The sequence below is a fragment of the Pseudomonas sp. 58 R 3 genome, assembly GCF_900006605.1.
Classification (GTDB): domain Bacteria; phylum Pseudomonadota; class Gammaproteobacteria; order Pseudomonadales; family Pseudomonadaceae; genus Aquipseudomonas; species Aquipseudomonas salomonii.
Genome location: NZ_CVTT01000087.1, coordinates 1 through 115343, shown reverse-complemented (window position 1 = coordinate 115343; position 115343 = coordinate 1). Strand labels below are relative to the sequence as shown.

96 protein-coding genes (1 of these 96 running past the window's edge) are annotated in these 115343 nt (G+C 61.8%); 55 read left to right on the top strand and 41 right to left on the bottom strand.

The window, feature by feature from the left end; translation table 11 throughout:
- Together BFP92_RS29300 and BFP92_RS29295 are read left to right on the top strand one after the other, a co-directional pair.
- A protein-coding gene (locus tag BFP92_RS29300; RefSeq protein WP_065932163.1) for a pectate lyase family protein crosses the window boundary here: on the top strand, positions 1–280 show its final stretch. Its footprint begins 659 nt before the window's first position; only the last 280 of its 939 coding nucleotides appear in the window; the start codon falls outside the window, past its left edge; its stop codon occupies positions 278–280.
- Between the two features lie 251 nt (positions 281–531).
- On the top strand, positions 532–1779 hold the full coding sequence (locus BFP92_RS29295; RefSeq protein ID WP_065932162.1) for a glycoside hydrolase family 68 protein: 1248 nt from the start codon (positions 532–534) through the stop codon (positions 1777–1779).
- A gap of 53 nt (positions 1780–1832) precedes the next feature.
- Here the strand turns inward: BFP92_RS29295 and BFP92_RS29290 are convergent, their stop codons facing one another.
- From BFP92_RS29290 to xylA, 4 genes are all read right to left on the bottom strand, one after another.
- A complete protein-coding gene (locus tag BFP92_RS29290; RefSeq protein WP_065932161.1) occupies positions 1833–2969 on the bottom strand; it encodes a sugar ABC transporter permease in 1137 nt (378 codons plus the stop codon).
- Complete coding sequence (xylG, locus tag BFP92_RS29285) at positions 2970–4514, bottom strand: D-xylose ABC transporter ATP-binding protein (protein ID WP_065932199.1); 1545 nt, start codon at positions 4512–4514, stop codon at positions 2970–2972.
- A 5-nt stretch (positions 4515–4519) separates the two neighbouring features.
- Positions 4520–5521 (bottom strand): D-xylose ABC transporter substrate-binding protein, encoded by a 1002-nt coding sequence (gene xylF / locus BFP92_RS29280; RefSeq protein ID WP_065932160.1) that lies wholly within the window; start codon positions 5519–5521, stop codon positions 4520–4522.
- Positions 5522–5622: 101 nt separating this feature from the next.
- Entirely contained in the window at positions 5623–6939 is a 1317-nt protein-coding gene (gene xylA / locus BFP92_RS29275) for a xylose isomerase (protein WP_065932159.1), read from the bottom strand.
- Between the two features lie 139 nt (positions 6940–7078).
- On the opposite strand from xylA, the gene BFP92_RS29270 reads away from it, so the two are divergent.
- Complete coding sequence (locus BFP92_RS29270; RefSeq protein WP_065932158.1) at positions 7079–8260, top strand: XylR family transcriptional regulator; 1182 nt, start codon at positions 7079–7081, stop codon at positions 8258–8260.
- Positions 8261–8413: 153 nt separating this feature from the next.
- On the opposite strand, the gene BFP92_RS29265 is transcribed toward BFP92_RS29270, so the two are convergent.
- From BFP92_RS29265 to BFP92_RS29250, 4 genes are all read right to left on the bottom strand, one after another.
- Positions 8414–9679 carry a carbohydrate porin gene (locus BFP92_RS29265; protein WP_065932157.1) on the bottom strand — a complete coding sequence of 422 codons (1266 nt, stop codon included), beginning with the start codon at positions 9677–9679 and terminating at the stop codon, positions 8414–8416.
- 69 nt (positions 9680–9748) lie between these two features.
- Entirely contained in the window at positions 9749–12157 is a 2409-nt protein-coding gene (locus BFP92_RS29260; protein WP_065932156.1) for a glucose/quinate/shikimate family membrane-bound PQQ-dependent dehydrogenase, read from the bottom strand.
- Positions 12158–12442: 285 nt separating this feature from the next.
- Positions 12443–13342 carry a proline iminopeptidase-family hydrolase gene (locus BFP92_RS29255; protein WP_065932155.1) on the bottom strand — a complete coding sequence of 300 codons (900 nt, stop codon included), beginning with the start codon at positions 13340–13342 and terminating at the stop codon, positions 12443–12445.
- A gap of 101 nt (positions 13343–13443) precedes the next feature.
- Entirely contained in the window at positions 13444–14319 is an 876-nt protein-coding gene (locus tag BFP92_RS29250; protein WP_017136525.1) for a bestrophin family protein, read from the bottom strand.
- Between the two features lie 323 nt (positions 14320–14642).
- On the opposite strand from BFP92_RS29250, the gene BFP92_RS29245 reads away from it, so the two are divergent.
- Together BFP92_RS29245 and BFP92_RS29240 are read left to right on the top strand one after the other, a co-directional pair.
- Positions 14643–15533: a hypothetical protein gene (locus BFP92_RS29245; RefSeq protein ID WP_065932154.1), complete on the top strand. Its 891-nt coding sequence runs from the start codon at positions 14643–14645 to the stop codon at positions 15531–15533.
- A complete protein-coding gene (locus BFP92_RS29240) occupies positions 15523–16563 on the top strand; it encodes a GGDEF domain-containing protein (protein WP_065932153.1) in 1041 nt (346 codons plus the stop codon). Before BFP92_RS29245 ends, BFP92_RS29240 begins: the two co-directional genes overlap by 11 nt.
- A gap of 53 nt (positions 16564–16616) precedes the next feature.
- On the opposite strand, the gene BFP92_RS29235 is transcribed toward BFP92_RS29240, so the two are convergent.
- On the bottom strand, positions 16617–17339 hold the full coding sequence (locus tag BFP92_RS29235; RefSeq protein ID WP_065932152.1) for a FadR/GntR family transcriptional regulator: 723 nt from the start codon (positions 17337–17339) through the stop codon (positions 16617–16619).
- Positions 17340–17387: 48 nt separating this feature from the next.
- Entirely contained in the window at positions 17388–19124 is a 1737-nt protein-coding gene (locus BFP92_RS29230; protein WP_065932151.1) for an IlvD/Edd family dehydratase, read from the bottom strand.
- 192 nt (positions 19125–19316) lie between these two features.
- Between BFP92_RS29230 and BFP92_RS29225 the strand changes: the two genes are divergently transcribed.
- From BFP92_RS29225 to BFP92_RS29205, 5 genes are read left to right on the top strand one after another with little or no spacing between them, the layout of a single operon-like run.
- Positions 19317–20639 carry an MFS transporter gene (locus BFP92_RS29225; protein ID WP_065932150.1) on the top strand — a complete coding sequence of 441 codons (1323 nt, stop codon included), beginning with the start codon at positions 19317–19319 and terminating at the stop codon, positions 20637–20639.
- 15 nt (positions 20640–20654) lie between these two features.
- Positions 20655–21644: an AraD1 family protein gene (gene araD1, locus BFP92_RS29220; protein WP_065932149.1), complete on the top strand. Its 990-nt coding sequence runs from the start codon at positions 20655–20657 to the stop codon at positions 21642–21644.
- A gap of 10 nt (positions 21645–21654) precedes the next feature.
- Positions 21655–23235, top strand: a complete 1581-nt coding sequence (locus BFP92_RS29215; RefSeq protein ID WP_065932148.1) for an aldehyde dehydrogenase (NADP(+)) — start codon at positions 21655–21657, stop codon at positions 23233–23235.
- Positions 23236–23249: 14 nt separating this feature from the next.
- The gene (locus tag BFP92_RS29210; protein WP_065932147.1) at positions 23250–24113 is read left to right on the top strand and encodes an SMP-30/gluconolactonase/LRE family protein; all 864 of its coding nucleotides are present in this window, start codon (positions 23250–23252) and stop codon (positions 24111–24113) included.
- 37 nt (positions 24114–24150) lie between these two features.
- Positions 24151–25155: a substrate-binding domain-containing protein gene (locus BFP92_RS29205; RefSeq protein WP_017136516.1), complete on the top strand. Its 1005-nt coding sequence runs from the start codon at positions 24151–24153 to the stop codon at positions 25153–25155.
- Between the two features lie 873 nt (positions 25156–26028).
- On the opposite strand, the gene BFP92_RS29200 is transcribed toward BFP92_RS29205, so the two are convergent.
- On the bottom strand, positions 26029–27177 hold the full coding sequence (locus BFP92_RS29200; protein WP_065932146.1) for an aldose epimerase family protein: 1149 nt from the start codon (positions 27175–27177) through the stop codon (positions 26029–26031).
- A gap of 138 nt (positions 27178–27315) precedes the next feature.
- On the opposite strand from BFP92_RS29200, the gene BFP92_RS29195 reads away from it, so the two are divergent.
- Complete coding sequence (locus BFP92_RS29195) at positions 27316–28083, top strand: SDR family NAD(P)-dependent oxidoreductase (protein ID WP_065932145.1); 768 nt, start codon at positions 27316–27318, stop codon at positions 28081–28083.
- Positions 28084–28088: 5 nt separating this feature from the next.
- Here BFP92_RS29195 and BFP92_RS29190 read toward each other — a convergent pair whose 3' ends face one another.
- The 3 genes from BFP92_RS29190 to BFP92_RS29180 all read right to left on the bottom strand — a co-directional run bounded on the left by BFP92_RS29190 (position 28089) and on the right by BFP92_RS29180 (position 29822).
- Positions 28089–28691: a glutathione S-transferase family protein gene (locus BFP92_RS29190; RefSeq protein WP_065932144.1), complete on the bottom strand. Its 603-nt coding sequence runs from the start codon at positions 28689–28691 to the stop codon at positions 28089–28091.
- 43 nt (positions 28692–28734) lie between these two features.
- Complete coding sequence (gene mug, locus BFP92_RS29185; protein ID WP_065932143.1) at positions 28735–29268, bottom strand: G/U mismatch-specific DNA glycosylase; 534 nt, start codon at positions 29266–29268, stop codon at positions 28735–28737.
- An 83-nt stretch (positions 29269–29351) separates the two neighbouring features.
- Entirely contained in the window at positions 29352–29822 is a 471-nt protein-coding gene (locus BFP92_RS29180) for a MarR family winged helix-turn-helix transcriptional regulator (RefSeq protein WP_239694334.1), read from the bottom strand.
- Positions 29823–30097: 275 nt separating this feature from the next.
- Between BFP92_RS29180 and BFP92_RS29175 the strand changes: the two genes are divergently transcribed.
- From BFP92_RS29175 to yghU, 4 genes are read left to right on the top strand one after another with little or no spacing between them, the layout of a single operon-like run.
- Positions 30098–33277: an efflux RND transporter permease subunit gene (locus BFP92_RS29175; RefSeq protein WP_065932142.1), complete on the top strand. Its 3180-nt coding sequence runs from the start codon at positions 30098–30100 to the stop codon at positions 33275–33277.
- 1 nt (position 33278) lies between these two features.
- A complete protein-coding gene (locus BFP92_RS29170) occupies positions 33279–34448 on the top strand; it encodes an efflux RND transporter periplasmic adaptor subunit (protein WP_065932141.1) in 1170 nt (389 codons plus the stop codon).
- On the top strand, positions 34441–35886 hold the full coding sequence (locus BFP92_RS29165; protein WP_065932140.1) for an efflux transporter outer membrane subunit: 1446 nt from the start codon (positions 34441–34443) through the stop codon (positions 35884–35886). Before BFP92_RS29170 ends, BFP92_RS29165 begins: the two co-directional genes overlap by 8 nt.
- Positions 35887–35888: 2 nt before the next feature.
- Positions 35889–36725, top strand: coding sequence for a glutathione-dependent disulfide-bond oxidoreductase (yghU, locus tag BFP92_RS29160; RefSeq protein ID WP_065932139.1), 837 nt, complete (start codon positions 35889–35891; stop codon positions 36723–36725).
- Between the two features lie 31 nt (positions 36726–36756).
- Here yghU and BFP92_RS29155 read toward each other — a convergent pair whose 3' ends face one another.
- A complete protein-coding gene (locus BFP92_RS29155) occupies positions 36757–37806 on the bottom strand; it encodes a LacI family DNA-binding transcriptional regulator (protein ID WP_065932138.1) in 1050 nt (349 codons plus the stop codon).
- A gap of 161 nt (positions 37807–37967) precedes the next feature.
- Here BFP92_RS29155 and BFP92_RS29150 point away from each other — a divergent pair, with 161 nt between their 5' ends.
- From BFP92_RS29150 to BFP92_RS29130, 5 genes are read left to right on the top strand one after another with little or no spacing between them, the layout of a single operon-like run.
- The gene (locus BFP92_RS29150; RefSeq protein ID WP_065932137.1) at positions 37968–39062 is read left to right on the top strand and encodes a fatty acid desaturase family protein; all 1095 of its coding nucleotides are present in this window, start codon (positions 37968–37970) and stop codon (positions 39060–39062) included.
- Between the two features lie 30 nt (positions 39063–39092).
- Entirely contained in the window at positions 39093–39413 is a 321-nt protein-coding gene (locus tag BFP92_RS29145) for a MocE family 2Fe-2S type ferredoxin (protein WP_017134582.1), read from the top strand.
- Between the two features lie 2 nt (positions 39414–39415).
- Positions 39416–40615, top strand: a complete 1200-nt coding sequence (locus BFP92_RS29140) for an NAD(P)/FAD-dependent oxidoreductase (protein ID WP_065932136.1) — start codon at positions 39416–39418, stop codon at positions 40613–40615.
- 1 nt (position 40616) lies between these two features.
- Entirely contained in the window at positions 40617–41432 is an 816-nt protein-coding gene (locus tag BFP92_RS29135) for a sugar phosphate isomerase/epimerase family protein (protein ID WP_065932135.1), read from the top strand.
- A 53-nt stretch (positions 41433–41485) separates the two neighbouring features.
- Positions 41486–42448, top strand: a complete 963-nt coding sequence (locus tag BFP92_RS29130) for a Dyp-type peroxidase (protein ID WP_065932134.1) — start codon at positions 41486–41488, stop codon at positions 42446–42448.
- On the opposite strand, the gene BFP92_RS29125 is transcribed toward BFP92_RS29130, so the two are convergent.
- Positions 42445–43317, bottom strand: a complete 873-nt coding sequence (locus BFP92_RS29125) for an undecaprenyl-diphosphate phosphatase (RefSeq protein WP_065932133.1) — start codon at positions 43315–43317, stop codon at positions 42445–42447. The two genes, BFP92_RS29130 and BFP92_RS29125, sit on opposite strands and share 4 nt — an antisense overlap.
- A 179-nt stretch (positions 43318–43496) precedes the next feature.
- Here BFP92_RS29125 and BFP92_RS29120 point away from each other — a divergent pair, with 179 nt between their 5' ends.
- Positions 43497–44003, top strand: coding sequence for a GNAT family N-acetyltransferase (locus BFP92_RS29120; protein ID WP_065932197.1), 507 nt, complete (start codon positions 43497–43499; stop codon positions 44001–44003).
- Here the strand turns inward: BFP92_RS29120 and BFP92_RS29115 are convergent.
- On the bottom strand, positions 43981–44925 hold the full coding sequence (locus BFP92_RS29115; RefSeq protein WP_065932132.1) for a GlxA family transcriptional regulator: 945 nt from the start codon (positions 44923–44925) through the stop codon (positions 43981–43983). The genes BFP92_RS29120 and BFP92_RS29115 overlap by 23 nt on opposite strands.
- A gap of 187 nt (positions 44926–45112) precedes the next feature.
- Here BFP92_RS29115 and BFP92_RS29110 point away from each other — a divergent pair, with 187 nt between their 5' ends.
- The 3 genes from BFP92_RS29110 to BFP92_RS29100 all read left to right on the top strand — a co-directional run bounded on the left by BFP92_RS29110 (position 45113) and on the right by BFP92_RS29100 (position 47599).
- A complete protein-coding gene (locus BFP92_RS29110) occupies positions 45113–45721 on the top strand; it encodes a TetR/AcrR family transcriptional regulator (RefSeq protein ID WP_065932131.1) in 609 nt (202 codons plus the stop codon).
- Positions 45718–46395 carry a type 1 glutamine amidotransferase domain-containing protein gene (locus BFP92_RS29105; protein ID WP_065932130.1) on the top strand — a complete coding sequence of 226 codons (678 nt, stop codon included), beginning with the start codon at positions 45718–45720 and terminating at the stop codon, positions 46393–46395. The genes BFP92_RS29110 and BFP92_RS29105 overlap by 4 nt, the downstream gene beginning before the upstream one ends.
- Positions 46396–46474: 79 nt before the next feature.
- The gene (locus BFP92_RS29100; protein WP_065932129.1) at positions 46475–47599 is read left to right on the top strand and encodes an alkene reductase; all 1125 of its coding nucleotides are present in this window, start codon (positions 46475–46477) and stop codon (positions 47597–47599) included.
- Here the strand turns inward: BFP92_RS29100 and BFP92_RS29095 are convergent, their stop codons facing one another.
- On the bottom strand, positions 47600–48598 hold the full coding sequence (locus BFP92_RS29095) for an NAD(P)H-quinone oxidoreductase (protein ID WP_065932128.1): 999 nt from the start codon (positions 48596–48598) through the stop codon (positions 47600–47602).
- Positions 48599–48784: 186 nt separating this feature from the next.
- Between BFP92_RS29095 and BFP92_RS29090 the strand changes: the two genes are divergently transcribed.
- Positions 48785–49165 carry a DoxX family protein gene (locus BFP92_RS29090; RefSeq protein WP_065932127.1) on the top strand — a complete coding sequence of 127 codons (381 nt, stop codon included), beginning with the start codon at positions 48785–48787 and terminating at the stop codon, positions 49163–49165.
- Between the two features lie 61 nt (positions 49166–49226).
- Here BFP92_RS29090 and BFP92_RS29085 read toward each other — a convergent pair whose 3' ends face one another.
- From BFP92_RS29085 to BFP92_RS29070, 4 genes are all read right to left on the bottom strand, one after another.
- Positions 49227–50045, bottom strand: coding sequence for an alpha/beta fold hydrolase (locus tag BFP92_RS29085; RefSeq protein WP_017134594.1), 819 nt, complete (start codon positions 50043–50045; stop codon positions 49227–49229).
- A gap of 87 nt (positions 50046–50132) precedes the next feature.
- Complete coding sequence (locus BFP92_RS29080; protein ID WP_065932126.1) at positions 50133–51524, bottom strand: alginate export family protein; 1392 nt, start codon at positions 51522–51524, stop codon at positions 50133–50135.
- Complete coding sequence (locus BFP92_RS29075; protein WP_065932125.1) at positions 51521–52414, bottom strand: VOC family protein; 894 nt, start codon at positions 52412–52414, stop codon at positions 51521–51523. The genes BFP92_RS29080 and BFP92_RS29075 overlap by 4 nt, the downstream gene beginning before the upstream one ends.
- A 146-nt stretch (positions 52415–52560) precedes the next feature.
- On the bottom strand, positions 52561–53133 hold the full coding sequence (locus BFP92_RS29070; RefSeq protein WP_056859407.1) for a LuxR C-terminal-related transcriptional regulator: 573 nt from the start codon (positions 53131–53133) through the stop codon (positions 52561–52563).
- A gap of 130 nt (positions 53134–53263) precedes the next feature.
- Between BFP92_RS29070 and BFP92_RS29065 the strand changes: the two genes are divergently transcribed.
- The 6 genes from BFP92_RS29065 to BFP92_RS29040 all read left to right on the top strand — a co-directional run bounded on the left by BFP92_RS29065 (position 53264) and on the right by BFP92_RS29040 (position 59540).
- Positions 53264–54442 carry an acetyl-CoA acetyltransferase gene (locus tag BFP92_RS29065; RefSeq protein WP_065932124.1) on the top strand — a complete coding sequence of 393 codons (1179 nt, stop codon included), beginning with the start codon at positions 53264–53266 and terminating at the stop codon, positions 54440–54442.
- 3 nt (positions 54443–54445) lie between these two features.
- Positions 54446–55981, top strand: coding sequence for a class I adenylate-forming enzyme family protein (locus tag BFP92_RS29060; RefSeq protein ID WP_065932123.1), 1536 nt, complete (start codon positions 54446–54448; stop codon positions 55979–55981).
- Between the two features lie 38 nt (positions 55982–56019).
- A complete protein-coding gene (locus tag BFP92_RS29055) occupies positions 56020–57342 on the top strand; it encodes an MFS transporter (protein ID WP_065932122.1) in 1323 nt (440 codons plus the stop codon).
- 111 nt (positions 57343–57453) lie between these two features.
- Entirely contained in the window at positions 57454–58041 is a 588-nt protein-coding gene (locus tag BFP92_RS29050) for a histidine phosphatase family protein (protein WP_065932121.1), read from the top strand.
- Positions 58042–58053: 12 nt separating this feature from the next.
- Positions 58054–58809 carry a precorrin-6A synthase (deacetylating) gene (cobF, locus tag BFP92_RS29045; RefSeq protein ID WP_065932120.1) on the top strand — a complete coding sequence of 252 codons (756 nt, stop codon included), beginning with the start codon at positions 58054–58056 and terminating at the stop codon, positions 58807–58809.
- Positions 58810–58820: 11 nt separating this feature from the next.
- Complete coding sequence (locus BFP92_RS29040; RefSeq protein WP_065932119.1) at positions 58821–59540, top strand: alpha/beta hydrolase; 720 nt, start codon at positions 58821–58823, stop codon at positions 59538–59540.
- 169 nt (positions 59541–59709) lie between these two features.
- Here BFP92_RS29040 and BFP92_RS29035 read toward each other — a convergent pair whose 3' ends face one another.
- The gene (locus BFP92_RS29035; protein WP_056859400.1) at positions 59710–60267 is read right to left on the bottom strand and encodes a DcrB/PsbP domain-containing protein; all 558 of its coding nucleotides are present in this window, start codon (positions 60265–60267) and stop codon (positions 59710–59712) included.
- Positions 60268–60339: 72 nt separating this feature from the next.
- The gene (locus BFP92_RS29030) at positions 60340–62148 is read right to left on the bottom strand and encodes a monovalent cation:proton antiporter-2 (CPA2) family protein (RefSeq protein WP_065932118.1); all 1809 of its coding nucleotides are present in this window, start codon (positions 62146–62148) and stop codon (positions 60340–60342) included.
- 386 nt (positions 62149–62534) lie between these two features.
- On the opposite strand from BFP92_RS29030, the gene BFP92_RS29025 reads away from it, so the two are divergent.
- From BFP92_RS29025 to BFP92_RS29010, 4 genes are all read left to right on the top strand, one after another.
- Positions 62535–72287, top strand: coding sequence for an autotransporter-associated beta strand repeat-containing protein (locus BFP92_RS29025; protein ID WP_083221818.1), 9753 nt, complete (start codon positions 62535–62537; stop codon positions 72285–72287).
- A gap of 219 nt (positions 72288–72506) precedes the next feature.
- Complete coding sequence (locus BFP92_RS30890) at positions 72507–72872, top strand: type II toxin-antitoxin system RelE/ParE family toxin (protein WP_083221817.1); 366 nt, start codon at positions 72507–72509, stop codon at positions 72870–72872.
- Positions 72865–73170, top strand: a complete 306-nt coding sequence (locus BFP92_RS29015) for an XRE family transcriptional regulator (protein ID WP_065932116.1) — start codon at positions 72865–72867, stop codon at positions 73168–73170. Before BFP92_RS30890 ends, BFP92_RS29015 begins: the two co-directional genes overlap by 8 nt.
- Positions 73171–73189: 19 nt before the next feature.
- The gene (locus tag BFP92_RS29010; RefSeq protein ID WP_065932115.1) at positions 73190–74086 is read left to right on the top strand and encodes a LysR family transcriptional regulator; all 897 of its coding nucleotides are present in this window, start codon (positions 73190–73192) and stop codon (positions 74084–74086) included.
- On the opposite strand, the gene BFP92_RS29005 is transcribed toward BFP92_RS29010, so the two are convergent.
- Positions 74076–74477, bottom strand: a complete 402-nt coding sequence (locus tag BFP92_RS29005) for a RidA family protein (protein ID WP_065932114.1) — start codon at positions 74475–74477, stop codon at positions 74076–74078. The two genes, BFP92_RS29010 and BFP92_RS29005, sit on opposite strands and share 11 nt — an antisense overlap.
- 81 nt (positions 74478–74558) lie before the next feature.
- On the bottom strand, positions 74559–75431 hold the full coding sequence (locus tag BFP92_RS29000) for an EamA family transporter (RefSeq protein WP_065932113.1): 873 nt from the start codon (positions 75429–75431) through the stop codon (positions 74559–74561).
- Between the two features lie 99 nt (positions 75432–75530).
- On the opposite strand from BFP92_RS29000, the gene BFP92_RS28995 reads away from it, so the two are divergent.
- The 3 genes from BFP92_RS28995 (at position 75531) to BFP92_RS28985 (ending at position 79315) form a co-directional block, all read left to right on the top strand.
- Positions 75531–76313 carry an AraC family transcriptional regulator gene (locus BFP92_RS28995; protein ID WP_065932112.1) on the top strand — a complete coding sequence of 261 codons (783 nt, stop codon included), beginning with the start codon at positions 75531–75533 and terminating at the stop codon, positions 76311–76313.
- An 87-nt stretch (positions 76314–76400) separates the two neighbouring features.
- A complete protein-coding gene (locus BFP92_RS28990) occupies positions 76401–77954 on the top strand; it encodes a DUF726 domain-containing protein (RefSeq protein ID WP_065932111.1) in 1554 nt (517 codons plus the stop codon).
- 41 nt (positions 77955–77995) lie between these two features.
- A complete protein-coding gene (locus BFP92_RS28985) occupies positions 77996–79315 on the top strand; it encodes an Nramp family divalent metal transporter (protein WP_017139624.1) in 1320 nt (439 codons plus the stop codon).
- Positions 79316–79323: 8 nt separating this feature from the next.
- Here BFP92_RS28985 and BFP92_RS28980 read toward each other — a convergent pair whose 3' ends face one another.
- Both BFP92_RS28980 and BFP92_RS28975 read right to left on the bottom strand, forming a co-directional pair.
- Positions 79324–79581 carry a hypothetical protein gene (locus BFP92_RS28980; protein WP_065932110.1) on the bottom strand — a complete coding sequence of 86 codons (258 nt, stop codon included), beginning with the start codon at positions 79579–79581 and terminating at the stop codon, positions 79324–79326.
- 142 nt (positions 79582–79723) lie between these two features.
- A complete protein-coding gene (locus BFP92_RS28975) occupies positions 79724–80656 on the bottom strand; it encodes a LysR family transcriptional regulator (RefSeq protein ID WP_056859392.1) in 933 nt (310 codons plus the stop codon).
- 117 nt (positions 80657–80773) lie between these two features.
- Here BFP92_RS28975 and BFP92_RS28970 point away from each other — a divergent pair, with 117 nt between their 5' ends.
- The 8 genes from BFP92_RS28970 to BFP92_RS28940 all read left to right on the top strand — a co-directional run bounded on the left by BFP92_RS28970 (position 80774) and on the right by BFP92_RS28940 (position 85823).
- Positions 80774–81262: a DMT family transporter gene (locus tag BFP92_RS28970; protein ID WP_065932109.1), complete on the top strand. Its 489-nt coding sequence runs from the start codon at positions 80774–80776 to the stop codon at positions 81260–81262.
- A 4-nt stretch (positions 81263–81266) separates the two neighbouring features.
- A complete protein-coding gene (locus BFP92_RS28965) occupies positions 81267–81722 on the top strand; it encodes a DMT family transporter (RefSeq protein WP_065932108.1) in 456 nt (151 codons plus the stop codon).
- Between the two features lie 89 nt (positions 81723–81811).
- A complete protein-coding gene (locus BFP92_RS28960) occupies positions 81812–81982 on the top strand; it encodes a metallothionein (protein ID WP_065932107.1) in 171 nt (56 codons plus the stop codon).
- A gap of 67 nt (positions 81983–82049) precedes the next feature.
- Positions 82050–82814: an AraC family transcriptional regulator gene (locus tag BFP92_RS28955; protein WP_065932106.1), complete on the top strand. Its 765-nt coding sequence runs from the start codon at positions 82050–82052 to the stop codon at positions 82812–82814.
- 89 nt (positions 82815–82903) lie between these two features.
- Positions 82904–83077, top strand: a complete 174-nt coding sequence (locus tag BFP92_RS30885) for a DUF1427 family protein (RefSeq protein WP_074854484.1) — start codon at positions 82904–82906, stop codon at positions 83075–83077.
- 29 nt (positions 83078–83106) lie between these two features.
- Positions 83107–84066: a quinone oxidoreductase family protein gene (locus BFP92_RS28950; RefSeq protein WP_065932105.1), complete on the top strand. Its 960-nt coding sequence runs from the start codon at positions 83107–83109 to the stop codon at positions 84064–84066.
- Positions 84067–84496: 430 nt separating this feature from the next.
- On the top strand, positions 84497–84832 hold the full coding sequence (locus BFP92_RS28945; protein ID WP_065932104.1) for a DUF6124 family protein: 336 nt from the start codon (positions 84497–84499) through the stop codon (positions 84830–84832).
- A gap of 655 nt (positions 84833–85487) precedes the next feature.
- The gene (locus BFP92_RS28940) at positions 85488–85823 is read left to right on the top strand and encodes a DUF6124 family protein (protein WP_065932104.1); all 336 of its coding nucleotides are present in this window, start codon (positions 85488–85490) and stop codon (positions 85821–85823) included.
- Between the two features lie 140 nt (positions 85824–85963).
- Here the strand turns inward: BFP92_RS28940 and BFP92_RS28935 are convergent, their stop codons facing one another.
- The 3 genes from BFP92_RS28935 to BFP92_RS28925 form a co-directional block, all read right to left on the bottom strand.
- Entirely contained in the window at positions 85964–86992 is a 1029-nt protein-coding gene (locus BFP92_RS28935) for a purine-nucleoside phosphorylase (protein WP_056859386.1), read from the bottom strand.
- A gap of 14 nt (positions 86993–87006) precedes the next feature.
- Positions 87007–87969, bottom strand: a complete 963-nt coding sequence (locus BFP92_RS28930; RefSeq protein ID WP_056859385.1) for a nucleoside-specific channel-forming protein Tsx — start codon at positions 87967–87969, stop codon at positions 87007–87009.
- Positions 87970–88124: 155 nt separating this feature from the next.
- A complete protein-coding gene (locus tag BFP92_RS28925) occupies positions 88125–89063 on the bottom strand; it encodes an AraC family transcriptional regulator (protein WP_065932103.1) in 939 nt (312 codons plus the stop codon).
- Between the two features lie 208 nt (positions 89064–89271).
- Here BFP92_RS28925 and BFP92_RS28920 point away from each other — a divergent pair, with 208 nt between their 5' ends.
- From BFP92_RS28920 to BFP92_RS28905, 4 genes are all read left to right on the top strand, one after another.
- A complete protein-coding gene (locus BFP92_RS28920; RefSeq protein ID WP_065932102.1) occupies positions 89272–90582 on the top strand; it encodes an ABC transporter substrate-binding protein in 1311 nt (436 codons plus the stop codon).
- Positions 90583–90595: 13 nt separating this feature from the next.
- The gene (locus tag BFP92_RS28915; RefSeq protein ID WP_065932101.1) at positions 90596–91369 is read left to right on the top strand and encodes an L-iditol 2-dehydrogenase; all 774 of its coding nucleotides are present in this window, start codon (positions 90596–90598) and stop codon (positions 91367–91369) included.
- A gap of 235 nt (positions 91370–91604) precedes the next feature.
- Positions 91605–92252 (top strand): nicotinamidase, encoded by a 648-nt coding sequence (locus BFP92_RS28910; RefSeq protein ID WP_065932100.1) that lies wholly within the window; start codon positions 91605–91607, stop codon positions 92250–92252.
- 227 nt (positions 92253–92479) lie between these two features.
- A complete protein-coding gene (locus BFP92_RS28905; protein ID WP_065932099.1) occupies positions 92480–92836 on the top strand; it encodes a hypothetical protein in 357 nt (118 codons plus the stop codon).
- Positions 92837–92875: 39 nt separating this feature from the next.
- Here the strand turns inward: BFP92_RS28905 and BFP92_RS28900 are convergent, their stop codons facing one another.
- Genes BFP92_RS28900 through BFP92_RS28870 form a run of 7 tightly spaced genes read right to left on the bottom strand, consistent with a single transcriptional unit; the run spans position 92876 to position 99313 of the window.
- A complete protein-coding gene (locus BFP92_RS28900) occupies positions 92876–93907 on the bottom strand; it encodes an ABC transporter substrate-binding protein (RefSeq protein ID WP_058420064.1) in 1032 nt (343 codons plus the stop codon).
- Between the two features lie 12 nt (positions 93908–93919).
- Positions 93920–95017, bottom strand: a complete 1098-nt coding sequence (locus BFP92_RS28895) for an NAD(P)/FAD-dependent oxidoreductase (protein ID WP_065932098.1) — start codon at positions 95015–95017, stop codon at positions 93920–93922.
- The gene (locus BFP92_RS28890) at positions 95014–96357 is read right to left on the bottom strand and encodes an FAD/NAD(P)-dependent oxidoreductase (RefSeq protein ID WP_065932097.1); all 1344 of its coding nucleotides are present in this window, start codon (positions 96355–96357) and stop codon (positions 95014–95016) included. Before BFP92_RS28890 ends, BFP92_RS28895 begins: the two co-directional genes overlap by 4 nt.
- The gene (locus BFP92_RS28885; protein WP_065932096.1) at positions 96354–96644 is read right to left on the bottom strand and encodes a (2Fe-2S)-binding protein; all 291 of its coding nucleotides are present in this window, start codon (positions 96642–96644) and stop codon (positions 96354–96356) included. Before BFP92_RS28885 ends, BFP92_RS28890 begins: the two co-directional genes overlap by 4 nt.
- Entirely contained in the window at positions 96644–97438 is a 795-nt protein-coding gene (locus tag BFP92_RS28880; protein ID WP_065932095.1) for an ABC transporter permease, read from the bottom strand. Before BFP92_RS28880 ends, BFP92_RS28885 begins: the two co-directional genes overlap by 1 nt.
- A gap of 4 nt (positions 97439–97442) precedes the next feature.
- Entirely contained in the window at positions 97443–98288 is an 846-nt protein-coding gene (locus BFP92_RS28875; protein ID WP_065932094.1) for an ABC transporter permease, read from the bottom strand.
- Positions 98285–99313, bottom strand: coding sequence for an ABC transporter ATP-binding protein (locus tag BFP92_RS28870; protein WP_065932093.1), 1029 nt, complete (start codon positions 99311–99313; stop codon positions 98285–98287). The genes BFP92_RS28875 and BFP92_RS28870 overlap by 4 nt, the downstream gene beginning before the upstream one ends.
- 242 nt (positions 99314–99555) lie before the next feature.
- Here BFP92_RS28870 and BFP92_RS28865 point away from each other — a divergent pair, with 242 nt between their 5' ends.
- From BFP92_RS28865 to BFP92_RS28855, 3 genes are all read left to right on the top strand, one after another.
- Positions 99556–100386, top strand: a complete 831-nt coding sequence (locus tag BFP92_RS28865; protein ID WP_065932092.1) for an IclR family transcriptional regulator — start codon at positions 99556–99558, stop codon at positions 100384–100386.
- Between the two features lie 160 nt (positions 100387–100546).
- Complete coding sequence (locus BFP92_RS28860; protein WP_065932091.1) at positions 100547–101119, top strand: DUF2239 family protein; 573 nt, start codon at positions 100547–100549, stop codon at positions 101117–101119.
- Positions 101120–101144: 25 nt separating this feature from the next.
- On the top strand, positions 101145–102500 hold the full coding sequence (locus tag BFP92_RS28855) for an MATE family efflux transporter (protein ID WP_017139597.1): 1356 nt from the start codon (positions 101145–101147) through the stop codon (positions 102498–102500).
- Here the strand turns inward: BFP92_RS28855 and BFP92_RS28850 are convergent.
- Positions 102484–103077 (bottom strand): TetR/AcrR family transcriptional regulator, encoded by a 594-nt coding sequence (locus tag BFP92_RS28850; protein ID WP_065932090.1) that lies wholly within the window; start codon positions 103075–103077, stop codon positions 102484–102486. The genes BFP92_RS28855 and BFP92_RS28850 overlap by 17 nt on opposite strands.
- A 141-nt stretch (positions 103078–103218) precedes the next feature.
- On the opposite strand from BFP92_RS28850, the gene BFP92_RS28845 reads away from it, so the two are divergent.
- Positions 103219–104424 (top strand): MFS transporter, encoded by a 1206-nt coding sequence (locus BFP92_RS28845; protein WP_065932089.1) that lies wholly within the window; start codon positions 103219–103221, stop codon positions 104422–104424.
- Here the strand turns inward: BFP92_RS28845 and BFP92_RS28840 are convergent.
- The gene (locus tag BFP92_RS28840; protein WP_056859316.1) at positions 104391–104756 is read right to left on the bottom strand and encodes a type II toxin-antitoxin system HicB family antitoxin; all 366 of its coding nucleotides are present in this window, start codon (positions 104754–104756) and stop codon (positions 104391–104393) included. The genes BFP92_RS28845 and BFP92_RS28840 overlap by 34 nt on opposite strands.
- Positions 104741–105004 carry a type II toxin-antitoxin system HicA family toxin gene (locus BFP92_RS28835; RefSeq protein WP_065932088.1) on the bottom strand — a complete coding sequence of 88 codons (264 nt, stop codon included), beginning with the start codon at positions 105002–105004 and terminating at the stop codon, positions 104741–104743. Before BFP92_RS28835 ends, BFP92_RS28840 begins: the two co-directional genes overlap by 16 nt.
- 209 nt (positions 105005–105213) lie before the next feature.
- Here BFP92_RS28835 and BFP92_RS28830 point away from each other — a divergent pair.
- Positions 105214–115343, top strand: a 10130-nt coding sequence (locus BFP92_RS28830; protein WP_083221816.1) for a non-ribosomal peptide synthetase, incomplete at its 3' end; no start/stop codon positions are given.

The following is a 115343-nucleotide window of genomic DNA, read 5'->3' as shown; positions in this document are numbered from 1 at the left end:
CTTCCATCTGGGTTTTACCCTGGCACAGAACGCCAATATCCTTTCTGAAAGCAATTACTTCGGCGAGGGCAGCCAGAATAACGGCATGTTGGACGATAAAGGCACTGGCACGTTCACCGACACCAACAGTGTGCCCGCCATCACCCGCCAGAAGTCGCCCAATGCCAAGTGGACAGCGCGTTCCAACTATAACTACACATTGAAAACTGCCGCTCAGGCCAGGGAATTCACGCAAAAGAACGCGGGTGCTCAGGCAGTGGCGCTGGTGTTCGGTAGTTGAGTAGCTAGCTTTCTATTGATCAGGTTATTCATGCGCAGTGCCACTGTTTTTATATCAAGGATATCAATACAGTGATGGCACTTGTGGCTTAAATAATTCTTCATGTTGTGATCGATAGGTTGCATGTTAAACCTTGTTTCGCACTTATAGGGCTAATAATGGCTCGCTCTTTTCAGTCGGCATCAAGTTGCTGGCTGTGAGTGTTATTTAATCTTCGCTTGTCACTAAAGCGTCAGTAAAAGGACATCATCATGAAACATGCGAATCACACACCCACTCGTTGGACTCGGGCCGATGCGCTTAAAGTTAATGAAAATGACCCGACGACCACACAGCCGTTAGTGAGTCCTGACTTTCCTGTCATGAGTGACACCGTGTTTATTTGGGACACCATGCCATTGCGTGAACTGGATGGCACGGTGGTATCGGTCGATGGTTGGTCGGTTATCTTCACCTTGACTGCAGACCGTCGCCCGCATGATCCGCAATTTATCAACGCCGATGGCCGTTACGACATCAAGCGTGATTGGGAAGACCGCCACGGCCATGCGCGTATTTGCTACTGGTACTCACGCACCGGCAAGGACTGGGTCTTCGGCGGCCGCGTGATGGCCGAAGGGGTTTCGCCGACCACTCGTGAATGGGCAGGCACGCCGATCCTGATCAACAACCACGGCGATATCGACCTGTATTACACCTGCGTAACCCCGGGGGCCACCATTGCCAAGGTCAGGGGCCGGGTGGTCACCTCCGACAGCGGCGTTACCCTTGAGGGCTTTACTGAAGTCAAACCGCTGTTCGATGCCGACGGCACGTATTACCAGACCGAAGCGCAGAACGCGACGTGGAACTTTCGCGACCCCAGCCCGTTTATCGACCCCAACGACGGCAAGTTGTACATGGTGTTTGAAGGCAATGTCGCGGGTGAACGCGGCACTCACGCGGTGGGCCCGGATGAACTCGGTCTGGTGCCGCCAGGGCATGAAGATGTCGGCGGTGCGCGGTATCAGGTCGGTTGCATTGGCATCGCCGTGGCCAAGGACCTCAGCGGTGAAGAATGGGAAATCCTGCCGCCACTGGTGACGGCGGTTGGCGTGAACGATCAAACCGAACGCCCGCATTACGTGTTCCAGGACAACCAGTACTACCTGTTTACCATCAGTCACAAGTTCACCTACGCGGACGGCGTGACGGGGCCGGATGGTGTCTACGGTTTTGTGAGCGAGCAGCTGTTTGGCCCCTATACGCCGATGAATGGCTCGGGGTTGGTACTTGGCAACCCACCGTCGCAGCCGTTCCAGACGTATTCCCATTGCGTGATGCCCAATGGCCTGGTGACGTCGTTTATCGACAGCGTGCCCACCACCGGCGACGACTATCGCATCGGCGGCACCGAGGCGCCCACGGTGAGGATTGTATTGAAGGGTGACCGCTCGTTTGTGCAGGAGGCCTACGACTACGGTTACATCCCGCCAATGCGTGATGTTGTGCTGAGTTAATCGACCTACCAATAAGAAGCCACTCATTCGAGTGGCTTTTTTATGGCTGTGAGTCAGCGCCGCCCGGCCCGGGTACTCACATCCACCCACACCGCCAACACCAGAATGCTGCCCTTCACAATCATCTGCCAGTAACTGTCCACGTCCAGCATCGACATGCCGTTATCCAGGCTGGTAATCACCAGCGCCCCGAGTAATGCGCCATACACCGTGCCTGAGCCGCCGCGCATGGAGGTGCCGCCGATAAAACACGCGGCAATCGCATCCAGTTCGCCCATATTGCCCGCCGACGGTGAGCCGGCAGCCAGGCGTGCGGTGTTGACCAGGCCGGCGAGGGCGCACATCACGCCCATGATGCCGAAGATCCACAGTTTTACCGCCTGCACGTTAATGCCCGACAGGCGTGTGGCTTCCATATTGCTGCCCACCGCGTACACGCGACGGCCGAACACGGTCTGGCTGGTGACGTAGCTGAACACGCCGAGCAGCACCAGCAACAGCAGCACCGGCACGGGGATGCCGTCGTAGCTGTTGAGAGTGGTGACGAACCCGGCCAGCACTGCGCCGATCACAGCCACGCGCAACAGGTCACGCACCAACGAATGCGCCGCCAGGCCATGCAGGGCGCGGTTGCGCCGTTGCTTCCAGGTCAGGAACAGGGTCAAGGCAAACAGCAACACGCCCAGCCCTACGCCGACGGCATGCGGCAAATACCCCTGGCCCACATACACCAGCGACGGCGACACCGGCGCAATGGTGGTGCCGCCGGTAATCCCCAGCAGAATCCCGCGAAACGCCAACATGCCGCCCAGGCCGACAATGAACGAGGGGATGCGCAGGTAGGCGGTCATGTAGCCGTTGGCCAGGCCGATCATCAAGCCGCACAGCGCCACCAGGCTCAGGTTGGCGAGCAGCGGAATGTGGTAGACCACGTCCAGAATCGCCGCCAGCCCGCCCAATAACCCCAGCAGTGAACCCACCGACAAATCGATCTCGCCGCTGATGATCACCAGCACCATGCCGCACGCCAGGATCCCGGTGATCGACATCTGCCGCAGCAGGTTGGACAGGTTGCGCGGCGTGAGAAAGCCGCCCTCGGTCTGCCAGCTGAAAAACACCCAGATGATCCCCACCGCAATCACCAGGGCGAGCATTTTGTAGCGGGTAAAAAGCAGTTTGACCTGATTCATCTACGCGGTTTTCCGGTGGTTATTGTTATGGCTGAGCGCGGCGGCGAGCACCTGTTCCTGGGTGAGCCCTTCATTGATGAAATCGCCGCGCAACTGGCCGTCGCCAATCACCAGCACGCGGTTGGAAACCCCCAGCACTTCGGCCAGTTCCGAAGAGACCATGATGATCGACACGCCTTCGGCGGCCAGCGCGCCCATCAGTTTGTAGATCTCGTACTTGGCGCCCACATCCACGCCGCGCGTGGGCTCGTCGAGGATCAGCACGCGGGGCTTGGCCATGAGCATTTTCGCCAGCACGGCCTTTTGCTGGTTGCCGCCGGACAGGCTGGTGATCGGCAAAAACGGGCTGGCGGTTTTGAGGTGCAGGCGCGCGATTTGCTGGTCGATGCTGCCCAGTTCGGCTTCGGCGTCGATGCGGGTCATATGGGCGTAGCGGTCGAGCACCGCCAGGGTGATGTTCTGGCCCACGCCGAAGTCGGGGATGATGCCCTGGCGCTTGCGGTCTTCGGGCACCATGCACAACCCGGCGCGGATCGATTTGAGCGGCGTGCGCGTGTCGATCAGTTGCCCGTCCAGCCACACCTCGGCGCTGTAGCGGCCGGGGTAGGCGCCGAACAACGCCGACACCAGTTCCGTGCGCCCGGCACCCACCAGCCCGGCAATGCCGAGGATTTCCCCGCGCTTGAGCACGAAAGAAACATCGTCCACGCGTTTGCGTTTGGGGTTGTCGACGTCATAGCAGGTGACGTTGCGTGCCTCGAAAATCACCTCGCCGACGGCATGGGGCTCGGTGGGGTAAAGGTTGCTCATCTCGCGGCCGACCATCTGCGTGATGATCTGCGCGATATCCATGTCGGCCATGGCCGTGGTCGCGATGTGCTTGCCATCGCGAATCACTGCGATGGTGTCGCACACGGCCGCCACCTCATCGAGCTTGTGGGAGATGTACACGCAGGCCACGCCCTTGGCCTTGAGGCCTCGGATAATGTCGAGCAGCACTTCGATTTCCGAACGGGTCAGGGCCGAGGAGGGCTCGTCGAGGATCAACAGGCGCGCCTGTTTGTTCAGCGCCTTGGCGATTTCCACCAGTTGCTGGTAACCGCCGCCGTATTGCGACACCGGCAGCGCCACATTCATGTCCGGCACCTTGAGTTCGCGCATCAGCGCTTCGGCGCGCTGCAGCATGGCCGGGTAGTTCATGCGCCCGCCGGGCAAGGTCAGTTCGTGGCCCATGAAGATGTTTTCGGCCACCGACAAGTCCGGCACCAGGGTCAGCTCCTGGTGAATAATGACGATGCCGGCGGCCTCGGTTTCGCTGATGGAATGGGCTTTAAGCGGCTGCCCGTCCCAGAGGATTTCGCCCTCCCAGGTGCCATACGGGTAGACCGCCGACAGCACCTTCATCAAGGTGGATTTACCGGCACCGTTTTCACCGCACAGGCCGACACATTCCCCCGGCCGTACCTTGATATCGATGCCGTTCAGGGCGTTGACACCGCCAAACGTTTTGACGATGCCGTTCATTTGCAGCAAGTAGTCGGCCATGGCGTTCACTGCCCGGCAATCTGCTCTTTGGTATAGAAACCGTCCTTCTCCAACAGGTCGATATTGGCCTTGGTCAGTGGGGTCGGCGTGAGCAGGATGGTGTCGACTTTTTTGCTGCCATTGTCGTATTGCGAGCTGTAGGTGGGTTTTTCATTCCGCGCCAGCTGCACCGAGAGTTTCGCGGCTTCGGTGGCGATCAGCTTGAGCGGCTTGTACACGGTCATGGTCTGGGTGCCGTCGATCACGCGCTTGACGGCGGCGAGGTCGGCGTCCTGGCCGGAGATTGGCACCTTGCCCGCGAGCTTCTGCGCGGCCAGGGCCTGGATCGCGCCGCCGGCGGTGGCGTCGTTGGAGGCCACAATGGCGTCAATCTTGTTGTCGTTTCGGGTCAGGGCGTTTTCAACGATGCTCAGGGCCTCGGTGGGGTTCCATTCCTTGACCCACTGTTGGCCGACAATCTTGATATCGCCCTTGTCGATGGCCGGTTGCAGCACCTTCATCTGGCCTTCGCGAAGTACCTTGGCGTTGTTGTCGGTGGGGGCGCCGCCGAGCAAAAAGTAGTTGCCCTTGGGCGCCGCTTGCAGCACGCCGTTGGCCTGCATCTCGCCGACTTTTTCGTTATCGAAGGAGATGTAGGCGTCAATGTCGGCGTTGAGGATCAGGCGGTCATAGGACACCACTTTGATCCCGGCCTTCTTGGCCTCGGCGACGGCGTTGGTCAGCACGGTGGCGTTGAACGGCACGATGACGATCACGTCAACGCCGCGAGAGATGAGGTTTTCGATCTGGGAGATTTGCTTCTGCTCGTTGGCATCGGCCGACTGCACAAATACCTTGGCATCGAGCTTTTCGGCGGCGGCGACGAAGTAGTCGCGGTCGCGGGACCAGCGCTCCAGGCGCAGGTCGTCAATGGAAAAGCCGATTTTCGGGTGGGCGGAGTCGGCCATCACCGGCAGGGCGAGCAGGGTCAGGGCAGAGGCAAGCAGGGTGCGTTTGAATGCTTTCATGGTGGTGCGTCCTTTTATTGTTGTTGGAAAGACACAGCGTGATGCGGGTAGAACTGTAGAGCGTCTCTCGACGCCCCGGGCACAGATTTGTCGTGCAAATGTCACCGATAGATAAACCGATTGACCACGCCTTCGAGCATCTCCTGGCGACCACTCACCGCCTGCGGGTTCAGGGCTTGGGCAAAGGCATGTTCAGCCAGTGACTCCAGGCTGAACTCACCGGCCAGCACCGCCTGGCCCAGGGGTTGCTGCCAGCCGGCATAACGCTGGTCCTTGAACTGCTGCAAGCGGTCGTTCTGCACCATCGCCGCTGCGCGTTCCAGGGACAGGGCCAGCACATCCATGGCCGCGACATGCCCGTGGAACAGGTCAACCTCATCCAGGCTCTGGCGACGCACCTTGGAATCAAAATTGTAGCCGCCGTTCTTGAAACCCCCGGCCTTGAGGATTTCATAGGTGGCCAGGGTCATTTCCTCGACACTGTTGGGGAACTGGTCGGTGTCCCAGCCGTTCTGCGGGTCGCCACGGTTGGCGTCGATGCTGCCGAAAATTCCGAGGGACACGGCGGTGGCAATTTCATGGTGAAAACTGTGCCCGGCCAGGGTCGCGTGGTTGGCCTCGATGTTCACTTTTATCTCGTGTTCCAGGCCGAACTCATGCAGGAAACCGAACACCGTGGCGCTGTCGTAATCGTACTGGTGCTTGGTCGGCTCCTGGGGCTTGGGTTCGATCAGCAAATCACCTTTAAAACCGATCTTGTACTTGTGCTCCACCACCATGCGCATAAAGCGCCCGAGCTGTTCGCGCTCGCGCTTGAGGTCGGTGTTGAGCAGGGTCTCGTAGCCTTCGCGACCGCCCCACAGCACATAGTTGGCGCCCTTGAGGCGTTGGGTGGCGTTCATCGCGCTGAACACTTGGGCGGCCGCGTAGGCGAACACCTCCGGGTCCGGGTTGCTGGCGGCGCCGGCGGCAAAACGCGGGTGGCTGAAGCAGTTGGCGGTGCCCCACAGCAACTGAATGCCGGTCTGTTCCTGATGGCGCTCAAGGTGGTCGACCATCTGGGCAAAGTGGTTGCGGTATTCCTTGAGCGAGCTGCCTTCGGGCGCCACATCGGTGTCGTGAAAGCTGTAGTAATCAATGCCCAGTTTGGAGAAAAACTCGAACGCCGCTTCAGCCTTGCCGATGGCCACGTCCATCGGCTCACCGCTGCGCTGCCACGGGCGCTTGAAGGTGCCCATGCCGAACATGTCCGCCCCCGGCCACACAAAGGTGTGCCAGTAGCAGGCGGCCATGCGCAGGTGTTCACGCATGGGCTTGCCGAGGATCAGTTTGTTGGCATCGTAATGGCGAAAGGCGAGGGGGGCGTCGCTGCTGGGGCCTTCGAAGCGAACCTTCTCGACACCTGGGAAGTACGGCATGGCGTTTTCCTTATTGTTCTTGGCGGTGCCCCGATACTAGCAACGGCATTGGGACTGCCGATTATGAAAATCACCAAGACGTAGTGCGATTTTGACCAGCCGGGGCTAGTCTGTAGGGACCGGCCCCAGGATAAAAACAATGAAAACCCTACCGCCCGTGCACCGCATTGCCCTGTTGTTCAATGGCAGCAAAATCTACGATCGCGGCATCATCACTGGCATCGGCAATTACCTGAGCAGCACGCGTGTGTCCTGGGACTTGTTCCTGGAGGAAGACTTTTTGTGCCGCTTGAGAGGCATCGAACGCTGGCAGGGCGACGGCATCATTGCCGACTTCGATGACCCGCTTATCGGTGAGGCGCTGGCCGATATTCATTTGCCGGTGGTGGCGGTGGGCGGTTCCTATCAGGATGCACGTGCCTACCCCAACGGCATTCCCTATGTGGCCACCGATAACCATGCGCTGATCAAGTTGGCGTACGAACACTTGATCGAGGCTGGCCTGACCCGCTTTGCCTGTTTCAGCCTGCCCGAAGCCCAGGCCAACCGCTGGGCGCAGGAGCGCGAGAAAGCCTTTCGCCGCCTGATGCAACGCGATGGTTTGCAGGTTGAGATTTACCGTGGGCTGGGCACCAGTGCGCCGCTGTGGGACAGCGCGGTGGAGCAGCAGATTGCCTGGCTGCAAGCCTTGCCCAAGCCCATCGGCATCATCGCCGTCACCGACGCCCGCGCCCGGCAATTGCTGCAAGCCTGCCTGACCGCCGGCATCGCGGTGCCGGAAGAAGTGGCGTTGATCGGCATCGACAACGACCCGCTGACCCGTACCCTCACGCGCGTGCCGCTCAGCTCGGTGATCCAGGGCACCGAGACCATGGGCCGCACCGCCGCCGCGCTGTTGCACCAAATGCTGCACGGCAAACCCTGCGCGGGCACGCAGATCCTGGTGCCGCCGGATGCAATCAACGTGCAGGCCTCCAGTTTGCATCAACCCTTGGGCAACCCGTATGTGATGCAGGCACTGCTGTTTATCCGCCAGTACGCCTGCCAGGGCATCAAGACCGCGCAGGTGGCGGCGTATGTGGGTGTATCGCGCTCATCCCTGGAGTCGCACTTTCGCAAGGTGCGCGGGTGCAGCGTGCATGACGAGATTCTGCGCTTCAAACTTGCGGCAGCCGCCAAGGGCCTGGAAAACCACGGGCTGGCGATCGCCGACATTGCCCAGGAGTGCGGCTTCAAATCGGCGCAGTACCTGCACACGGTGTTTCGGCGAGAGTTTGGCTGTACGCCGCGCGAGTACCAGCATGGCGCAAGTACACCGTAGAACAACGGAGGGAGCTGGCTAAGATAGTTCCCACGTTCCACGTGGGAATGCATCCCGTGACGCTCCGCGTCACACATGCGCAGGGGGCGGGACGCGGAGCGTCCCATGAGGCATTCCCACGCGGAGCGTGGGAACGATCCTCATATCAGGCTTTTAGAAGACGGCTTTGACCTGCAACCCCAGCACCAGCGCGTTATCGATGCGCTCACCGGAGAACGCCCCCGGCTCGATGATGTATTGCACATCCGGGCGCAGCGTCAGCCACGGCGTGGCCTGATAGCCATAACTGAGTTCGATCAATTGCTCGGCGTTGTTCAGGCTGGGGGAGTCCGCACCGGCATTGAACGCCGCCAACTCTTGCACGTCACGGCTGCGTGGGTTCGGCACCGCGCGGCCATAACCCAGGGCGACGGTGTCGCGTGGGCGGCCTTCAAACGGCTTGTACAGCACCACGCCCGCGCCGTACCACTTGCTGAACGGCGAGGCGGCTTCACTGGCCGCCGAGTATTGGCCGAAAGCGTGCAGCACACGGCCTGCGGATGTGCCGGAAGCCCAGATGGCCTGGTCGATCAGCAGGTAGTGACCGCCGCGACCGTTGACGTCTTTGTTGCTGCCGATGCGCTTCACATTGGAGCTGTCGTAGTAATAGCCCAGCTTGTACTCACCCGGCAGCGTGCCCGCGTGCTTGTACACCAGCTCGATCGGCACCACGGTGCCGGTGGTGTGCTTGGGGGTAAGGCGCCAGGCACGGCTGGAGTTGCCGTTGCTGTCGGGGTCGACATTGAAGGCCGCCACGCGCAGCTGCCAGTTTGGCGAAAAGTCGTATTTCACCCGCGCACCCAGGCGTGCATTCGGGTAGTTGGTCCAACCGCTGCCGCCGGACATGTTCAGCGGGTGCCCGCAGAAACCGGCGTTCATGAAGTTGCACAGGATGCCGCTGTCGAGGCCGCCGAGGTCATTGCCCATCGCCATGTAACCGAGCTTGATGTTCAACGCGGGCGTGAACAGCGTGCGCTCGTAGCTCAGTTCGGTGAGACGGGTGTAGAGGCCGCCGTAGTTTTCCTGGATCGGCAGGCGGTTGCCCACCAGGTCTTCGGAGGCGCTGTTGCCGCGCCGGTCGTTGATGGTCAGTTGAATGCGCTCGCCGTTGGTCAAGCCGTAGAGCTTGCCGAGGTCGAACTGCACACCGAGCTTGATGTTCTGCGAGTAGCGCGCCGAGCGGTGTTGGCCGCCGTCGGCGTTGTAGGCGGTCTCGCCGCTGTAGTCGCCGGTGAAGCGGATGCCTTGCTCGTCGAGTTCACGGCGCAGGCCGCCCCAGTCGCCGGTGAGGGTGGTGTCGTCGGCTTGCACGGGCAGGGCGGCAGCAAAGGCCAGGCCCAGCACCAGGCGGCCCAAGGGCATAGGAGAAGTGAGGGTCATGCGTGGACTTCCAAACTGCATGTAGAGAAAAGCGCGCGGTGCGGGGAGCACCGCGCGAACAGAGGGGCGTTACGGCAGGGCGTAGGCGATGACGTAGTCGCCACGGTCAGTGGACTGACGCGCACCGCCGGCGGTGATGACGATGTATTGCTTGCCGGTTTTGGGCGACACATAGGTCATCGGGCCGCCCTGGCTGCCTACTGGCAGGCGGGCTTTCCAGACTTCATCGCCGTTGCCGCTGTTGAAGGCGCGCAGGTAGAAGTCCTGGGTGCCGGCGATAAAGATCAGCCCGCCCTGGGTCGACAAGGTGCCGCCCAGCGTCGGCAGGCCGACCTTGATCGGCAGGTGCATGCGGATGCCCAGCGGGCCGGTGTCCTCAACAGTGCCGACCGGCACTTGCCAGGCGATCTGTTGGGTCTTCATGTCGATGGCGGTCAGGGTGCCGAACGGCGGCGCCTGGCACGGAATGCCGGCCACCGACAGGAAGCGGTTTTTGTTCACTGCATACGGCGTGCCCTTGAGCGGCACGGCGCCCATGCCGGTGTTCAGCGCTTCGCCACCGGAGGCGGCCTGGGCCTTGTTCTGTGACGGCACCATCTGGATCCACAGGCCCAGGCGCATGTCATTGACGAAGATGAAACCGTGCACCGGGTCGGTGGAGATACTGCCCCAGTTCATGCCGCCCAAAGAGCCCGGGAAGCTCAGCGACTTGTCGGTGCCTGGCGCGGTGTACAGGCCTTCGTAGCGCATGCCCTTGAAGTCGATACGGCACAGCAATTGGTCAAATGGTGTGGCGCCCCACATGTCCGATTCGGTCAGCGTCTGCGCACCGATCTGCGGCATGCCCACCGATTTCGGCTGGGTCAGCGAGTAAGGCTCGTTGGGGATGTTGGCGGCCTTGACCGGTACTTCCTTCACGTCGGTCAGCGGCTTGCCGGTGGCGCGGTCAAGCACATAGATCTGCCCGGCCTTGGTGCCGATCACCACCGCCGGTACGGCCTTGTCGCTGCCCGGCGGGGTGAAGTCGATCAGGCTCGGCTGCATCGGCAGGTCGAAGTCCCACAGGTCATTGTGGACGGTCTGGTACACCCACTTTTCTGCGCCGGTGGAGGCGTCCAGCGCCAGCACCGAAGCGCCGTATTTGTGGTTCAGTTGGGTCCGTTCAACGCCGTAGATGTCGGTGGACGAGCTGCCCATCGGCAGGAAAACCGTGTTCATCAGCGGGTCATAAGACATCGGTGCCCAGCTGTTCGGCGTGCTGCGCACGTAGGTGCTGCCGGCTGCCGGGGCTTGCTTGTCTTCCGGGTTGCCCGGGTCGAAGGCCCAGCGCATCTGGCCGCTGATCACGTCGAAGCCGCGGATCACACCGCCGGGCATATCGGTTTGCACGTTATCCGCCACGCGGCCGCCAACCACTACGGTGGTGCCGGCGATCAAGGGGGCCGAGGACAGTTGGTAGTAGCTGTCGGGTACATTGCCCAGGCCGGCTTTGAGGTCCACCTGGCCGTGGGTACCGAAGTCTTCGCAGAACTTGCCGGTGTCGGCATCCACCGCGATCAGGCGCGCATCAATGGTGTTGGTCAGCAAGCGGCGCTGGCATTGCGCGCCGGCTGGTACGCTGGCAGCAATGATCGGCGAGCTGTTTGGCTGGGTGGGCTGGGCAATCGGCGCAGTGGCATCGAAATACGCCATGCCACGGCAACGCTGCCAGACCGCCGATTTGGCGTTGACTTCGTTCTTCCACAGCTCTTTGCCGGTGTCGGCATCCAGGGCGATCAGGTTGTTGTGCGGCGTGCAGATAAACACCTTGTTGCCGATCTGCAGGGGCGTCAGTTGGTCTTCGGCGCCGTTGCCGTCGCTGATGGCCACGTCGCCGGTGTGGTAGGTCCACGCCACTTTGAGCTTATTGACGGTGTCGCGGTTGATCTGGTCCAGCGCCGCAAAACGGCTGCCACCTTCGGTGTTGCCGTAATGCGCCCAATCTTTCTGCGCGTCGGCAGCGGCCACTGGCGTGATGCCTGGGCCTTTGCCGGTAGGCGCAACGCTTGGGTGCGCCACGAACATATTGCCCGCCGCCACCGCCACGCCGACTGCCAGCACGGCGGCAACGCCATAGGCGCCGCGCGCCGGTCGGCCGACCAGCAGCGGATACACCAGCGCCACCACTAGGCCGATCACAGCAAACATGAACAGCCGCGAGAACAACGGCCAGTACACCAGGCCCACATCCGCAATCGCCCATACGGCCGTGCCGACCAGGAACGCGGCGAACAGCCAGGCACCCGCGGGCTTGCGCCGCGCGATCAACAAGCCGGAAACGGCCATGGCCACGCCACCGACCAGGAAGTACCAGGAACCGCCCAGGCTGACCAGCTTGGCGCCGCCCACAGCCAACGCTACGCCGAGCAGGGCGATAACCACGCCCAGGCCCAGCAGGAGAAATCTAGAGGCGCCAGCGGCGCGCGATGCTCTTTTCATGTCGACAGGACTCGAAGGTGAGAGGGCAAAGACGCGATTTTAGCAATATAAGTAACCAGTTAGTACATTATGCGGCGTAATAGTCTTTTACAAATGCGGGCACAACAGCAAAACCCGGTTCGCAGGGGCATCGATGCGAACACAGATGTCCCCAGCGTCAAAAATCGAGTGGTTGAAGCAAAAGCCAGATCAAGTGCAAAGCCAAAGCCTGTCTACCTGATGCAATGCGCTCCCACATAAACCCCATTCCACATTGGCTTTAGCGTAGAGCGCCAGCCACAAAGCTCAAATTGGCGAGTGTCCCACGTGCGCCAAAAACGCCCCCACACACGCCATGCACGCCTCACGCTCCTCAACATGGGGCATATGGCTCGACTGCTCAAAAATCTGCCAGCGCACGTCGCGGATGCCATCGGCAAACGGCTGCACCGTGGCGGGTGTGGCTTCATCAAAACGGCCGGAGATCAACAACGTCGGCACCTGGATGCGTGGCAGGTGCTCGATGATGCTCCAGTGGCGCAGGCTGCCGATCACATGGAATTCGGTGGGCCCATTCATGGTGTGATACACGGTCGGGTCGTCTTCGATGGCGGCATTGGTGCGCAGCACTTCGGCGGGTTCCGGCTGGAGGCGGCAGACGTGGCGGGCGTAATACACCTGCGAGGCCGCGTGATACTCGGCGCTGTCGGTGGTGCCGGCCGCCTCATGGCGCAGCAGGGTAGCCTGCACCTCGGCCGGCAGTGCCTGACGCAGCTCATTCGCGGCGGCGCGCCACAGGTCCATGGAGGCCGGCGAATTGGCGATGATCAATGCCTTTAAACCGGCGGGCTGGCGCACCGCGTGTTCAGCACCGAGCATGCCGCCCCAGGACTGGCCCAGCAGCGCGTACTCGCTGACGTGCAAATGCTCGATCAGGTTGTTCAACTCGGCCAGGAACAGCTCCACGTTCCAGAAGTCAGCGGGTGCGTCGCGCAGATGGGTGGAGCGGCCATTACCGAGTTGGTCATAGTGCACCACCGCGCGCCCCGTATCGGCCAGGTCCTTGAAGCTGTCGACGTAGTCATGGGTGCAGCCGGGGCCGCCGTGGGCGATGATCAAGGGCAGGCGCCCGGACTTCAAGTCGCCGGTGACCCGGAACCATGTCCGGTAGCCACGGAAATCGGCATAACCTTCGTGAACCTGCATGCGGTGTACCTCCTTGGATAGATGCGCTACAGGCTAGTCAAAACCGCGCGTCAGGGGCACTGGTAAAAATGATAGGTTCTTGAATTAAAAGCACCTTGAGCTTAAGCCAGCGCATCACGCTGCATCGACTGCAGGTTCTTCTCGATGGTTTCGCAGATGGTTTCCATCTGGATCTGGTGTTCGCTGGAATGAAACGGGCTTTGCAGGTCGGTGCCGATGCGTTCGATGGCAAGCAGCATAAAGCCCACCACGGTCGAGGCCAACGGCGTGAACCAGCCCAGGGATTCCACCAGGCCCACCGGCACGATCAGGCAGAACAGCGAGATAAACAGCCGCGGGAAATACACGTAAGGGTAGGGCAGCGGCGTATTGGCGATACGCTCCATGCCGCCTTGGGCGTTGGACAGGTCCACCAGTGTCGACTCCAGCCGCGCCAGGCGAATACTGTCCAGGTGCCCGGCCTTGTATTCGCGGGCCAACAACGTCGCTGAACCGGTGAGGATGTCATTGGCAAAGTTGTTGGTGGCGCCATTGCGCGCAAACTCTTCGGCGGGGATAAACGCACGCACTTCATCCGGGCACGGCCGGCCCTTGAGGTGCGCCGCCAGGCAGTTCACATAGGCCACATGGCGGCGCAACAGGGTGGCCTTGACCGGGTTTACCTCGCCCTCGGGGTCATCCAGCAGTGTCAGCACCTGGCGGGCGAAACTGCGCGAGTTATTCACCATCGCGCCCCACAACGTGCGTGCTTCCCACCAGCGGTTATAGGCGCTGCTGTTACGAAAGCTGATCAACACCACCAGCGCCGAACCCAGCAGGGTCAGCGGCATCAGCGGCAAGTTGATCTTGGTGGTCAGGAACAACATGAAATCGACCGTGACGGCCACATCCCACAACAACAGCCAGAACAAGGCCCAACCCACATAGCCCATGGTTTTGATAATCAAGCGGTACTTTTTGATGATGGCGGCTTTCAAACGAGGACCTCACAGCGAGCGATGGGCAATAAACACCCTATCTCGGACGCCCGCAGGCGGTGAAGGTTCGCGGTCATATTTCTGACGCCATTTATTGGCGCTGCTTCACCTGCAATCTTTGCACTGCTATTTCAAGCAAGTGCAACGCTTGCGCGTTAGCAAATAGCCCAGGAAGTGCAGTTGGAACAACTTTGGTAATGATGCTGTGCCGCACGGCAATCACTGTACATTGGCCTCAAAGGCAAAGCGCCATCAAGGACCGTTTTACGACGTGATTTGTTTTGGGACCTGACTACGTGAACTTCGTAGTCTAGATCAGTGGGATGAAGTTGGTTGATCAGGGCTCTTTCATGCACGTCAGTTCGTTAAAGTTGGATATTGGTAATACTGCACAAGCGCTTGAACGTCATGAGGACTTTGAATCTTGTATTCGGGCGCATTATCAGGTGCTTCTAGGCCCTTACTCGAAACGCCCGTTTTTCTACAAAAGTGCAATGAAATACAGCCGTTTGATGGTCTCTTTTGCACTTTTCAGCGAGTACTTTTCCAAACCGACAGCCTTGCTTTGCGAGGTGAAAGCCTTCTGTGTGGCGCGCGGGTATTGCTCAAGAAACAGCCTGGAATCGATCTTCCTGCTGTTTCGGGCGCTGGGCTTCATGGAGGTCGACGCGCACCCGGAGGACAGCCGTTTCAGGGTGTATGCGCCCTCGGACGAAGCCTGTCGGGAAGTGCGGCTGATGCTGACGTCAATTACCGACTCGCTGGCGTTGATGTGCCCTGAAAAAGACCTGTTTCGCACAATGCGCGAGATGGATGACCGCCGTTTTCTGGCCCTTTACTTCAAAGGCTTCGCGCAGATCCTGGCCGACGAAATGACCGTTGATGTGTTGCTGCCCGACTGTTATTGGCTGGTGAAGAAAGATGCAGGGCATTTGTTGATGCTGGCGATTTATAACGATGCCTTTTCACCGGAAAACGAGCGCATGACCTTCAAGTCGTCATCTTATCTTGCGCTCGCCCAGCAGCTGTCGGTATCGAAAACCCATATTATTCGAATGGTCCGCGAGGGCGTCGAGAAGGGCTATTTCAAAGTGCATGCAAAAAAACAGCTGGAAGTGCTGCCGGCTTTTGTTCGCCTGGTAAGACGGTTTATGGCGTTTTCATTTGCGGTGGGCCTGCACGCGGTTGAAAGAGGGGAAAGGGATGCCTGCTAACTTGAAGTTAAGGCCACGGATGCGTCGGTTACTGTCGCCAGCGGTCACTCAGGCCGAGTTAATCGGGATTATTGCCTGGCTCGGGGTGTTGTTGATTCATCCGGATATGCAGCTGGATGTATATTTGGTGGCGATCAGCCTGTGCCTGTTGGCGGTGTGTCGACTGCACCACATGACTCCGCACTTTTACCTGTGGCGTGCGCTCGGGGTTGTATACGTGGTGCTGCTGTCCGTGGGGTTTGCCTATGTCATCAGCGCGCATGGGGAGTTGCGCCTGTTTGGCTTGCCGCTGGCGGTTATCCTGGTGATCAGCAGCGCCATCCTGTTTATCAGTGTGCAGGATTACCTGGCCTGCGCCACGTTGGTCTGGTTGATTTTATGGCCGTGCATCCAGGCGGACATTTACGGCGATGCCCAGGTCTATCTGTATATTTTTTGCGTCGCGTCGGTGGCCATCGGCTTTATTCTGAGTTTTTCCTATTTGAAGAACTTGCGCTCGGTGTTGCTGGTAGAAAGCGAGTTTCGCGAGCTGGCAGAGACGGACTACCTGACCTCCATTCTCAACCGGCGCGCCTTCATGCAGGGCTTTGACGCGCTGATCGCCAGTGGCCAGAGCGGCTATTTCATGATGTTGGATATCGACAGTTTCAAACTCAAGAATGACCGGTATGGCCACGATGTGGGCGACAGCATTCTTTGCGCCATGGCCACCTGCCTGAAAACCGCCAAGGGCAGCCACAGTTTCGGCAGGATCGGCGGCGAAGAGTTCGGTGTGCTGTTGTTGGGCGACGACCCGGCTGTCGCCAGTCAGTTCGCACGGGATTTGTTGCAGGCGATCCGACGCAGTGTAGCGGCGCCGCACAACTACACGTGCAGCGCGGGAATGGCGCGGTTTTCGGCGGGGGACGAGATGTCGGCGGTGCTTAAGGACGCTGATCGCAACCTGTATGGCGCCAAGCAAAATGGCAAGGATCGGGCCTATCTGGAGGGCAGGCCGATTAACCCGCACGGGTGTGCAGTCGCCCAATGAGTGCTCAGCGTGGCCGGTTCCTCGAACTGACCCTCTGAGCGTAGACGATCAATTTACAGCGGCGTGAGCACGTTCATCACCGTGTCCAGCGCCACCCGCGTGTCATCCAGTTGCACCAGCGAGGCGTGCCGGGCGCCGAGGGCGTCACGGTTCTGGATGGCGGTGAGGATCGCTTTGTGGCGGGGCAGGCTCAGGCCCTGGATGTCGGGGCGGCGGTTGGTGATGTTGATCGATTCGCGCAGCGGCAACGACAGCATGTTGCACATGTAGGCGAGCAAATCGTTGCGGGTCGCATCGGCGATGGCACGGTGGAAGTCCAGGTCGGCCTGCAGCAGGTCGTCGTGAGTCTTGGCGGTTTCCATGCCCAGGTAAGCGTGTTCGATGGTGGCGATGTCTTCAGCTGTGGCCGTGGTCGCCGCCATTGCGGCGATTTCCGGTTCGAGGATGCGTCGCACGCCGGCCAGGGTGTTGAAAAATTCGCTGTGGGGCGTGGACTGCATCAGCCAGGACAGCACATCCGGGTCAAGCAAATGCCATTTCACCCGTGGACGCACCACCGCGCCCACCCGTGGCTTGGAATACACCAGGCCCTTGGCACTGAGTACGCGGGTCGCCTCACGCAACACCGAGCGGCTGACCTGGTATTCCTCGCACAGCGTGGCTTCCATGGGCAGGCGTTCTTCGGGCTTGAAGCGCCCGGAAACGATGTGCATGCCCAAGTCCTGAACGATCTGGGCATGCTGGCTCTTGCGCGGCTTGGGCGGCTGGTGATCCATAACGACGGGGAGGCTCTGGCTTAGGTTCGCGGCATCATAGCATCCCAATTAGTGGGAATGCCGGGGGACTTCAGCGCCACGGCAGCCCACCAGGAAGTCGAAGTCGCAGCCTTGATCGGCCTGCAGCACGTGATCGATATACAGCTGGCGGTAGCCGCCGACGATCAGGTTTTGCGGGGGCGCCAGGTCAGCCATGCGCGCCGCCAGTTCGGCGTCGGGGATATCCAGGTGCAACCGGCCGTTGGCGCAGTCGAGCTCGATCCAGTCACCTTCCTGCACCGTGGCCAGCGGCCCACCGGCGGCGGCTTCCGGCGCCACGTGCAGCACCACCGTGCCATAGGCGGTGCCGCTCATGCGTGCATCGGAAATGCGCACCATGTCGGTCACGCCCTGGGCCAGCAGCTTGGCGGGCAAGCCCATGTTGCCGACTTCGGCCATGCCCGGGTAACCCTTGGGCCCACAGTTTTTCATGACCAGAATCGAGTTGGCATCCACGTCCAGCGCCGGGTCATTGATGCGTGCCTTGTACATGTCGAAGTTCTCGAACACCACCGCGCGGCCACGGTGCTGCATCAACTCGGGGCTGGCGGCGGACGGCTTGAGCACAGCGCCGAGCGGCGCCAGGTTGCCGCGCAATACGCAGATGCCGCCGTCGGCACGGATCGGGTTGTCGAGGGTACGGATCACTTCGTCCTGGCCATAGATCGGCGAGTCCTGGGTATTTTCGCCCAACGACTTGCCATTCACCGTCAGGGCATTCGGGTGCGGGATCAGGTTGGCTTCGCCCAGGCGGCGCAGCACAGCCGGCAGGCCGCCGGCGTAGTAGAACTCTTCCATCAGGAAACGCCCCGACGGCTGCAGGTCGACGATGGTCGGCACACCACGGCCCATGCGGGTCCAATCGTCCAGGTCAAGCTCGACACCAATACGCCCGGCGATGGCTTTAAGGTGGATCACCGCGTTGGTCGAACCGCCAATGGCCGCATTCACCCGGATCGCGTTTTCGAACGCCTCCTTGGTAAGGATTTTCGACAGTTTCAAATCTTCACGCACCATCTCGACCGCGCGCATGCCGGACATATGCGCCAGCACATAGCGCCGCGCATCCACCGCCGGGATCGCTGCGTTGTGGGGCAGGGAAGTGCCGAGTGCTTCGGCCATGCAGGCCATGGTCGATGCAGTGCCCATGGTGTTGCAGGTGCCCGCCGAGCGCGACATGCCGCCTTCGGCTGCAAGGAAATCGTCAAGGGTGATGGTGCCGGCCTTGACCTGTTCGCTCAGTTGCCACACCACCGTGCCCGAGCCGATGTCCTGGCCCTTGTGCTTGCCGTTGAGCATCGGCCCGCCGGTGACCACGATGGCCGGCACGTCACAACTGGCCGCGCCCATCAGCAGCGCCGGGGTGGTTTTGTCGCAGCCGGTGAGCAGCACCACACCGTCGATGGGGTTGCCGCGAATGGCTTCCTCGACATCCATGCTCGCCAGGTTGCGGGTGAGCATGGCGGTGGGGCGCAGGTTGGATTCGCCATTGGAGAACACCGGGAATTCCACCGGGAAACCACCAGCTTCGATCACACCGCGTTTGACGTGCTCGGCGATCTGGCGGAAATGCGCGTTGCACGGGGTCAGTTCCGACCAGGTGTTGCAGATGCCAATGATCGGTTTGCCATGGAACTGATGGTCGGCAATGCCCTGGTTCTTCATCCAGCTGCGGTACATGAAACCGTTCTTGTCGGCGGTACCAAACCACTGGGCGGAGCGGAGGGCGGGCTTTTTATCAGGCATGATCGACTCTCTTATTGTATGACTATATGTTCTATATGCGCTTAAACATAAGCGCAAAATCGCAGCTTTGGAAGTGTTGTTTTGCAAATAGTCATACTATATAGTCCTGCTTAATTGAGGTGTGACCCTGGCGGATATTCGCGAGAGGCAGCCCCCGAGCTTCTATAAAAACAACAATCGGAGATCGACCCCATGAGCCAGGAATTGCGGCTTGTTCGGCGTATCACGCTGAAACTGATTCCCTTCCTGATCCTGCTGTACCTGATCGCCTACGTGGACCGCTCGGCGGTTGGGTTTGCCAAGCTGCACATGGGCGCCGACGTCGGCATCGGCGACGCTGCCTATGGCTTGGGGGCGGGGTTGTTCTTTATTGGCTACTTCCTGTTTGAAATCCCCAGCAACCTGATGCTCGACCGCTTCGGCGCGCGGCGCTGGTTTGCACGGATCATGCTCACCTGGGGCGCCATCACCATTGGCATGGCCTTCGTGCAGGGGCCGCACAGCTTTTATGTGATGCGCTTTTTGCTCGGCGCGGCCGAAGCCGGGTTCTTTCCGGGCGTGCTGTACTACATCACCCAGTGGTTCCCGGTGCGCCATCGCGGCAAGATCCTGGGGCTGTTCATTCTCTCCCAGCCGATTGCCATGATGATCACCGGGCCCGTGTCCGGCGGCCTGCTGGGCATGGACGGCATCCTCGGGCTGCACGGCTGGCAATGGCTGTTTATCGTGATCGGCACACCGGCGTTGTTGCTGACCTGGCCGGTGCTGCGCTTTTTGCCGGACGGCCCCAGGCAGGTCAACTGGATGAGCGAAGACGAGAAAACCTGGCTGACCGCTGAGCTGGCCAAAGACCTGCAAGCCTACGGTCAGACCCGCCACGGCAACCCGCTGCATGCCCTCAAGGACAAGCGCGTGTTGCTGCTGGCGCTGTTCTACCTGCCGGTGACCTTGAGCATCTATGGCCTGGGCCTGTGGTTGCCGACCCTGATCAAACAGTTCGGCGGCACTGACCTGGTGACCGGTTTTATCTCGGCCGTGCCCTACATTTTCGGCATCATCGGGCTGCTGATCATCCCGCGCAGTTCCGACCGCTTGAACGATCGGTATGGCCACCTTGCCGTGCTCTATGTGCTCGGCGCCATCGGCTTGTTCTGCAGTGCCTGGCTGAGCGTGCCGGTGCTGCAAATGGCGGCGCTGTGCCTGGCGGCGTTTGCCTTGTTTTCCTGCACGGCGGTGTTCTGGACCTTGCCGGGGCGGTTTTTTGCCGGTGCCAGTGCGGCGGCGGGCATTGCCTTGATTAACTCGGTGGGCAACCTGGGCGGCTATATCGGCCCGTTCGTGATCGGCGCGCTCAAGGAATACACCGGCAACCTGGCTTCGGGCCTGTATTTTTTGGCCGGAGTCATGGTGTTCGGGCTGTTCTTGACCGCTGTGGTGTACCGCGTGCTGGAACGCAAGCATGTGCTGCCCGCCGACCAGTTTGCCGCCAGCGCCCGAGGCGCCACACGTACTTAATCCTGGAGAAGTTTGATGCGTTTAGTTCAGTTCGAATTGCGTAACGGTGAGCGTCGTGTCGGCGTGGTGCAAGGCAACACACTGCGCGAAGTGCACACCGCACGCAGCGTGCGCGAATTGGCGCTGGCCGCCATCGATGCCGGTGTGGGCCTGGCGCAACAGGTCGACAGCCTGGGGCTGGGCGACAGTCATGACTACGCTGCGCTGTTGGCGGACCTCAAAGTCCTGCCGCCGCTGGACCATCCGGACCCTGCGCACATGCTGATCAGCGGCACTGGCCTGACGCACCTGGGCAGCGCCTCGGCCCGAGATAAAATGCATCAGGCCGGTGACGACAGCGCCTTGACCGACACCATGCGTATTTTCAAATGGGGCGTGGAGGGCGGCAAGCCAGCGGCCGGCCAAGCCGGCGTGCAACCGGAATGGTTCTATAAGGGCGATGGCCGTATTGTCGTGCGCCCAGGCCAGGCATTCCCGGTGCCGGCCTTTGCCGAAGACGCCGGTGAAGAGCCGGAAATCGGCGGGCTGTACGTGATCGGCCGAGACAGCAAACCCTATCGGCTGGGTTATGCGGTGGGCAACGAGTTCTCCGACCACATCATGGAACGCAAGAATTACCTGTACCTGGCCCATTCCAAGTTGCGCAGTTGCAGCTATGGCCCGGAGTTGCGCGTGGGTGAGTTGCCTCAGCACCTGGCCGGCACCAGCCGCATTCTTCGAGACGGCCAGGAGCTATGGGCAAGCGAATTTCTCAGTGGCGAGGCGAACATGTGCCACAGCCTGGAAAACCTCGAGTATCACCATTTCAAATACAGCCAGTTCCTGACCCCGGGCGACGTGCACATTCATTTCTTCGGCACCGCCACCCTGTCATTCGCCGACGGTATACGTACCCAGCCGGGGGATGTGTTCGAGATCAGCCAGGCCGAGTTCGGTGCACCGTTGGTCAATCGGGTCGGCAGCGCCGAGGCGGCGTTCGAACCTGGCACTGTCATCAGCCTTTAAGGAGATCAGCATGAATCCGTTACTCGGCCACAATTACATCGGCGGCCAGCGCAGCGCCCAGGGCAGCATCACCCTGAAAAGCGTCGATGCCGACACCGGCGAGGCCTTGCCTCAGGATTTCTATCAGGCCACGCCCGCCGAGGTGGATGCCGCCGCCAAGGCCGCCGCTGCCGCGTATCCCGCGTATCGGGCATTGAGTGCCTCGCGTCGCGCGCAGTTCCTGGAAGCGGTAGCCGATGAGCTGGACGCGCTGGGGGATGATTTTATCGAGTTGGTTTGCCGCGAAACCGCATTGCCTGCAGCGCGCATCAAAGGCGAGCGCGGGCGCACCAGCGGCCAGATGCGCCTTTTCGCCACGGTGCTGCGTCGCGGTGACTTTTACGGTGCGCGCATCGACAGAGCCTTGCCCGACCGCCAACCCCTGCCGCGCCCGGACCTGCGCCAATACCGCATCGGTCTCGGCCCGGTGGCGGTGTTTGGCGCGAGCAACTTCCCGTTGGCATTTTCCACCGCCGGCGGCGACACCGCCGCCGCGCTGGCGGCCGGCTGCCCGGTGGTGTTCAAGGCCCACAGCGGGCATATGGCGACGGCCGAGCGGGTGGCCGATGCAATCATTCGGGCGGCCGAGGCCACCGAGATGCCGGCGGGTGTGTTCAACATGATCTTCGGTGGCGGCGTCGGTGAGGCGCTGGTCAAGCACCCGGCGATCCAGGCCGTGGGTTTTACCGGCTCGCTCAAGGGTGGCCGTGCCCTGTGTGATATGGCGGCGGCACGCCCGCAGCCGATCCCGGTGTTTGCCGAGATGTCGAGCATCAACCCGGTGATCGTGCTGCCCCAGGCCTTGCACGCCCGGGCCGAGACCATCGCCCGCGACCTCACCGCCTCGGTGGTGCAAGGCTGTGGCCAGTTCTGCACCAACCCTGGCCTGGTGATCGGTATTGCCTCGCCACAGTTCAGCGCGTTAACCCAACAGGTGGCGCAACTGATCGGTGAACAGCCTCCGCAAACCATGCTCAATACCGGCACGCTGGGCAGTTATGGCAAAGGCTTGGAAAAACTCTTGGCGCACCCTGGCATCCAACACCTGGCGGGCAGCGCTCAAGTGGGCAGTCAGGCGCAGCCGCAGCTGTTCAAGGCCGACGTGCGCTTGCTGATCGACGGTGATGAGGTGTTGCAGGAAGAGGTGTTCGGCCCTGCCACGGTGTTTGTCGAGGTCGCCGATCAGGCCCAGCTCAGCGACGCCTTGCACGGCCTGCACGGTCAGCTCACTGCGACGCTCATTGCTGAACCGGCCGACCTGCAGCAGTTCACTGAACTGACGCCGCTGCTGGAGCAGAAAGTCGGGCGCATCCTGCTCAACGGCTACCCGACCGGCGTGGAGGTCTGTGATTCGATGGTTCACGGCGGCCCGTACCCGGCCACTTCCGATGCCCGTGGCACCTCGGTCGGCACCCTGGCCATCGACCGTTTCCTGCGCCCGGTGTGCTTGCAGAATTACCCTGATAGCCTGCTGCCCGACGCGTTGAAAAACGCCAACCCGTTGCGCATCCAGCGGCTGGTGGATGGCACGCCATCGCGCGACCCGCTGTAACACCAGGAGGTTTTATGTCGTGTACCGCAGTCACTGCGCACCGTGCGCAGTTGGGGGAGGGCCCGTTCTGGGACGTGCCGACCCAGGCGCTGTATTGGGTGAATATCGCCGGCAAACAGGCGCTGCGCCTGATGGGCGGGCAGTTGCAGATCTGGCAGTTGCCCGAGCATGTCTCGGCCTTTATCCCCTGTGAAGGTGGCGGTGCGCTGGTCACGCTGAGCAGCGGCGTGTACCGGCTGAACCTGGAAACCGAAGCCCTCACGCTGCTGTGCGTGGCCGACCCGCAACCGGGTAACCGTGGCAATGAAGCACGCTGCGATGCCCAGGGCCGCCTGTGGTTGGGCACCATGCAGAACAACATTGGTGAGCAGGGTGAAGACCTGCCGATTACGCGGCGTTCCGGCGGCCTGTTTCGGATCGATGCCAACGCACACGTCACGCCGCTGCTGCAAGGGCTGGGCATTCCCAACACCTTGGTGTGGAGCGATGACGGCGCGCACGTGTATTTTGGCGACAGCCTGGACGGCACTTTGTACCGGCATTCGGTCAAGCCGGACGGTCAGCTCGACCCTGCCCGGGTCTGGTTCGGCCCGCATGAGCGTGGCGGCCCGGATGGCTCGGCGATGGACAGCCAGGGTTATATCTGGAACGCCCGTTGGGATGGCAGTTGCCTGCTGCGCCTGACGCCGGCCGGTGAGGTCGACCGCGTTATTGAGTTGCCCGTCAGCCGCCCCACCAGTTGCGTGTTCGGTGGCCCCCACCTCACCACGCTCTACATCACCAGCGCCGCCAGCCCACTCGATCACCCGCTGGATGGCGCAGTGCTGGCCATCGAGGTCGATGTGCCGGGCACCCCCTGTCACCGCTTTGCCGGATAAACCCAAGACCTGAAAACAATAACAAGGAGTCACCCGTATGAATCGTCGTCGAGGTATGCGTTCCCTGTGCTGCGCCGCTGTGGCGGTGTCGGCCCTGAGCTTGGGCGGTCTGTTGCAGGCCGCTGAAGCAGTGAAGATTGGTTTTTTGGTCAAGCAGGCTGAAGAACCGTGGTTCCAGACCGAATGGGCGTTTGCCGAAAAAGCCGGCAAGGAGCATGGCTTTACCGTGATCAAGATCGCCGTGCCCGATGGCGAGAAAACCCTCTCGGCCATCGACAGCCTGGCGGCCAACGGCGCCAAGGGCTTTGTGATCTGCCCGCCGGATGTGTCGCTGGGCCCGGCCATCGTTGCCAAGGCCAAGGCCAACGGCCTGAAAGTGATTGCGGTGGATGATCGCTTCGTTGATGCCAAGGGCAACTTCATGGAGGACGTGCCGTACCTGGGCATGGCCGCGTTTGAAGTCGGCCAGAAGCAGGGCGCTGCGATGGCGGCTGAGGCGAAAAAGCGCGGTTGGGACTGGAAGGATACCTATGCGGTGATCAACACCTTTAACGAACTCGACACGGGTAAAAAGCGCACTGACGGTTCGGTCAAATCCCTGGAAGACGCTGGCTTTCCCAAAGACCACATCCTGTTCACCGCTGCCAAGACCCTCGATGTACCAGGCAGTATGGACGCCACCAACTCGGCGCTGGTCAAGCTGCCCAGCGGTGCCAAGAACCTGATTATCGGCGGTATGAACGACAACACGGTGCTTGGTGGCGTGCGCGCTACCGAAACGGCCGGTTTTGCTGCGGCCAATGTGATTGGTATCGGCATCAATGGTACGGATGCCATTGGCGAACTGAAAAAGGCTGACAGTGGCTTTTTCGGTTCGATGCTGCCTAGCCCGCATATCGAGGGCTACAACACTGCGCTGATGATGTATGAGTGGGTCACCAAAGGTACGGAGCCGCCCAAGTACACGGCGATGGACGAGGTGACGCTGATTACGCGGGAGAACTTCAAGCAAGAGCTGACGAAGATTGGGTTGTGGCAGTGAGGTAGGCTTGGCAGGGGGGTGGATCAGACGGAGTACATATCCGTTGCTGCGGTAATGGCTACCTATGGTTCCGCCCTTACGGCGGGTCACTTTTGGCAAACGCCCGGAATGCCGGCCCAGCCAAAAGTAACCAAAAGGTCTTCGCCCCACCACTCGGCACCTCGCCTAGGCTCGGTGTGCCAGAACGAAGGCTTGAGTCCGTGGGCCGCCGCGATGGGCCATCCTTGGCCCAGCGCGGCTAACCCGGCGTCCTGCCGGGTTACCCACGGATTCAAGCCTGCGTTCGGCCAGCGTGGTTGACGGGGCGCCTCAGATCAAAATCAAGATCTACAGCACGGGGGCCTGAAAGCCGACCTGAGTGGTTGAAGCAAAAGCCAGATCAAGTGCAAATCCAAAGCCTATCTACCTGATGCAACGCGGTCTAAATGTGGGAGCGGGCTTGCTCGCGAATGCGGTGTGTCAGAGACAGATGAATTGACTGACCCACCGCATTCGCGAGCAAGCCCGCTCCCACCTTTGACCGAGTACGGCTTTGCTGTTGCTGTTGCTCCGGCTCTTACATCCTTTTCGATGACGAAGTCAGCGGTCTTTTGATCTGCGCTTGTGATCTTGATCTGAAATCGCCCCCCAAATCACTGGCGGATTGCGGGCATGCCGAGCCACAGCGAGGCACCGAGTGTTGGGGCGAGGACCTTTTGGTTACGTTTGCGTCCTTGCAAAAGTGACCCGCTGTAAGAGCGGAACCAATAGAAGCCGTTACCGCAGCAACGGATATGTACTCAGCAACCCCGCCACAACCCAAGACCTCGGCATCCCTCCGGTCACAAGGAAAAACCGACGTGCCTGTAGCGAGGGCAAGCCCGGCGCCAACACTCAGTCAGCAGAGAACTTGAACACAGTGTTCTGGCTATAGGTCTGCCCCGGATTCAACCGAGTCGAAGCAAACTTGGGCTGGTTGGGCGCATCGGGAAAGTGCTGAGTTTCGAGGGTAAAGGCACTCCAGTGCTGATACGTCTTGCCACCTTTGCCCTTGACCGTGCCGTCGAGGAAGTTGCTGGTGTAGAACTGCACCCCAGGCTCGCTGGTGTAGAGCTTCAAACGCCGGCCAGACGCAGGGTCGTGTACTTCGGCGGCGAGTTGCTTGATATCGCCCTGGGTGTCGAGCGCCCAGTTGAAGTCAAACCCACCTTGTTTCGGCTCGGCAAATTTGAGCTGCGGATGTTCGTCCTTGAGATGCTGGCCGATTGGCGTGGGCTTGAGAAAGTCCATCGGCGTGCCCTTGACCGGTGCCAGCTCGCCGGTCGGAATCAGGGTGGCATTCACCGGGGTGTAATGGCTGGCATGCAAGGTCGCGACCTGCTTGAGAATGTCGCCGTTGCCCGCGCCGGCCAGGTTGAAATAGCTGTGGTTGGTGAGGTTGAGCACCGTGGGTTTGTCGGTGCTGGCCTTGTAGTCGATATGCAGTTCGTTGTGATCGTTGAGGCTGTAGGTGACCTCGGTCTTCAGGTTGCCGGGAAAACCCATTTCACCGTCCTTGGACAGGTAGCTGAGCTTGACGCCGACCGAGTCCTTGCCCTTGACGGGTTCGGCTTGCCAAACGTGTTTGTCGAACCCCTGGGCACCGCCGTGCAGCGAATTGGGGCCGTCGTTGAGCGGTACCTGATAGCGTTGGCCATCAAGTTCAAACGCACCGCCCGCCAGGCGGTTGCCGAAGCGCCCGATGGTCGCGCCAAAAAACGCCGTGCCGCTCTGATAACCCTGCACGTCATCAAAACCCAGCACCACGTCATCGATCTTGCCGTTTTTATCCGGCACTTTGAGTGACTGCAACACGCCGCCGTAGGTGATCACCGTGGCTTGCATGCCGTGGCTGTTGCGCAAGATGTACTGCTCGACGGCGGTGCCGTCGTTGGTTTTACCGAAGGGTTTATGCTCGCTGGTTAGGCCCGCAGCCTGGGCGCCGCCGCTGGCGATCAGCATGGACAAGGCGAGGCCGGAAAGCAGGTGACGAGGGTGCTTCATGGTCGAACTTCCTTTTGTTGTTTTCAGTGGAATAGTTCTACTAATGTGCGATATTTTGTCGTTGCAGCAGCAGATTTATAGCCTTTTACGGCCTGTTTGCAAAATAAAATAAGACTAATTAAGTGAGGCAACCTTTATATGACCACTCAGCAGGCTGTTTACCCCGACCTTGAGGGTAAGACCGTTCTGGTTTCCGGTGGTGCCTCAGGCATCGGCGAATTCCTGGTACGCGCGTTCGCCGCCCAGGGCGCCAAGGTGGGTTTTGTGGACCGGGCGCAAAGCCAGGGCGAGCGGCTGGCCGCGCTGCTGCATTCCCAGGGCTACAACGTAGAGTTCGTGTGCTGCGACATTACCGATGAAATCGCCTACAAGGCGGCGATCGAGCGCTTTGAGCACTCGCTGGGGCCGATCACCGTATTGGTCAATAACGCGGCCAACGACCTGCGTCACACCCTGGAGGAAGTCGATTCGGCGATGTTCGACAGGCTGATCGCGGTCAACCTCAAGCACGCATTCTTTGCTGCCAAGGCCGTGGTGCCGATGATGAAACGCGCCGGTGGCGGGGCGATCATCAACCTGGGCTCGGTGGGGTGGATGATGGCGTCTGCCGGCTACCCGGTGTACGCCGCCAGCAAGGCGGCGGCCCATGGCATGACCCGCGCACTGGCACGTGAGTTGGGGCCCAGCCATATCCGCGTGAACACCCTGGTGCCCGGCTGGGTCATGACCGACAAACAACTGGCAATGTGGGTCGATGATGCGGCCAAGGAGCTGATCAGCCGCAGCCAGTGCCTGCCCGGCAGCGTGCTGCCGGGACACATCGCCAATATGGCGTTGTTTCTCGCCTCCGATGCCTCGGCGATGTGTTCGGCGCAGAACTTTATTGTGGATGGCGGCTGGGTCTAGGCCTGCTATTCGACGGGGTAGCGCTTGAACGCCGGGTGCTGTTCCAGCCGGTCGGCGTGACGTTGCAGGTTAGGGAATGCCTTGGGGTCGAGCACCGACGGCAGTTTGAGTTGGGTGAACGACCACGCGACTGCCGCGGTCAGCGCCGCCTGGGTCAGCGGCGCGTCGGTGGATTGGGCAAGGTGCTTTTCCAGCAGCGAATAGGCGGCCAACAGTTGCCCGGTCACGCGGTCTACCCACGGCTCATGGCGTTTTTCTGCCGGGCGCAGATTGTCCTCATACACGATCTGCACGGTTTTCTCGCAGGCCGCCAGGGCCAGCCCAAGCAGGTGCAGTTCGTGGGCGCGGGCGCCAGGCGCTTGCGCCAGCAGCTTCTTGTCGATGGGGGCCTGGGCTTCGAAATAGTCCAGGATCAGGCTGGAGTCCATCAGCACGGTGCCGTCGTCCAGCACCAGGGTCGGTGCCTTGACCACCGGGTTGATCGCGTGGAACTGCTCAAAGGTGCCGAACACCGACACCGACTGATGTTCAAACGCCACGCCGTACAGGTCCAGGGAAATTGCCACGCGGCGTACGTAAGGCGAGTCCAGCATGCCGACCAGTTTCATGAAGCCTCCGTTGCTTTCAAGTAATTGCTTTCAGGTGATTCGATCAGGAGATTAAGGGCACTGGATCGCTCTGTGCAATGGTTTCGCGCAGTTGCTGATAGGCCTGCACCAACTGCTCCAGGTTGAACGCCAAATTGCGCCCGCTGGGGTTGGGCAGCACCCATACCGCTGCGCCGCCCAATAACGGCGGCTGCAACCCCCAGGCAACCTCGCGTTGGCCGGACACGGCGCTATAACCGACCTTGCCCAGAAAGGCTACGAAGCGTGGCTGGCAGCGGCGGATTTTCTGCTCGAACGCTACGGCTGCGTCGTTGAATTCATGCCGCGCCAATTCCCCCGCGCTCGCCGTCGGGCGCTCCACCAGGGTGGTCAGGCCGCAGTGGTAGTCGAGCAAGCTGCGCCCCGCTTCGGGGCGGATCTCATGGGGCGTAAAACCGGCCAGGTGCAACGTACGCCAGAAGCGGTTGCTGCGGTTGGCGAAGTGCAGCCCGAGGGCGGCGGAGCCTTTGCCGGGGTTAATGCCGCAGAACACCACATTCAAGTGCTCGGTGAGGATGTCTTTGAGGCTGTCGCTCATGTCGGGTCTACCTGCAAACGCATCAGCAACCATTGGGTAAAGCTGCGGGCCAATGGCGTACTTTCACTGTCAGGGTGGGTCGCTTAGGCGTCCTTGGCCAACAGGGTGCGGGCAAATTCGTCGGAGGCGATAAAGTCCAGGGTCTGGCGCAGTTGCGCCGCGGCTTCACGGCCGAATGCCTGATCGAAACGTTCGGCCATTTGCGTGGAAATACGCTTGGCCGCCTGGTGGGTGCGCTTGCCGTGTTCGGTCAGTAATACGCGCCGGGTACGCCGGTCGAGTTCGTCCACGCGCAGCTCCACCAGGCCGTCACGTACCAGTGGTTTGAGCGTGTGGCCGAGCGCGGACAAGTCCATCACCAGGGTTTGTGCCAGTTCGCCCATCTTCGGCGTGCCGGCCTTGGCGATGCGGTTGAGCAGCGCGTATTGCGTGGCTTTGAGCCCGCAGGGCGCGAACGCCTCGTCATAGATCTGGCCCAGGCGGCGCGAGGTGCGGCGCACGGCACCGTTGACGCAGGTGCTGGGGCTCTCGGAGCAAGGCGGGGCAGATTTCAAGGGCAGATACTCTCTGATACAAAACACGACGCGGCTGATTATGCCTGCGCGACCTGTCAGGACAAGGTCTTTCGGACCGAACTGACGCTCCAGATGAAAACTGAGACAGCTTGAAACAAATTAGTTGCGTATGCCACTAAGTTCGATATCGTGGCATATGCCTCTTTGTGACCTGGATGTCGTTACAAAACCCCCAGGACGTGCGTGGGGCGAGGCGGGAAAACGGCATGGCGAAGCCTGCTTGACCGACCAATCTCCTGTCTGGATCACTTCCTATGCTCAACCTCGTGCGCATCGCCTTGCTGCGCCCCTATACCTTTGTGGTATTGGCTATTTTCATCCTGATCGTCGGGCCGCTGGCGGCCTGGCGCACGCCGACCGACATCTTCCCGGAAATCCGCATTCCGGTGATTGCGGTGATCTGGCAGTACACCGGTTTGCCGCCGGACCAGATGGCGGGGCGCATCACCTCGCCATTCGAGCGGGTGCTGACCACCACCGTGAACGACATTCGCCATATCGAAGCGCAGTCGATGAACGGCTACGGGATTGTGAAGATCTTCTTCCAGCCCGGCGTCAACATCAGTACCGCCAACGCCCAGGTGACGTCGGTGTCCCAGGCGATCCTGCGGCAATTGCCGCCCAGCACCGTGCCGCCGCTGGTGCTCAACTACAGCGCCTCCACCGTGCCGATCGTGCAGCTGGCTTTATCCGGGTCGGGCCTGAGCGAACAGCGCCTGGGCGATATCGGCCTGAACCAGGTGCGCCTGATGCTCACCAGCGTGCCCGGCGCGGCCCTGCCATACCCGTTTGGCGGCAAGAGCCGGCAGGTGCAGATCGACCTCGATTCGGCGCGCATGCAAGCCCGTGGCCTGTCGGCGCAGGACGTCGCCACCGCCCTGGCCACGCAGAACCTGATTACGCCGGTGGGCACCCAGAAAATCGGCAGCTACGAATTCAACCTGCAACTGAACAACTCGCCGTCGGACTTCCATGACCTGGAAAACCTGCCGATCAAGACCGCCGACGGTACCACCGTGCTGATCCGTGACGTGGCCACCGTGCGTGACGGCAACCCGCCGCAAACCAACATCGTGCATGTGAACGGCAACCGCTCGGTGCTGCTGCCGGTGCTCAAGACCGGTTCGGCATCGACCTTGGGCGTGATCGCCGGGATCAAGGAAAAACTTGCCGACAATAAGGCTGCGTTGCCGCCCAATCTGAATATCGACCTGATCGGTGACCAGTCGCTGTTCGTGCGCTCGGCCATCAGCGGCGTGGCCCGTGAAGGCTTGATCGCGGCGGCGCTGACCAGTCTGATGATCCTGCTGTTCCTCGGCAGTTGGCGTTCGACGGTGATCATCGCCACCTCGATTCCGCTGGCGATCCTGGCCTCGATTGCCACGCTGTCGGCCCTGGGTGAAACCCTGAATATCATGACCCTCGGCGGCCTGGCGCTGGCCGTGGGCATCCTGGTGGACGATGCCACGGTGACCATCGAGAACATCAACTGGCACCTGGAGCAGGGCAAGCCGGTGCAGACGGCGATCCTCGACGGTGCGGCGCAGATCGTGACGCCGGCGTTTGTCTCGCTGCTGTGTATCTGCATCGTGTTTGTGCCGATGTTCTTCCTTGATGGTGTGGCGCGTTTCCTGTTCGTGCCGATGGCCGAAGCGGTGATCTTTGCCATGATCGCCTCGTTCCTGCTGTCGCGCACGCTGGTGCCGACACTGGCCAACTACCTGCTCAAGCCGCATGTACACGGCGACGACGGGTATGCACCGTCGCGCAACCCGCTGGTGACTTTTCAGCGCGGTTTCGAGAAGCGTTTTGAGGCCTTTCGCGAGCGTTACCGCAGCGTGTTGCACGGCGCCTTGCACCATCGTCGCGCGGTGGTGATCGGCCTGCTGGCGTTTGTCGCCGTGTCGTTTGCACTGGTGCCGTTCCTGGGCCGCAACTTCTTCCCCGAAGTCGATTCCGGGCTGATCCTGTTGCACGTCCGCGCTCCGGTGGGCACACGGGTGGAGAGTAATGCGCACCTGATCGCCGACATCGAAAACGCGATCCGCCGCAACGTCCCGGCCGAGGAACTCAAAGCCTTGGTCGACAACATCGGCCTGTCCATCAGCGGTATCAACGTGGTGTACAACAACACCGGCACCGTGGGTTCCCAGGACGCCGATATCCAGATCAGCCTTAACGAAGGCCATCGCCCGACCGCCGAGTACATGCGCCAATTGCGCGAAACCCTGCCACGGGAATTCCCGAGCGCGGTGTTCTCGTTCCCGGCCTCGGACATTGTCGGGCAGATCCTCAATTTCGGTTCTTCGGCACCGATCGACCTGCAAATCACCGGCAATAACCTGGCGGGCAACTTCACCTATGCCAGCGCGCTGCTGCGTGATATTCGCCGGGTGCCGGGGGTGGTGGATGCGCGCATCCAGCAGTCGCGGCAATTGCCGACGTTCAATATCGACGTGGACCGCACCCGTGCGCAGTTGGTCGGCCTCACCGAACGGGATGTGACCAACAGCCTGGTGGTCAACCTTGCCGGTTCCAGCCAGGTGGCGCCGACGTTCTGGTTGAACCCGGCCAACGGCATTTCCTACCCGATCGTGATGCAAACCCCGCAATACAATCTGGAAAGCCTGGCCGCACTGCACAACTTGCCGCTGAGCGGCAGCAATGGCGCGGCCACCGACCAGACCTTGGGCGGCCTGGCGAATATCCAGCGCAGCCACAGCAGTTTGGTGTTCAGCCAGTCGGATATCCAGCCGGTGGTTGAGGTGCTGACCGCGATCCAGGACCGTGACCTGGGGGGCGTCGCCGCCGATATCCAGAAGATCATCGCGGCCCACGCCGGTGAAGTGCCGACCGGCTCCAAGGTGATTTTGCAGGGCCAGGTGCAGACCATGAACGCGGCCTTCAGTGGCTTGCTGTTCGGCCTGTTGGGCGCGGTGGTGCTGATCTATTTGCTGATCGTGGTCAACTTCCAGTCCTGGGCCGACCCGTTTGTGATCATCACCGCATTGCCGGCGGCATTGGCGGGCATTGTGTGGATGCTGTTTGTTACGCATACGCCGCTGTCGGTGCCCGCCTTGACGGGAGCGATCATGTGCATGGGCGTGGCCACCGCCAACGCCATCCTGGTGGTGAGCTTCTGCCGTGAGCGTCTGGCCGTGCATGGCGATGCTGTGCAGGCCGCGTTGGAGGCCGGTTTCACGCGGCTGCGGCCGGTGTTGATGACCGCCATCTCGATGATCATCGGCATGGCGCCCATGGCGCTGGGCCTGGGCGAGGGCGGCGAGCAGAACGCGCCGCTCGGCCGTGCGGTGATCGGCGGGCTGGCGTTTGCCACCATCGCCACATTGATTCTGGTGCCGTTGATTTTCAGTCTGGTCCACGGGCGTCGCCAACACGCCACGCTGGCGACTACCGTTTCCCAAGGGGTTTGACATGTCCGTTTCCAGTTCTCAAAAAAAGCCGTCCCGTGGCCTGCTGTGGCTGATCGTAGGCGGGGTGACGGTGGTGGTCATCGTCGGTGTCGGCCTGAGTGTGCGCGCCAGTGAATCCCGTGATCTCAAGACCTGGACCGATGCCCAGGCACTGCCCAGCGTCAACCTGGTCAAGCCGGTGGTGCAAGCGCAAGGCCCGGTCCTCAACTTGCCGGGGCGCATGGAGGCTTATTCGCGGGCGTCGATTTTTGCGCGGGTCAATGGCTACCTGAAATCCTGGAATGTCGACATCGGCACCCGTGTCAAAGCTGGCCAGGTATTGGCCGAAATCGACACCCCGGAACTCGACCAGCAACTGCTGCAGGCCCGCGCCACTTTGGCATCGGCCCAGGCCGATGAGCACCTGGCCGCAACCACCGCCAAGCGCTGGCAGGCGATGCTGGCGACCGACTCGGTGTCGCGTCAGGACGTCGACGAGCGCACCGGCGACTTGACCGCCAAGCAGGCCAAGGTGACGGCGGCCAAAGCCAATGTCGAGCAGTTGGTGGCGACCAAGGGCTTCCAGCATCTGGTCGCACCGTTTGCCGGTGTGGTCACCGCGCGCAGCACCGACGTGGGCGCGTTGATCAGCGCCGGGGGCACCGCCGGCAAAGAGCTGTTTGCGGTGGCTGACGTCAGCCGCCTGCGCGTGTATGTGCAGGTGCCGCAGACCTTCTCGCCACAGATTCGCGAAGGCACCACGGCGCGCCTGAGCGTGCCGGAGTATCGCGGCGAAACCTTTACCGGCAAGGTGATCGCCACTGCCGATGCGGTCAACGCCGCGTCCGGCAGCACCTTGGTGCAACTGCTGGTGGACAACCCCGGCGGCCGCCTGCTGCCCGGTGGCTACACCAGCGTGCAGTTTGATTTGCCGGTGCAGGCCGACGTGCTGCGCGTACCGTCCAGTGCCCTGGTGTTCGATGACAAAGGTATGCGCGTCGCCACCCTCGACAGCCAGGACCATGTGCACTTCAAGACCGTCACCATCGCCCGTGACTTTGGCGACAGCGTGGAGATCGCCAGCGGCCTGCAAGCGGCCGACCGCGTGATCGATACGCCGCCGGATGGCCTGGCCGATGATGACTCGGTGCAGTTGGCAGCCGCTTCCGCCGAGGCCAAACCCCATGGCTAAGCGCACCCTGCCGGGCCTGTTCGTCACCTTGAGCCTGAGCGCCTGCTCGTTGGCGCCGCCGCTTGAAGTGCCGCAACCCCCCATTGCCGCGCAGTTTCACACCCAAGGCCCGTGGACCGTCGGTGCGCCCAACGACCAGGCCAACCGTGACGGCTGGTGGCGCATCTACAACGACCCGCAGCTGGACGCGATGCAGCAGCAGTTGCTCAACAACAACCCGGACCTGAGCGCGGCCCTCGCGCATTATCAGCAGGCCCAGGGCTTCCTGGCCCAGGACCGTTCGGGGTTGTTCCCCAAGCTCTCGGCCATCGGCAGCGGCCAGCGTATTCGCCAGTCGGACACCAGACCGCTGCGCTCGGCCACCTCGCCGGACGTCTACAACTCCGCCACCCTGGGGCTTGAGGTGGACTATGAAGTCGACCTGTGGGGCCGCGTGCGCGACACGGTTGCGGCCGGCACCAGCGATTCCCAGGCGGCCAGGGCCGATCTGGCGTCGGTACGCCTGAGCCTGCAAGCGCAATTGGCTGACAGCTACATGCGCTTGCGTGGCATCGACTGGCAAAACCAGTTGCTGGAGCAAACCCGAGATGCCTACACCAAAGCCCTGAGCCTGACCGAAGGTTTGCACGGCGGCGGCATTGTCTCCGGGCTGGACGTGGCGCGGGCGCGCACGCAGTTGTCGACGGTCAAGTCGCAACTCAAACAGAGCCTGGTACAACGGGCTGTGCTGGAGCATTCGATTGCGGCGATGCTGGGTGAGTCGGCATCAACCTATACCGTCGCCGTCAGTGTGGCGCCGATTGCCTTGCCCAACGTGCCCGCCGGCGTGCCGTCGAGCCTGCTGCAACGCCGCCCGGATATTGCCGCTGCCGAGCGTCGCATCGCGTCGGCCAATGCGCGTATCGGCGTGGCCAGGGCCGCGTGGTTTCCGCAGATCACCTTGAGCGCCCAGGGCGGTTATCAAAGTGATGAGTTTGCGCGTTTGCTCAGCGCACCGAACCTGTTCTGGGCCATCGGCCCGTCGCTGGTCGGCACGCTCTTTGATGGCGGCGCGCGCCAGGCCCAGGTGGATATTGCCAAGGCCGCCACCGACGAAGCCGCGGCCAAATACCGTGGCGTGGTGCTGGGCGCTTTCGAGCAAGTGGAAGACAACCTGTCGCAGATCGCGGGCCTGGGCAGTGCCCTGGATGACCAGCGTGACGCGGCCGCCGCCGCGCAATACGCCGAAGACCTGTCGACCTCGCGTTATCGCCAGGGCGCCGTGGCCTATCTGGATGTGGTGACCGCCCAAGTGGCGGCGCTGGAAGCCAAGCGCAGTGTGCTGCAACTGCAAACCCAGCAATTAAGCGCTAATGTGGGCCTGATCAAGGCGCTGGGCGGCGGATGGAACGTGGCCCAACTGGCTGCATCGAACAGTACTCAAATCAAGGAGAAGTGAGCATGACCGACTACCTACCCCCGAAGGTGTGGACCTGGGACACCGAAAGTGGCGGCACTTTCGCCAGCATCAACCGGCCCATTGCCGGTGCGACCCATGAGAAAGCACTGCCGGTCGGCAAGCACCCGTTGCAGCTGTATTCCCTGGCCACACCGAATGGGCAGAAGGTCACCATCCTGCTCGAAGAACTGCTGGCCCTGGGGCACACCGGCGCGGAATATGACGCCTGGCTGATCAAGATCGGCGATGGCGACCAATTCGGCAGCGGCTTTGTGGCGGTCAACCCGAACTCCAAAATTCCGGCGTTGATGGACCACAGTGGCGATACACCGATTCGCGTGTTCGAGTCCGGGGCGATCCTGCAATACCTGGCCGAGAAGTTCGGCGCGTTCTTCCCCACCGAGCCTGCTGCGCGTGCCGAGTGTTTGTCGTGGCTGTTCTGGCAGATGGGCAGCGCACCGTACCTGGGCGGCGGCTTCGGGCATTTTTACGCCTACGCGCCGAGCAAGATGGAATACCCGATCAACCGCTTCGCGATGGAAACCAAGCGTCAACTGGACGTACTCGACCAGCGCCTGGCGGTGAGTGAGTACATTGCCGGCGATGAGTACACCATTGCCGATATCGCGATCTGGCCCTGGTATGGCGGCTTGGTCAAAGGCCGTTTGTATGGGGCCTCAGCCGAGTTCTTGTCGGTGCACGAGTACAAACACGTGCTGCGCTGGGCCGAGGCGATTGAAGCACGGCCGGCGGTGCAGCGTGGGCGGCGGGTGAACCGGGTGTCCGGCGCACCTGAAGAGCAACTGGCTGAGCGCCACGACGCCACCGATCTGGACTGAAATCCGCTAAAAAATGTGGGATCTTTGTGTATCAGTTGGACAGGTTTTCCGAGGTCACGATCTGCGGTGGGATGTGCACTCTGTGCCGCAGTGGGTCGAAGGCCTCGGTGGCCTGCAACTCCACCAGTAGTTCTATCAGCGCGGTCGCCGTCTGCCGTGGCTGTGAGTCCATCACCACATCAATCAAACCCCGGCTCAGCGCCTCACGTGACAACGCGGTGGACTCCTGCAAAATGCAGCACAGCGCCGGCCGCTTGGGCAGTTGCGCCAGGGCATTGATCACGCCGTCACCGCCGCCGCCCACCACGCACAGGCCGCGCAAGTCGGTGTGGCGGGTGAGCAGGTCGAGGGTGGCTTCTTCAGTGATGTCGCTGTTGTCCAGGTTGATCAGCGGTTCCAGCGGCTTGAGCCCCGGCGCATGTTCGGCCAGGTAACTGTGCAAGCCTTCAACCCGTGCCTGGTGGCCGAGAAAACGATGGCCGCCCAACAGAATGCCGACGCTGCCTTTGCGTGCGCCGCAGGTGCGCGCCAGCAGCCAGCCCATGGTGCGCCCGACCACAGGGTTGTCCTGGCCCACATAAGGCTCCAAGGCGTGTTCGTGGATATCCGAGAGCAGCGCAACCACCGGCACGCCGGCTTCGCGCACTTGCGCCAGTGTGGCGTTGATCAACGGATGGGCAAAGCTGACCACCGCAAGGGCGTCGCATTGCACGGCCAATTGCTCGATCTGTGCGGCGATGGCGCTGGGCGTGCGGTCGAGAATGTAGTCGAACTGGCAGGTCAGGTTGGCTGTAGCGTGATGCTGCGCGGCCGCGCTGATCGACTGCGCCAGGTTGGCGTAAAACGCTTGGGCGGTGCCCAGCAGCAGGATGCCGAAGCGATAAGTGGGGCGCCGTTCGCGAATGCGCTGGCCAATCAGCCGTGCAGCAAAATAACCCACGGCTTCGGCGGCCTGGAACACCTGCTCGGCGGTCTGCGGATTCACCGGCGCTCGGGCGTTGAGTACGCGGTCGACGGTGGCCACACTCAAGCCCGCCTGGGCGGCCACGGTGGCGATGGTCGGGCGTTTATTATTGTTCATGACAGGCCTCTCAAGCGTCTTGATAGAAAACTATCAAGCCCCGCTGGGCCTGGATGATAGCTTGATAGGGAATGGATTCAAGGCCTTGAGGCGGATTTATCTGCGCTCTATGGTTTGTTCGCAAAGCACCTGTTACCCAACGCTTGCGGAGAACAATAACAATGCCTGAACACACGCCTCACCGCGCCCGGCGCGACTACAGCCTCACCGGTCCGGAAGCTGCCCGCGCCGCAGAGAAGGGCCTGGTCTCGGCCAGTTGGTATCAATCGCCGATCTCGCGTAAACGCATGAAAGAACTGATGCAGCGCCGCGACGGCCCGGCGTTGCTCGACACGGCCCTGTGGGTGTCGGCGCTGCTGGTCACGGGGTTTGGCGGCTACTGGTTCTGGGGCTCGTGGGCGTGCGTGCCGTTCTTTATGGCTTACGGCGTGCTCTACGGCACCGCGTCCAACCCGCGCTGGCATGAGACCGGCCACGGCACTGCCTTCAAAACCCGCTGGATGAATGATGGGCTGTACCAGGTGGCAAGTTTCATGTGCATCTTCGAGCCGCATGTGTGGCGCTGGAGCCATGCGCGGCACCACACCGACACCATCGTGGTCGGGCGTGACCCGGAAATCGTCGAGCCGCGCCCGCCAAGCCTGTTGATGATGGGCCTGAGCCTGTTCAACCTGCCGCTGGCCTGGAAAACTTTCAGCGGCGTAGCGCGCCATGCGCTCGGCAAGATGAGCGCCCAAGAGCAGGACTTCATCCCCGAGTCCGAATGGCCCAAGGTGTTCCGTGCCGCGCGGATCTGGGTCGGCATTTATGCGCTGGTGGTCGGCACCGCGTTGTACCTGCACAGCTGGCTGCCACTGATGCTGGTCGGCCTGCCGAGCCTGTATGGCGCCTGGCTCGGCTACCTGTTCGGCCTCACCCAGCACGTGGGCCTGGCCGAAGATGTGCTGGACCACCGCAGCAACTGCCGCACCATCTACATGAATCGCGTGCTGCGCTTTATCTACATGGACATGAACTACCACCTCGAACACCACATGTACCCGATGGTGCCGTACCACGCGTTGGCGCAACTGCACGAAGAGATCCGCAGCGACTGCCCGCCGCCGTACGCGAATATTCTTGAGGCGTACAAGGAAATCCTGCCGACGATCTGGAAGCAGCGCAGCGACCCGAGCTATTTCGTGCAGCGCCCCGTGCGCCATCGCACAGACCCCACTGCCCATGCCCCGGTCAATGCCGAAGCCACTGCTGGCTGAGTTTCACCCCACCCAATAAGAGAAAACGCCATGAACGATCAATGGATCGACGTCTGCGCCGTGGGCGAAATTGACGAAGAAGACGTGCTGCGCTTCGACCATGGGCCGCACACTTACGCGGTGTACCGCTCGGCCGAGAATGAATTTTTTGCCACTGCCGGGCTGTGTACCCACGAGAAAATCCACTTGGCCGACGGCCTGGTGATGGACCACGTGATCGAGTGCCCCAAGCACAACGGGCGCTTTGATTACCGCTCCGGCAAGGCCCTCGGCGCGCCGGTGTGCGTCAACCTCAAAACCTACCCGGTGCGGGTCGAAGCGGGGCGGGTTTTACTCGCCGTGACGGCGTGAGCATGAACGCACCCCTGATCATCGTCGGCGCCGGCCATGCCGGTGGCCGTGCGGCGCTGACCTTGCGCGAAGAAGGCTACACCGGGCGCCTGATCCTGATCGGCGATGAAGCGCACTTGCCCTACGAACGCCCGCCGTTGTCCAAGGGCTTGCTGCAAGGCAGCACGGACCTGGCAGGTTGCAGCCTGTGTGACAGCCAGCGCATGGCCGCGCTGGGCATCGAACATATTGCCGGCAACCCGGTCACGCGCCTGGAGCCGCATCAGCAGCGGCTGCAACTGGCCGACGGCCAATGGCTGGATTTTGCCGGTTTGCTGCTGGCCACCGGCGGCCGGGCGCGACGCTGGCCTGTGGAGCAGGCGAACGTGCTTTACCTGCGCACTCATGATGAGGCGCTGGCCCTGCGCGACGCCTTGCGCCCCGGCACGCGGCTGGTGGTGGTCGGCGGTGGTTTTATCGGCCTGGAAGTGGCGGCGACCGCGCGCGGCCTGGGCTGCCAGGTAACGGTGCTTGAAGCAGGCCCACGCTTGGCGGGCCGAGTGTTGCCGGCGGTGATCAGCCAAGCCCTGCTGGATGTGCATCGCCAGCAAGGCGTCGCGGTTCATCTGAACGTGGCGCTGGAATCCATCGACGCCGACGCGGTGCAACTGGTCGATGGGCAACGCTTGCCGTGCGATCGGGTGGTGGTCGGCATTGGCATGCAACCCAATCTGGAACTGGCCGCAGCAGCGGGGCTGGACGTAGGGCAGGGCATTCGCGTCGATGCGCAGCTGCGCACCAGTGCGCCGAACATTTATGCGGCCGGCGATGTGTGTGAGTTTCGCCTGGGTGGCCTGTATCAACGTCAGGAGACCTGGCGCAATGCCGAAGCCCAAGGCCGCCACGCCGCGCTGAATATGCTCGGGCGTGAGTTGCCGTTCGAGGCGCTGCCGGGCTTCTGGTCCGATCAGTACGACTGGGGCTTGCAGACCGTCGGCGTGATGACCCCGCTGACGGTCAGCCGGGCACTGCCGGGCGGCGGTTTGCTGTTGTTCCACCTGGATACCGACGGGCATTTGCAAGGCGCTTGCGGCTGGGCGCTGGGCAATGGCGTGGCCAAGGACATCAAGCTGTGCGAACGCTTGATCAACGCGCGCATTGCACTCAATACGGCCGACCTGGCCAACCCGGACGTTTCCCTAAAACACGTGCTGCGAGGCTGATATGCGCGAATTTCTGGTGTTCCAATCCCTCTGGGCCATGCAGACCGAGCCCGGGCCGCTGGAAGCCCAGCTCGATCGCATCGCCGCCGCCGGCTTCGACGGCATCACCGACCATTACTGGAAACCCGCCGAGGTCGCGCGCCTGCACGCTGCTGCCAGCGCCAGGGGCTTGCAGATCGAAGGTCAATTGTTCCCGCAATCGGTGGATGACCTGGCCGCCGCGCTGGATGTGATCAGCCGCTATGGCTGCCACCACCTCACCCTGCAGGCCGATGTGCGCCCGCGCACGCTGGGCGAGGCGGCCGGGTTGGTCGAAGGCTGGCAGCGTCTGGCCGAACAGGTGGACTTTCCGATCCTGCTGGAAACCCATCGCTACCGCCTTACCAGCGACCTGCTGTTCACCCTCGACCTGCTCGCACAAATGCCCGACCTGAAACTGCTGGCCGACCTGTCCCATTACGTCGTCGGCCGGGAGTTGCCGGAGCCTGGCGCGGCTGAGGACGACGAACAGATACGTACGATATTGCGCCACAGCTGGGGCTTTCATGGCCGGGTGGCCAGCAGTGAGCAGGTGCAGGTCTCTGTGGATTTCCCTCAGCACCAGGCCTGGGTCGAGCGCTTTACCGGCTGGTGGCGCTACGGTATCCAAGACTGGCTGGCCCGGCCTGACACGCCTGATAGCCTGTCATTCACCTGTGAACTGGGCCCGCCGCCCTATGCAATCACCGATGCAAACGGCGGTGAAATCAGTGACCGCTGGGCCGAGGCGCTGAAGTTGAAAACCCTGATTCGCCAGGTGTGGGAGAGCTGCCAGTGATGATCTGCTAATCTGCGCGGGTTAAAACCGCCCTTAGCCTGTGGACTTTCATCATGAAGACTTGCCCTGTTCAGCCACCTCTTGAGCCGCAGTCCGTCTGCCATCCCATCACCAGCAGCGCGATCTTCATGGTGGCAACCGTCGCACCCGGCAGTGAAGACCAGGTGCGCGCCTGGTGCGGCGACATCGCCGGGCTGGTGCGTTCGGTGGGCAAGCGCGTGCCGGCGGGCAACCTGACGTGTGTCTGCGGGTTCGGCTCGGTTGCCTGGAGCCGGCTGTTCGGCGGGCCACGCCCGGCGGCCTTGCACCCGTTTCGCGAGTTCGGCGTGCCAGGGCGCATGGCGCCGTCGACGCCCGGCGATATCCTGCTGCATATCCGCGCCGAGCAGATGGACCTGTGCTTTGAGCTGGCCACGCAACTGATGGTGGCCTTGGGCGACAGCGTCAAGGTGGTGGATGAGGTCCAGGGTTTCCGTTACTTCGATATGCGCAGCATCATCGGGTTTGTCGACGGCACCGAGAACCCGGTAGGGCGCAAGGCGGTCGGCTTTACCATCGTCGGCGATGAAGACGCGGAATTTGAAGGTGGCAGCTACGTGTTGGTGCAGAAGTACCTGCACAACATGAGCGCCTGGAACGAGCTGACGGTGGAAGCGCAGGAGAAGGTGATCGGGCGTACCAAACTGGCCGATATCGAACTGGATGAAGAGACCAAGCCGAGCAACTCCCACAGCGCCTTGACCGTGATCACCGACGCCGATGGCGAAGAAGTGAAAATCCTGCGCGACAACATGCCCTTTGGCCGCCCGGGCGCCGGCGAATTCGGCACCTACTTTATCGGCTACGCCCGCTCGCCGCAGCCCCTGGAATTGATGCTGGAAAACATGTTCGTCGGCCGCCCGGTCGGCAACTACGACCGCTTGCTGGACTTCAGTACCGCCGTGACCGGCGGCCTGTTTTTTGTGCCCTCGGCCGATTTGCTTGAAGAGCTGGCCGAGCGTCAACCGGGATCTTAACTGAGCAACCCGGTGCTGACCGCCACAATCAGGAAGATCCCCAGCAGCGCGCGATAAATCACAAACGGCCAGGTGGAGAACCGCTCCAGGAACTTCATCAGGCCCCAGATCGCGAAGAACGCCGAGATACTTGCTACCACCAGGCCAAAGAGCAAATGTGGCCAGGCGTGGGCCGGCATGTCGGCGTGCAGCAGCACCCACAGTTCTTTCAAACCGGCCAGCGCGATCGCCGGCAGGCCCAGCAGGAACGAAAAGCGCGCGGCTTCTTCACGCTTGAAGTTGAGGAACAGCGCAGCGGTCAGTGTCGAGCCTGAACGCGAGACGCCGGGAATCAACGCGCCAATCTGTGCAACCCCGACAATCAGCGCATCGCGCAGGCGCATTTGGCCCATGTCTCGGGTGTGGCGTGCACGCACTTCGGCCACCGCCAGCAATACCGCCATCACCACACAGGAAATACCGATGACCATCAGGCCGCGCAACGGCGAGTTGCAGCTGTTGAGGGTCGAGGACAAGGCCAAACCGGCAATGCAGATAGGGATGGTCGCCAGCACAATCGCCACCGCCAGCTTGAACCACGGGTCGTTGTAGTCGCCCCGGCGTACCGCACCGATGCTGCCCGTGGTGACCTGGCGCACATCGCGCCAGAAATAACTGACCACCGCCGCCAGCGCCGCCAACTGCATCGCCGCCGAAAACGCCGAGCCGGGGTCTTGCCAGCCGAGCAGGGCCGGCACCACACGCATGTGGGCGGTGGACGACACCGGCAGCAACTCGGTAATGCCCTGGATCACCCCCAGGATAAAAATCTGCAGGTAATCCAGGGAGGCAAAGCCCACATCCAGGCCGGCGGAACAGACGTTGGTCAAAATAGAGGTCCTTGAGGAAAAGGTCGAAGCTGACGAAGTTTATTCTAAATGTTTCAGGAGTTTCGGTTGGACGGGGCAAATCCGCAATCGGTTCAGCAAACAGAAAGGTTAGGCAATGTATTGGCCTGCGCGCGTGTTTTGTGAACAATGGCGCCCTGCGTTTTGTCACCGAGAGCCCCATGCCTGAAACCACCGTTGAACTGATCCAGACCGGCCCCGAAGAGGCCGAATTGATCCGCAATCTTTACCAGTATTACGCCTATGAGTCGTCGGACTGGGAGCAGGAAGATGTCGAGGCCGATGGCCGCTTCTACATCCACGATGAGCACCTGACCCGCTACTGGCAAGACCCGCAATGGAGCGCCAACCTGCTGCTGGTGGACGGCTATATCGCCGGCTTCCTGCTGATCGAAGGCAGCGAACTGCCGGGCATCGACGCCCTGGAACTGGCCGACCTGTTTATCCTCAAGCGCTACCGCCGCAAAGGCATCGGCCGTGCCATCGCCACCCAGGTGTTGAGCAGCGGCCAGGCCGATTGGTTGGTGCGTTTCTATGACCAGGATGAAGTGTCCCAGGCGTTCTGGCGCGCCGTGCTGGATGATTTGCCGCGCCCGGTGCAGACCCTGGAGCTGGAGGATGACCCGCAGTTGGTGAGTTACCTGATCACCCGAGCGGTCCTGCATTAAAAGCCTGCTGCATAGCCTGCGGCGGCTGCCCGAAGGCACGCAGAAACGCCTGGCGCATGCGTTCGCGATCACCAAAGCCGGTTTCGCGGGCCACCACTTCGACCGGGTGGCGGCTGGTTTCCATCATCGCCCGGGCCGCTTCCACGCGCAGTGATTCGATGGCCTTGGCCGGGGTTTGCCCGGTTTCTTCGCGAAATACCCGGCTGAACTGGCGCGGGCTCAGGCGGGCGACCTCGGCCAGGGCTTCGACCGACAGGTCGTGGGTCAGGTTTTCGCGGGCATAGGCCAGGGCCAGCTGCACGCGGTCGGATTTGGGGTCCAGTTCCAGCAGGGCCGATAACTGCGACTGCTCACTGCCACGGCGTTGCGCAATCACCAGTTTGCGCGCGATGCGCCGGGCCAGGTCGCTGCCCAGGTCGGCCTCGACCATGGCCAGTGCCAGGTCGACACCGGCGCTCATGCCCGCGCCGGTCCAGATCTGGCCGTCGACCACAAACAGTTTATCTTCCTCCAGCTGGATGTGCGGGTAGCGCTTGCGAAAGGCGGGCGCGTGAATCCAGTGGGTGGTGGTGCGCTTGCCGTCGAGTAAGCCGGCTTCGGCCAGCACGAAAATGCCCATGCACAATGAGGCTACACGCCGTGACTGGGCGGAGGCGGCCTTGACCAGTTCGAGCAGGTTGGCTTGCGGCAAGCGAAATTCCAGATAGCCGCTGACGATCAGCGTGTCATAACCCTGTGCGCGGATCGGCGTGGTGTTCACCGAAAAGCCTTGGGAGGTCATCACGGCGCCGCCGCTCTCCGACACCAGGTGAAACTCATAGGCCGGCTCGCCGCGCAACAGGTTCGCGCATTCAAATACCGAGCCCAGGCTAAGGCTCAGGGATTGGAAGTTCGGGTAAACCATCAGCGCAACGCTGTGCATCATTGTTCTCCTAAAAAACGCGGGCCAAGGGCGCGGGAGTGGCGATTGTCGGCGCGTGCCGGGTAAACGGCAACCGGCTTTGTGGCATGTCCGGAATCCTTGCGCATATGACATTGTTGAAGGTCTGCGTGGCGCCTAACATCCCCTCAACGAACTAGACGACTGGTCTAATCGGACGGGAAGCGTGATGAACAGCGAAGCTAAAAATACTCGGCAGGTGATTCTGGACACGGCGCAAGTGATTGTCGGCCGCAAAGGATTTTCTGCGGTGGGCTTGAACGAAATACTGCAAGCCGCCGAGGTACCCAAAGGCTCGTTCTATCACTACTTCAATTCCAAGGATGCCTTCGGCGTGGTGTTGCTCGACAGCTACTTTGACCACTACATCAAAGGCATGCAGCAATTGTTCAATCAGCCTGAGCTTTCAGGTTTTGCCAAGTTGATGCGCTATTGGCACTCCTGGGTCGACAACCAGACCGGCTGCACCGACACGGGCAAATGCCTTGCCGTCAAACTCGGTGCCGAGGTGTCAGACCTTTCAGAGCCGATGCGTCTGGCCCTGCAGCGCGGCACCGCACGCACCATTGCGTTGCTGGCAGAAGCCTTGCAGCACGGCGTTGAAGACGGCTCGCTGCCGGCACAGTCACACCCCGAAAGCCTGGCCCGGCGCCTGTATGCGTTGTGGCTGGGGACCAGCGTCATGAGCAAGATCACCCGAACATCCGCGCCGTTTGATGAGGCGCTGCTACTCACACAACACCTACTGCAACCCATCGATCGAGGCACTGGAAAATGAAAGTATTAATGGTACTGACCTCTCACGACCAGCTGGGCAATACCGGTCGTAAAACCGGCTTCTGGCTCGAAGAGTTTGCCGCTCCGTATTACACCTTCAAGGACGCCGGTGCCGAACTGGTGCTGGCATCCCCGGCCGGTGGCCAGCCACCGCTGGACCCGGTCAGTGACCAGCCGGATGCACAAACCGACGACACCCGCCGGTTTGCCGCCGACTCGGCCGCGCAGCAGGCCCTGGCCAACACGGTCAAGCTGGACTCGGTGAACGCTGCCGATTTCGACACGGTGTTTTACCCAGGCGGTCACGGGCCACTGTGGGACCTGGCCGAATCGAAAACCTCGGTCGCGTTGATCGAAGCCTTTGAGCGCGCCGGCAAGCCGATCGGTTTTGTCTGCCATGCGCCGGGTGCGCTGCGTTACGTCAAGGCGGTCAACGGTGAAGCGTTGGTGAAGGGCCGTCGTGTGACGGGCTTCTCCAATTCCGAAGAAGCCGCCGTGGGCCTGACCGATGTGGTGCCGTTTTTGATTGAAGATGATTTCAAGGCACTCGGTGGCCTGTATGAGAAGGGCGCCGACTGGCAATCCTTTGTGCTTGAAGATGGCTTGCTGGTGACGGGCCAGAACCCTGCCAGCTCCAGCGATGTGGCCAAGGCCCTGCTGAAACTCACCGCGTAAATTAACTAACCGTTGCAGGCATTGGCGGCTCTGAAGAGCCGCCAACGCTTTTGTTCGCCCTGAATTTGGACAGTGACTCATGACGATGCATGTTTTAAATACCCCGGTAAAACTGGGGCATCACACGCTGAATAACCGGGTTGTGCTGCCGCCGTTGACCCGTCAACGCAGTGCGCAACCGGGCGACATAGCTACCGACCTGATGGCCGAGTATTACCGTCAACGTGCCACTGCCGGTTTCATGGTCAGTGAAGGCACGCAGATCGAACCGCGTGGCCAGGGCTATGCGTGGACGCCGGGTATCTACACACCTGCGCAGATCGACGGCTGGCGTAAAGTTACCGAGGCGGTGCATGCCGATGGCGGGGTGATTTTCGCGCAGCTCTGGCATGTTGGCCGTGTGTCCCATAACGCGTTGCAGCCGGATGGCGCAGCACCCGTCGCACCGTCTGCGCTTGCGGCGCTGCAAGCGAAGGCGTTCATTGAAACCGGCCCTGGCGTCGGTGAATTGAAACAGCCGCCGGTGCCGCGTGCATTGAGCGTGCTGGAGATTGAGGAACTGGTTGGGCACTACGCCCAGGCGGCACGCAATGCCTTGGACGCCGGGTTCGATGGCGTGGAAATCCATGCCGCCAATGGCTACCTGGTCAACCAGTTCATCTCGGCCCATGCCAACCAGCGCGACGACGAATACGGCGGCTCGTTGCACAATCGCCTGCGCTTTTTGCGCGAAATTGTTGAAGCCGTGACGGCCGTGGTCGGGCCTGAGCGCCTTGGCGTGCGTTTTTCGCCGTTGTTCAGCGGCACTGACCAGGATCGCGTGTATATCGGCCTGGTGGAGGAAGACCCGCATCACACCTATATCGAGGCGATCAAGGTGCTGGAGGCGTCCGGCATTGCCTATGTGTCCATCGCCGAAGCCGACTGGGACAACGCGCCTGACCTGCCTGAAACCTTCCGCCAGGCGGTGCGCAGCACTTTCAGCGGGCGGATCATTTACGCCGGGCGCTACACCGCTGAGCGTGGTGCAAAGCTGCTGGAGTCGGGGCTGGCGGATTTGATCGCGTTCGGTCGCCCGTTCATTGCCAACCCGGACCTGCCACAGCGACTGTTCAACGGCTGGCCATTAAACCCGCTGCGGGCAGAAGGAATGTACGGCGGCTCGGCGCAGGGCTATACCGACTACCCGGTGTACGCTGAGTAATCACGCCACCCGCAGCACAATCTTGCCGATATGGTCGCCACCTTCCATTCGCGCATGGGCCTGGGCGGCGTCGGTGTATGCGTACACTTTGTCGATGATCGGCAGGCAGCGCCCGGCGGACAGCACTGGCCATATGTATTCGTGCAGCTGCTCAGCGATTGCGGCTTTCTCGTCCTTGGTGCGAGCGCGCAGCAAAGAGCCGGTGATGACTGCGCGTTTACCGAGGATAGTCAGCAGGTCGACGTCATTGGCTTTGCCGCCGCCGAGGAAGCCCAGCATCACCAAGTGCCCGTCCATGCCCAGGGCCTTGAGGTTGTTGTTCAGGTAGGAGGCTCCCATGATGTCGAGGATCACATCGACGCCTTTGTCGCCGGTCTTCTTGGCGATGACCTCGGCAAAATCCTGCTCGCGGTAATTGATCGGCTCGGCGCCCAGTTTGGCAATCGCCGCGCATTTTTCGGCACTGCCGGCGGTGGCGAACGCCTGGATGCCGAATTCCTGGCAGAGCATCAGCGCGGTGGTGCCGATGCCACTGGTGCCGCCGTGGATCAAGGCGCGTTGGCCTTTGTGCGCGCCACCCAGGCCGAACAAGTTGGCCCAGACAGTAAAAAAGGTTTCCGGCACGGCAGCGGCTTGAATCCAATCCATGCCTTCAGGCACCGGCAGTGCCTGGCTGGCGGGTACGGCGCAGAACTGTGCATAGCCGCCGCCATTGGTCAGGGCACAGACCTTGTCGCCCAGGCTGTATTCACTGACGCCGTCGCCCAGCGCCACCACTTCGCCGGCCACTTCCAGGCCCGGTATCGGGCTCATGCCGGGTTTCATTGGGTACTTGCCAGCGCGTTGCAGGGCATCGGGACGATTGACCCCGGCGGCGTGCACTTGAATCAGAATCTCGCCGGAGGCCGGTGAGGGCACTGCAACCTGACGGGGCTGAAGCACCTCAGGGCCGCCGAAGGTGGTGATTTCAATCTGGGTCATGTCGTGGGGCAGAGTCATGTTCTGGATACCTGTAGCGATGAGCGTATGAAGTAGGACCGCAGCCGGTGGTGGTTGATTCAACCGGGGTGGTCTGTGTGGCGCCCAGCATAGCCGGCTCGTTGCCATAAGGTCAGCACAGGCTTGCAAGCTCGGGCTCGGTTCTGGGAACACAATCGACGTCGGTTTCTTTTATGGACGTTGCAGATGAATGAATCTAAAAACCAGGCGCTTGGGCTGCTGTTTCTACGAGTGAGTGCATCGCTGTTCTTGCTGTGGGTGCATGGGTTGCCCAAACTGCTCCACTACAGCCAGCAATTGACGCTGATCGAAGACCCGTTCCACCTGGGCGCCCATGTCACGTTGTGCCTGGCGATTGGCGCTGAAGTCGTCTGCCCGTTGTTGATTATCGCCGGGTTCTGGGTGCGCCTGGCCTGTTTGCCGATCCTCGCTGTGCTGCTGGTGGCGTTGCTGGTAGTGCACCCGGAGTGGTCGCTGTTTGAAGGGCAGTTTGGATGGCTGCTGTTGATCCTGTTTTCCAGCATTCTGATCGCAGGGCCCGGCCGACTGGCACTTGATCGCGGTTGAGTCTGAACGAAAAAAGACCGGGCAAGCCCGGCCAAAGAAAGGAGAGGGTGACGCCGTTGCTTCAGCGGTTGAGGAAGGCCAACAGGTCTTCGTTCAACTGCTGGGTGTGAGTGGCGGCAAAACCATGGGGCGCATCCTTGTACACCTTCAATTGCGCGCCTTTGATCATCTGCGCCGCCACCTTCCCGGTGGTCTCGAACGGCACGATCTGGTCGCCGTCACCGTGGATCACCAGGGTCGGCACATCGACCTTGGCCATGTCCGGGCGAAAGTCGGTTTCGGAGAATGCCGTGACGCAATCAACCGTCGATTTGAGCGATGCCAGCAAGGCAATCTGCAAGGTCTGGGTGAGCACGCCCGGCGAGACCTTCTGCCCCTGGTTGATGCCAAAGAACGGGGTATTGAAATCGCTGATAAATTGCGCGCGGTCCTTCAGCAGCCCGGCTTTGATACCGTCGAATACATCGGTGGGCACACCTTGCGGGTAGTCCGCTTTCTGACCAAAGATCGGCGTCACGGCACCCAGCAATACCAGGCCGGCTACGCGTGCGTTGCCATGGCGGGCGATGTAGCGAGCAACGTCGCCGCCGCCCATGGAGAAGCCCACCAGGGTCACGTCGGTGAGGTCCAGGTGTTCAATCAACTGGGCAATATCGTCGGCGAAGGTGTCGTAGTCATTGCCGGTCCAGGGTTGGTCGGACCGGCCAAAACCACGGCGGTCGAAAGCGATGGTGCGAAAGCCGCGGCTGCTCAGGTATTCCATCTGGTATTCCCACATATCCGCATCCAGCGGCCAGCCGTGGCTGAACAATACCGGTTTACCGCTGCCCCAGTCCTTGAAGTAGATCTGGGTACCGTCTTTGGCAACGAATGTGCTCATGCATAACTCCTTGATTGAGGGGGATGACTGCGCGTTACTATTGCCCTGTACCCGTCGAAGGGCTTGTACGCGTGTGCTTGCTTGGGTTTACCAACTGAATTTGAGTTCGACTCCCAGGTAATTGCTGTCGTCGCCACCGGCCTCGCGCAGGGTGCGGCCCACCGCGTAATGCACGGCTTCGACCGCGCCGGCAAGGTTCGGCGTGAAGGCGTAGTCGGTGCGCAACTGAGCGTAGGCGCCGGTCCAGCGTTCGCCTTGGCCTGCAGTGCCGGCAACGGGCAAGTTCGGTTGGGTATAGACCGCATCGTCGGTGGTCTGTCGCCAGAGCAGACCAATGGCAGACTGTACGCTCAGTTTGGGAAGGGGTTTGACGGTGATCGACGGTTTGACGTGGATCAGGTTGCTGTAGCCCGTATAGCCGGCCAGTGAAAAATAGTAGCCGTTGGGAAACAGCGGGTTGAACGTGCCGACGGTAGCGTCACCCGCTTTGCGGTCGCCGGAGGCGATATCCAGTTGCACGCCGAGCCGTGGTTGCCACGCCAGGCTCTCAAGCGTATAGCCCGTACGGCTGCCGGCGGCCCACGCCCGGATCGACTTGCTCCCCACCGACCCCCTTTGCAGCATCGCCTCGATGTCCCAGTCGAAGCCCTGGGCCGCGCCGCCCAGGCGGGCGTCGACAAACTGGCGGGTTTCCTCGCCGTCGGCGTCCAGGTAATGCGCAGCGCTGCGTTCATATACGCCGTAGTAGGCCGACAACTCATTGCTGCCGCCCACCAATCGCTCGACCCGCAGCAGATGGAAGCGTGCGTCGCTGTTGGAGCGGTCGTCGAAGTGTCTCTGGTCCTGATACTGCACCGGTTGGCTGGCGATCGCGATAAAACGCCAATGGGTGGTTTCCCAGTCGGCCCAGAGTGCATCGAACGACTGGCGCACATTCGGCCCATCCCGCGACGAGATAAACCGCTGCAAGTCGAAGGCGAAGTCCTGGCGGCCGATACGGCTTTTGAACGTCCCGCTGCTGAAGGTGTTTACGTACTCTGCAAACGCCAGCCGCAAGTCGACACGGTTCTGATCGGCACCACCCACTGTGGTTTTGTCGTACGCCCGAGCATCTTCGAGTTGGGTGAACACCCGCCAGTGTTCGTCCAGGTGCAGATCCGCGTGGACCTCAAAGCGCTGGATCAGGTAGCGATCACGCTGCACATCGCGCACGCCGAACCCGCTGGCATCGTTCATCTCGAAACGTTCGCGCAAGCTCGCGCCCAACGACAGGTACGTCATCGGGTTGGCGCTTGATAGCGGGATGTACTTCAAATTGTCCAACGGTTGTGTGCGCAGCAACGGGTCTTGCAGCACCGACCAGTTTTCCTGCCAGCGATTGGTTTTGAGCGCCGGACGGGTGGCTTGCTCCTCGGCGTGGGCGCCGGCGGTGAGCAGCGGCCACAGCACGGCCAGGCCCCAGGGGGTACGACGATTCATTTTGCCGCGCTGAGCTGGTGAATTTCCGCGACGTATCCACCGGGAAATTCGACCATTGCGCTGCGCCGCCCTTTACTTGCGAACGCCGGTACCAGCACAGTGGCCCCAGAGCCTGTGGCTTTGGCCAGGGTGGCCGTCAGGTCGTCGACCTGGTAACCGGTGGTCTCATGGCCGAACGGGTAGGGCAGTTGGCCATTGGTCACCAGTACGGCCATGCGTCCGAACGGCGATTGCAGGTCGACACGCCGGTAGAGGCCGCTCTGGCCGATATCGATACCCGGCGCATGTTTGTCGTCAGTCAGGACTTTGCCATGGGAAAAGCCGAGGAACGCTTTGATAAACGCCTCGGCCCGCTCGGCAGGCAGGTACACGCGGTTTTCCGGTACCGTCTGGAACCCTGCGTAGTTCGGGGCCTGGGTGTGCCAGTAGAGCTGCATGTTCACACCGCCTGGCCACTGCACCACGGCATCGCGGCCGATAGGGTCGGGAAAGTCACTGACAATCACGGCTGCACCATTTTCCCGCGCGGCCTTGAGGGCCACGTCCATGTCCTTGACCAGGTAACCGTTGCGCTCCTGGCCAAACGGATGCGGTATGGGGGTGCTGAAGCCAAACAGTGACACCGTACCGACCGGCGTCTGCAGCAGTTGCGAGGTGGTACTGCTTGGCACTGGCAGTACGTTCACCACCACCTGTGGGGTACTTTTGCCACCGAAGGTCGCCAGGAAACTTGTGGCAAAGCGGTCCACATCAGCCGGTGCCACGTAGACGTGGCTGGTGTCGTACTGCGGCGCCACTGCCACGCTCGGCGTTGCCGCAAACGCGCTGTTCATCATGGCCCCGGCCAACAGCGTCAATGCCAGGCTTACCCTATTCGCTTTTCTACCCATGCCTGCTCTCCAGCCGATTTTGGAAAGTCAGAAGCTTAGGCGGCCTGCCTGGATGCGAATTGTATGGGCGTGCTTGATGGCGCACTTGACGCAGGAAAGTCACAGGGCATGACCGCTGGGTTTTTCAGCGCGCACCCTCTTTATTATCACGCCACCTTAATAATCTTCGACACCAACTCCACCACCGTCTTGGCCTGCAACTTTCTCATCAAGCGCGCGCGGTGCACCTCCACCGTGCGGTGGGAGATCGCCAGGCGCAAGGCGATTTCCTTGGACTTGAGGCCATTGACGATGTGCATGGCGATTTCCCGCTCCCGTGGCGTGAGATCGCCGGTGCCCTGGTGCGTGCGGTCCAGGCGCTCGAAGTGCCAGATCATCAGTTTGAATGGGTCTTTGGGCGTGAGGGTGTAACCGTGGGACTTGGCCCAGAACACTTCGCCGTTGTGGTGCTGCATGAAACGCTCGTCGGAGTAGAAACCGTTTTCGCTTTCCAGCAGCCATTCATGGCTGCGCTTGCCAATGGCGTGGTAGTCCGCCTGGGAAGGGTAGATCAGCAGCGTCAGTTGGTTGACCAATGCGTCACGCGAATAGCCGAACAACTGCAGGAAGGCTTCATTACAGTCGACCATTACGCGGTTGCGGGTGACCAGTTGCGGCGCGGGGGAGAGTTGGAACGCCAGGCGTTCTATATCATGGAACTGCTGTGCAAACGCGTTCATTGGGCATCCTGCCTCGTCGCTTTTCTCAACTGGGGCTACTTAGCCATGTAAGTAGTTGCACGAATTGGCGCGCGGCCAACGGTGGGTCATTGTAGGTAAATGTCCGCACCAAAAATAGAAGAAATTGATTATGCCAGCTGATTGCGTCTCCATTGTTGCTGCCGGTCATTCACGTTTCGGTCGCCTTGAAGGCACCCGCCTGGAGGATCTGATCGTACAGGTCACCCGCGAAGCCCTGAAGGACGCGGCAATTGACGCGAGCGAGATCGACGCGTTATTCCTTGGCCACTTCAATTCGGGGTTGGTGCCCGATGGGTTCCCGGCCTCGCTGCTGCTGCAGGCCGACCCTGGGCTGCGCTTCAAACCGGCGACCCGCTGTGAAAACGCCTGCGCGTCCGGGTCGGCGGCGATCCTGGCCGGAGTTCAGGCGATCCTGTCCGGCAGCGCCGAGCTGGTACTGGTGGTGGGCGCCGAAAAGATGACCCACACCACCACCGCCGAGGTGACCCAGGCCCTGGCCGGTGCCGGCTATCAGAACGACCCGGCCGAAGCAGGCTTGAGTTTCCCGCAGTTGTTCGGCCGTGCGGCGCGTCAGTATGCCGAGCGCTACCACTGCCCGTTGGGCTCGATGGCGGCCATCGCCACCAAGAACCATTCCAACGCCATGGCCAACCCGCTGGCGCAGATGCACCGGGTGATGGATTTCGAACACTGCAACAACGTGTCCCAGAGCAACCCGTTTGTGGCCGATTCGCTGCGCCTGACCGATTGCTCGCTGATCAGCGACGGCGCCGCCGCGATCATCCTGGCTTCGCCGAAACGTGCGCGCGCGTTTCGGCGTGATGTGCAGATTCGCACACTGACCCAGGTCAACGATTGCCTGCCGATTGCCCAGCGCGACATCCTCGCTTTTGAAGGCCCGCAACGCGCGATCCATACGGCGTTGCGCGGGGCGAACATCACCCTGGCCGACCTGAGTTTTGCCGAGGTACATGATTGCTTCACCATCGCCGAGCTGCTGATCTACGAAGCCATGGGCCTGGCGCCCAAAGGCGAGGGGCACCGTGTGCTTGACAGCGGCGTGGTGCGCGCGGGCGGGCGGTTGCCGGTGAACCTGTCCGGCGGGCTCAAGGCCAAGGGGCATCCGGTGGGCGCCACCGGCGTGTCGATGCATGCCCTGGCGTTTCGCCAATTGACCGGCGAGCCGATCGGCCTGGCAGTGCCTAACCCCGAGTTCGGTTTGGTGTTCAACATGGGCGGGATGGCCGTGGCCAACTATGCCTCGGTGCTGCACGCGCGTCGGAGCTGAGCCATGAACATTGCCAACTGGCTGCACGACACCCAGCGCCGCGACCCGCAACGCCCGGCGTTGTTTGAAGGCACGCGGCACGTCGCCGACTACGCAACCTTCGCCGCCCATGTCCGCCAACGCGCCGCGCAACTGGTCGATCAATATGGCCTGGTGCCGGGCGATGCGGTGGCGCTGTTGATGAAAAACAGCTGCGACTACCTGGAAGTGCTCTACGCCGTCTGGTGGCTGGGCGGCGTGGTGGTGCCGATCAACGCCAAACTGCACCCGGCAGAAGCCGCGTGGATTGCCACCGATGCTGAGGCCCGCTTGATTTTTACCGACGGCGGCCGGGTCTTCGCGTCATCCCGCGACTTGCCTGCGCGCTGCAAGGAACTGGACGCTCACACGCTGCCGCCGACCCGTGGCTGGCCGACCCTGGAGCAGCCGGTGCCGCGCCAGGATCAGGACCTGGCCTGGCTGTTCTACACCTCCGGCACCACCGGGCGCTCCAAGGGCGTGATGCTGTCCCACGGCAACCTGGTCGCCATGTCGCTGTGTTACCCCACGGATGTCGACCCGGTGCGTGCCGACGACGCAGCCGTGTATGCCGCGCCGATGTCCCACGGGGCGGGGCTGTATAACTTTATCCACGTGCGCTGCGGTGCACGGCATGTGGTGCCGGCTTCCGGCGGTTTCGATGCCGGCGAACTGTTTGGCCTGGCTACGGAGCTGGGCAATGTATCGCTGTTTGCCGCGCCGACCATGGTCAAGCGCATGGTCGAACAGGCGCGGCGCCAGGGTTATGGCGGCGACGGCATCAAGACCATCGTCTACGGGGGCGGGCCGATGTACCTGGCCGACCTGTGCGAGGCGCTCGACACCTTCGGCCCGCGCTTGGTGCAGATCTACGGCCAGGGTGAAAGCCCGATGACCATCAGCGTATTGCCCCGCACCCTGATCGCGGACCGCCAGCGCCCAGGCTGGTCAACCCTGGCGGCCTCCGTTGGCCATGCGCAAGCCTGTGTGGAAATCCGTATTCTGGATGCCCGGCATCAGCCGCTGCCGACCGGCGAGCGCGGTGAGATTGCCGTGCGCGGCGCCACGGTGATGCAAGGTTATTGGCGCAACCCGCAGGCCTCCGCGCAAACCCTGGTCGATGGCTGGCTGCTCACCGGCGACATCGGCTTTCTCGACCCGGCCGGCTACCTGACCCTCACCGATCGTTCCAAAGACGTGATCATCAGCGGCGGCAGCAATGTGTACCCGCGTGAAGTCGAGGAAGTGCTGGTGCAGCATCCCGAGGTGTCCGAGGTGTGTGTGGTGGGCGAGCCGGACGCGCAATGGGGCGAGTCAGTGGTGGCCTTTGTGGTCACACGCAGCGGGCAGGCATTGGATGAGGCCGAACTCACCGCGTGGTTTCTGGAGCGCATGGCGTCATTCAAGAAACCCAAAAAGTATGTGTTCAGAGCCGATTTGCCGAAGAACAGCTACGGCAAAACCCTCAAGACCGACTTGCGGCAGTGGTTGAAAGCAGCGAGTATCGCCGCGCTTTCCTAGCTTTTCATGGACAGAACAACCGACAAGGAGTCCCTTCGATGGGCAATACAGCGCAAGACACGCAGCGCAAGCGCCGCCGTGCATTTCTCGGTGCCACCTCGGGCCACCTGATCGAGTGGTATGACTATGGCGTCTACGGCTTTCTCGCCGTGTACATCGGCCAGGCGTTTTTCGTCTCCGATGACCCCACCACCAGCCTGCTCGCCAGTTTCGCGGCGTTCGCCCTGAGCTTCTTTATCCGGCCGCTGGGCGGGCTGTTCTTCGGCCCGCTGGCGGACAAGATCGGCCGACGCAAAACCCTGATCATGGCGCTGGTGATGATGACCGGCTCCACCGTAATGCTGGGCCTGTTGCCCACTTACGCGACCCTGGGCATCGCCGCGCCGATCCTGCTGATTCTGGTGCGCTGCGTGCAGGGCTTTTCGGCGGGCGGCGAAATCGGCACCGTCACCAGTTTTATCTCCGAATACGCCGGCCCCGGCCGCCGTGGTTTTGCCACGTGCTGGTTGATGGTCACCGCCGTGCTCGGCCTGCTGCTGGGTGGCGCCGTGGCGAACGGCATGACCTGGATTCTGGGCGCCGACACGATGCAGGAATGGGCCTGGCGCGTGCCGTTCCTGATCGCGGCGCCGCTGGGGTTTATCTCCATGTATATCCGCCTCAAGCTCGAAGACAGCCCGGAGTTTCTGGCCCTGCAACGCGCCGGGCAAACCTCCCGCGCGCCGCTGCGCGAGGTCTGGCAGTGGAAACGCGCCATCGCCCTGGTGTTCTTCATCATCACCTTGCACAGCTCGATCTTTTACCTGGTACTGACCTTCGCCTCGACCTACATGGCCAAGATCCTCAAGTTCGACAGCGGCACCACCTTGCTCTATGTGTTTGTCGCCAGCTTCTCGGCGGCCTTCGTGATGCCGTTTGGTGGCGCCTTCACCGACAAATACGGGCGCAAGCCGTTTCTGATGGTGATCGGCACTTTGGCCACGCTGGCGATGTTCTGGCTGTTCAAGTCGGCCCCCACCGCCACGCCCGCGTCGTTCTTCGCGCCGTTGATGGCCGTGGCGATCCTGTTCGGGCTGTACGCCTCATCCACCTACGCGCTGATGAGTGAACTGCTGCCGACGCGCATCCGCTCCACCGGGATTGCCGTGGCCTATAACGTGCCGGTCGCGGTGTTTGGTGGCAGCGCGCCGTTGATCTCCACCTGGCTGATCAAAGTGACGGGCGACATCACTTCACCGTGGTACTTCTACGTGGCCACCGGTGTGGTGTCGCTGATTGCCCTGGTGGTGTTGCGCAAAGAGGACTTTGTTGCCAGCGCTGGCCCGGTGGTCGCGCCGCCTGCGGCTGCGGCACTGGCCTGATCGCTCAGGGGCGTTGGGGTTTGACCGACGTCCTGTTTCGTGTGTGTTGTAATATATTGAGACAACCCCGCCAGTCTCCGCTGACTGCGCCACGAAACAGAGTGAATTGTGATGCAGGCCACCCGCTTGACCTTGATTTGCCATGCCGTCACGCCGCTGCAAAAGTACGGGCGTTTTCCCGATGACGAGTCTGTGGCGATGGATTGGCAAGGTGCGGCGCTATCCCTGGCCGGGCGTTTCAAGAAAACCCTGCGGTTAGTCAGCGCGCCCGAGGCCAGAACCCGTCAGACCGCGGGCCTGTTCGGTGCCGAGGCGCAGATCGAAAATGCTTTGCGTGACGCTGATTTCGGCGCCTGGAAAGGCCAGGCCATTGATCAGTTGGCCCCCGACGCGTTGGCGGCCTGGATGACCGACAGCACCGCCGCACCCCATGGCGGTGAATCGGTAGAGCAGCTCTGCACGCGGGTTGGGCACTGGCTCAAATCCCTCGAAAGCCACCCCGGCCATGTCGTGGCCGTCACGCACCCCTTTGTGATCCGCGCCGCCCTGCTGTACGTCATGCAGTTTCCCCTCTCGAAGTTCTACTTGATCGACGTCGAGCCGCTGTCCGCCACCGAGCTGCGTTTCAACTCGGTGTGGCGCCTGCGCCTGGAAACTCACGCCGAGTGCCATGAACGTGGCAAAATCCACGCCCCGTAATGAGAGCACCCCATGAAACGCATCCTGATCATCGGCATTGGCGCCGGCAACCCTGACTACATCACGATGCAGGCCGTAAAGGCGCTGAACCGCACCGACGTGTTTTTCCTGATGGACAAGGGCCAGAGCAAAGACAAGTTGATCGACCTGCGCCGCGAGATCTGCGAGACCTACATCACCGAGCCCGGTTACCGTTTCGTCGAGGCCGATTGCCCCGAGCGCGTGCGCGGTGATATCGACTACACCACCGCCGTGCAGGACCTGAACCGCGACAAACAGCACACGTTCGAGCGCATGATCAACGAGCACATGGCCGACGGTGAAGTGGGCGCTTTCCTGGCCTGGGGCGACCCGGCGCTGTACGACAGCACCATCCGCATCCTGCAGGCGATTCTGGCCAGCGGCCGTTGTGCGTTCGAGTTCGAAGTAATCCCCGGCATCACCAGTGTGCAGGCCCTGGCGGCCCAGCATAAGGTGGCGCTCAACCGCATCGGCCGCTCCATCGAGATCACCACCGGGCGCCGGCTGGCGGCGGGGCAGGCGAGTGATGCCGATACCTTGGTGGTGATGCTCGATGCCGAGGACTCCTACCGCACTGTGGCCGATCAGGATATGGATATTTATTGGGGCGCCTACCTGGGCACGCCGGATGAAATACTGATCAGCGGCAAAGTCAGCGAAGTGGCCGACGAAATCCAACGGGTGCGCAAGGCCGCGCGCCTGGAAAATGGCTGGATCATGGACACGTATCTGTTGCGCAAACCCTGAGGTTGATGCCCATGTTCAAACAGTTCGCCCTGGCGCTGGCGTTGGTCGCCGGTGCCGCCCACGCCGATGATGCCTTGCACACCGACTTGCCCTTGGCGTACCTGGAGCAGACGCAGAGTGATGCGCGCAACCAGCCGCTGGTGATCTTTCTGCACGGGTTTGGCAGTAACGAGCAAGACTTGTTTGGCATCAAGGACGCGTTGCCGTCCACCTGGACCTATGTGTCGGCCCGCGCGCCGATGCCGGTGGACCCCAGCGGTTATCGCTGGTTTGCCAGGAAATCCGGTGAAGGCGACTACGACGGCGAGACTGCGGATTTGCAACGCAGCGCCAAGCTGATTGAGGATTTTGTCAGCAAGGCCACGGCCAAGTACCACACCCACAGTGATCGGGTGTTCCTGGTGGGGTTCAGCCAGGGCGCGATCATGGCCTATGAAGTGGGCTTGCGACAGCCTGCCAGGGTACGCGGGATTGCGGCGTTGAGTGGCAGCGTGTTGCCGGTGCTCAAGGCTGAGCTCAAGCCTGATGAGTCATTGAATAGGCTGGCGATTTTTATCGGCCATGGCACCTTGGATCAGGCGCTGCCGTATGCGTCGGCCACCCGCGCCAATGAGGTGTTGCTGGGGCTGGGGTTAAAGCCTGAGTTTCATGGGTATGTGGGCATGCCGCATACCGTGAGCGAGGCTGAAATACAGGACCTCAAGGCTTGGCTGGAAAATAGTTTGAAGTAAATGAAGATCAAAATGTGGGAGCGGGCTTGCTCGCTCCCACATTAGATATGATCGTTCCCACGCTCTGCGTGGGAATGCAGCCCTGGACGCTCCGCGTCTGCTTTTGAAGGTCATGACGCGAAGCGTCACAGGAGGCATTCCCACGCAGAGCGTGGGAACGATCGTTGTACTACTTGCCGCCGGTAATCTGCTTCACCAACTCGGCATGCCCTTTCACATCATCGGCCCGCGAAATCGCCTGGATCACCAGCAGATGGTTGCCCGAACCGCCGAGGAACGTGGAGTTCAACGTCTTGCCACCGCCCTGGGTCGCCGTGCTGTCCACCTGGCGCAGGCCCAGGCCTTTAAACGTCAGCTTCTTCTCGTTTTGCTTTTTGAAGTCGGGCAGGGCAGCGCTCTGATCCTTGACGAAGTCCGCCACGGCGCCATCAAGGAACTGCGGGTCATTGTCCTTTATACTTGCCCCGTCGTTACGCACGGTTTCGGCGACGATCACTACACTTTTCGTGGTCGCGTTGGCGTACAGCGTGCCTTGAGTGTCGGCGGTGCCATCCTCGACCTTGCCGGTTGGCAGCGTGTCAGCGACGAACGCCTTGGGCAAGTTGAAGGTGAATTTGCCGCCCAAGGTCGAGATGGTCTGGGTGGCAGGGGACTTGCTGGCGGCGAACACGCTACCGGCGGTAAGCGCAAGGGCCAGCAGGACGGCGGTCTTGGTGAAAGTGGCCATGAAGCGCTCCAAGGATGAACGAAATTGCGGCGTATTCTGTCAGAAATTTCGCAATGTCGTTCATCCGTAAGCTCACACCTTGTCGGACTCCTCCTCAAGCCGGTCCATCTCAAACAGGCGCGCCAGTTCCGTGCGGGCTTCCTGGGCCGATTGCAGTACTTTGGCCGCGTCGTCATACACCGCGTGCTGAGCGGCGAGTAGTTGATGGTCGTGGTTTTTGAATCGATCGATGCGCGCGTCGGCCTGGGCCTGGCTCAAGCCCAGGCCGACCAGGGTGCGCCGGCTCATTTCCAGGCTGGAGTAGAAGGTCTCGCGTACCGGCGAGGCGTCCAGGTCGACCAGGCGATGAACGTGCTGGCGGTTGCGCGCGCGGGCGATGATTTTCATGTGTGGGTAGAGGCTGCGCACCAGGGCGGCGGTCTTGATGTTGATCTCCGGGTCATCCATGGCGATCACGAAAAACTCGGCCTGGTCGACCTTGGCCGCATGCAGGATTTCCGGGCGCTGCGGGTCGCCGTAGAACACCGGCATGCCACCGAAACTGCGGGTCAGCTCGATGGTTTCCACCGAGGTGTCGAGAGCAATAAACGAAATGTTCTGCGCGCGCAGAATCCGCGCGACGATCTGGCCCATACGGCCCATACCGGCGATCACCACGCGGGGCGCGTCACTTTCGATGGTGCGGTATTCCTCCGGCACTTCCACCGACTTGGCCTTGGGCTTGAACAGCTTGGGGCACACCAACAACAGCAGCGGCGTCACGGCCATGGACAGGGTGATGGTCAGCACCAGCACATCGTAAAGGTGCGGCTCGAACAGGCCCTGGTCGCGGCCGATCTTGAACACCACAAAGGCGAACTCACCGCCTGCGGCCAGTACCACACCGAGGCGCAAAGCGCTTTCGCGGTTGAGGTCACCCACCCACCGGCCCACGGCGTACAGCAGCGGCAGTTTCAGGCCAATCAGCAGCAGGGTCAGGCCGATCACCATCAGCGGCGTGCTGAGCAGCAGGCTGAGGTTGGCGCCCATGCCCACGCTGATAAAAAACAGGCCCAGCAGTAGGCCCTTGAACGGCTCGATCTGGGATTCCAGTTCGTGGCGGTACTCCGAATCGGCCAGCAACAGCCCGGCGAGGAACGCACCGAGGGCCATGGACACGCCCACCAATTCCATCAACCAGGCGGTGCCGATCACCACCAGCAGCGCGGTGGCGGTGGACACTTCGCGCAGGCCGGTCTTGGCGACGATACGAAACACCGGGCGCAACAGGTAACGCCCGCCGATGATCACCACGGCGATGCTGCCCAGAATCTGCAGCACATGTTGCACGCCCTGGGCTTCGGTCGTCGGGTGATCACTGCCGGCCAGCAGCGGCACCATGGCGATCAGCGGGATCGCCGCGATGTCCTGGAACAGCAGGATGGCAAAGGCCAGGCGCCCGTGGGGCTGGTTGAGCTCCTTGCGTTCGGCCAGGCTTTGCAGGCCAAACGCCGTGGAAGACAGCGCCAGGCCCAGGCCCAGCACGATTGCACTGTTCCAGGGTTGGCCGAACAGCCACAACGCCACCACGCCCATCACCACGCCGGTGAGCACCACCTGGGCCAGGCCGACGCCGAACACCGCCTTGCGCATCACCCATAAACGTTTGGGCGACAGCTCCAGGCCAATGATAAACAGCAGCAACACCACGCCCAATTCAGAAAACTGCGCCACGCTTTGCGGGTTGCCTATCAGGCCCAGCACCGACGGGCCGATGATCACGCCGGCAAACAAATAGCCCAGCACGGCGCCCAGTTGCAGGCGCTTGGCCAAAGGCACGGTCAACACAGCGGCGAGCAGGAACACCACGGCTGCTTGTAACAGGTTGCCTTCATGGGGCATTGAGATCTCCCAGACCTTTTAAGCGAATCTACAGGGCGCTATTAGAGCGTTTTTTACATTTAGAAACTTGTATTTATGTCGCAACCGTCAATGGATGCTGGCTGTAATCCTGTTCTTACGGGGCGCTTACGAAAGTATTAATACCATTTAATTCAATGACTTTTCTGTAGGTCTACTACCGTTTCGACAAATTGGATCAGTTGTCGCCACGGTCAGGTATTTCGAATTCGATGCGTGTGGGCCAATAACGTTGAGCTTCTACGCACTCATGGATGAAAGGCTTGAACCACAAGGAGTTGAGCGTGGATAGAAGACTTGCTACTGCTGTTGCACCTCGTATTTCTGCGCTTTCTCTTGCGATTCGCCTCGGCGTAGCGGGGCTGGTGATGGGGCTTGCAAGCCCCGCAGCGATGGCGGCCTGCTCGCCCGCAAGCCCCACGACAGGTGCCACGGTGACGTGCACGGGGGTGCCGTCGTTACCGCTGTTACTGAACACCTTTTCGAGTGCGGTGAATAACCTGACGGTCAACGTCAACCCGGGCGCGCAGCTCAATGCGACGTTGGGCGGCATTGCGTTGAACCTGACCGGTAACAACACCACACTGAACAACTCCGGCACCATCGACCCGGCGGTGCTCGGGCTTGTATCCGTGCTCAGCGGTGGTGTGGTGGTGGGCAATACCGCGGCCAGTGCGGTGAATATCACCAACACGGCCACCGGGATAATCCGCGGTACCGGCGCATTGCTGGGGCTCAACCTGACTTCATTGGCGGGCGCGGCGCTGAACGTCACCAATGGCGTCGGTGGCACCACCACCCTCACCAACGCCGGCGCCCTCGGCTCCAACCCCTTGCTGGGGCTTTCGTTGTTTGCCTCTGACACGCCAGTGGTCGCCGTGCAAGGTGGCGGCCAGGTCAATATGACCAACAGTGGCACGCTCACCGGCCGGGTTGCCTTCGAGGCGTCCACTTTGGGTAACACCTTCGTCAACAGCGGGATCATTTCCGGCGGCGTGTCGATGGGGGCAAGCAGCGCCAACACCTTTACGGCGGTGACCGGGTCGAGCGTGTCCTCGGGCGGCGGTATCGGCCTGAGCCTCGGCGGCCTGGTGGGCGTGAACCTGACGTTTGCCCCCACCGGCCAGGTGGATGGCGGCGCAAACGGCAGTAACACCTTGATCCTGAAAAACCCCGGCGGCGTGGGTAGCAGCGGCACCGGTACGGCGTCCAGCGCCACTTATATCAACTTCAACAACCTGACCATCAATGGTGGCACCTGGACGCTGCTGGGGCCATTGGTCAGTGGCAGCACCACGCTCAATGGCGGCATTTCGCAGTTCGATAACAGTGCGACGTTCGGTACTGGGGCAATCACCGCCAATGGCGGGATTATCGAAGCAACGGCCAATAACCTGACGCTGGCTAACTTGCTCACGCTGGGCACCGGCGGGTTGACCGTCCAGGGCGCCAATACCGGGCTGACCCTGGGCGGCGTGCTCTCGGGCACCGGCGGTTTGACCAAGGCGGGCACCGGTCAACTGATCCTCAATACCGCCAATACCTACACCGGCGCCACCAGCCTGGGCGCCGGCACTTTGGTGCTGGGTAATAACAATGCCCTGGGCAGCGGCAACCTGAATGTGACGGGCACTGCCAACCTGAACACCAGCGGCGCCTCATTACTGAACAACAACGTCGTCTTGACCGGCGATCTCAGCCTGGTCAACGCCAACCCGCTGACCCTGAGCGGTGTAATGTCCGGCGTTGGTGGCTTGACCAAAACCGGCGCGGGCCTGCTGACCCTGGCCGGTAACAACACCCGCACCGGCATTACGTCGCTCGATGCCGGCGGCTTGTTGCTCAGTTCCAACACCGCCCTGGGGACGGGCGCGCTGAATACGGCGGCGGGGACGTCGTTGGATGCAACCACCGCAGTCAACCTCGCCAACGCGGTCAACCTGGCCGGCAACCTGGGCATCGGCGGCACCGCCGACCTGACGCTGGCAGGTACCATCAATGGCGCCGGCAGCCTGACTAAAAACGGCGCCGCCAATCTGCTGCTCAACGGCCCCAACAACTTCCTGGGCGGCACCACGCTCAATGCAGGCACCCTGACGTTGGGCTCCAATGCGGCCCTGGGCCTGGGTAACTTGACCGTTGGCGGCGCGTCGACGCTCGACAGCAACGGGGCATTCAGCCTGGGCAACAACGTTGTGCTCAACGCCGGGTTGACCCTAGGCGGTACCAATAACCTGACCCTGGCGGGTGTGCTCAGTGGGGCAGGGCCACTGACCAAAAATGGCCTGGCCAACCTGACCCTCAACGGCAACAACACCTTCAGCGGCGGCACCACCCTCAATGCCGGGACCTTGACCCTGGGCAACGCCAATGGCCTGGGCAACGGTGCCTTGACCGTCGGCGGCGCGGCGACCCTGGACAACAGCGCGTCCTTTGGTATCGGCAATGCGATTGCGCTGAACGCCGACCTCACAGTCGCGGGCAACAACGACCTGAGCCTGAACGGCGTGGTCAGCGGCGCCGGCAACCTGATCAAAAATGGCTTGTCCGACCTGACCCTGGCCGGCAATAACACCTTCACCGGCGCCGTGGACGTGCTCTCCGGTAGCCTGACGCTGGTCAATGCCAATGCCTTGGGCAGCACTGCCGGGGTGAACGTGAGTGCGGGCGCCGGGGTCAACCTGGCCACCGACGTCAGCCTGGCCGGCTTGAGCGGCAGCGGCGGCGTGCAACTGAGCGGCGCCAACACTTTGACCGTCGGTGGGGTCAACACCACCAGCACCTTTGATGGTGATGTGAGTGGTACTGGCGGGCTGATCAAGGTCGGCACCGGCACTCTCAACCTTACCGGCATCAATGGCGTCACTGGCAACACGGCGATCAATGCAGGCACCTTGAACCTCAGTGGTTCCCTGGCCAGTGCCCAGGTCAACGTCAACAACGGCGGTACGCTGAGCGGTACCGGCTCGCTGCTGGGCGCGTTGAATGTCAACAACGGCGGCCATCTGGCGTTGAGCAGCGGCAATACGTTGTCAGCTGGCGCGCTGGTATTGACCTCAGGGGCTAATCTGGATGCCGCACTGGGTGCACCATCCACTGCATCCTTGCTCAATGTGGGTGGCAACCTGACCCTCGCCGGTAACCTGAACGTGACGGACGCGGGTGGTTTCGGCGTGGGGGTTTACCGTCTGATCAACTACACCGGCGCCCTGACCAACCTGGGCCTGAACGTCGCCAGCGTGCCGTCGGGTTTTGGCCTGGGTGACCTGCTGGTGCAAACCTCCGTGGGCAACCAAGTCAACGTGTTGGTATCGGCACCGAACAGCAACATTCGTTTCTGGGATGGCAGCCAAACCACGCCCAACGGCATCGTTGAGGGCGGCACCGGCATCTGGGACAGCGGGGGCAACAACTGGACAAACGTCAGCGGCACGCTCAATCAACCATGGGCTCCAGGCTTCGCGGTATTCCAGGGCGCCGCGGGTACGGTTACGGTGCAAGGCCCGCAACAGTTCACCGGCATGCAGTTTGCCACCGATGGCTACAACCTGGTCAGCGGCGCAGGCGGGAAGCTGACAGCCGTCAACGGTACTTCAGGCGATACCGCGATCCGGGTTGACCCAGGTGCCACGGCGAGCATTGGCGTGAACATCGACGGGCTCGGCACCCTCAACAAACTCGACAGTGGCACCCTGGTGCTCAGTGGCGCCAACACCTACAGCGGTGGCACTACGCTCAATGGCGGCACCTTGGTGGTCGGCAGCAACACCGCGTTGGGTTCGGGGCCGTTGACCACTGCGGCCGGTACAACAGTGGACAGTAACACTGCGGTAACGATGACCAACCCCATTACCTTGAACGGCAACACCACCGTGGCGGGCAGCAACGCGCTGACCCTCGGCGGTGTGATCAGCGGTAGCGGTGGCCTGATCAAAAATGGCGCGGGCGACCTGAACTTTTGGGGCAGCAACACCTACACCGGCGGCACAACGCTCAATCAGGGCACCTTGAACCTGGGTGGGAGCACATCCCTGGGCACCGGTACCCTGAACGTAACCGGAGTGGGCGCTGTGTCGAGCGGCGCGCCGACCGCTCTGTACAACGCAGTCAACATCAACCCCAATGCGGTTCTGTCGATCAGCCCGTCGGGCCCCATGTACTTCATGGGTGTGCTGTCAGGCAGCGGCAAACTGGTAGTGAACAGTGGTTGGGGCCTGACACTGACCAAAGTCAATACCTTCTCCGGTCTGTTTGATGTACAGCAAGGCAGCCTGGAAACCTCGCTGGACGGGGCTCTGGGTGTCGACGCTACAGTCAACCTGAACACCACGACATTGAAACTGCAACTGGGCGCCTCGGCCGTCCTTGGTGCGCTCACTGGCGACGGCACGGCTTGGGTCGAAGGCGGTACCTTGAGTGTCGGCAGCAATAACCTCGACGGTGCCTTCAATGGCCGTCTCTTCGGAAGCGGCACCTTCACCAAAATCGGCAGCGGTGTCATGACCCTCGGCGGCACCAGCTCGATGACCGGCACTACCCTGGTCAACGCCGGCAGCCTGCTGGTCAACGGTTCGCTGGCCAGTGCGACCGTGGGAGTCGCCAACGGTGCCACCCTTGGTGGTACCGGCACCGTTCAGGGCAATGTCAGTATTGCCGACGGCGGCCATCTGGCGGTGGGGTCGGGCAGCACCCTTAATCTGGGCTCCCTGGTATTGGGCGCGGCGGCCAATGTTGATGCGGCACTGGGCGCGCCGTCCACTACACCTATGCTGAATGTAGGCGGTAACCTGACTCTGGACGGCAACCTGAACGTGAGGGATGCCGGTGGTTTCGGCGTGGGTGTCTACCGCCTGATCAATTACACCGGAGCCCTGACGGACCTGGGTTTGAATGTGACTAATGCGCCGGTCGGTTATGGCCTGGGTGACTTGATGGTACAGACCTCCGTTGGCAATCAGGTCAACGTGCTGGTTTCGGCGCCGAACGCCACCGTTCGCTTCTGGGACGGCAGCCTGACCGCTCCAAACGGTATTGTGGACGGCGGCACCGGTACCTGGAATGCCGGCGGCACCAACTGGACCAGCGTGGACGGCCTGGCCAACAACGCCTGGAGCCCGCTGAGCTTCGCAGTTTTCCAAGGTGCGGCAGGTACCGTCACCGTAGACGGTGCCCAGTCGATTACCGGCCTGCAGTTCGCCACCGATGGCTACAACGTCGTCGGCGGCGCAGCCGGTGCGTTGACCTTGGTCAACGGCGCCACTAGCAACACGTCTGTGCGTGTTGACCCCAACGTTACCGCCACCCTGGGCGTCACCCTCAACGGCGGCGGCACCCTGGCCAAGCTGGACGCCGGTACCCTGGTACTCAATGGCGCCAACACCTACACCGGCGGCACCGCGCTCAATGGCGGTACGTTGGTGGTCGGCAATAACAGCGCGTTGGGCAGCGGTGTATTGACCACCGCCAATGGCACCACATTGGACAGCAATGCCGCTGTCAGCCTGGCCAATGCCGTGAGCCTGGCGGGCAACCTGGACATTCTCGGCAGCGCCGACCTGACCCTCAATGGGCTGGTCAGCGGCGCCGGTGGCCTGACTAAAAACGGGGCGGGCAACCTGACCCTCAACGGCGCCAATACCTACAGCGGCGGCACCACGCTTGCGGCCGGTACGCTGATGGTCGGCAATGCCACAGGCTTGGGTTCGGGCGCCTTGACCGTCACTGGCGCAAGCACGTTGGATAACAGCGTGCCGCTGGTACTGGCCAACGCCATCAACCTGAATGCCGACCTCAATGTGGCGGGTAACAACAACTTGACCCTGGCCGGCGTGCTGGCGGGCAATGCGGCACTGATCAAAAATGGCGCGGCAGACCTGCTGCTCAGCGGCAATAACACCTTCTCCGGCCCTCTCAATGTACTTGGCGGCAGTGTGACCACCGCAGGTAACGCGGCCTTGGGCAACACCTCCGGCGTCAATGTCGGCGGCGGTGCCAGTCTCATTCTGGGCGGCAACGCCAGCCTCACTACCTTGGCCGGTACCGGCGCGATTCAGGTGGCGGGCGGCAGCACGCTGGCGGTGGGTGGCAGTAATCTCGACAACACCTTCGCAGGCACGCTCAGCGGTGCCGGTAACCTGGATAAAAACGGCAGCGGTGTGCTCAACCTGAGCGGCACCAATGGCATCAGCGGCGCGGCCAACGTGAATGGCGGCACCTTGAATGTCAGCGGCTCACTGGCCAGCGGCACGGTAGCGGTCAATACCGGCGCGACGCTGACCGGCCCCGGCTCGCTGGCGGGCGCGGTAACAGTGGCCGATGGCGGGCATATCGGCCTGACCTCCGGCAGTACACTGTCGGTGGGCTCGCTGGTGCTGGGCAGTAATGCCAACCTGGACGTCGGCCTCGGTGTGCCGGTGATGGGCGGTGGCAGCGGGCTGCTGAATGTCGGCGGCGATCTGACCTTGGGCGGTAACCTCAATGTCACTGATATCGGCGGCTTTGGCAGCGGCGTCTACAACATCATCAACTATGGTGGCGCACTCACCAATAACGGCCTGGCCCTCGGCACCTTGCCGGGCAGTGTGATTCCGGGCGATGTGCAAGTGCAGACGGCCATCAGCAACAAGGTCAACCTGCTGGTCACCGCGCCCAACACCACCGTGCAGTTCTGGGACGGCGCCAACCTGATCGGCAACGGCGCCATCGACGGCGGCAACGGCACCTGGGGCGCTGGCACCACCAACTGGACCAACCTTGATGGCACCCTCAACCAGAACTGGAACAACAGCTTCGCAGTGTTCCAGGGCCCGGCGGGTAACGTGAGCGTGGAGGGCACGCAAAACCTCACCGGCCTGCAGTTCGTCACCGATGGCTACAACCTGGCCTCCGGTGCGGCGGGCGTGCTCAACCTGGTGAATGGCGGCACCGGCAACACGGCGATCCGTGTCGACCCGAACGCCACCGCAACCTTGGGCGTCACCCTCGGCGGCGCCGGCACCCTGGCCAAACTCGACACGGGCACCTTGGTGCTTAACGGCACCAACACCTACACCGGCGGCACCGCGCTCAATGGCGGTACGCTGGTGGTCGGCAATAACAGCGCACTGGGCAGCGCAGCGCTGACGGCGGCCGACGGCACCACCCTGGACAGCAACGCGGCCGTCACACTCGGCAACGCTGCGGTACTTAATGGCTCACTGGCCATCGGCGGCAGCAATGCGCTGACGCTTAACGGTAGTCTCAGCGGCAATGGCAGCCTGCTGAAAAAAGGCGCGGCAACCCTGACCCTCAAAGGCGCCAACACCTACAGCGGCGGCACCACCCTTAATGGCGGCACCACCACCGGCGACACCAACAGCTTGCAAGGCGCGATTGCCAACAACGCGGCCCTGACCTTCGAGCAGGGTACCGATGGCACCTACACCGGTAACCTCACCGGCGCAGGCGTGCTGAATAAAACCGGCAGCGGCGCGTTGCTGTTGAGCGGCGACAACACCTTCACCGGCAACACCAACGTCAACGCCGGCAGCTTGCTGGTCAACGGCAGCTTGAACAGCGCAGCGGTGCAGGTGGCCAGCGGCGCGACCCTTGGCGGCAGCGGTAGCCTGGGCGGTGCTGTGACAATGGCTGATGGCTCGACCCTCAAGGCCGGCGCGGCGACGCCACTGTCGGTGGGTTCGCTGGCGTTATCGTCGGGTACCGCCCTGGACTTCACCCTCGGCGCGCCTGGCGCATCCACCACCGCGGTGAATGTGGCGGGCAATCTTACCCTCGACGGCACCCTTAACGTCACCGATGCCGGTGGCTTTGGCCTTGGCGTTTATCAACTGTTCCGCTACGGCGGCGCCTTGACCGACAACGGCCTGACCCTTGGCTCGCTGCCGGTCGGCCTTGGCAACCTGAGCCTGCAAGCGTCGCTGGCCAACCAACTGAACCTGCTGGTGCAGACCACGCCGGGGCAAATCCAGTTCTGGAACGGCGGCACCACCAACCCGGATGGCACCATCACCGGCGGTAGCGGCACCTGGGGCCCAGGCACCAACTGGACCGATCCAACCGGCACCCAGGGCCAGGTGTCGAACAACCAGTTTGCCGTGTTCGGCGGGCAGGGCGGTACTGTCACGGTGGTCGGCAATCAGGGCTTCACTGGCCTGCAATTCCTTGACCCCGGCTACACGTTGACGGCAGGTGCGGGTGGGACCTTGTCGCCAACCGGTACCGCAGTGGTGCGTGTCAATTCGGGCGTCACTACCGAAGTGGCCGCGCCAATCGTGGGTGCCGGGGCGATCAACAAACTTGACGCCGGCACCTTGCTGTTGACCGGCGCCAACACCTACACCGGCGGCACCACCGTCAGTGGCGGTACGCTGGCCGGTAACGCGCTGAGCTTGCAAGGCCGCATCTTCAACAACGCGCGGCTGCTGTTTGTCCAACGCACTAGCGGCACCTTTAATGGCGTGTTGAGCGGAACCGGCAACATTACCAAACAAGGCGCAGGGGCGTTGTTGCTCACGGGCAACCAGCCGTTCAGCGGCACCGTGGCCGTGGACGAAGGCGTGCTGCAAGTCGGCAACGCGGCCAACCCAGGCGCGGTGTTCGGTGGGCAGGTGAGCGTCGCCCACGGTGCAGGCTTGACCGGCAACGGCAGCGTCGGTGCGTTGGTCAACAACGGCAGCGTCACACCGGATAACGGCAAGCTGACGGTGGCTGGTAACTTCACTAATGGCAACACCGGCGCGTTGAACCTGCTCATCACCCCATCGTCGACCGGCTCCCTGGCCGTCGGCGGTACGGCGAACCTGGGCGGCACGTTGAATGTGGTCAACCTGGCGCCGTACGCCGGCCCGGCCACCTACACGCTGCTCACGGCGGGTGCAGTGAACGGCACCTTCGGCACCACCAACCTGGAGAACCTGGCATTCCTCAATACCGCGTTGAACTACAGCCCTACTCAGGTGGCGCTGGCGGTTAGCCGCAACAACGTCAGCTACGCCAGCGTGGCGGCGACCGGTAACCAACGTGGCGTGGCCGCCGCGTTAGACAGCGGTGCTGCGGTGGGTGGCGCAACGGTGCAGAACGCGCTGCTCAACGCCGATGCCGGGGGGGCGCGTGCCGCCTTCGACAGCTTGTCCGGGGAGATTCATGCCAGCACCGCCAGCGCCATGCTCGAAGATTCGCGTCACGTGCGTGACGCGGTCAACGAGCGCCTGCGTCAGCCCGGCTGCTACCGCGAAGACGACCCACGCAACAGCCTCGCGCCAAGCGAAAACCGCCTGAGCAGCGCCGGTTGCCACGGCGAAATGGTCGGCTGGATGCGTGTGTTGGGCACCTGGGGCCACATGGGCGGCGACAGCAACACCGCCAAGCTGGAGCGCAACCTCGGCGGCTTCCTGCTCGGCACCGACAAACAAGTGGATGACGCCTGGCGCGTCGGTGTGGCCGCCGGCTACACCCGCAGCGACCTGGACGCCAAGCGCCGCAGCTCCAGCGCCGACGTCGACAGCTACCACTTGATGGCCTACACCGCGTACCAGCAGGAAGCCTTCGCCGCTCGCCTGGGCGTGGCATACAGCTGGCACGACATCGAAAGCAAACGCGATGTGGCCGTAGGCGGCGTGGGGCAACGCCTCAAAGCCGACTACAAGGCGCGCAGCGCACAAGTGTTCGGTGAAGTGGGTTACACCATTGAAACCGGCAAAGTGGTGGTAGAACCGTTCGCCGGCCTGGCTTACGTCAACTACGACAGCGACACCCTCAAGGAAAAAGGTGGCTCGGCGGCCCTGCGCGGCGATGCCGATCAGGATGTGACCTTCTCGACCCTGGGCGTGCGCATCGGCCAGACCATTACCCTGGGCAACGGCTCGAAAATCACCCCACGGGGGAGCATCGGCTGGCGTCATGCCTTTGGCGACACTCAGCCGGATGCCGACCTGAGCTTTGTCAACGGTGGAGCATCGTTCAGCACCCAAGGTGTGCCGATCGCCAAGGACAGCGCGGTGGTGGAAGCAGGCCTGGACTACCAGATCAGTCAGAACGGCAAGTTGGGCCTGGGCTATTCCGGCCAACTGTCGCGCAACGATAAGGACCATGCGATGACGATCAGCTTCTCCCTCGGTTTCTGATCAAAGCCGAGTACTTTTAACCGCCCGAAAGGGCGGTTTTTTTTTGGGGAAAAATTTCTTAACCCTATTCGATTTTTTTGCGCAGGTGGCGGGGTTGTTGCCCGGCGTCTGGTACAGAAGGATGTACAAACAATTTCGACTGGAACCCGGCTGGCAATACAGCCTTTTCTGAATCTAAAGTATGCCCTTGAGTTTATATTCCTTAGGTGGCATATTCGCATGGACTGGGACATTGAATACACGGATGAATTCGCAGAGTGGTGGGATGAGCTGGGCGCAAAGGAGCAAGTCTCTGTATCTGCCAGCGTCGATCTGCTGGGGCTTTTCGGGCCGGGCCTGGGCTTCCCCCACACCAGTGATATCAAGGGCTCTCGGCATGGCAACCTGCGGGAACTGCGGGTTCGGCATGCCGGCCGGCCCTATCGAGTGCTGTATGCATTCGATCCCAGGCGCTGCGCTGTCCTGTTGATCGGCGGCGATAAAGCCTCCGACTCCAGGTGGTACGAGGTGCATGTGCCCTTGGCGGAAAATGTGTACGACATCCATTTGCAAACATTGCGTAAAGAGGCCCGTAAACATGGCTAAAAAATTCGCTGAACTTCAAGCGCGCATGACCCCTGAGTCGCGTGCGGAGGCCGAGCAACTGTTCCGCCAGCACCTCCAGGAAATGCCTTTGCATGAGCTGCGTAAAGCCCAACAGTTGAGCCAGGAAAGCCTGGCCAAGGCGTTGAATATCAATCAGGCGGCGGTTTCCAAGATGGAGCGGCGCACCGACATGTACATCAGCACGCTGCGTGACTACATCCGGGCGATGGGCGGCGAGCTGGAAATCATCGCGACGTTCCCGGATGGCCAGGTCAAGATCGACAACTTCGCTCACTAAGTCACAGTGGACCACCCCGATGAATCAGCTCCTGGCCATGCGCGCCTTTGTCCGTGTTGTCGATACCGGTTCATTCAGCCGCGCATCCGACCAGTTGGCGCTGCCACGCTCCACCGTCAGCAAACTCATCACTGACCTGGAAAGACACCTGGGCACCCAACTGATGCACCGAACCACCCGCGCCCTGGCGCCCACGCTTGAAGGGCTGGAGTATTACCGCCATGCGCGACGGCTGGTGGCTGAGCTGGATGAAGTGGACAGCGCCGCACGCGGGCAGATCCTAAGGCCCGGCGGGCACCTGCGCGTGGATGCACCGGCCTCGTTTGCCAACTGCCTGCTGATTCCGGCGCTGGTGGACTTTCATCGCGAGTACCCCGATATCACCATCGCCTTGGGCATCAGCGACCGTGCGGTGAATATCGTCGGGGAGGGCGCCGATTGCGTGATTCGTGCTGGCAAGCTGGAAGACATGGGGATGATCGGGCGCAAGGTAGCCGACCTTGAATACCTGACCTGTGCGGCACCCAGTTACGTGGCGCGCCGGGGCTTGCCGGACTCGCCCGAAGACCTCGCAAACAACCACCTCAAGGCCGGCTATTTTTTTGCCGGGTCGGGCAAGCCGGAGCCGCTGATTTTTGAGCAGGGCCAGCAACGTATCGAGGTCAACGACTGCGCCTTTTCGACTAACGAAGGCAACGGCCTCAAGGAAATGCTAGTCGCGGGCCTTGGTGTGGGGCAGCACTTCAAGTCGATCGTGCAGTACTACCTCGACACCGGCCAGTTGGTTGAGGTGCTGCCGGGCTGGTCACGCCCGGCCACGCCCTTGCATATTCTCTACCCACCCAACCGCCATCAGAGTGCGCGGCTCAAGGTGTTTACCGAGTGGGTGATCCGCACGTTTGGGGTCACGGAATAATCGCGGTCACGCGTATCTCCACACGCATGGTTGGCAATCCCAGGGACTCGACGCCGACTTGGGTCCAGATCGGTGCATGGTTGGGCATGTAGCGCCGGTAGTGCCGCACCATCGCTTCGTTGACCTCAGGTGCAAACCCGCCCACATGGTAGGAGTTGACGTGAATCACATGCTCCCAACCCGCGCCGGCAGTGGCCAGGGTGCGTTCCAGGTTGTGAAAGGCCTGGGCGATTTCTTCGCTGAGGTCGGCGGGGATGTGCAACTCATCGTCCCAGCCGCCCTGGCCTGACGTTTCTACGCGGTTACCGATTTTCACTGCTTGGGCGTAGTGCAGGTGTTCGTGCAGGGTATCGCCATAGCCTGGGGTGACAAAAAATTCGGGCGTGCTCATGGTATTTCCTCGGTTGAGTACAGGACCCGACGGAGGCTAATAGAGCGAATACACGAACAAAACCCCGAGTTTTTGCCATGACTATCTACCGGTATGCACAATTGGTTTGCGATAAAGCCCGACTGCCAGGCCGCTGATAATCACTGCGATAAAGACCAGATTCGCGGTGCTAACGCGCTCGCCCAGTATCAACATCGAACTGGCAAGGCCGAACACCGGAATCAGCAGCGACAGCGGCGCGACCGTGGACACCGGGTATGCCTTGAGCAATGAATTCCAGCCCCAGTAGGCGAAGTGCGTGGCCAGGTAAACCTGAAACAGCAGCGACCCCAAGGCCGTGCGGTCGAGCTGGGTGGGGAGGTTTACGAACGCCGCATTGCCGTGCACCCACCAGGCCATCAGCAACAGCGGGATTGGCGGGAACAGGCTGGCCCACACCATGAAAGAAAAGATTTCCTTAACCCCGGACGTCTTGATGATGACGTTGCCGATGCTCCACGCCAGTGCGCTGAACACAATCATCAGCACGCCGAGCACGGCGTGTTCGCCTTGCTGGTTGGCGATGATCCCGGCTAATCCAATCAAGGCCAGAAAAGCCCCGGCCCACTGCGCGCTGCGAATGTTCTCCTTGAACAACACACAGCCCCAACCCAGGGTGAAAAACACGCTGAGCTGGATGAGCAAGGAGGCAATCCCCGGGCTCACCCCAAGCTGGATGCCATAGTTGATCACACCCCACATGCCCAAGCCGAAGATCACGCCATAGGCCGCCACATAACCGAATGGCACGGCCGGGCGCTTGATGAAGAACACCCACGGCAAGGCGGCGAGGGCAAAGCGCAGGCCGGTGAGTACAAACGGGTCGATGGCCCGCAGGCCCAGTTTGGTGATGGGAAAATTCAGCCCCCAGGCCAGCGTGACCAACAGGGCGAGTGCCAGGTGTTTCTTGTGCATGGACGTTCCTTCGAACCGGTTGCTTCAAAGGGGTGGATGCTAGATCGCGGGCTGATGGCCCGCTTGCTATGTCAGGTCATACTTTGACAAGATCGGGCCATGATTCCGACCTTTGACGACAACGACCCCGAAGCGCTTGTGACCTTGCGTGAATACCCGTCCGGCAGCGTGTTTGCCCGGCATACGCACCCGCGCGGCCAGTTTGCCTATGCTTCCACTGGCGCGTTAAGAATGTTCACCGACCTGGGCAATTGGGTGGTGCCGCCGCAGCGGGCCGTCTGGGTGCCCGGTGGCATTGCCCATGAGATGCACATGCGCGGCGATGTGGTGATGCTCAATACCTACCTCGATGCGCAAGCGGCCGAGCGCGCAGGGTTGCAGGGGCACTGCCAGGTGTTCGAGGTATCGCCGTTGCTCAGGCATCTTTTGGAAGCGGCGTTGACGTGCGGGGCATCGGCAACGTCCGAGGTGCGGCGGCACTGCGTATTGACGCTGTTGATCGACGAAATCGGTACGCTGCCGGCCTTGCCCCTCAGTGCGCCGTTGCCCTCCGAACCGCGCCTGGCACGGGCTTGCCAGCGCTTTCTGGACGCGCCTGCGCAAACCGTGTCTCTGGATCAAATGGCGGATTGGTCGAGCATGAGTCGGCGGACCTTTACCCGGCATTTCCAGGACAGCACCGGCATGACCTTCGTGGCCTGGCGCCAGCAAGTCTGCCTGCTGGAGGCGACTGCGCAGCTCAGCCATGGCGCCTCGATCACCGAGGTCGCGTTCGCATTGGGCTTCAGCAGCCCCAGCGCCTTCACCGCGGTGTTTCGCCGGCACCTGGGCGATTCCCCGGGGCGCTACCTGGCCAAGTCCAGGGCCGTGTCGTTGTTCTGAAAAACTCACACGCTGGTCAGGATTCACCTTGCAGGCGGCCCTGCTTTGTTACTATCGCCGCCCACCGTCACCAGGAGTCACCGGCCCATGCAGCACCAGTGGGATGAAATGCACCGCACCCGCAAGCCCACGTTCCTGTTGTGCGGCGAGCCTCAAGGGGATGTGCTCAATCTCTATGTTCACGGTTACTCGGCCTTCTTCAACCGCCAGCAACTGGGCAACTTCACGCAACAACTGGCAAGCATCGAAGGCTCGACCAACCTGATGCTGTTCTGGCCGGCGGGGCATTTTCTGGAAAACCTGTTTGCTCCGGTCAAGGATGTGATCACCGCGCTGCTGGGCGGTGGCGGCCTGGGCGCGGCAACCGTGGGTGTGGGCCGTGCGATTGCCTACTTTCTCGACCATTACAAAAGTGTCGAGGCGCGTGTTGATGAAGTGGCCAAGACGTTATTGCCTGAGCTTGCCCATTACCTGCACGGCGAAGCGTTGCCCGTGCGGCGCATCAACCTGATCGGGCACTCCCTCGGCGCGCGTATCCTGGTCAAGAGCCTGCTGGCCAGCCCCGAGGTCGCCCGCCAATTGCCGCTCAATAATGTGTTGCTGATGGGTGGCGCCATCAGTACGTCCAGCCCCTGGGATCAAGTGACGGCACCGCTCAAGGGTCGCGTGATCAACTGCTACTCCGGCAAGGACTGGGCGCTTGCGATCAAGCCGGACACCGAGCGCTGTATCGGCCGGTATGCGATCGACGTCACCCCCGCGCTCAAGGCCAAGGTCACCAACGTGCACCTGGCCACCTTCGACCACGCCGCCTACTGGCCGCAGCTGAAAACGGTGGTGCAGTACACCGACCTGCTGCAGGAACGGCGTGGCCTGATTCGTGCCGACCTGCGTAGCAGCGAAGTGCGTTTTGCCGAGGAGGACGTAGAACTGTTTCCGGCCTTGGTGCAGGCACGCCCGGAGGAGCTTAAGTTTCTGGCTGAGTTGATGGCACAAAAACGCAGTGCCTCGATCGACGCCGACGTGCGTGAACCGCTGAAACTGGCCATCGAACTGCAACGCATGGGCGGTGACAGCTTCATGAACCTCGCCCGTGGCCATGGCGTGAGTTATCGCCAGATCGCCGAAGATGTCGCACAGCGGCTGGGCATCAAGTTCGATGGGCCGCTTGAAACCGTGGTGCTGGCGGACATCGAGGCACAGGTCGCGGAAAAACTCATTGAGCAGTACAAGGACAAGCTCAGTCGCGCCGACCGCCAGGCCTTTGATGCCGAGCTGAAGGCGGCCGCGCAAAAAGAGCAGGGCCTGTTCAATCGCATCGATATCGGCCGTTCGGCCACCACCGCCCTGAGCGGCACGGCGTTGGCGGGGCTTACCGGGTTTATGCTGCGGCGCGGCGCGGCCACGGCGATTCCGGTGGTGGGCCAGGCACTGGCGGCGGCGATGTTGCTGGTAACAGGCGTGCGTGCGTTTTCCGGCCCGGCCTATTCGATCACCACCTTGGCGGTGTTGGTGATTGGCGTGATTCGCCAGCGCATGGAGCGCGAGGCACTGAACCAGGAGATGGACCTGGTGGTGCAAGTCGTCGAAGCGTTCGACTTGCCCCGGGAAACGGTGATGCGCACGGTCGCGTCGGACTGATAAGCTGCGGCTCTGACTTGTGTGTTTGCCTGGGATACCGTGTGAAATTCAGCCTGCCGAAAATCGCCACTGCCCCATTCTGCCCGCCGGAAGTGGCCGGCTCCGTTATCGTCGACCCCAAGGCTTCGTTTTTTAAACGGGCGCTGATGTTTGCCGGGCCTGGCCTGTTGATCTCCATCGGCTACATGGACCCCGGCAATTGGGCCACGGCCATCGAGGCCGGTTCACGTTACGGCTACAGCCTGTTATTCGTGGTGCTGCTGGCCAGCCTGGCCGGGATGGCGGTGCAGTGCCTGTGTTCGCGCCTGGGCATCGCCACCGGCAAAGACCTCGCGCAACTGTGCCGTGAGCGCTACAGCAAACGCTCCGCGCGCACGCAATGGGTGTTGGCGGAAATCTCCATTATCGCTACCGACCTTGCTGAAGTACTGGGCTGCGCTCTGGCCTTTCACTTGCTTCTAGGGGTGTCGCTGACCACCGGCATCGTCATTACCGCCTTCGACACACTATTGATCCTGGCCCTGCAAAACCGCGGTTTCCGCCGCCTGGAAGCGATCATGCTGGCGCTGGTGGCAACCATTGGCGTGTGTTTCTTTATCGAACTGGTGCTGATCAAACCTTACTGGCCGGACGTACTCAGTGGTTTTACTCCGTCACTGGCGGCCATCAGCGACGCCGCGCCGTTGTACCTGGCCATCGGCATTCTCGGCGCCACGGTGATGCCGCATAACCTCTACCTGCACACCTCCATTGTGCAGACCCGCCTGATTGGCAAAGACCTCGCCAGCAAACAGGACGCGGTCAAGCTGGCGCGTATCGACACCATCGGGTCCCTGGCGCTGGCGTTGCTGGTCAACGCCGCGATCCTGGTGCTGGCCGCCGCCGCGTTCTACAAGACCGGCCACACCGAGGTGGTCGAAATCCAGGACGCCTATCACCTGCTTGACCCCTTGGTGGGTGGCGCCTTCGCCAGCATCCTGTTCGGCATCGCCTTGTTGGCCTCGGGGCAGAGTTCGACCTTTACCGGCACCATTGCCGGGCAAGTGATCATGGAGGGTTACCTCAACCTGCGCATCCCGTGCTGGCAGCGGCGCCTGATCACGCGCGGGCTGGCGCTGATCCCGGCGTTCCTGGGGGTGTGGCTGATGGGCGACGACGCCATCGGCAAACTGCTGATTCTTAGCCAGGTGGTGCTCAGCCTGCAACTGCCTTTCGCGTTGTACCCGCTGATCCGCATGACTGACGACAAGCAACTGATGGGGCCCTTCGTTAACCGCCTGCCCACGCGGCTACTGGCGTGGTTTCTGTTTGCGCTGATCAGTGGGGCGAATGCGTGGTTGATTGGGCAGTGGTTGTTTTGATCGGAGTTTTAGATCAAAGCCTTCTGAAACGTATCGAGCACCTCGTCAGGCAATGGCGCATCAAAGTCCTCCGGGACAGTCAGTTTTCCTTTCATTACGCCAATTCTTTGCCCCCGGTGTTGCCCAGCCGTCCCGGGCTGGGCAAGCGCACATCCGTTCTTGGTGATAATGGTTATTTGGCCGGTACTGGCCTGATGAGCCCGCTTGGAGACGTGAGCTTTCGTTGGGTCTAATGGATCCGTTATGACGTGTCGCTGTGCATTCATGGCGTCTCTCCTGTGGGGAAGGAGCCTGAGTCTGGCCTGGCATACGGTGGCTGGAAATAGTGGCCCGAAAATTCAGAACGAGCCTACTTTTCCTACCAGGAATTTTTACCTTCCAAGGCTTTTCCAGTGAGAGGGACGGGCCTCACCGATCCCAATACGGCACCGCCCCAAAACACTCCACAAAATAATCAATCACCGTGCGTACCTTCAGCGACAGCCGCCGGCTGCCCGGCCATAGCGCGGCAATCTGCTGTGGCTCCAGCGTGGTGGCCACGTCGTACTCCGTAAGTACCGCCTGCAAAGTGCCGGCGCGCAAGCCTTCGCCGATCAGCCAGGAGGGAAACACCACCAGCCCCAGGCCTTGCTCCGCCGCGTGGGTGAGGGTGTCGGCGTGGTTGCCGGTGATGGGGCCTTTGACGCTGTACGGCGTCCAGTCGCCCTGGCCGCGACGGAAGAACCAGCGTTGCTGGCCGGTGATGCCTTTGTAGGCCAGGCATTGATGGTTGGCCAGCTCATCGGGATGACGCGGCGTGCCATATCGGGCCAGGTACGCGGGGCTGGCGGCGAGGCGAAAACGCTGGGGCGCGAAGATGCGGGCCTGCATGCTGGAGTCGTTGAGCACGCCGATGCGAAACAGCAGGTCTGTGCCGTCTTGCAACGGGTCGACGTAGGTGTCGGTTTGCTGGATATCCAACTGCAACTTGGGGTAGCGGCGGCACAACTCGCCCAGCCACGGTGACAGGTGACGCTGGCCAAACACCATCGGCGCGTTGATACGCACCAGCCCGCTGGGTTCGCTTTCCTGCTCCTGCAAGGCCTGGCCGGCGGCTTCCAACTGTTCCAGCATCAAGCGTGCGTGGCGCCCGAGCAGGCGCCCGGCTTCGGTGGGGCTGACCGCACGCGTGTGGCGGTAGAGCAACTGCTGGCCGAGCGCCTGTTCCATCAATTGGATTTGCCGTGAGATGGAGGAGGGCGCCAGCCCTTCACGGCGTGCCACTTCAGAAAAGCTGCCGTGATCCAGCACGGCTACAAACAGGCGCAATGCCTTGAAACTCAGTTCATTTAAACCCTGCATCGTGGCCCCGTGCTGTGCGCAACGCGCAAAGGTGTTGTGTGCATGCTCCCATTTATCGCACAAGACGGCCACCGGATAATGCGCGCCATGTTTCCTTTTTTGATACGCAGGTGATGTATGCAGGCAAGTTCCATTGAGGGCGTGGCGCAGGCCAGGCCGAAAAAAAATCTTTTGCGCTTGCTCTTGCTGCCACTGGTGATTCTGGCGGGCATGGGCCTGTCGGTTGAGGCCGGCTTGCTCGGGCCATTGGGTGCGCAAGTCGGGCATTTGTGGGCGACCTTGAGCATCTTTGGCGTAGGCACGGCAATCCTGTTTTTGCTGCTGCTGTTCAGCGGCCCGCAAAAAGGCCCGGCACTCACCGACCTGCCGCGCTGGCAGTTGATCGGCGGCTTTTTGGGGCCGATGTATGTGGTGGTGCTGACCCTGGCCACGCCGCATATCGGCATCGCCATGACCATGATCGCGATTTTGTCGGGCCAGGTCGGCAAGAGCGTGCTGATCGACCATTTCGGCTGGTTCGGCACCGCGCGTAAACGGGTCAATGGCGAACGCTGGATTGCCCTGGCGTTGATCGTGGCGGCACTTGTTCTGATTGCACGAGGTTAAAGCGATGAATCTGATTCTGTTATTGGTACTGGTAATTGCCGCCGGTGCGGTGCTGAGTGTGCAAGCCGCGATCAACGGCCGCCTGGGCCAGACGGTAGGCGTATTGCGCAGCAGTTTGCTGACCTTTGCGGTGGGCGCAATCACCACGGCACTGTTGATTTTCTTCTTCGAACCCGCACAGGCCGTGAGCTTGCTGGACGTGCCGAAATGGCAGTTGACCGGCGCCCTGTTCGGCGTGGTGTACATGATGGTCATGGTCGGCGCGGTGCCCGTGGTGGGTACGGCGGTGGCCACGGTGGCGGTGATCGTTGGGCAGTTGGGCATGGGCATGCTGATCGACAACTTTGGCTGGTTGGGCAACCCGCCCATCGAGCTGTCGGGCAGCCGTATCCTGGCGATGCTGCTGTTGGCGCTGGCGCTGGTGTTCATGTACCGCAGCAACAGCCGCCTGGCCGATTAACGGCGGTGAACCTTCAAACCGTGCCTGGAGTCACTGCTTAAGGTGTTGCGCCCGCAGCACTTGGACGACCATGCAAAAGGAGTCTGAACATGGCTGATGAAAACTGTGCCTGCCCACACTGCAACTGCGTACTGGGCACTAATGCGGTGATGAAAGACGGCAAGGGTTATTGCTGCCAAGGCTGCGCTGAGCACCATGCGCATGGCGAGCCGTGTGCCTCGCCGACCGGTTGCGAGTGCGCCAAGTCCGCAAAAGGCTAAAAATCCCCTCGGCTTATCGGGTGGCGGTCATTACCATGGCCGCTCACCCTTGATTGATGTGCTCTTCATGGCCCTGGCCGCGCCTCCCGACCTCACTGATCATGCCGTCCCCGTGCAACCGCTGGCGCGCACCTACCCGCGTGGGTTGTATGTGGAGCCCCATAGCCACGACTGGGGCCAGTTGCTCTACGCCATGAGCGGAGTGATGTGGGTTGAAACACCGCGCGAAGCGTTAGTGGTGCCGCCGCAACGCGCCGTGTGGCTGCCACCAGGTGTGGAACACGGCATTCGTGTGGTCTCGGACCTGCAGATGCGCAATATCTACCTGCGCCCGGCGTTGGCGACGACGCTGGACAGCCAGGTGCAAGTGATTGAAGTCGGTGGGCTGCTGCGTGAGCTCATCGTCGCCCTGGTTGATCAGGGCGATAACGGTGATACAACCTATTACGACGCCGTGGTCGGCCTGGCGTTGTTGGAGCTGCAACGCGCGAGCCGCTCGCAGATCCGCATTGCCATGCCGCTGGAGGCCGATCGTCGGTTGATTAATGCCTGCCAGGCGGTGATGGCGGCGCCTTCGCTGCAAATTCCTTTTGAGCAACACGCCGAAGCGGCCGGTGCCAGCGTGCGCACCCTGGCGCGGTTGTTCCAGAACCACCTCGGCATGGGCTTTGCCGAGTGGCGCCGTCAGGTGCAGCTCGCCACGGCGGTGGCGGAGCTGATCCAGGGCCAGTCGGTGAGTGGCATTGCCCGCTCGTTGGGTTATTCGCCCAGCAGCTTCAGCGACATGTTCCGCCGTGAACTCGGTGTGGCGCCGTCGCAATACGTCGGTTGAGGCTTTGGCCGAAATCCTGAAGCACTTGGCCGATGCTTCGGGATTGGGCTCACTAAACTGGGCGCATCAACCCAACCGGCGTAAACCCTATGAACTACCTCATTTCCCTCGCCATCGGCCTGTTTGTCGGCGTGATCTACGGCGCCCTGGACTTTCGCTCGCCCGCGCCGCCTGCCATTGCCCTCGTGGGGCTGATGGGCATGTTGCTCGGTGAAAAGCTCTGGCCCATGGGGCGTGAGCTGGTCAGCGGTTGGTTGTCCTGATTTTTCTTTTAGTTGAAGGGATGTTGGTTATGAAAGCACTGCAATTTTCCGCCACCGGCGACCTTGCCGCCCTGAGTGTTGTCGACGTCGCCAAACCGCTGCCGGCTGCCGGTGAAGTGTTGGTCCAGGTTAAAGCAGCGGGTTTGAACCCCAGCGACGTTAAAAACGTACTTGGGCGGTTTCCCTACACAACGTTGCCGCGTATTCCCGGCCGGGACTTTGCCGGTGTGGTGGTGCAAGGCCCGCAGGAATGGGTTGGCCAAGAAGTGTGGGGCACTGGCCGTGACTTGGGCTTTTTTGCCGACGGTTCACATGCGCAATACCTCACGGTGTCGGCGAAGGGCGTGGCCCATAAACCGACGCACTTGAGCTTTGCCCAGGCCGCCAGCCTCGGCGTGCCATACACCACCGCCTGGGATGCGCTGGCGCGTAGCGGTGTCGGCAAAGGCACGCGGCTGCTGGTGATTGGCGCCAATGGTGCGGTAGGCAGTGCGGCGTTGGCGCTGGCGAAAATTCGCGGTGCGCAGGTGTTGGCGGCGGTGCGCAAGGCGGATCAGGTCGAGGCGTTGCAGAGGCAGGGCTTCGACGCGATTGCCCTGGACCAGCCGGACGCCTTGGGCGGGCAGGTGAATGCGGTGTTCAAGGGCGGCGCCGATGTGATCTTCGACACCACCGGTTTCTGGCTGCCGGCGGCTGTCGCAGGGTTGGCCCCGTTCGGCCGCATCGCGATCATCGCCGCGCCGGCCGATGGGCATGTGCAATTGCCGGCCCTGGCGCTGTACCGCAAGGGCGGTTCGGTGGTGGGCATCAATTCATTGCTCTACAACTGCGAGCAGTGCGCGGTGATGCTGGAGCAGTTTGGGCGGTTTTTTGATGAGGGTTCGCTGCCGTTGCCGACAGGCTTGCGTGAGGTTGCGTTGGCGGATGGGGTGCAATGCTACGAGGAAGTGAACAAGGGCAGTGCGGACAAGATCATCTTCCTGCCTTAACTCGGTTAAAAACTGTGGGAGCGGGCTTGCTCGCGAATGCGGTGTGTCAGTCGCCAGATGTATTGGCTGATCCACTGCTTTCGCGAGCAAGCCCGCTCCCACATTTGGATCTCCACAAGGTTTCAGGCTTCTCGGTTGATCGGACGTTTCCCACAAAGGTTTCAGGTTGTCGCTCGGAAGTCGGCTGACTAACCTCACTGCCGTCGCTGCCAATTCAGCGGCCGGATTTGACCGTCCGCCCCCAAATGTATGTGCCGCATCGAATCAGGCGTTTTTTTTACGTCTGCTGTATCGTGTCGCGGCAGCTGTACGCGGGATACCTTCGGGTATGCCGGGCTACTTTGGGACCGGTCGGTCAACCCGCGTATAGCTGCCACCCTATTTCGCTTGACCGCGAAACGTGGCGGCTCCACTCCCGAAGGATTCCACCATGATCAAAGACACCCCCAACCCCCCAGTCCACCAAGACTACGACACCAGCACCCTGCACGAAGTCGCCTACCGCGCGATCAACCACTGTCTCAACCCCGGCAAACCCATTCCTGAACCCAGCGAAGGCATCTTCACCGTGCGCGCAGACTTGGGTACGGAAACCTTGCTGGTCAATGCTTCCCAGGATCTGGCGTCGATCAGCGACATTGCCAACCACCTGGCATTTGAAATCGAGGGTTCGCAACGCAATGTCGCGCTGGGTATCTGCCGAATGCTGGAAGGGGTGCAGCTGCTGGTCGACAAGGCGCTGAATGTAGCCCACCCCGTAGCCTGAATGTAGGAGCTAAGATCGTTCCCACGCTCTGCGTGGGAATGCATCCTTTGACGCTCCGCGTCACCTTGCATCCTCTAAGGCGGGACGCGGAGCGTCCGGGGCGGCATTCCCACGCGGAGCGTGGGAATGATCTCAACACAAGGTCGCGCTGGGTATCTGTCGGATGCTGGAAGGTTTGCAACTGCTGGTCGACAAGGCGCTGAATGTAGCCCACCCCGTGACTTAAAAGTGTGGGAGCTGGCTTGCCTGCGATGGCGGTCTGTCAGTCAGAGAACTATCGACTGACCCACCGCCATCGCAGGCAAGCCAGCTCCCACATTTTGATCTTCACTAGGTTTGAGGGCTGTTTTCGATCGGACGTTTCCCACAAAGGTTTCAGGTTGTCGCTCGGAAGTCGGCTGACTAACCTCACTGCCGTCGCTGCCAATTCAGCGGCCGGATTTGACCGTCCGACTTGTTAACGAATCGCTACGCCCTGTACCAACTTCAGGCGTTTTTTTTATGCCTGAGGTATTGTGTCGCGGCAGTTGTGCGCGGGATACCTTTGGGTATGCCGGGTTCGTTGACAACCGGTCGGTCAACCCGCGTACAGCTGCCACCTTATCCTTGCTTGACCGCGAGCGTTGGCAGCTTCACTTGTCGACGGAGTTCCACCATGATCAAAGACACCCCCAACCCCCCAGTCCACCAAGACTACGACACCAGCACCCTGCACGAAGTCGCCTACCGCGCGATCAACCACTGTCTCAACCCCGGCAAACCCATTCCTGAACCCAGCGAAGGCATCTTCACCGTGCGCGCAGACTTGGGTACGGAAACCTTGCTGGTCAATGCTTCCCAGGATCTGGCGTCGATCAGCGACATTGCCAACCACCTGGCATTTGAAATCGAGGGTTCGCAACGCAATGTCGCGCTGGGTATCTGCCGAATGCTGGAAGGGGTGCAGCTGCTGGTCGACAAGGCGCTGAATGTAGCCCACCCCGTAGCCTGAATGTAGGAGCTAAGATCGTTCCCACGCTCTGCGTGGGAATGCATCCTTTGACGCTCCGCGTCACCTTGCATCCTCTAAGGCGGGACGCGGAGCGTCCGGGGCGGCATTCCCACGCGGAGCGTGGGAATGATCTATCTGCACTAGGCTTCAGGGACGCCTTTTTCCCAGGCCGACCAGTTCTTCAGAATCGCCTGTACCAGCGGATTACCCGTGCGGTACAGGTTCTCCAGCGCCGGTACAAACCCGCCCTGGTCCGCATACTTCAGCAAGTTGTCCACCTCGCTGTAACCCGGATACGGACGGTCGAAATCGGACCCGGCCCGCACCACCGCCAAGCGCTGAATGTCCACCAACCCTTCACGGCTGGCGCGCAGCAAGGCTTCGTAGGTGGAGTTGTCTTCCTGCTGGGTGGTGCAGTACTCGCCTTTGTTGTCGGTGAGCAACTTGGTCCAGACCTCGGCGCGTTCGCTCAGGCGTGTGCCGGAGAACCAGGTATTGCCCGCCAGCGTGTCGCAACGGGTGACTTGCGGCGGCTGGTTGGCCGGGGCGGCCGGGTAGTGTTTGCGCCAGGCGCTGGATTCCTTGCTTTCGCTCAGCTCAACCTTTTGCGACAGGGCAAACGCCTTGGCCTGCAACTTGGGGTTCAGCTCGAATACTTCGGTCTTGTAGTCCAACGGAGGTTTTTCGTTGGGGCCTTTGGTGTTGATGCCGATGTAACCGGTTGGCCAGTCTTTAGGTGCATCGCGCGAATCCAGCTCCCATTGGGTGCCGAACTCCACCAGGTAATGCGCCCAGGCTGCGGTGCCGATGGTCCCGTGTTTAGGGCTGATGCCGGCGATCCCGGCAATCAGGAAGTAGCTTTGGCGCAGGTCAAACTTGGGCGACAACGCCAGGGCCAGTGTGGACGCGGCGGCGTTGGTCTGGCCCATGCCGGTTACCAACAGGCACACGTCCTGCGTGTTGCAGCGGATCACCGGGTATTCGGCCGACAGGCCTGGCACGCGCACTTCCTGCTTGAGTTCCAGGCGGTCGATCCAGGTTTGCGCCTCGGGGGCGAACATGGTGATCAGCATCACTTTGGGTTTGATCGGCGCCGGAGCATCCGCCAGCACCACCTGGGGCAAAAAGGCCAGGCCGATGGCCATCGAGAGACGGGTAAGCATGTTCATCTAAAGCTCCTTGATCAGAATTGGTAACCGACACCGGCGTAGTAGCCCCAGCCATCCGAGCGGGCGCGGAAGTTACCCTCGCCAAAATTCAGCTCGCTGCCATCCTCCCAGTTGCCGCCGTTGTGGAAGTAACGGCCGACCAGGGTGAAGCGCAAGTGGGTAAACGAGTACAGCAACACGTTGGTCGCCACTAATGAGTTGGCGGTGCGCGCGGGGTTGTCCTTGTGCAAATCCGAGCCGAAATCGTAGTTGGTAAAGCCGATATAGGTCAGCGATGCGCCGTTATCGAAACTGCTGATGGGCACGATGTACTTCATTTGTGCACGGTAGCCGTCCCACGAATACTCATTGCTCGCGCCGTAGTTTTCCCACTGGTAGCGCCCATAGAAGTTGGCCGACAGGTTGACCCGCGAATGGGTGTCGATGTCGGTGCCCAGGCCGCTGTACAGCGTGTTGGCACGGTTGGACTTGTTGCTGCCGTGGTCGTAGATCCAGTCAAAGGCGACATACCATTCCTTGAACGGGCCGATGGCCAAACTGCGGCCGGCCAGGTAGTCGATGGAGATACGCGGCTCATGCTCCATAAATACCGGCGAGCCATGGTCCCACGCGCCTTTGTCATTACTGTTACCGATGCCGAGGATTTTCGGCACGTCGATGTAGCCATACAGCTCGAACGGGCCTTTGCGGCCGAAGTATTCGTATTCCAGGTACACATCATCCTGCGGCTTGGGGCCGAAGCTGATGTCTTTGCTGCCGATCAGGGTCAGGTCCTGGTTGAACCAGTCCGACATATACACGCCTTTTTTTGTCGGGCTGGCTTCCGGGCTTTTGGTTTCAGGGCTGAGGGTTTCGCCCTGTGCTGAGTCATCCGCGGGTTTTTGCTGCGCCAAAATGGGCGCGCTGAGTACTCCCGTAACGGCGGCCAGTAGCAAGGAAACACCAAAACAAGCGGGACGCCTTGAGGTGAGGTGCATTGAAAATCCCTATTCTTACGCGGTTGGAACCCGTTTCTGCGGGTCGTGATGAACCTGGTGGCCAAGTTCGTTCCGCAAACGTTTGCACGTGGCGTACCAACTTTGCTCAAAGGGTTGAGCGGTATGGAAAAAACAGGGATTAATCGACCTTTTGGTCAAAATTGGCTGGGTGTCAATTTCTCGCTGCGGTTGAATAAATGCATCGCGGTTTCGCGCCGATACTCGCTCGGCGTCTGGTGCATTTCGATGCGAAAGTGCCGATTGAAGTTGGACAGGTTGGCGTAGCCCACTTCAAAGCAAATGTCTGCCACCGACATGTCGCTTTGCAGCAACAAGCGGCAGGCGCGTTGCACGCGGAACTTGCGCATCAGGTCGATAAAACCGTGACCGGTGTTGCGCTTGAAGAAGCGTGAGAAGCCTGGCTCGCTCATCTGCAGTTGCTGGGCGATGACCGACAGGCGCAAGTCGCCGGTCAGCTCGCGCATCAGGTAATCGAAGGCTTTGTTGATGCGTTCGGCGCTGCGCGCATCCAGGGTGGGCGCATAGCAGGGGCTGGCCAGCGCCTTTACCTGGGCTTGCGGTGCATTGTTAAGCGTGTCGAGCAGTTGCAGAAACAGGATCAACCGCTGCAGGCCACGGGCGTTGCCGATGGCTTGCATCAACCCGGCTGCCTGCGCGGCGGTCTCGCCGGTAAATTCCAGGCCGCGTCGGGCCTGTTCGAACAACGGCTGCAAGTCGCCGAGTTCCGGCAGGGTTTTGCGCAGGGCGAGCAGGGCGGCGCCATCGAATTGCAGTACCACATCGCGGCCGTTCAAATATTCGCCGGGGGCGAGGTCGCCGATCCAGTCGTGGGGCAGGTCCGGTCCGATCAGCGCCACATGCCCGGCGCTGAACGCACCGATATAGTCGCCCGCCACCAACTTGCCGCTGCCTTGGCGGATCAGGTGAATCTCAAATTCCGGATGGTGGTTCCAGCGCGCCAGATCATAGGGGTAGTCATGTTCGAACCAGCGAAAGCAGTGGTCCGGCTCGGGCAGGATCACTTCGAGTTCGGCGGGGCGGTGTTCGAACAATTGGGCGCGGCTGACGGGCATGGTGATGCCTCTTAGGCGTTGGATAACGCCAAAATACGCGCACCGGCAATCAGTGCGCTACCCCCGGTTTCGCCTGGCACTGATACTTTTTTGACTTTCATGCATGGGTTAAAAAAGTACCAGCCGTGCATTCGTCATTCGTTTGTGAGGCCTTGACCAAGCTGCTGTAATCGCTGCTCAACAACAAAAACAACAGGTGGATACCGCCATGCTCAAGCTCCCACACGCGCTGTTCCTGCTGACTGGCCTGGCGCTGGCCATGCCCGGCTACGCCGCCGACACCGTGACCATCGCCACGGTCAACAACAGTGACATGATCCGCATGCAACGCCTGTCCAAGGTGTTCGAGCAGCAGCACCCGGACATCAAGCTCAATTGGGTGGTGCTCGAAGAAAACGTGCTGCGCCAACGCCTTACTACGGATATCGCCACCCAGGGCGGGCAGTTCGACGTGCTGACCATCGGCACCTACGAAACCCCATTGTGGGGCGCCAAACACTGGCTGGAGCCGCTGACCCAACTGCCCTCCGACTATGACGCCGAGGATATTTTCCCCTCCGTGCGCCAGGGCTTGTCGGTTAACAACACCCTGTATGCGTTGCCGTTTTATGGTGAAAGTACTGTCACCTACTACCGCACCGACCTGTTCAAGCAAGCCGGCCTGAGCATGCCCGCCCACCCGACCTGGACTCAGCTCGGCGAGTTCGCCGCCAAACTCACGGTAAAAGACAAAGATCAATATGGCATGTGCCTGCGTGGCAAAGCCGGTTGGGGCGAGAACATCGCCTTGCTGAGCACCATGGCCAACGCGTTTGGCGCACGCTGGTTCGACCCACAGTGGAAACCGCAGTTGACCAGCCCCGAGTGGACAGCCGCCGCCAACTATTACGTCAACACCCTGAAAAACTACGGCCCGCCGGGCGTCTCCAGTAACGGTTTCAACGAAACCCTGGCGCTGTTCAACAGCGGCAAGTGCGCAATCTGGGTGGATGCCAGCGTCGCCGGCTCGTTCACCACCGACAAAACCCAGAGCAAAGTGGCCGACAGTGTCGGGTTTGCCGCTGCACCGACCGAAGTCACCGACAAAGGCTCCTCCTGGCTGTATGCCTGGTCCCTGGCCATCCCGGCGACGTCCAAGCACAAAGACGCCGCCAAGGCCTTTATTGCCTGGGCTACCTCCAAAGACTACATCCAACTGGTCGCCGACAAAGAAGGCATCACCAACGTACCGCCGGGCACTCGCCAGTCCACCTACAGCGAGGCATACCTGAAGGCCGCGCCGTTTGCCCAGGTGACACTGGAGATGATGAAGCACGCCGACCCTGCGCACCCGTCGGCCCAGCCGGTGCCGTACGTGGGCATCCAGTACGTGACCATCCCGGAATTCCAGGCCATCGGCACCTCGGTGGGCAAGCTGTTCTCGGCGGCGCTTACCGGCGGCATGACGGTCGACCAGGCGCTGCTTGCGGCTCAGTCCACCACCGAGCGCGAAATGAAACGTGCCGGTTACCCTAAGTAAACAGGACTTCTTTATGAACCGACTCGAAGGTAAAAGCGCGCTGATCACCGGATCGGCGCGCGGTATCGGCCGCGCCTTTGCCCAGGCCTATATCGCTGAAGGCGCAACGGTCGCCATTGCCGATATCAACCTGCAACGCGCCCAGGCCACCGCCGCCGAACTGGGGCCACAGGCTTACGCAGTTGCGATGGATGTCACGGATCAAGCCTCTATCGACGCCGCGATTACGGCCGTGGTGGCCCATGCCGGCAAGCTCGATATCCTGATCAACAACGCTGCACTGTTCGACTTGGCACCCATCGTCGACATCACCCGCGACAGCTTTGAGCGGCTGTTCTCGATCAACGTCGCCGGCACGTTATTTACCTTGCAGGCAGCGGCCCGCCAGATGATCAGCCAGGGCCACGGTGGCAAGATCATCAACATGGCCAGCCAGGCCGGGCGGCGGGGCGAGCCATTGGTGGCGGTGTATTGCGCGACCAAGGCGGCGGTGATCAGCCTCACGCAGTCGGCGGGTTTGAACCTGATCAAGCAGGGCATCAACGTTAACGCGATCGCGCCGGGCGTGGTCGACGGCGAGCATTGGGATGGCGTGGATGCGCTGTTTGCCAGGCATGAAGGGCTGGCGCCTGGCGAGAAGAAGCAGCGGGTTGGCGCCGAGGTGCCGTTCGGGCGCATGGGCACGGCTGAGGATCTGACCGGCATGGCGATCTTCCTGGCCTCTAAAGATGCCGATTACGTGGTGGCCCAGACCTACAACGTCGACGGCGGCAACTGGATGAATTGAGCCAGGCACTGAGCAAAATGTGGGAGCGGGCTTGCTCGCGAAAGCGGTGTGTCAGTCAATGCATTCAGCAACTGACACACCGCATTCGCGAGCAAGCCCGCTCCCACATTGGATCTCCATAAGGCTTGAATGTGAGGTCAGTTGGCAACGCCGTGTTCAAAAAAGTAAACAAAGTGTTTGTGGAGGTAGCCGTACCTCATGTCTACTTTTACCTGCACCTCACAGGAGTGCCGCCATGACCCTTTTGAAAACCGCCATTGCCTCATTCGACGTCGACCCCCAAAAGAGTTTCACGCCGTTGTGCCCCAATGAACTGCCGGTGGCCGGCGGCGATCAGATCGGTGCCGAACTCAACTTCATGGCCGGTCTTGCCGGTTATCGTGTCGGCAGCAAAGACGCCCATACCCCGCACGCCCCGTGGGTGGTCACGCAGCCAGGCGACATGTTGAAACCCACCGGCCTTGAGCATGCCGACCTCACCTGGCTCAGTCATTGTGTGCCGGGCACTGAAGGCTTCACCTTGCTCGACGAATTGCCCACGCCGTATGACTACGACTACTTCATCTGGAAGGGCGTCGAGCCCGACCTGCATCCTTATGGCGCCTGTTACCACGACCTGCACGACAAGCTGTCCACCGGGGTTATCGAGTACCTCAAGGCCCAGGGCGTGCGCCGCGTGATCGTGGGGGGCCTGGCCCTGGACTTTTGCGTCAAGACCACGGCCATGCAATTGCTCAGGGCCGGCCTGGAAGTGGTGCTGCACCTGCCGGCGTGCCGAGGCATCAGCGAGGCGGGCGGTGCGGCGGCGGTAACGGACTTGCGTAATGCCGGTGCAGCGATCAGCCGTAGCCGCGAAGAACTCGCCGCGATGGCGTCGCGTTAAGGCGCATAGCTATCACCCCATATCTGCTTGCCTGTGGGAGCCGATGATGTGCGGCTAGACCGGTAACGTTGCGCGCAAAAAAACGAGAAGCGTCCTACATCACTCATTGGGGGTTACTGATTACCCTCACGCTTTTGCACGAGCGGCCTTGACTGGCCGGGGAGCGCTGTAGCGTGAGGGAGTCAACTGCAAACCGTCTTGCCCGGTGCCTGCCTGAATTTCTGCTTATGGTCGTTGTAAGCCTGCTTTCAGGCGGCGCCGCTGGTTTCCTGGCGAGCACCACCTATTTGCGCCGCCTTGGCCCGGCGATGCAAACCGGATGTAGCGTTGCGCTGTGGTTGGGCTTGATGATTTTGTCCGGCCTTGGCCATTGGATGCTGGCACGCGGGCGCGTTGCTTCCACTGGATGGCAGACGGGCTATTTTGTCCTCTGCTTGATAGTGGTGACCCCGACCATTCAATACCGGCCGCACGCGCTGGCTTACCTGTTGGGGGTTGCGTTTCCACTGCTGGGAATACTTCTGCTAAACACTTACCGCTATCACGACATGCGACTGAAACTGGCAAACATTCGCTGCCCGTAGCTCCCGCGCAGTCGCGCGGGAGCACGCCACGCCTGCCCGCTACCGCTCGATCGAGCGGCTCCACCGCGCATTCCACTCCGGCCGCGCCTGGTTGACCTGGTCCCAATCAATCGAAATCGCTGTCTGCAAATAGCCTTGCATGGCCTCCACCCGTGCGCGGGTTTTGTCGGTGGTCGGCGTGGTCGGGTTCGACGGGATCTGGTCACCTTCTTCCAGCGCCGGCGCCTGGGCCTCTGCCGTCAGCAAGAAGGCCGCGAGTTTCTGCGCCAGCTCCGGCTGGTCATTCCGCGCAATGACACACTCGGCCACGTTGAGCACCACTGCGCCTTCCTTGGGCTGGGCGTATTCCATCGGGATGCCGAGCAATTGCTGGGTGGTGACCTGGGTGGGTGTGAGGGGGAAGATCGCGGCTTCGTCGGTCTGCACCATCTCGGAGATTTTCGCGGAACTGGCGATGTATTCCAGCACGTTGGGGCCGATGGTTTTTGGCCAGGCCTTGAAGCCCGGCTCCACGTTGGTCTCGGAGCCGCCCTGGATGCGGTTGAACATCAAGAAGCCGTGCAGGCCAAAGGTGGAGGAAGCGAGGGACTGGAATACCACCTTGTCCTTGAAGCGCGGGTCGGCGAGGTCCATCCACGAGGTGGGCGCTGCCCAGCCTTTTTCCTTGAACATCTTGGCGTTGTAGCCCAGGCCCGTGACGCCCAGGGTCACGGCGACCGCTTCTTCCTTGATTTTCGCCTTGGCCGGGATCTGGTCCAGGGTCGGGTTGGGGGTGAGCTTGTCGCACAGGCCCATGGAAATGGCGCGGTACATAATGCCGTCGTCGAGGAACATCACGTGCATCTGCGGGTTGTCTTTGTTGGCCTGGACCTTGGCGAGGATGTCCGACGAGGTGCCGGGCACGATCACCACCTTGACGTTATTAGCCTTCTCGAACGCGGGCAGCACCTTGTCGGCGTACACCCGTTCCATAGTGCCGCCGTTCATGCCCAGGTACAGCGTCGGCGCGGCATGGGCGGTGGCGGTGAGCAAGGCGAGGGGCAAGCAGGACAGTGCGATACGTGGGTTCATGGGTTTTTCCTCTCAGGCTTGGAAACGACGAATGGAAAACGCTTCGATGGGTTGGCGGCTGGCGCCTGTGCAGACGATCTCTGCCAGGGCTTCACCGACGGCGGGGCCGAGCTGGAACCCGGCGCCGGCAAAGCCGAAACCGTGGAGCAGGCCAGGTTGGGTGCTGCTGGGGCCGATCACCGGTTCATGATCGGGTAAGTAACCTTCGGTGCCGCTCCAGGTACGAATCGCCTGGGCACCCTTGAGAAACGGGTACAGCTCACCGGCATTGCGCAGAATCTCCAATACCGCCGCTTGCCCAGGGCGCGCCGTCAGCGGGCCAAGGGCAAAACCACGGCCGCCGCCGAGGATGCAATTGCCACGGGCGACTTGGCGCGCATAAATCCCGCCGCCTTCAACGCCGGTGCTCACGTTCATCACCACCGGCAGCGGCTCGGTGACCAGCATCGCCGGGTGCGCCGAAGTGATCGGCACCGGCTCGCCAAATTGCGCGGCGAGCGTCCCGGCCCAGGCCCCCGCGCAGTTCAGCAACCACGGCGCTTGCAGGTGCAGGCCATTGGCGCAGCGCACCCGGAAGCACTGGCCGTCATGTTCGATCTGAGTCACTTCGGCCTGCTCGTGCACCGCCGCGCCAAGACGCTGCGCCGCACGGGCGAAAGCAGGCGACACCAAACGCGGGTTGGCATGCCCGTCTTCGGGGCACAGCGAGGCGCCCACCGCGATGTCGCCCACCCACGGGAAGCGTGCGCGCAGCTCGTTGTAGTCCAGCAATTGCAAGCCCAGGCCAAACCCACGGGTCTGTTCGGCATAGGCTTGCAGCGCGGCGAAATCCCCATGGCTGCGCGCCAGTTTCAAATGCCCGGAGCGCACGTACTCGCCGTCGATGCCGATCAACCCCGGCAAGTCGGCCCACAGTTCATGAGCCCGTTGTGAGAGTGGCAGTTGGTGCAAGGGGCGGCCTTGGCGGCGCACGCCGCCGTAATTCACGCCGCTGGAGTGCGAGCCACAAAAGTCCCGCTCCACCAGGGCCACACGCTGGCCTTGGTGCGCGAGCATCAAGGCCGCCGACGCGCCGACGATACCGCCGCCCAACACGATCACGTCGATCATGGCTGCACCTCTACACCAAACGGCAGCGGCTTGATCGGCGCCTGGCCACGCAAACGGCCAACCTCGTGTATGGCGCGACCGCTGCGCTCGGCCACAACCTCTGCTGCCGCCAGCCCACACATGCGGCCCTGGCAGCGGCCCATGCCGACCCGGCAATGGGCTTTGACCCGGTTGATTTCCCAGTGGCCCTCATCGACGACGGCGCGTACATCGCCGACGCTGACTTCTTCGCAGCGGCACAGGATTAACGCATCCGGCGCCTGTGCGGCCCATTGCTCAGGGAAAGGGAACGCGGTTTCCAGGCCATGGCGAAAGCGCTGGATACCCGCCAGTTGTTGCTCAAGCAGCGCTGGGCGAAGCGGATCGATGGCGACGCCTGAATCTTCCAGGACCGCTAACGCCGCCCGTTCACCGGCCATTTGCGCGGCATCGGCGCCCATGATCCCGGCCCCGTCGCCCGCCAGGTACACGCCGCTGACGCTGCTGCGCCCGGCACTGTCGCGTTGTGGCAGCCAGGCGCGGTTCAAAGGGTTCCAGGCAAACTCACAGCCGAGCAAATCCGCCAGTTGGGTCTCGCTGCGCAGCGCATGGGCGAACGCCACGGCATCGCATTCCAGCACCCGCTTGCCCCAGCGAATGCCACGCACCCGTTGCTCGCCGTCGATCTGCTGGAGCGTCGCACCCTGGTGCACGGGAACCCCATGGGCGGTGAGCCAGGCACGGTAATAAATGCCTTTGGCCAGGGTCGCCGGTTGCCCCAGCAGCGCCGGCAAAGCACGGCACTGGGCACTCAATGGCGCGCTGTCGAGCACCGCCACCACCTTGGCCCCGGCCTTGGCATATTGGTAGGCGACCAGATACAGCAACGGCCCACTGCCACACAACGCCACGCGCTCACCGATGGCACAGCCCTGATATTTCAACGCGATTTGTGCAGCGCCAAGGCTGTAGACGCCGGGCAAGGTCCAGCCCGGCACCGGCAGAATGCGGTCGGTGGCGCCGGTGGCGACGATAATCCGGGCGTACTCCACGCTTTCGGCGTGGCCGTTATTCAACATGTCCAGGCGACCGTCCTCGGCATTCCACACCAGGGTTTCGGGCCGGTAGTCGATCAGCGGCGCCAACTCATCCAGTGTGCGGTGCACGGCCGTCGCCTTGCCCGCCTCAAAGCCATACAGCTGCCTGGGCGAGCGCTGAAAATTGGCCGGTTGACGCCGATAGATCTGCCCGCCGCCGCGCAGGCTTTCATCCACCAGGCAAGGCTTGATGCCATGGTCGAGCAAGGTGCGCGCCGCGCTGATGCCCGCCGGGCCTGCGCCGACAATCACGATCGGTTTCATGCCTGACGCCCCGGATCGCGGCTGATCGCCTGGCCCTCTTCCAACAGCGTTGAGCAAGCCCGCACACGGCGGCCATCTTCCAGCCGCACCCAGCAGTCCTGGCACGCGCCCATCAGGCAGAAACCGGCACGGCGTTCGGCGCTGAAATCGCTGCCGCGCAGGTGTTCGGCGCAGGTCAATATGGCGGTGAGCAACGTGTCGCCCAGCAAGCCGCTGGCCGGTTGACCATCAAGGGTAAAGGCCAGGGCAGGGCGGCGGGTTTCGGCCAAACGTTTGAACAAGGCCATCAATGTTTCCCCACCAGTACGCGGTCCAGGCCATACACCCGGTCGAGCAGGATCATGGTGGCTGCGGTGAGTGCAATGACCAGCGCCGACACCGCCGCCATCATCGGGTCGATGGACTCGGTGGCGTACACATACATGCGCACCGGCAGGGTTTGCGTGGCTGGCGAGCTGACAAAAATAGACAGTGTCACTTCATCGAAACTGTTGATGAACGCCAGCAACCAGCCGCCGGCCACACCCGGCAAAATCATCGGTAAGGTGATTTGACGGAACAGCGTGAAGCGCCCGGCACCGAGGGATTCGGCGGCTTGCTCGGCACTGCGATCAATACCAATGGCCGCCGCCAACACCAGGCGCAGCACATACGGTGTGATGATCACCACGTGCGCCAGCATCAGCCAGGTGAAGCTGCCATTGACGCCCATCAGCGCAAACAGACGCAGCATCGCCACGCCCAGCACCAGGTGCGGAATGATGATGGGCGACAGGAACAACGCGCTGAAAAAGTTGCGCCCCGGGAACTGATAGCGGCTGATCGCCAGGGCGGCGGGCACTGCAATCAGGGTCGCCAGGGTGGCGGCGGTAAACGCCAGGATCAGGCTGTTGTAGAACGCCTGGATAAAGTCGGCACGCTCGAACACTGCACGAAACCAGCGCAGCGAGAAGCCCGAGGTGGGCAGGCTCAGCGTGTTTTCCGGCGTGAAGGCCACCAGGCACACCACCACCAGCGGCGCCATCATGAACAGCACCACCAAACCATGGAAACCGAGAGCCAAAGGACCGTTTCTGGACATGCGCTTAAACCCCCAGGGACTTTTTGTAGCGGCCTTCGACCATGCGGTTCCAGCTCAGCATGATCAGTAAGTTGACCAACAGCAGCACCACCGCAATGGTCGCGCCCATGGGCCAGTTGAGTTCCGAGAGGTACTGGTCGTAGACCACGGTGGCGACCATTTTCAGGCGGCGCCCGCCGAGCAGGCCGGGTATCGCAAACGAACTGGCGGCCAGGCCGAACACGATCAAGGTGCCGGACAGCACGCCGGGCATCACTTGCGGCAACACGATCTTGCGCATCACCGTGGCCTGGCTGGCGCCCAGTGACAGCGCCGCCTGTTCCGCCGACGGGTCGAGCTTTTGCAGCGAGGTCCACACCGGGATGATCATGAACGGCAGCATTACGTGCACCAGTGCGATCACCACCGCGAACGGCGTGTACAACAGTTTCACCGGGCGCCCGCCGAGGAACTGAATCACCTGGTTGACCAGCCCGTCGGCACCCAGCAACAAGCTCCAGCCGAAGGCGCGCACCACCACCGAAATCAGCAGCGGCGTGAGGATCAAAATCAAAAAGATCGAGCGCCACGGGGTGCCCATGCGGCTGAGGATGTAGGCTTCCGGTACGCCGATCACTACACACAGCAGAGTCACCAGCGCGCTGATCCAGAAGGTGCGCCAGAAGATTTCGTAGAAGTACGCATCGCTGAACAGCGACAGGTAATGGGCAAAGGTCCACTCATCGGCCTTCACGCCCACCTGGTAGTCGAACACGTTGAACGACAGCACCAGGGTCATCAACAGCGGCAGGATCAGCAGGCCGCTAAACAGCAGCAGCGCCGGCAGCGACAACAGATAACCACGGCTCATGGGTGCACCTCATCCGCCGTCAGCACGCGCAGTAACTCGGCGTGCCAGTCCAGGCCCACCGCCGCGCCGCAACCGAGCGGTGCGCTGCCGTCGTTGCTGCGTACCACGGTGATTTCGCCCAGAGCCGTTTGGACGCGGTAGAGCCATTGGCTGCCGAAGAAATAACGGTCGAGGACCTTGCCTTGCAGGCGGCCTGCACCTGCATCCACCAGCTGGATTTTTTCCGGGCGCAGGCTCAGTACCAGTGGGCCGTCGCCGCCGGTATGACGCACTTGGGGAGTGCCGAATTCGTCGTAGTCACCGGCCAGCAAGTTGGCCTTGCCGACAAAGTCCGAGATAAACCGCGTACGTGGGTGTTCGTAGAGCTTGTAGGGCGCGTCGATCTGGGTCACGCGCCCGGCCTGCATCACCACCACGCGGTCGCTGATCGACAGGGCTTCGGCCTGATCGTGGGTGACCATCAAGGTGGTGATGCCCACGGCGCACTGAATACGGCGGATTTCAAACTGCATTTCTTCGCGCAGGTTGGCATCGAGATTGGACAGCGGCTCATCCAGCAGCAACACCGGCGGCTCGATCACCAGCGCACGCGCCAGGGCCACACGCTGGCGCTGGCCGCCGGACAATTCACGCGGATAGCGTTCGGCGTGTGGGGCCAGGCGCACCAGTTCCAACACGGTTTTGACTTTGCTGGCGATCTCGCCGGCCGGCACTTTGCGCATCTTCAGGCCGAAGGCCACGTTGTCGCGCACGCTCATGTGCGGGAACAGCGCGTAACTCTGGAACACCACGCCCAAGCCACGGCTGGCGGGTTTGGCGTGGGTGATGTCGCGGCCGTCGAGCAGGATCTGCCCGCCGCTCACGTCGACAAAGCCTGCGATCATTTGCAGGGTGGTGGTCTTGCCGCAGCCCGAAGGGCCGAGCAGGGAAACGAACTCGCCCTTTTCCACCGCAAGGTCGGTGGCGACCACTGCGTCGACGGCGCCGTAGCGTTTGCTCAAGGCGTTGAGTTGGAGAAAAGCCATGTCTGCGTTCCACCTTTTTTGAGTCGCGTCGAAACGCGCTTTTTTGTTTTGGGCAGATGCGAAAAGAGTGTTGCGGGTGCGTTGGCGCTCGATCTCAAGTCGGCTGCCGGTTGTTGTTCATTTCGCCCCTGTGGACGCAGATTAGGACGAAGACTAGGATGGGCGGAAGATGGAATTTCACTGAACGGACTATTATTTTCAGTTTTATTCACTCACCAGAATTTATATCGAGATTACGTGTTATGGATTCCACTGAGCGGAATGAAGGCGCTAAGGAAGTCGGTGCGGGGAGCGTGTCTCGATTGTTCGCGTTGCTGCGCACCTTGGGCGAAGTGCCCGAAGGCGGCGAGCGCGTGACCCAGCTCGCGCAGCAGGTCGGCCTGTCGCAGCCCACTACGCACCGCCTGCTGCGCAGCCTGATGGACGAAGGCATGGTTGAGCAGGATGGGCGCAGCAAGCGCTACCGCCTGAGCCTGGAGTTCTTCGCCCTGGCGGCCAACGCCGGCAAGACCGGCAACCTGCGCGACCTGGTGCGCCCGAGCATGTTGCGCCTGAGTGCGTCATTGGGCGATTCGCTGTTTCTGCTGGCGCGCAGCGGCTTTGATGCGATCTGCCTGGACCGCAGCGAAGGGCCGTATCCGATTCGCACCTTCACTGGCGATATTGGTGGGCGTGTGGCGCTCGGCGTGGGGCAGGGCAGTCTGGCCATCCTGGCGTTTTTGCCGGAGGAAGAGCGTGAGACGGTGATCCGCTACAACCTGCCACGCCTCAAGGATTTTCACCTGTATGACGAAGTGCTGCTGCGCTCCGAGGTCGAGAATGTGCGGCGCCTGGGTTATGCGGCGCGCAATACCGGTGTGCTCGAAGGCATGGCCGGGTTGGCGGTGCCGATTCTGAATCGGGATGGGCATGCGGTGGCGGCGTTGAGTGTGGCGACCATCAGTGACCGCTTGGGGCCAAGCCGGTTGCCGATGGTGGTGGAGTTGCTCAAGCGCGAAGCGGCAGCGATCGGGCCTCGGATCAATCCGTTTGATCCGACGTTGCGTCGGCCGTCGCAGACTTTTGGTGGTTAGCCGGTCTCAGCCACGATGCAAGTCCGCTCCCACAGGTCAGGTTGCAGCTAACGCGACAGGTGCGTGGCCGCGCCGACGGTTTTTGCCGCATCGGCTTGCGGATTATCAAAATACAATTAATATGATCCGGGTAAAACAAATAAAATCCGGGTAATAACCGATGCCTATTCAAAATACAGCAGTTTGCACTGCCTTTGTCCGTCACCAGCGCGTGGCAACCGGCTCCTATTCCCAGGTGGCCGAAGCGCTGGCGAGCCTTGACCTGCCCACCGGCAGCTTCCTGGTCTTCGACGATGCCACCGGCACCCAGGTCGACTACCCTTGGCCTGCCGGCTACGCGCCGGATCAACCGGTGCCGATCAAGCTCAATGAAGATCCACCCGCAGCGCCTGCGGTCGGGCGCCCCAAGCTGGGCGTGGTTGCGCGGGAAGTCACCCTGCTGCCGCGCCACTGGGAATGGCTGGCCCAACAACGTGGCGGCGCGTCGGCGGCATTACGTCGGTTGGTGGATGAAGCGCGCAATGTTCATGCTGCCCGTGATCAAATGCGCCAGGCCAAAGAAGCCAGCTATCGTTTCATGAGCGCCCTCGGCGGCGACCTGCCAGGGTTTGAAGACGCGTCACGGGCGCTGTTTGCCCAGGACGCTGCCGACTTTTCCCTAAAAATCGCGCATTGGCCGGTGGACGTACAGACGTACCTGGCCTGGCTGTCACGCAATGCCTTCACCGCATAACAATAATCCAGAGATTCAAACCAGTATGGACGTCACCCCAAAGCGGCCGTTGTGGCAGATCTACCTGATGTTTCTGGCACCCATGGTGCTGTCCAACTTCCTGCAAAGCTTTTCCGGCACCCTTAACGGCATCTATGTCGGGCAGATGCTCGGCACCCAGGCGCTGGCGGCGGTGTCGGGGATGTTCCCCATCGTGTTTTTCTTTATTGCGTTGGTGATCGGCCTGGGGGCGGGCGCTTCGGTGTTGATCGGGCAAGCCTGGGGCGCGCAGGAAACCGCGATGGTCAAGGTGATTACCGGCGCGACCCTGACGCTTGGCGCGCTGGTGGGCTTGATCGCGGCAGTGCTGGGCAGCCTGTTCGCGCGCCCGGCGTTGCAGGCGTTGGGTACCCCAATCGATGTACTCGACGACGCGGTGGGTTATGCCCAAATGATGATGCTGATCATGCCGCTGCTGTTGGTGTTCATCCTCTACACCCAACTATTGCGAGGCGTCAGCGATACGGTTTCGCCGTTGCTGGCGTTGATGGTCTCGACGCTGGTCGGCCTGCTGCTGACCCCGGCGCTGATTCGTGGCTGGATCGGCTTGCCGCCCATGGGCATTCAGAGTGCGGTGTATGCGGGCTTGGTGGGCAACGCGGCGGCCATGCTGTTTCTGATTTTGCGCCTGCGCCATAAAAACCATGTGATGGCGCCGGACCGTGAACTGCTCGCGGCCTTGCGCCTGGACCGGGCGATCCTCGGCAAGGTCCTGCGTATCGGCTTGCCAACCGGTTTGCAGATGGTGGTGTTGTCGCTGTCGGAGTTGGTGATTCTGGCGCTGGTCAACGGGCATGGCTCACAAGCTACGGCGGCCTATGGCGCGGTGACGCAGATCGTCAATTACGTGCAGTTCCCGGCGCTGTCGATTGCGATCACGGCCTCGATCCTCGGTGCCCAGGCGATCGGGGCCGGGCGCCTGGAGCGTATCGGGCCGATCCTGCGCACCGGGCTTGTGATCAACCTGTGCCTGACCGGTGGCTTGATCCTGTTGGGTTACCTGTTGTCCCACTGGTTGCTGGGCTTGTTTATCACCGACGACGCGGCACGGCTCAATGCCGAGCACCTGCTGCATATCATGCTGTGGAGCATCCTGGTGTTCGGGTTCCAGGCGGTGATCGGCGGGATCATGCGCGCCAGCGGCGTGGTGTTGATGCCGGTGGCGATTTCGATCTTCTGTGTGCTGTGCGTTGAGCTGCCGATGGCGTACCTGTTCAACGCGCACTTCGGCCTGGAAGGCGTGTGGATGGCGTTTCCGGTGACCTACCTGGCGATGCTGGTGCTGCAGACCGCCTATTACCGGTTGGTGTGGCGCCACAAGCAGATCAAACGGCTGGTGTGACGGCTTGCTTCAAGCCTTGCAGTAACAGTTCCAGCGCCTGCAAACCTTCTTGCAGGCGCAGGTTTGGTTGCTCGTCACGGGCGATCCACAGGGCCGCGTTGACCAGGCTGCCATTGATCAACTGGGCCAGCGCGACGCTGGGGGCTTGCTGGATGACACCGGCCTGCATCATCGCCTCCAGCAGCTGGCGCAGGGATTCCACGCACTGTTGCTCAGAGCCCGTATCACCGAGTACGGCTGGCGCATCCTGCAACACGATGCGTTGAATCTCGCCATCCTGGGCCATGCGCAAATAGGCGCGGCAGCGTTCACAAAAGCCGCTCCAGGGTTCCTGCGCCTGGTCGCTGATGCCTTGCAGGTGGGCGTCCATCTCCGCGTCGAGCTCGGCGACCACCGCCGCCAGTAAACCTTTCTTGTCGCCGAAGTGGTGGTACAACGCACCGCGGGTGAGGCCGGCGCGGGCGGTAAAATCATCCATCGAGGTGTTGGCGTAGCCCTGTGTGGCGAAGGCTTGGCGAGCGCTGGCGATCAGCCGGGCGCGGGTGGCGTCGATCATTTCGGTACGGGCTCGGCTCATGGGTAAGGCTCGCATTAGCTCAGTGAGTGATTGACATACGCTGCGTATGTTACGCATGATTTGTCACATACGCACCGTATGTATTTTGCCTTGATACCTGCAAATCGCAAGTTTCAAGGGTTGAGGAAGAGGTTAAGCAGGATGGCAAATCCCTACGCCGAGTTATTCCAAGCCCCAGGCAGCCGGGCGTTCGTACTGGCGGGCATGCTTGCGCGCATGCCGATTTCGATGACCGGTATCGGCCTGATCACCATGCTCTCGCAAGTGCATGGCGGTTATGGCCTGGCAGGCTCGGTGGCGGCGGTGTTTGCCCTGGCGACGGCATTCTGCGCGCCGCAGGTGTCCCGCCTGGTGGACCGCTATGGCCAAGGCCGGGTGCTGCCGATTGCGGCGCTGATCGGCGGCGGAGCGTTGGTGCTGTTGTTGCTGTGCACTCGTTTGCAGGCGCCAGCCTGGACACTGTTTGTGTGCGCCGCACTGGCCGGTTGCATGCCGAACATGTCGGCCATGGTGCGGGCGCGCTGGACCGAGCTGTACCGTGGCCAGCCCAGGCTGCAAACCGCATTCGCTTTGGAGTCGGTGCTTGATGAGGTGTGTTTCATTATCGGCCCGCCGATCTCGGTAGGCCTGAGCGTGGTGCTGTTCCCGGAAGCGGGGCCTTTGGTGGCGACGGTGCTGTTGGCGGTTGGCGTCACCACCTTTGTGCTGCAGCGTGCGACAGAGCCGCCGGTGCATGCGCAGCAAGACCACCACGGCCGCTGGTTGATCGCTTCACCGTCGGTATTGATCCTGATGATCCTGCTGCTTGCCATGGGCGTGATCGTGGGTGTGGTGGATGTGGTCAGCGTGGCCTTCGCCCAACACCAGGGCCAACCGGCGGCGGCCAGTATCGTGCTGTCGGTGTATGCCATCGGGTCGTGCCTGGCGGGTTTGGCCTTTGGCATGCTCAAGCTCAAGGCGCCGTTGCCTCGGCAATTTCTGTTCTGCGGCGTGGCCACGGCGCTGACCACATTGCCGCTACTGCTGGTGACCAATATCCCTGGTCTGGCGGCGGCGATCTTTATCTCCGGGCTGTTCTTTGCCCCAACCCTGATCGTATCCATGGCCCTGGTGGAGCAGGTGGTGCCGCCCAGCCGCCTGACCGAAGGCATGACCTGGCTGATCACCGGCCTGAGTATCGGTGTGGCCATTGGCGCGGCCAGCTCCGGTTGGATGATCGACCACTTCGGTGCTGCCAGCGGGTTCTGGGTGGCATTGGTGGCGGGCGCGGTGGTGTTGGGCTCGGCGGTGTTTGGGTATCGGCGCTTGGGCGCTCAGCCGAGCGTTGGTACAGGTTCTGCGCAGTGATGCTGCAAAAACTCATTCAACGCCTGCCGCGTCAGGTCATTGAGCGTGACTTTCTTGCGCGTCGCCGCCAGGGCCGCCGCCAAATGCAGGTCGTGGCCGACGCGTACGTTGAATGAACCCTTGCAAGGTTTCTCCGGGGTTTGCCCCAGTGCCTGGCAGGTCACGAGGTAGTCATCCACCGCCTCGCGGAACGCCGCGTCCAGCTCGGCGACGGTTTTGCCTTCGTAGCTCACCAGTGCCTTGATGAACAGCACTTTGCCGAACAGGCAGTTGTCTTCGAGGCTGGCTTCGATAGAGCCGATGTAGCCCTGGTGTTTCAGTTGGTTGTCCACTGAATCAGTTCTCCTGATTTCAATTGTTCGATGATCTGGCGCCGAATGTAGTGTTTCAGTTCGTTGCCGGGGTGAGGCCTGTGCAAGGTGATCATTGCACTGGGGTTGCCGATATCGAATTTTACCCGGCTTCCAGCCCCTTCAATCTGTCTGTAGCCAAACTGGTGCAGCAGCGTTACCAGCTCAGGCCAGGTAAAAGCCATGTGCTCATTGAGCAGTTTGGCGAGCAGCTTTTCATTTTTGGACACGGCGTTCCCTGCGTGTAACTAAATGTAGTTGCAAAAAGTGGTGTTCGTCAATGCTAGCCCGAGTTGGCGAGGCTTGGCTGAGATTGATGTAACCCTTGATGACACCGCGCTTCACGCCGCTTACGCCCCGCTAATTTTTCCTTGTCCGGTTCGTTTTATAGGGACGACGTGCCTTTGTGCTTCCTGCCTATTGTTCCGGACTCCAAGAAATGAATGCTGAAGACTCCTTGAAACTTGCTCGCCGGTTTATCGGGTTGCCCCTGGAAAAACGCCAGGTTTTCCTGCAAGCCCTGCAGAAAGAAGGCGTGGACTTTTCCCGGTTTCCGATTCCGGCAGGTGTGGACGTGGAGGATCGCCAGGCGCTGTCCTACGCGCAGCAGCGCATGTGGTTTCTGTGGCAACTGGACCCGGCCAGTGGCGCCTACAACTTGCCCGGCGCCGTTAGGTTAAAAGGCGCCCTCAGCCTGCGCGCACTGGAGCAGGCATTCGCAAGCCTGGTGGCACGTCATGAAACACTGCGCACGGTCTTCCAGCGCCAGGCCGACGATCGCTTGCTGCAAGTTGCCATCGAGCCTTCGGTTGCCGTCGAGCATCTGGACTTCAGTGCGTTGGCCTTTGATGAGCGCGAGCAGGCCGTCAACCAAGCGGCGACCCGGCAATCACTGCTGCCATTCGATCTGGAAAACGGCCCGCTGCTGCGCGTGCAATTGCTCAAGCTGGACGTGCAGGAGCATGTGCTGCTGCTGACCCTGCACCACATCGTCTCCGACGGCTGGTCGATGAATGTGCTGATCGACGAGTTCATCCGCTGCTACGACGCCCACGAACGCCACGAAACGCCGCAATTGCCGGCGCTGCCGATCCAGTACGGCGACTATGCCCTGTGGCAGCGGCGTTGGCTGGAAGCGGGGGAGCAGGCGCGCCAGCTTGAATACTGGCAGGCACGTCTGGGTGATGAGCATCCGGTCCTGGAACTGCCCACCGATCGCCCGCGCCCGGCCATGCCCAGCTACCAGGGCACCCGGCATAATTTCGCCATCGATTCAGGCCTCGCCGCGCAACTGCGCAGTTGTGCGCAAAAGCACAACGTCACCCTGTTCATGTTGCTGCTGGGCGCTTTCAACGTGTTGTTGCATCGCTACACGGGGCAGGGCGATATCCGCGTCGGTGTGCCGATCGCCAATCGCAATCGCGGCGAAGTCGAAGGGTTGATTGGTTTCTTCGTCAACACCCAGGTGCTACGCACCGAGTTGACCGGGCAAACCCGTGTCGCCGAGTTGCTGCAAGGCATCAAGGAGCATGCGTTGGGCGCCCAGGCCCATCAGGAACTGCCGTTCGAACGCCTGGTGGAAGCCCTCAAGGTCGAGCGCAGCCTGAGCCATACACCGCTGTTTCAGGTGATGTACAACCACCAGCCGGTGGTGGCGGACATTGCCTCGGTGAGCACCGCTTCCGGCCTGGAATTGGCGCTGGTGGAATGGCAAGGCCGTACCACCCAGTTTGACCTGACCCTGGACACCTATGAAAAGTCCGGCACCTTGCATGCCGCGTTCACCTTCGCCAACGACCTGTTTGACGCGCCCTCTATAACGCGCATGGCCCAGCACTGGGTCAGCCTGCTGCACGCGATGGTGGCCGGCGACGAACACCGCATCGGTGAGTTGCCGATGCTGGCCGCCGAGGAGCAGCAAGTGCTGCTTCGCGCATGGAACCAGACGGCCCAGGCGTACCCGACCGAGCAAGGTGTGCATCGGCTCATTGAGGAGCACGTGCGGCGCACCCCGGATGCTCCGGCGCTGGTGTTTGGTGCGACCACCTTGAGCTATGCCCAGCTAGACGCCCGCGCCAACCAGTTGGCCCATGCCTTGCGCGAGCAGGGCGTTGGCCCCGACGTGCTGGTGGGTATCTGTGTCGAGCGTTCGGTCGAGATGGTGGTGGGTTTGCTGGCGATCCTCAAGGCCGGCGGCGCCTACGTGCCGTTGGACCCGGAATACCCCCAGGAACGCCTCGCCTACATGATCCAAGACAGCGGCATCCAGCTGTTGCTCAGCCAACAGAGCCTGCAGGCTTTGCTGCCGATTAATGGCGTGCAAGTGATCGTTCTCGACCAGGCGCCGGGTTGGCTGGACGGCTATAGCAGCGAATCACCGGCCGTGGCCATCCAGGCGCTCAATCTGGCCTACGTGATTTACACCTCCGGTTCCACCGGCAAACCCAAGGGCGCCGGCAACAGCCATCGGGCGTTGGTCAACCGCTTGTGCTGGATGCAGCAGGCTTACGGCCTGGACGCCAGCGATGCGGTCTTGCAGAAAACCCCGTTCAGCTTCGACGTGTCGGTGTGGGAGTTTTTCTGGCCATTGATGACCGGCGCTCGGCTGGTGGTCGCCGCCCCTGGCGAACATCGCGAGCCGGCGCGGCTGATCGAGACCATCGGCCGCCACGCCATCACCACCTTGCACTTCGTGCCGTCGATGCTCCAGGCGTTTATCCATGAGCCGGGCGTGGGTGCCTGCACGAACCTAAAACGCATTGTGTGCAGCGGCGAAGCCTTGCCATTGGATGCGCAGTTGCAGGTGTTCGCCAAACTGCCAGCGGCGGGTTTGTTCAACCTCTACGGCCCCACCGAAGCCGCCATCGACGTTACCCACTGGACATGCGTGGACGAAGGCGCCGACAGCGTGCCCATCGGCCGCCCAATTGCCAACCTGGCCACCTATGTGCTCGACGCCCAGCTCAACCCGGTGCCCGCCGGTGTCTCTGGCGAGTTGTACCTGGGCGGTGTCGGCCTTGCGCGCAGTTATCACCGCCGTCCCGGCTTGACCGCCGAGCGCTTTGTGCCCAGCCCGTTTATTGGCGGCGAGCGCCTCTACCGCACCGGCGACCGCGTGCGCCAGCGTACCAATGGCGTGATCGAGTACCTCGGCCGCCTCGACCATCAGGTCAAGCTGCGCGGTTTGCGTATCGAGCTGGGCGAAATCGAAACCCGGCTGATGCAACACCCGCAGGTGCGCGAAGCCGTGGTACTGGTGCAGGGCGGCAAACAGCTGGTTGCCTATCTGGTTAACGAAGGTGAAGAGCCGACCGACCTCAAGGTCTGGCTGCTCAGCAGCCTGCCGGAATACATGGTGCCCACGCATTTCGTCACCCTGGCCAAACTGCCGGTCACCGCCAACGGCAAGCTCGACCGCAAGGCGCTGCCGTTGCCGGATACTGCACCGCAACAAGCCTTTGTCGCGCCCGAAAGCGAACTGCAAAAGGCCCTGGCAGCGATCTGGAGCGATGTGCTCGGCGCTCCGCAGGTCGGTCTGGACGACAACTTCTTTGAGCTGGGTGGCGATTCGATTATCTCTATCCAAGTGGTCAGCCGCGCCCGCCAGGCGGGGATTCGCCTCAGCCCGCGTGACCTGTTCCAGTACCAGAGCGTGCGCAGCCTGGCGCTGGTGGCGAGCTTTGAACAGGCGACGGTGATCGATCAAGGCCCGGTCAGCGGCGAGGTGATCCTCACGCCCGTGCAACACAGCTTTTTCGAGCAGATGATCCCGGCGCGCCAGCATTGGAACCAGTCGCTGTTGTTGGCCCCGCGTGAAGCCCTGGAGCCCGCGCGCCTGGACGCAGCCTTGACCCGCTTGATCAACCACCATGACGCCCTGCGCCTGCGTTTTGTGCAACAGGCAGACGGTTGGCAACAGGCCCACGCCGAGCCGGTGGCAAGCGCTTCAGTGTGGCAGGCGCAGGTCGCTGACGAGGCTGAGCTGGCCGCACTTTGCGACGAGGCACACCGCAGCCTCGACCTTGAACAGGGTCCGCTGCTGCGCGCGGTACTGGTTTGGATGGCAGACGGCGCCCAGCGCCTGCTGCTGGTGGTGCATCACCTGGTGGTCGATGGCGTGTCGTGGCGCATCCTGCTAGAAGACCTGCAACAGGCTTACCGCAACGCGGCGTTGCCGGCCAAGACCAGTGCCTACCAAGACTGGGCGCAGCAGTTGCAGGCCCATGCGCTGACGCTGGGCAACCAACTGCCGTACTGGCAGGCCCAGACCGCGAGCGCCGACCTGCCCTGCGACAACCCCCAGGGCGGCCTGCAGAATCGCCTGGGCAGCAAGCTCGAAATCCGCTTGAGCGCCGAACACACCCGTCAACTGCTGCAAGACGCCCCGGCGGCCTACCGCACCCAGGTCAATGACCTGCTGCTCACCGCGCTGGCGCGCGTCGTCAGCCGCTGGAGCGAGCAGCCTGCCGCACTGATCCAACTGGAAGGCCATGGCCGTGAAGACCTGTTCGACACGCTCGACCTTAGCCGCACCGTCGGCTGGTTCACCAGCCTGTTCCCGGTGCGCCTGCAAGCCGATGGCGAGCTGTCGGCCGCCATCAAGTCGGTCAAGGAGCAACTGCGCGCCGTGCCGCACAAAGGCATTGGCTACGGCCTGCTGCGTTACCTCGGTACGCCTGACGCCCGTGAAGCCCTCTCGAACCTGACCGCGCCACGCATCACGTTCAACTACCTGGGGCAGTTCGACCGCCAGTTCAACGAGTCAGCGTTGTTCGTGCCTGCCGCCCAGGGCAGTGGGCAGGCTCAGGACCCGCAGGCGCCGCTGGCCAACTGGCTGACGGTGGAGGGCCAGGTGTACGGCGGTGAATTGGCCCTGCAGTGGGGGTTCAGCCGCGAGATGTTCGAGGTCGCGACTGTCCAGCGCCTGGCGGATGATTTCCAGCAGGAACTGCTGGCACTGATTGCCCATTGCGTCGATCCGAAACAGGGCGGCCTGACACCGGCCGACGTGACCCTGGCGCACTTGACCCAACCCCAGCTTGACGAGCTGGCACTGCCGGCAAGGGACGTGCAGGACCTGTACCCGCTGTCGCCGATGCAACAGGGCATGTTGTTTCACAGCCTCTACCAACAGGGCGAGGACGACATTTACGTCAGCCAGCTGCGCGCCGACGTGCATGGCCTGGACGTGGCAGTATTCCAACGCGCCTGGGCGCAAGTGCTGGCACGGCATGACATGTTGCGTACCGGGTTTGTCTGGCAGGACGACCAGGGCCAGGCCCTGCAAGTGGTGTATCGCCAGGTCAGCTTGCCGTTCACCGAATTCGACTGGCGTGGGCGTCAGGAGCTTCCCGCCGCCCTGGATAGCCTGGCCGCCGAGCACCATCGCGAAGGCTTTGAGTTGGCGCGTCCACCGTTGCTGCGGGTGGCGTTGGTCCGTACGGCTGAAGACCGCTGGCACTTGATCTACACCAGCCATCACATCCTGATGGATGGCTGGAGCAATGCACTGGTGCTCAATGAAGTGCTGCAAGCCTGCAAGGGCCAGGCGTTGGCGCCGGTGGGCGCGGGCTTTTCCCAGCATATCGCCTGGTTGCAACGGCAGGATCCGGCGTTGGGCGAGGCCTTTTGGCGCCAGCGCCTGGCGCAGTTGGACGAGCCGACGCACCTGGCGCGCAGTGTGCCCAAAAGCCCGGCGCAGAGTGCGGGTGAATACGGTGAGGTCCTTTGTGAGTGGGATGCTAGCCAGACTCAGCGCCTTTCGGCCTTCGCCCGTGCGCACCAAGTGACCCTCAACACCCTGGTGCAATCGGCGTGGCTGTTGCTGCTGCAACGCTACACCGGCCAGTCCAGCGTCGCCTGTGGGGTGACGGTGTCCGGGCGCCCGGCGCAGCTGGCGAATGTCGAGCAGCAAGTCGGCCTGTTCATCAACACCTTGCCGCTGATTGCCGCTGCCAGCCCGGCGCAAAGCGTCAGCGATTGGGTGCGCTGCGTACAGGCACTGAACCTGGAAATGCGCGAGCATGAACACACGCCGCTGTTTGATATCCAGCGCTGGGCGGGTTCGGCCGGTGAGGCGTTATTCGACACGCTGGTGGTGTTCGAAAACTTCCCGGTGGCCAAGACGCTGGAGCAGTCGGGCGAGGGCGGTTTGCGCTTCAGTGGCGTCAGTCATCAGGAGCGCACCAACTACCCGTTGACACTGACCGTGCACGGCGGCGAGCGCCTGAGCCTGCACCTGGAATACCTGCGTGCGGAGTTTGCGGCCGACACCGTGCAGCACATCGGCACCTACTTGCAGGGCTTGCTGCAGCAATTTATCCAGGCGCCCGAGCAAGCTGTGGGCGCCATTCCGTTGCTGTTGGGCCCTGAATACACCCGCGTGCTGCAAGACTGGAACCCGCGCAGTGTTGCTCAACCGGCCAGGGCAAGCGTATTGCAGCGCTTCGAACAACAGGCCGCGTTGCACCCGCAAAACATCGCGCTGATCCTGAATCAGCAGCGTATGACCTACGCCGACCTCAACCTGCGCGCCAACCGCCTGGCCCATCGTCTGATCGCGTTGGGCGTCAGCGCCGACACCCTGGTGGGTGTGGCGGTGGACCGCTCCCTGGAAATGATCGTCGGCTTGCTGGCGGTGCTCAAGGCCGGCGGCGCTTATGTGCCGCTGGACCCGAAATACCCGGCCGAGCGCCTGCAATGCATGATCGAGGACAGTGGTCTGCAATTATTGCTGACCCAGCAGCCGTTGGTGGAGCATCTGCCGATCAGCGCAAACCTGACGCTTGTGTGCCTGGAGTCTGGCGCAGACTGGTTGGCCGACTACAGCGCTGAAAACCCCGAGTCGAGGGCGCAGCCGGCCAACCTGGCCTACGTGATGTTCACCTCCGGCTCCACCGGCAGGCCAAAAGGCGTGGGCATCGACCTGGCGTCCCTGGCCCGGCATGTGGAGGTGTTCACCGAACTGTTTGCGCTGCAAGCCCATGACCGCGTGCTGCAATTTGGCACCTTCAACTTCGACGGTTTTGTCGAGCAGCTCTACCCGGCGTTGTGCTGCGGTGCGGCGGTGGTGGTGCGCGGTGGCGAACTGTGGGACAGCGACACCTTCTACCAGCAGCTGATTGAACACGATATTTCCGTGGTCGACCTGACCACGGCCTATTGGCTGGCTCTGGTGCGCGACTTTGCAGACCTGGGCCCACGTGATTACGGGCGCCTGCGCCAACTGCACATTGGCGGCGAAGCCATGCCGCCTGAAGGGCTGAATGCCTGGCGCGCAGCGGGCTTGCAGCAGGTGCGACTGCTCAACACCTACGGGCCTACCGAAGCCACGGTGACCGCCACTGCCCTGGACTGCGCCGCGTATGTCGAGGGCCGTGAAGCCTTGCCGTCGATGATGCCGATTGGCCGCGTGCTGGATGGCCGGGCCATTTACCTGCTGGATGCCAACCTCAACCCGGTGCCGGTAGGTGTCGCGGGCGAGCTGGTGATCGGCGGGCCGTTGTTGGCGCGGGGTTATTTCAAACGTGCGGACCTGACGGCCCACCGCTTCATTCCCGATCCCTTCTGCGCTGACGGCGTCGGCCGTTTGTACCGCACCGGTGACCTGGCACGTTATCGCGCCGATGGGATGATCGAGTACGTGGGGCGAATCGACCATCAGGTCAAGGTGCGAGGTTTCCGTATCGAGTTGGGTGAAATCGAAGCGCGCTTGCTGGCGCAGGCCAGTGTGCGCGAGGCGCTGGTGATCGCGGCGGACAACCAGTTGGTCGGCTACATCGTGGCCAACCAGTCGTTGTCCGACACCGAGCAGGCTCAATTGCGCACGCAGCTCAAGGCCGCGTTGCGCCAAGAGCTGCCGGACTACATGGTTCCGGCGCATCTGCTGGTGCTGGAGCGCCTGCCACTGAGCCCCAACGGCAAGCTGGACCGTGCCGCGCTGCCCAAGCCGGATATCAGCCAAGCCCAGATCGATTGGGTGGCACCGGTCACCGAGACCGAGCAACGCGTCGCGGCTATCTGGGCCCAGGTGCTGGGCGCCGAACGGGTCGGGCTCAACGATCACTTCTTCGAGATGGGCGGGCATTCGTTGCTCGCCACGCAAGTGGTGTCCCGCTTGCGCCATGGCCTGGGTCTCGAAGTTGCACTGCGCACGCTGTTTGAGCAACCCGTGCTGGGCGACTTTGTTAACACTCTGACGGGGGGCAACAATCTGGCCGCGCTCAGCGCTTCGGCGCCGGCGATGGTGGCGGCGGATCGCGATCAGCCGTTGTTGCTGTCCTATGCCCAGGAACGGCAGTGGTTCCTCTGGCAACTGGACCCGCACAGCTCGGCCTATCACGTGCCCAGTGCGCTGCGCTTGAAAGGTCCGCTGGACCGCAGCGCCCTGCAACGTGCCTTCGATACCCTGGTGGCGCGCCACGACAGCCTGCGCACGCATTTTAAGCAAGAGGCCGACCGCACGGTGCAAGTGGTCAGCCCGCAGGCGCGGATCGAACTCGTGTCGCAGCTCACCGACCAGGCACAGCTTAAATCCACGGTGCAGGCGCTGGTGGCGCAACCGTTCGATCTGCGCCAGGGGCCGCTGATGCGTGTGAGCCTCTTGTGCCTGGCGCAAGACGAGCATGTGTTGGTCCTGGTGCAACATCACATCATCTCCGACGGCTGGTCGATGCAAGTACTGGTCGACGAACTGGTGCAGCTCTATGCGACCTACAACCAGGGCCAGGCCCTGCAATTGCCGGCGATGCCGATCCAGTACGCCGACTACGCAAAATGGCAGCGTGACTGGATGGAAGCCGGTGAAAAGGCGCGCCAGCTTGACTACTGGCGCGAACTGCTCGGCGGCGAGCAACCGGTGCTGGAGTTGCCTTTTGATCAACAGCGCCCTGCGGTACCGTCCCATCGCGGGGCGCGTTTGTATATTGGGTTGCCGACCTCGCTGCTCGATAGCCTCAAGTTGTTGGCCCAGCGCGAAGGTGTGACGCTGTTCATGCTGTTGCTGGCCTCCTACCACGCGTTGTTGCATCGCTACAGCGGCCAGCGTGACATCCGTGTCGGCGTGCCGATCGCCAATCGCAACCGTGTTGAAACCGAACGGCTGATCGGCTTCTTCGTCAATACTCAGGTGCTCAAGGCCGAGATCGACGCGCAAACCACCGTTGCCCAGTTGCTGCAGCAGGTCAAGCAGCGCGCCCTGGAAGCCCAGGCCCATCAGGATCTGCCGTTCGAGCAACTGGTGGAGGCCCTGCAACCTGAGCGCAGCCTCAGCTTGAGCCCGTTGTTCCAGGTGGCGTTCAACCACCACATCAGCCAGGCCGGCGAGCATTTACAGCGCCTGGCGCAGTTGGACATGAGCCCGGTGACTTGGGACGAAACGGCTGCACATTTCGACCTTACCCTGGATATCGAGGAATCCCGTGACCAGTTGAGTGCGTCCCTGAGCTATGCGACCGACCTGTTCGATGCCTCGACCATTGAACGCATGGCTCGTCACTGGCAAAACCTGTTGCAGGCGATGGTTGCCGATCAGCAGCAGCCCATCAGCCAGTTGAAGCTGCTCAGCCAGGATGAGCAACAGCACATCCTGCAACTGTGGAACCAGACCGACGCCGGCTTCTCGGCCGAGCGTCTGGTGCATGAGCTGTTCGCCGATCGCGCCCGGGAAAACCCGAATGCGGTTGCGGTCAAGTTTGATGCGCAAACCCTGACGTATGGCGAGCTGGACCGCCAGGCCAACCGCCTGGCCCATGCGCTGATCGCCCGTGGCGTCGGCCCGGAAGTGCGCGTGGCGATTGCCATGCCGCGCAGTGCGCAAATCATGGTGGCGTTCCTCGCCGTGATGAAAGCTGGCGGCGTGTATGTACCGCTGGACATCGAATACCCGCGTGACCGCCTGCTGTACATGATGCAAGACAGCCGCGCCAGGTTGCTGCTCAGCCACACCAGCGCCTTGCCGCAATTGCCGCTCGCCGAAGGGCTGGAAGCCCTGGCCATTGACCGCACCGAAGACTGGACGGGCCACAGCGACACGGCACCAAGCGTCAATCTGGACGGCGACAACCTCGCCTACGTGATCTACACCTCCGGCTCCACCGGCATGCCCAAAGGCGTGGCGGTTTCCCACGGCCCGCTGGTGGCGCACATCATCGCCACGGGCGAGCGCTACGAAACCGGCCCGGCCGACTGCGAATTGCACTTCATGTCCTTCGCCTTCGATGGTTCCCACGAAGGCTGGATGCACCCGCTGATCAACGGCGCCAGCGTGCTGATCCGCGATGACAGCCTGTGGCTGCCGGAGTACACCTACGCGCAAATGCACCGTCACAACGTAACCATGGCCGTGTTCCCACCGGTGTACCTGCAACAACTGGCCGAGCATGCCGAACGCGACGGCAACCCGCCTAAAGTGCGCGTGTACTGCTTCGGTGGCGATGCCGTGGCACAGGCCAGCTACGACCTGGCCTGGCGCGCACTGAAACCGACGTATCTGTTCAACGGCTACGGCCCGACCGAAACCGTGGTCACACCGCTGCTGTGGAAAGCCCGTCGCGGCGACCCCTGCGGCGC

What these genes read in the sequence shown, in the direction of transcription:
- BFP92_RS29295 (WP_065932162.1), top strand. Translation starts at nt 532, where the DNA reads ATGAAACATGCGAATCACACACCCACTCGTTGGACTCGGGCCGATGCG.
- BFP92_RS29290 (WP_065932161.1), bottom strand. Translation starts at nt 2,969, where the DNA reads ATGAATCAGGTCAAACTGCTTTTTACCCGCTACAAAATGCTCGCCCTG.
- xylG (WP_065932199.1), bottom strand. Translation starts at nt 4,514, where the DNA reads ATGGCCGACTACTTGCTGCAAATGAACGGCATCGTCAAAACGTTTGGC.
- xylF (WP_065932160.1), bottom strand. Translation starts at nt 5,521, where the DNA reads ATGAAAGCATTCAAACGCACCCTGCTTGCCTCTGCCCTGACCCTGCTC.
- xylA (WP_065932159.1), bottom strand. Translation starts at nt 6,939, where the DNA reads ATGCCGTACTTCCCAGGTGTCGAGAAGGTTCGCTTCGAAGGCCCCAGC.
- BFP92_RS29270 (WP_065932158.1), top strand. Translation starts at nt 7,079, where the DNA reads ATGAAAACCCTACCGCCCGTGCACCGCATTGCCCTGTTGTTCAATGGC.
- BFP92_RS29265 (WP_065932157.1), bottom strand. Translation starts at nt 9,679, where the DNA reads ATGACCCTCACTTCTCCTATGCCCTTGGGCCGCCTGGTGCTGGGCCTG.
- BFP92_RS29260 (WP_065932156.1), bottom strand. Translation starts at nt 12,157, where the DNA reads ATGAAAAGAGCATCGCGCGCCGCTGGCGCCTCTAGATTTCTCCTGCTG.
- BFP92_RS29255 (WP_065932155.1), bottom strand. Translation starts at nt 13,342, where the DNA reads ATGCAGGTTCACGAAGGTTATGCCGATTTCCGTGGCTACCGGACATGG.
- BFP92_RS29245 (WP_065932154.1), top strand. Translation starts at nt 14,643, where the DNA reads ATGAAGTTGGTTGATCAGGGCTCTTTCATGCACGTCAGTTCGTTAAAG.
- BFP92_RS29240 (WP_065932153.1), top strand. Translation starts at nt 15,523, where the DNA reads ATGCCTGCTAACTTGAAGTTAAGGCCACGGATGCGTCGGTTACTGTCG.
- BFP92_RS29235 (WP_065932152.1), bottom strand. Translation starts at nt 17,339, where the DNA reads ATGGATCACCAGCCGCCCAAGCCGCGCAAGAGCCAGCATGCCCAGATC.
- BFP92_RS29230 (WP_065932151.1), bottom strand. Translation starts at nt 19,124, where the DNA reads ATGCCTGATAAAAAGCCCGCCCTCCGCTCCGCCCAGTGGTTTGGTACC.
- BFP92_RS29225 (WP_065932150.1), top strand. Translation starts at nt 19,317, where the DNA reads ATGAGCCAGGAATTGCGGCTTGTTCGGCGTATCACGCTGAAACTGATT.
- araD1 (WP_065932149.1), top strand. Translation starts at nt 20,655, where the DNA reads ATGCGTTTAGTTCAGTTCGAATTGCGTAACGGTGAGCGTCGTGTCGGC.
- BFP92_RS29215 (WP_065932148.1), top strand. Translation starts at nt 21,655, where the DNA reads ATGAATCCGTTACTCGGCCACAATTACATCGGCGGCCAGCGCAGCGCC.
- BFP92_RS29210 (WP_065932147.1), top strand. Translation starts at nt 23,250, where the DNA reads ATGTCGTGTACCGCAGTCACTGCGCACCGTGCGCAGTTGGGGGAGGGC.
- BFP92_RS29205 (WP_017136516.1), top strand. Translation starts at nt 24,151, where the DNA reads ATGAATCGTCGTCGAGGTATGCGTTCCCTGTGCTGCGCCGCTGTGGCG.
- BFP92_RS29200 (WP_065932146.1), bottom strand. Translation starts at nt 27,177, where the DNA reads ATGAAGCACCCTCGTCACCTGCTTTCCGGCCTCGCCTTGTCCATGCTG.
- BFP92_RS29195 (WP_065932145.1), top strand. Translation starts at nt 27,316, where the DNA reads ATGACCACTCAGCAGGCTGTTTACCCCGACCTTGAGGGTAAGACCGTT.
- BFP92_RS29190 (WP_065932144.1), bottom strand. Translation starts at nt 28,691, where the DNA reads ATGAAACTGGTCGGCATGCTGGACTCGCCTTACGTACGCCGCGTGGCA.
- mug (WP_065932143.1), bottom strand. Translation starts at nt 29,268, where the DNA reads ATGAGCGACAGCCTCAAAGACATCCTCACCGAGCACTTGAATGTGGTG.
- BFP92_RS29175 (WP_065932142.1), top strand. Translation starts at nt 30,098, where the DNA reads ATGCTCAACCTCGTGCGCATCGCCTTGCTGCGCCCCTATACCTTTGTG.
- BFP92_RS29170 (WP_065932141.1), top strand. Translation starts at nt 33,279, where the DNA reads ATGTCCGTTTCCAGTTCTCAAAAAAAGCCGTCCCGTGGCCTGCTGTGG.
- BFP92_RS29165 (WP_065932140.1), top strand. Translation starts at nt 34,441, where the DNA reads ATGGCTAAGCGCACCCTGCCGGGCCTGTTCGTCACCTTGAGCCTGAGC.
- yghU (WP_065932139.1), top strand. Translation starts at nt 35,889, where the DNA reads ATGACCGACTACCTACCCCCGAAGGTGTGGACCTGGGACACCGAAAGT.
- BFP92_RS29155 (WP_065932138.1), bottom strand. Translation starts at nt 37,806, where the DNA reads ATGAACAATAATAAACGCCCGACCATCGCCACCGTGGCCGCCCAGGCG.
- BFP92_RS29150 (WP_065932137.1), top strand. Translation starts at nt 37,968, where the DNA reads ATGCCTGAACACACGCCTCACCGCGCCCGGCGCGACTACAGCCTCACC.
- BFP92_RS29145 (WP_017134582.1), top strand. Translation starts at nt 39,093, where the DNA reads ATGAACGATCAATGGATCGACGTCTGCGCCGTGGGCGAAATTGACGAA.
- BFP92_RS29140 (WP_065932136.1), top strand. Translation starts at nt 39,416, where the DNA reads ATGAACGCACCCCTGATCATCGTCGGCGCCGGCCATGCCGGTGGCCGT.
- BFP92_RS29135 (WP_065932135.1), top strand. Translation starts at nt 40,617, where the DNA reads ATGCGCGAATTTCTGGTGTTCCAATCCCTCTGGGCCATGCAGACCGAG.
- BFP92_RS29130 (WP_065932134.1), top strand. Translation starts at nt 41,486, where the DNA reads ATGAAGACTTGCCCTGTTCAGCCACCTCTTGAGCCGCAGTCCGTCTGC.
- BFP92_RS29120 (WP_065932197.1), top strand. Translation starts at nt 43,497, where the DNA reads ATGCCTGAAACCACCGTTGAACTGATCCAGACCGGCCCCGAAGAGGCC.
- BFP92_RS29115 (WP_065932132.1), bottom strand. Translation starts at nt 44,925, where the DNA reads ATGCACAGCGTTGCGCTGATGGTTTACCCGAACTTCCAATCCCTGAGC.
- BFP92_RS29110 (WP_065932131.1), top strand. Translation starts at nt 45,113, where the DNA reads ATGAACAGCGAAGCTAAAAATACTCGGCAGGTGATTCTGGACACGGCG.
- BFP92_RS29105 (WP_065932130.1), top strand. Translation starts at nt 45,718, where the DNA reads ATGAAAGTATTAATGGTACTGACCTCTCACGACCAGCTGGGCAATACC.
- BFP92_RS29100 (WP_065932129.1), top strand. Translation starts at nt 46,475, where the DNA reads ATGACGATGCATGTTTTAAATACCCCGGTAAAACTGGGGCATCACACG.
- BFP92_RS29095 (WP_065932128.1), bottom strand. Translation starts at nt 48,598, where the DNA reads ATGACTCTGCCCCACGACATGACCCAGATTGAAATCACCACCTTCGGC.
- BFP92_RS29090 (WP_065932127.1), top strand. Translation starts at nt 48,785, where the DNA reads ATGAATGAATCTAAAAACCAGGCGCTTGGGCTGCTGTTTCTACGAGTG.
- BFP92_RS29085 (WP_017134594.1), bottom strand. Translation starts at nt 50,045, where the DNA reads ATGAGCACATTCGTTGCCAAAGACGGTACCCAGATCTACTTCAAGGAC.
- BFP92_RS29080 (WP_065932126.1), bottom strand. Translation starts at nt 51,524, where the DNA reads ATGAATCGTCGTACCCCCTGGGGCCTGGCCGTGCTGTGGCCGCTGCTC.
- BFP92_RS29075 (WP_065932125.1), bottom strand. Translation starts at nt 52,414, where the DNA reads ATGGGTAGAAAAGCGAATAGGGTAAGCCTGGCATTGACGCTGTTGGCC.
- BFP92_RS29070 (WP_056859407.1), bottom strand. Translation starts at nt 53,133, where the DNA reads ATGAACGCGTTTGCACAGCAGTTCCATGATATAGAACGCCTGGCGTTC.
- BFP92_RS29065 (WP_065932124.1), top strand. Translation starts at nt 53,264, where the DNA reads ATGCCAGCTGATTGCGTCTCCATTGTTGCTGCCGGTCATTCACGTTTC.
- BFP92_RS29060 (WP_065932123.1), top strand. Translation starts at nt 54,446, where the DNA reads ATGAACATTGCCAACTGGCTGCACGACACCCAGCGCCGCGACCCGCAA.
- BFP92_RS29055 (WP_065932122.1), top strand. Translation starts at nt 56,020, where the DNA reads ATGGGCAATACAGCGCAAGACACGCAGCGCAAGCGCCGCCGTGCATTT.
- BFP92_RS29050 (WP_065932121.1), top strand. Translation starts at nt 57,454, where the DNA reads ATGCAGGCCACCCGCTTGACCTTGATTTGCCATGCCGTCACGCCGCTG.
- cobF (WP_065932120.1), top strand. Translation starts at nt 58,054, where the DNA reads ATGAAACGCATCCTGATCATCGGCATTGGCGCCGGCAACCCTGACTAC.
- BFP92_RS29040 (WP_065932119.1), top strand. Translation starts at nt 58,821, where the DNA reads ATGTTCAAACAGTTCGCCCTGGCGCTGGCGTTGGTCGCCGGTGCCGCC.
- BFP92_RS29035 (WP_056859400.1), bottom strand. Translation starts at nt 60,267, where the DNA reads ATGGCCACTTTCACCAAGACCGCCGTCCTGCTGGCCCTTGCGCTTACC.
- BFP92_RS29030 (WP_065932118.1), bottom strand. Translation starts at nt 62,148, where the DNA reads ATGCCCCATGAAGGCAACCTGTTACAAGCAGCCGTGGTGTTCCTGCTC.
- BFP92_RS29025 (WP_083221818.1), top strand. Translation starts at nt 62,535, where the DNA reads ATGGGGCTTGCAAGCCCCGCAGCGATGGCGGCCTGCTCGCCCGCAAGC.
- BFP92_RS30890 (WP_083221817.1), top strand. Translation starts at nt 72,507, where the DNA reads ATGGACTGGGACATTGAATACACGGATGAATTCGCAGAGTGGTGGGAT.
- BFP92_RS29015 (WP_065932116.1), top strand. Translation starts at nt 72,865, where the DNA reads ATGGCTAAAAAATTCGCTGAACTTCAAGCGCGCATGACCCCTGAGTCG.
- BFP92_RS29010 (WP_065932115.1), top strand. Translation starts at nt 73,190, where the DNA reads ATGAATCAGCTCCTGGCCATGCGCGCCTTTGTCCGTGTTGTCGATACC.
- BFP92_RS29005 (WP_065932114.1), bottom strand. Translation starts at nt 74,477, where the DNA reads ATGAGCACGCCCGAATTTTTTGTCACCCCAGGCTATGGCGATACCCTG.
- BFP92_RS29000 (WP_065932113.1), bottom strand. Translation starts at nt 75,431, where the DNA reads ATGCACAAGAAACACCTGGCACTCGCCCTGTTGGTCACGCTGGCCTGG.
- BFP92_RS28995 (WP_065932112.1), top strand. Translation starts at nt 75,531, where the DNA reads ATGATTCCGACCTTTGACGACAACGACCCCGAAGCGCTTGTGACCTTG.
- BFP92_RS28990 (WP_065932111.1), top strand. Translation starts at nt 76,401, where the DNA reads ATGCAGCACCAGTGGGATGAAATGCACCGCACCCGCAAGCCCACGTTC.
- BFP92_RS28980 (WP_065932110.1), bottom strand. Translation starts at nt 79,581, where the DNA reads ATGAATGCACAGCGACACGTCATAACGGATCCATTAGACCCAACGAAA.
- BFP92_RS28975 (WP_056859392.1), bottom strand. Translation starts at nt 80,656, where the DNA reads ATGCAGGGTTTAAATGAACTGAGTTTCAAGGCATTGCGCCTGTTTGTA.
- BFP92_RS28970 (WP_065932109.1), top strand. Translation starts at nt 80,774, where the DNA reads ATGCAGGCAAGTTCCATTGAGGGCGTGGCGCAGGCCAGGCCGAAAAAA.
- BFP92_RS28965 (WP_065932108.1), top strand. Translation starts at nt 81,267, where the DNA reads ATGAATCTGATTCTGTTATTGGTACTGGTAATTGCCGCCGGTGCGGTG.
- BFP92_RS28960 (WP_065932107.1), top strand. Translation starts at nt 81,812, where the DNA reads ATGGCTGATGAAAACTGTGCCTGCCCACACTGCAACTGCGTACTGGGC.
- BFP92_RS28955 (WP_065932106.1), top strand. Translation starts at nt 82,050, where the DNA reads ATGGCCCTGGCCGCGCCTCCCGACCTCACTGATCATGCCGTCCCCGTG.
- BFP92_RS30885 (WP_074854484.1), top strand. Translation starts at nt 82,904, where the DNA reads ATGAACTACCTCATTTCCCTCGCCATCGGCCTGTTTGTCGGCGTGATC.
- BFP92_RS28950 (WP_065932105.1), top strand. Translation starts at nt 83,107, where the DNA reads ATGAAAGCACTGCAATTTTCCGCCACCGGCGACCTTGCCGCCCTGAGT.
- BFP92_RS28945 (WP_065932104.1), top strand. Translation starts at nt 84,497, where the DNA reads ATGATCAAAGACACCCCCAACCCCCCAGTCCACCAAGACTACGACACC.
- BFP92_RS28940 (WP_065932104.1), top strand. Translation starts at nt 85,488, where the DNA reads ATGATCAAAGACACCCCCAACCCCCCAGTCCACCAAGACTACGACACC.
- BFP92_RS28935 (WP_056859386.1), bottom strand. Translation starts at nt 86,992, where the DNA reads ATGAACATGCTTACCCGTCTCTCGATGGCCATCGGCCTGGCCTTTTTG.
- BFP92_RS28930 (WP_056859385.1), bottom strand. Translation starts at nt 87,969, where the DNA reads ATGCACCTCACCTCAAGGCGTCCCGCTTGTTTTGGTGTTTCCTTGCTA.
- BFP92_RS28925 (WP_065932103.1), bottom strand. Translation starts at nt 89,063, where the DNA reads ATGCCCGTCAGCCGCGCCCAATTGTTCGAACACCGCCCCGCCGAACTC.
- BFP92_RS28920 (WP_065932102.1), top strand. Translation starts at nt 89,272, where the DNA reads ATGCTCAAGCTCCCACACGCGCTGTTCCTGCTGACTGGCCTGGCGCTG.
- BFP92_RS28915 (WP_065932101.1), top strand. Translation starts at nt 90,596, where the DNA reads ATGAACCGACTCGAAGGTAAAAGCGCGCTGATCACCGGATCGGCGCGC.
- BFP92_RS28910 (WP_065932100.1), top strand. Translation starts at nt 91,605, where the DNA reads ATGACCCTTTTGAAAACCGCCATTGCCTCATTCGACGTCGACCCCCAA.
- BFP92_RS28905 (WP_065932099.1), top strand. Translation starts at nt 92,480, where the DNA reads ATGGTCGTTGTAAGCCTGCTTTCAGGCGGCGCCGCTGGTTTCCTGGCG.
- BFP92_RS28900 (WP_058420064.1), bottom strand. Translation starts at nt 93,907, where the DNA reads ATGAACCCACGTATCGCACTGTCCTGCTTGCCCCTCGCCTTGCTCACC.
- BFP92_RS28895 (WP_065932098.1), bottom strand. Translation starts at nt 95,017, where the DNA reads ATGATCGACGTGATCGTGTTGGGCGGCGGTATCGTCGGCGCGTCGGCG.
- BFP92_RS28890 (WP_065932097.1), bottom strand. Translation starts at nt 96,357, where the DNA reads ATGAAACCGATCGTGATTGTCGGCGCAGGCCCGGCGGGCATCAGCGCG.
- BFP92_RS28885 (WP_065932096.1), bottom strand. Translation starts at nt 96,644, where the DNA reads ATGGCCTTGTTCAAACGTTTGGCCGAAACCCGCCGCCCTGCCCTGGCC.
- BFP92_RS28880 (WP_065932095.1), bottom strand. Translation starts at nt 97,438, where the DNA reads ATGTCCAGAAACGGTCCTTTGGCTCTCGGTTTCCATGGTTTGGTGGTG.
- BFP92_RS28875 (WP_065932094.1), bottom strand. Translation starts at nt 98,288, where the DNA reads ATGAGCCGTGGTTATCTGTTGTCGCTGCCGGCGCTGCTGCTGTTTAGC.
- BFP92_RS28870 (WP_065932093.1), bottom strand. Translation starts at nt 99,313, where the DNA reads ATGGCTTTTCTCCAACTCAACGCCTTGAGCAAACGCTACGGCGCCGTC.
- BFP92_RS28865 (WP_065932092.1), top strand. Translation starts at nt 99,556, where the DNA reads ATGGATTCCACTGAGCGGAATGAAGGCGCTAAGGAAGTCGGTGCGGGG.
- BFP92_RS28860 (WP_065932091.1), top strand. Translation starts at nt 100,547, where the DNA reads ATGCCTATTCAAAATACAGCAGTTTGCACTGCCTTTGTCCGTCACCAG.
- BFP92_RS28855 (WP_017139597.1), top strand. Translation starts at nt 101,145, where the DNA reads ATGGACGTCACCCCAAAGCGGCCGTTGTGGCAGATCTACCTGATGTTT.
- BFP92_RS28850 (WP_065932090.1), bottom strand. Translation starts at nt 103,077, where the DNA reads ATGAGCCGAGCCCGTACCGAAATGATCGACGCCACCCGCGCCCGGCTG.
- BFP92_RS28845 (WP_065932089.1), top strand. Translation starts at nt 103,219, where the DNA reads ATGGCAAATCCCTACGCCGAGTTATTCCAAGCCCCAGGCAGCCGGGCG.